116 protein-coding genes, 1 tRNA gene and 2 pseudogenes (2 of these 119 only partly in view) are annotated in these 111842 nt (G+C 67.1%); 50 read left to right on the top strand and 69 right to left on the bottom strand.

The window, feature by feature from the left end; translation table 11 throughout:
• Nucleotides 1–49, top strand: the 3' portion of a protein-coding gene (locus tag NFL01S_RS17420; protein ID WP_062976515.1) for a cytochrome P450 family protein. It extends 1208 nt beyond the left edge of the window; only the last 49 of its 1257 coding nucleotides appear in the window; the start codon falls outside the window, past its left edge; its stop codon occupies nt 47–49.
• A gap of 167 nt (nt 50–216) precedes the next feature.
• Here the strand turns inward: NFL01S_RS17420 and NFL01S_RS17415 are convergent, their stop codons facing one another.
• Nucleotides 217–1080, bottom strand: coding sequence for an SMP-30/gluconolactonase/LRE family protein (locus NFL01S_RS17415; RefSeq protein ID WP_063915980.1), 864 nt, complete (start codon nt 1078–1080; stop codon nt 217–219).
• Nucleotides 1081–1210: 130 nt separating this feature from the next.
• On the opposite strand from NFL01S_RS17415, the gene NFL01S_RS17410 reads away from it, so the two are divergent.
• The 7 genes from NFL01S_RS17410 to NFL01S_RS17380 are packed head-to-tail and all read left to right on the top strand — an operon-like array spanning nt 1211 to nt 8088.
• Nucleotides 1211–2398, top strand: coding sequence for a lipid-transfer protein (locus NFL01S_RS17410; RefSeq protein WP_062976512.1), 1188 nt, complete (start codon nt 1211–1213; stop codon nt 2396–2398).
• A gap of 2 nt (nt 2399–2400) precedes the next feature.
• Nucleotides 2401–2856: a MaoC family dehydratase N-terminal domain-containing protein gene (locus NFL01S_RS17405; protein WP_062976510.1), complete on the top strand. Its 456-nt coding sequence runs from the start codon at nt 2401–2403 to the stop codon at nt 2854–2856.
• Complete coding sequence (locus tag NFL01S_RS17400) at nt 2853–3278, top strand: MaoC/PaaZ C-terminal domain-containing protein (protein ID WP_062976508.1); 426 nt, start codon at nt 2853–2855, stop codon at nt 3276–3278. The genes NFL01S_RS17405 and NFL01S_RS17400 overlap by 4 nt, the downstream gene beginning before the upstream one ends.
• A 14-nt stretch (nt 3279–3292) precedes the next feature.
• Nucleotides 3293–4123, top strand: a complete 831-nt coding sequence (locus NFL01S_RS17395; protein ID WP_062976506.1) for an SDR family NAD(P)-dependent oxidoreductase — start codon at nt 3293–3295, stop codon at nt 4121–4123.
• Nucleotides 4124–4152: 29 nt separating this feature from the next.
• Nucleotides 4153–5298 carry an acyl-CoA dehydrogenase family protein gene (locus NFL01S_RS17390; RefSeq protein WP_062976505.1) on the top strand — a complete coding sequence of 382 codons (1146 nt, stop codon included), beginning with the start codon at nt 4153–4155 and terminating at the stop codon, nt 5296–5298.
• A gap of 28 nt (nt 5299–5326) precedes the next feature.
• Nucleotides 5327–6874, top strand: a complete 1548-nt coding sequence (locus NFL01S_RS17385) for an acyl-CoA synthetase (RefSeq protein WP_062976503.1) — start codon at nt 5327–5329, stop codon at nt 6872–6874.
• 5 nt (nt 6875–6879) lie between these two features.
• Nucleotides 6880–8088, top strand: coding sequence for a TetR/AcrR family transcriptional regulator (locus NFL01S_RS17380; RefSeq protein ID WP_062976500.1), 1209 nt, complete (start codon nt 6880–6882; stop codon nt 8086–8088).
• Between the two features lie 106 nt (nt 8089–8194).
• Here NFL01S_RS17380 and NFL01S_RS17375 read toward each other — a convergent pair whose 3' ends face one another.
• From NFL01S_RS17375 to NFL01S_RS17325, 11 genes are all read right to left on the bottom strand, one after another.
• Nucleotides 8195–8713: a DUF4232 domain-containing protein gene (locus tag NFL01S_RS17375; RefSeq protein ID WP_062976498.1), complete on the bottom strand. Its 519-nt coding sequence runs from the start codon at nt 8711–8713 to the stop codon at nt 8195–8197.
• A 386-nt stretch (nt 8714–9099) separates the two neighbouring features.
• A complete protein-coding gene (locus NFL01S_RS17370) occupies nt 9100–11076 on the bottom strand; it encodes a neutral/alkaline ceramidase (RefSeq protein WP_062976496.1) in 1977 nt (658 codons plus the stop codon).
• Nucleotides 11077–11198: 122 nt separating this feature from the next.
• Entirely contained in the window at nt 11199–11774 is a 576-nt protein-coding gene (locus tag NFL01S_RS17365; protein WP_062976494.1) for an Asp23/Gls24 family envelope stress response protein, read from the bottom strand.
• Between the two features lie 92 nt (nt 11775–11866).
• Entirely contained in the window at nt 11867–12439 is a 573-nt protein-coding gene (locus tag NFL01S_RS17360; RefSeq protein WP_062976492.1) for a DUF6286 domain-containing protein, read from the bottom strand.
• Complete coding sequence (locus NFL01S_RS17355) at nt 12436–12756, bottom strand: Asp23/Gls24 family envelope stress response protein (RefSeq protein ID WP_062976490.1); 321 nt, start codon at nt 12754–12756, stop codon at nt 12436–12438. The genes NFL01S_RS17360 and NFL01S_RS17355 overlap by 4 nt, the downstream gene beginning before the upstream one ends.
• On the bottom strand, nt 12753–12944 hold the full coding sequence (locus NFL01S_RS17350; protein ID WP_062976488.1) for a hypothetical protein: 192 nt from the start codon (nt 12942–12944) through the stop codon (nt 12753–12755). Before NFL01S_RS17350 ends, NFL01S_RS17355 begins: the two co-directional genes overlap by 4 nt.
• A 31-nt stretch (nt 12945–12975) precedes the next feature.
• Complete coding sequence (locus NFL01S_RS17345) at nt 12976–13464, bottom strand: Asp23/Gls24 family envelope stress response protein (RefSeq protein ID WP_062976483.1); 489 nt, start codon at nt 13462–13464, stop codon at nt 12976–12978.
• Between the two features lie 66 nt (nt 13465–13530).
• Nucleotides 13531–13860, bottom strand: coding sequence for a hypothetical protein (locus NFL01S_RS17340; RefSeq protein WP_062976481.1), 330 nt, complete (start codon nt 13858–13860; stop codon nt 13531–13533).
• The gene (locus NFL01S_RS17335; protein WP_062976479.1) at nt 13860–14228 is read right to left on the bottom strand and encodes an Asp23/Gls24 family envelope stress response protein; all 369 of its coding nucleotides are present in this window, start codon (nt 14226–14228) and stop codon (nt 13860–13862) included. Before NFL01S_RS17335 ends, NFL01S_RS17340 begins: the two co-directional genes overlap by 1 nt.
• Nucleotides 14225–14833 carry an Asp23/Gls24 family envelope stress response protein gene (locus tag NFL01S_RS17330; protein ID WP_062976478.1) on the bottom strand — a complete coding sequence of 203 codons (609 nt, stop codon included), beginning with the start codon at nt 14831–14833 and terminating at the stop codon, nt 14225–14227. Before NFL01S_RS17330 ends, NFL01S_RS17335 begins: the two co-directional genes overlap by 4 nt.
• Nucleotides 14824–15390 carry an RNA polymerase sigma factor gene (locus NFL01S_RS17325; protein WP_062976685.1) on the bottom strand — a complete coding sequence of 189 codons (567 nt, stop codon included), beginning with the start codon at nt 15388–15390 and terminating at the stop codon, nt 14824–14826. The genes NFL01S_RS17330 and NFL01S_RS17325 overlap by 10 nt, the downstream gene beginning before the upstream one ends.
• 207 nt (nt 15391–15597) lie before the next feature.
• Between NFL01S_RS17325 and NFL01S_RS17320 the strand changes: the two genes are divergently transcribed.
• Both NFL01S_RS17320 and NFL01S_RS17315 read left to right on the top strand, forming a co-directional pair.
• Complete coding sequence (locus tag NFL01S_RS17320) at nt 15598–15828, top strand: hypothetical protein (RefSeq protein ID WP_062976475.1); 231 nt, start codon at nt 15598–15600, stop codon at nt 15826–15828.
• Nucleotides 15829–16119: 291 nt separating this feature from the next.
• Nucleotides 16120–16665, top strand: a complete 546-nt coding sequence (locus tag NFL01S_RS17315) for a flavin reductase family protein (RefSeq protein WP_245670739.1) — start codon at nt 16120–16122, stop codon at nt 16663–16665.
• A gap of 207 nt (nt 16666–16872) precedes the next feature.
• Here NFL01S_RS17315 and NFL01S_RS17310 read toward each other — a convergent pair.
• A pseudogene (locus NFL01S_RS17310) lies at nt 16873–17301 on the bottom strand (enoyl-CoA hydratase/isomerase family protein); the annotation flags it as partial.
• A gap of 145 nt (nt 17302–17446) precedes the next feature.
• On the opposite strand from NFL01S_RS17310, the gene NFL01S_RS36990 reads away from it, so the two are divergent.
• Nucleotides 17447–17551 (top strand): mycothiol transferase, encoded by a 105-nt coding sequence (locus tag NFL01S_RS36990; RefSeq protein WP_245670738.1) that lies wholly within the window; start codon nt 17447–17449, stop codon nt 17549–17551.
• A 64-nt stretch (nt 17552–17615) separates the two neighbouring features.
• Here the strand turns inward: NFL01S_RS36990 and NFL01S_RS17305 are convergent, their stop codons facing one another.
• The gene (locus tag NFL01S_RS17305) at nt 17616–18635 is read right to left on the bottom strand and encodes an ABC transporter substrate-binding protein (protein WP_062976471.1); all 1020 of its coding nucleotides are present in this window, start codon (nt 18633–18635) and stop codon (nt 17616–17618) included.
• A gap of 217 nt (nt 18636–18852) precedes the next feature.
• Between NFL01S_RS17305 and NFL01S_RS17300 the strand changes: the two genes are divergently transcribed.
• The 6 genes from NFL01S_RS17300 to NFL01S_RS17275 all read left to right on the top strand — a co-directional run bounded on the left by NFL01S_RS17300 (nt 18853) and on the right by NFL01S_RS17275 (nt 25696).
• Nucleotides 18853–19824, top strand: a complete 972-nt coding sequence (locus NFL01S_RS17300; protein ID WP_062976683.1) for a FecCD family ABC transporter permease — start codon at nt 18853–18855, stop codon at nt 19822–19824.
• The gene (locus NFL01S_RS17295) at nt 19821–20903 is read left to right on the top strand and encodes a FecCD family ABC transporter permease (protein WP_062976469.1); all 1083 of its coding nucleotides are present in this window, start codon (nt 19821–19823) and stop codon (nt 20901–20903) included. The genes NFL01S_RS17300 and NFL01S_RS17295 overlap by 4 nt, the downstream gene beginning before the upstream one ends.
• Entirely contained in the window at nt 20900–21712 is an 813-nt protein-coding gene (locus NFL01S_RS17290; protein ID WP_062976467.1) for an ABC transporter ATP-binding protein, read from the top strand. The genes NFL01S_RS17295 and NFL01S_RS17290 overlap by 4 nt, the downstream gene beginning before the upstream one ends.
• A 331-nt stretch (nt 21713–22043) precedes the next feature.
• Nucleotides 22044–23750, top strand: coding sequence for a hypothetical protein (locus NFL01S_RS17285; RefSeq protein WP_245670736.1), 1707 nt, complete (start codon nt 22044–22046; stop codon nt 23748–23750).
• Between the two features lie 125 nt (nt 23751–23875).
• Nucleotides 23876–24754, top strand: a complete 879-nt coding sequence (locus NFL01S_RS17280) for a TIGR03854 family LLM class F420-dependent oxidoreductase (protein WP_062976465.1) — start codon at nt 23876–23878, stop codon at nt 24752–24754.
• A 195-nt stretch (nt 24755–24949) separates the two neighbouring features.
• Nucleotides 24950–25696 (top strand): DUF2306 domain-containing protein, encoded by a 747-nt coding sequence (locus NFL01S_RS17275; RefSeq protein ID WP_210744732.1) that lies wholly within the window; start codon nt 24950–24952, stop codon nt 25694–25696.
• Between the two features lie 47 nt (nt 25697–25743).
• Here the strand turns inward: NFL01S_RS17275 and NFL01S_RS17270 are convergent, their stop codons facing one another.
• Nucleotides 25744–26355: a Uma2 family endonuclease gene (locus NFL01S_RS17270; RefSeq protein WP_062976463.1), complete on the bottom strand. Its 612-nt coding sequence runs from the start codon at nt 26353–26355 to the stop codon at nt 25744–25746.
• 53 nt (nt 26356–26408) lie between these two features.
• Between NFL01S_RS17270 and NFL01S_RS17265 the strand changes: the two genes are divergently transcribed.
• Both NFL01S_RS17265 and NFL01S_RS17260 read left to right on the top strand, forming a co-directional pair.
• The gene (locus NFL01S_RS17265) at nt 26409–26711 is read left to right on the top strand and encodes a hypothetical protein (RefSeq protein WP_062976461.1); all 303 of its coding nucleotides are present in this window, start codon (nt 26409–26411) and stop codon (nt 26709–26711) included.
• Nucleotides 26712–26721: 10 nt separating this feature from the next.
• Entirely contained in the window at nt 26722–27276 is a 555-nt protein-coding gene (locus NFL01S_RS17260; protein ID WP_062976459.1) for a DUF8020 domain-containing protein, read from the top strand.
• A 160-nt stretch (nt 27277–27436) separates the two neighbouring features.
• On the opposite strand, the gene NFL01S_RS17255 is transcribed toward NFL01S_RS17260, so the two are convergent.
• The 6 genes from NFL01S_RS17255 to NFL01S_RS17230 form a co-directional block, all read right to left on the bottom strand.
• Nucleotides 27437–32902, bottom strand: coding sequence for an ATP-binding protein (locus tag NFL01S_RS17255; RefSeq protein ID WP_062976457.1), 5466 nt, complete (start codon nt 32900–32902; stop codon nt 27437–27439).
• Nucleotides 32903–33319: 417 nt separating this feature from the next.
• Entirely contained in the window at nt 33320–34363 is a 1044-nt protein-coding gene (locus NFL01S_RS17250) for a Rieske 2Fe-2S domain-containing protein (RefSeq protein ID WP_062976455.1), read from the bottom strand.
• Nucleotides 34364–34366: 3 nt separating this feature from the next.
• Nucleotides 34367–34942 carry a nitroreductase family deazaflavin-dependent oxidoreductase gene (locus tag NFL01S_RS17245; RefSeq protein WP_084492772.1) on the bottom strand — a complete coding sequence of 192 codons (576 nt, stop codon included), beginning with the start codon at nt 34940–34942 and terminating at the stop codon, nt 34367–34369.
• A gap of 68 nt (nt 34943–35010) precedes the next feature.
• Complete coding sequence (locus tag NFL01S_RS17240; protein ID WP_062976453.1) at nt 35011–36231, bottom strand: cytochrome P450; 1221 nt, start codon at nt 36229–36231, stop codon at nt 35011–35013.
• Between the two features lie 34 nt (nt 36232–36265).
• Nucleotides 36266–37159: an SDR family NAD(P)-dependent oxidoreductase gene (locus tag NFL01S_RS17235; protein ID WP_062976452.1), complete on the bottom strand. Its 894-nt coding sequence runs from the start codon at nt 37157–37159 to the stop codon at nt 36266–36268.
• Nucleotides 37156–38553, bottom strand: coding sequence for a cytochrome P450 (locus tag NFL01S_RS17230; protein WP_084492765.1), 1398 nt, complete (start codon nt 38551–38553; stop codon nt 37156–37158). Before NFL01S_RS17230 ends, NFL01S_RS17235 begins: the two co-directional genes overlap by 4 nt.
• 327 nt (nt 38554–38880) lie before the next feature.
• Here NFL01S_RS17230 and NFL01S_RS17225 point away from each other — a divergent pair, with 327 nt between their 5' ends.
• Nucleotides 38881–39876: an alpha/beta hydrolase gene (locus NFL01S_RS17225; RefSeq protein WP_245670734.1), complete on the top strand. Its 996-nt coding sequence runs from the start codon at nt 38881–38883 to the stop codon at nt 39874–39876.
• A gap of 280 nt (nt 39877–40156) precedes the next feature.
• Nucleotides 40157–40858 (top strand): MspA family porin, encoded by a 702-nt coding sequence (locus NFL01S_RS17220; RefSeq protein ID WP_062976447.1) that lies wholly within the window; start codon nt 40157–40159, stop codon nt 40856–40858.
• Nucleotides 40859–40919: 61 nt separating this feature from the next.
• On the opposite strand, the gene NFL01S_RS17215 is transcribed toward NFL01S_RS17220, so the two are convergent.
• The 3 genes from NFL01S_RS17215 to NFL01S_RS36545 all read right to left on the bottom strand — a co-directional run bounded on the left by NFL01S_RS17215 (nt 40920) and on the right by NFL01S_RS36545 (nt 41779).
• Entirely contained in the window at nt 40920–41198 is a 279-nt protein-coding gene (locus tag NFL01S_RS17215; protein WP_062976445.1) for a hypothetical protein, read from the bottom strand.
• The gene (locus NFL01S_RS35535; RefSeq protein WP_157116611.1) at nt 41195–41350 is read right to left on the bottom strand and encodes a hypothetical protein; all 156 of its coding nucleotides are present in this window, start codon (nt 41348–41350) and stop codon (nt 41195–41197) included. The genes NFL01S_RS17215 and NFL01S_RS35535 overlap by 4 nt, the downstream gene beginning before the upstream one ends.
• Before the next feature lie 126 nt (nt 41351–41476).
• Nucleotides 41477–41779: an ElyC/SanA/YdcF family protein gene (locus NFL01S_RS36545; protein ID WP_210744733.1), complete on the bottom strand. Its 303-nt coding sequence runs from the start codon at nt 41777–41779 to the stop codon at nt 41477–41479.
• Nucleotides 41780–42098: 319 nt separating this feature from the next.
• Here NFL01S_RS36545 and NFL01S_RS17205 point away from each other — a divergent pair, with 319 nt between their 5' ends.
• Nucleotides 42099–48014 carry a non-ribosomal peptide synthetase gene (locus NFL01S_RS17205; RefSeq protein ID WP_062976443.1) on the top strand — a complete coding sequence of 1972 codons (5916 nt, stop codon included), beginning with the start codon at nt 42099–42101 and terminating at the stop codon, nt 48012–48014.
• A 109-nt stretch (nt 48015–48123) separates the two neighbouring features.
• Nucleotides 48124–48882, top strand: a complete 759-nt coding sequence (locus NFL01S_RS17200) for a PaaX family transcriptional regulator C-terminal domain-containing protein (RefSeq protein WP_062976441.1) — start codon at nt 48124–48126, stop codon at nt 48880–48882.
• Nucleotides 48883–48991: 109 nt separating this feature from the next.
• Here NFL01S_RS17200 and NFL01S_RS17195 read toward each other — a convergent pair whose 3' ends face one another.
• From NFL01S_RS17195 to NFL01S_RS17145, 11 genes are all read right to left on the bottom strand, one after another.
• Nucleotides 48992–50623, bottom strand: a complete 1632-nt coding sequence (locus NFL01S_RS17195) for an acyl-CoA dehydrogenase family protein (protein ID WP_062976675.1) — start codon at nt 50621–50623, stop codon at nt 48992–48994.
• Nucleotides 50624–50814: 191 nt separating this feature from the next.
• Nucleotides 50815–51108 (bottom strand): gas vesicle protein K, encoded by a 294-nt coding sequence (locus NFL01S_RS17190; RefSeq protein WP_062976439.1) that lies wholly within the window; start codon nt 51106–51108, stop codon nt 50815–50817.
• Nucleotides 51101–51319 (bottom strand): gas vesicle protein, encoded by a 219-nt coding sequence (locus tag NFL01S_RS17185; protein ID WP_062976437.1) that lies wholly within the window; start codon nt 51317–51319, stop codon nt 51101–51103. The genes NFL01S_RS17190 and NFL01S_RS17185 overlap by 8 nt, the downstream gene beginning before the upstream one ends.
• Nucleotides 51316–52104: a GvpL/GvpF family gas vesicle protein gene (locus tag NFL01S_RS17180; RefSeq protein WP_062976436.1), complete on the bottom strand. Its 789-nt coding sequence runs from the start codon at nt 52102–52104 to the stop codon at nt 51316–51318. The genes NFL01S_RS17185 and NFL01S_RS17180 overlap by 4 nt, the downstream gene beginning before the upstream one ends.
• Complete coding sequence (gene gvpJ, locus NFL01S_RS17175) at nt 52094–52483, bottom strand: gas vesicle protein GvpJ (protein ID WP_062976435.1); 390 nt, start codon at nt 52481–52483, stop codon at nt 52094–52096. Before gvpJ (NFL01S_RS17175) ends, NFL01S_RS17180 begins: the two co-directional genes overlap by 11 nt.
• Complete coding sequence (gene gvpO / locus NFL01S_RS17170; RefSeq protein ID WP_062976672.1) at nt 52480–52773, bottom strand: gas vesicle protein GvpO; 294 nt, start codon at nt 52771–52773, stop codon at nt 52480–52482. Before gvpO ends, gvpJ (NFL01S_RS17175) begins: the two co-directional genes overlap by 4 nt.
• Before the next feature lie 5 nt (nt 52774–52778).
• The gene (locus NFL01S_RS17165) at nt 52779–53036 is read right to left on the bottom strand and encodes a gas vesicle protein GvpG (protein ID WP_062976433.1); all 258 of its coding nucleotides are present in this window, start codon (nt 53034–53036) and stop codon (nt 52779–52781) included.
• A 3-nt stretch (nt 53037–53039) separates the two neighbouring features.
• On the bottom strand, nt 53040–53816 hold the full coding sequence (locus NFL01S_RS17160; RefSeq protein ID WP_062976431.1) for a GvpL/GvpF family gas vesicle protein: 777 nt from the start codon (nt 53814–53816) through the stop codon (nt 53040–53042).
• Nucleotides 53813–54220, bottom strand: a complete 408-nt coding sequence (gene gvpJ / locus NFL01S_RS17155; RefSeq protein WP_062976429.1) for a gas vesicle protein GvpJ — start codon at nt 54218–54220, stop codon at nt 53813–53815. The genes NFL01S_RS17160 and gvpJ (NFL01S_RS17155) overlap by 4 nt, the downstream gene beginning before the upstream one ends.
• Nucleotides 54217–55278 carry an SRPBCC family protein gene (locus tag NFL01S_RS17150; protein ID WP_084492819.1) on the bottom strand — a complete coding sequence of 354 codons (1062 nt, stop codon included), beginning with the start codon at nt 55276–55278 and terminating at the stop codon, nt 54217–54219. The genes gvpJ (NFL01S_RS17155) and NFL01S_RS17150 overlap by 4 nt, the downstream gene beginning before the upstream one ends.
• 5 nt (nt 55279–55283) lie before the next feature.
• Entirely contained in the window at nt 55284–55838 is a 555-nt protein-coding gene (locus NFL01S_RS17145; protein WP_063915973.1) for a hypothetical protein, read from the bottom strand.
• 273 nt (nt 55839–56111) lie between these two features.
• Here NFL01S_RS17145 and NFL01S_RS17140 point away from each other — a divergent pair, with 273 nt between their 5' ends.
• Nucleotides 56112–56798, top strand: a complete 687-nt coding sequence (locus NFL01S_RS17140; protein ID WP_062976425.1) for a DUF3159 domain-containing protein — start codon at nt 56112–56114, stop codon at nt 56796–56798.
• 181 nt (nt 56799–56979) lie between these two features.
• On the opposite strand, the gene dhaL is transcribed toward NFL01S_RS17140, so the two are convergent.
• On the bottom strand, nt 56980–57657 hold the full coding sequence (gene dhaL, locus NFL01S_RS36985) for a dihydroxyacetone kinase subunit DhaL (protein ID WP_062976422.1): 678 nt from the start codon (nt 57655–57657) through the stop codon (nt 56980–56982).
• Nucleotides 57658–57669: 12 nt separating this feature from the next.
• On the bottom strand, nt 57670–58665 hold the full coding sequence (locus NFL01S_RS36980; protein ID WP_062976420.1) for a dihydroxyacetone kinase subunit DhaK: 996 nt from the start codon (nt 58663–58665) through the stop codon (nt 57670–57672).
• Between the two features lie 425 nt (nt 58666–59090).
• Here NFL01S_RS36980 and NFL01S_RS17125 point away from each other — a divergent pair, with 425 nt between their 5' ends.
• Nucleotides 59091–60050 (top strand): alpha/beta hydrolase fold domain-containing protein, encoded by a 960-nt coding sequence (locus tag NFL01S_RS17125; RefSeq protein ID WP_063915972.1) that lies wholly within the window; start codon nt 59091–59093, stop codon nt 60048–60050.
• Nucleotides 60028–60378: an ectoine synthase gene (locus tag NFL01S_RS17120; protein WP_062976418.1), complete on the top strand. Its 351-nt coding sequence runs from the start codon at nt 60028–60030 to the stop codon at nt 60376–60378. Before NFL01S_RS17125 ends, NFL01S_RS17120 begins: the two co-directional genes overlap by 23 nt.
• Nucleotides 60379–60406: 28 nt before the next feature.
• On the opposite strand, the gene NFL01S_RS17115 is transcribed toward NFL01S_RS17120, so the two are convergent.
• The gene (locus NFL01S_RS17115) at nt 60407–61651 is read right to left on the bottom strand and encodes a cytochrome P450 family protein (protein ID WP_062976670.1); all 1245 of its coding nucleotides are present in this window, start codon (nt 61649–61651) and stop codon (nt 60407–60409) included.
• A gap of 432 nt (nt 61652–62083) precedes the next feature.
• On the opposite strand from NFL01S_RS17115, the gene NFL01S_RS17110 reads away from it, so the two are divergent.
• From NFL01S_RS17110 to NFL01S_RS17100, 3 genes are all read left to right on the top strand, one after another.
• The gene (locus NFL01S_RS17110) at nt 62084–62899 is read left to right on the top strand and encodes a class I SAM-dependent methyltransferase (RefSeq protein ID WP_062976416.1); all 816 of its coding nucleotides are present in this window, start codon (nt 62084–62086) and stop codon (nt 62897–62899) included.
• 104 nt (nt 62900–63003) lie between these two features.
• A complete protein-coding gene (gene msrA / locus NFL01S_RS17105; RefSeq protein WP_157116609.1) occupies nt 63004–63537 on the top strand; it encodes a peptide-methionine (S)-S-oxide reductase MsrA in 534 nt (177 codons plus the stop codon).
• Between the two features lie 90 nt (nt 63538–63627).
• Complete coding sequence (locus NFL01S_RS17100) at nt 63628–65238, top strand: bifunctional phosphatase PAP2/diacylglycerol kinase family protein (protein WP_245670732.1); 1611 nt, start codon at nt 63628–63630, stop codon at nt 65236–65238.
• Between the two features lie 2 nt (nt 65239–65240).
• Here NFL01S_RS17100 and NFL01S_RS17095 read toward each other — a convergent pair whose 3' ends face one another.
• Nucleotides 65241–65663 (bottom strand): VOC family protein, encoded by a 423-nt coding sequence (locus NFL01S_RS17095; protein ID WP_062976667.1) that lies wholly within the window; start codon nt 65661–65663, stop codon nt 65241–65243.
• 334 nt (nt 65664–65997) lie between these two features.
• Here NFL01S_RS17095 and gad point away from each other — a divergent pair, with 334 nt between their 5' ends.
• Nucleotides 65998–67440, top strand: a complete 1443-nt coding sequence (gene gad / locus NFL01S_RS17090) for a glutamate decarboxylase (RefSeq protein ID WP_062976412.1) — start codon at nt 65998–66000, stop codon at nt 67438–67440.
• Nucleotides 67441–67528: 88 nt separating this feature from the next.
• On the opposite strand, the gene NFL01S_RS17085 is transcribed toward gad, so the two are convergent.
• The 3 genes from NFL01S_RS17085 to NFL01S_RS17075 form a co-directional block, all read right to left on the bottom strand.
• Nucleotides 67529–67894: a hypothetical protein gene (locus tag NFL01S_RS17085; protein WP_062976410.1), complete on the bottom strand. Its 366-nt coding sequence runs from the start codon at nt 67892–67894 to the stop codon at nt 67529–67531.
• A 123-nt stretch (nt 67895–68017) separates the two neighbouring features.
• Nucleotides 68018–69214, bottom strand: a complete 1197-nt coding sequence (locus NFL01S_RS17080) for an NADH:flavin oxidoreductase (protein ID WP_062976408.1) — start codon at nt 69212–69214, stop codon at nt 68018–68020.
• 64 nt (nt 69215–69278) lie between these two features.
• Nucleotides 69279–69857, bottom strand: coding sequence for a TetR/AcrR family transcriptional regulator (locus NFL01S_RS17075; RefSeq protein ID WP_062976406.1), 579 nt, complete (start codon nt 69855–69857; stop codon nt 69279–69281).
• 214 nt (nt 69858–70071) lie between these two features.
• Here NFL01S_RS17075 and NFL01S_RS17070 point away from each other — a divergent pair, with 214 nt between their 5' ends.
• Entirely contained in the window at nt 70072–70926 is an 855-nt protein-coding gene (locus NFL01S_RS17070; RefSeq protein WP_062976404.1) for a 3-hydroxyacyl-CoA dehydrogenase, read from the top strand.
• A gap of 16 nt (nt 70927–70942) precedes the next feature.
• On the opposite strand, the gene NFL01S_RS17065 is transcribed toward NFL01S_RS17070, so the two are convergent.
• The 6 genes and pseudogenes from NFL01S_RS17065 to NFL01S_RS17040 all read right to left on the bottom strand — a co-directional run.
• Nucleotides 70943–71386, bottom strand: coding sequence for a hypothetical protein (locus NFL01S_RS17065; protein ID WP_062976403.1), 444 nt, complete (start codon nt 71384–71386; stop codon nt 70943–70945).
• A gap of 40 nt (nt 71387–71426) precedes the next feature.
• Nucleotides 71427–72131 (bottom strand): hypothetical protein, encoded by a 705-nt coding sequence (locus tag NFL01S_RS17060; protein ID WP_062976665.1) that lies wholly within the window; start codon nt 72129–72131, stop codon nt 71427–71429.
• A 162-nt stretch (nt 72132–72293) separates the two neighbouring features.
• Entirely contained in the window at nt 72294–73097 is an 804-nt protein-coding gene (locus NFL01S_RS17055; protein ID WP_062976402.1) for a CbbQ/NirQ/NorQ/GpvN family protein, read from the bottom strand.
• Between the two features lie 147 nt (nt 73098–73244).
• On the bottom strand, nt 73245–74774 hold the full coding sequence (locus NFL01S_RS17050) for a nitric oxide reductase activation protein NorD (protein WP_062976400.1): 1530 nt from the start codon (nt 74772–74774) through the stop codon (nt 73245–73247).
• A gap of 185 nt (nt 74775–74959) precedes the next feature.
• A complete protein-coding gene (locus NFL01S_RS17045; RefSeq protein ID WP_062976662.1) occupies nt 74960–75577 on the bottom strand; it encodes a TetR family transcriptional regulator in 618 nt (205 codons plus the stop codon).
• 49 nt (nt 75578–75626) lie between these two features.
• Nucleotides 75627–76760: pseudogene (locus NFL01S_RS17040) on the bottom strand (transcription termination factor Rho, short form); the annotation flags it as partial.
• A gap of 290 nt (nt 76761–77050) precedes the next feature.
• Between NFL01S_RS17040 and NFL01S_RS17035 the strand changes: the two are divergent.
• Nucleotides 77051–77476, top strand: a complete 426-nt coding sequence (locus NFL01S_RS17035; protein ID WP_062976396.1) for a Rossmann-fold NAD(P)-binding domain-containing protein — start codon at nt 77051–77053, stop codon at nt 77474–77476.
• Between the two features lie 59 nt (nt 77477–77535).
• Here NFL01S_RS17035 and NFL01S_RS17030 read toward each other — a convergent pair whose 3' ends face one another.
• The 4 genes from NFL01S_RS17030 to NFL01S_RS17015 all read right to left on the bottom strand — a co-directional run bounded on the left by NFL01S_RS17030 (nt 77536) and on the right by NFL01S_RS17015 (nt 82288).
• Complete coding sequence (locus tag NFL01S_RS17030) at nt 77536–78897, bottom strand: cryptochrome/photolyase family protein (RefSeq protein WP_062976394.1); 1362 nt, start codon at nt 78895–78897, stop codon at nt 77536–77538.
• Between the two features lie 97 nt (nt 78898–78994).
• Nucleotides 78995–80479, bottom strand: a complete 1485-nt coding sequence (locus NFL01S_RS17025) for an SDR family oxidoreductase (protein WP_062976392.1) — start codon at nt 80477–80479, stop codon at nt 78995–78997.
• Nucleotides 80480–80767: 288 nt separating this feature from the next.
• Nucleotides 80768–81502 (bottom strand): ATP-binding cassette domain-containing protein, encoded by a 735-nt coding sequence (locus NFL01S_RS17020; protein ID WP_062976390.1) that lies wholly within the window; start codon nt 81500–81502, stop codon nt 80768–80770.
• 18 nt (nt 81503–81520) lie between these two features.
• On the bottom strand, nt 81521–82288 hold the full coding sequence (locus NFL01S_RS17015) for an IclR family transcriptional regulator (RefSeq protein WP_062976388.1): 768 nt from the start codon (nt 82286–82288) through the stop codon (nt 81521–81523).
• 344 nt (nt 82289–82632) lie between these two features.
• Between NFL01S_RS17015 and NFL01S_RS17010 the strand changes: the two genes are divergently transcribed.
• From NFL01S_RS17010 to dmpG, 5 genes are all read left to right on the top strand, one after another.
• Entirely contained in the window at nt 82633–83106 is a 474-nt protein-coding gene (locus tag NFL01S_RS17010) for an RNA polymerase sigma factor (protein ID WP_245670729.1), read from the top strand.
• A 22-nt stretch (nt 83107–83128) separates the two neighbouring features.
• Nucleotides 83129–83524: an SRPBCC family protein gene (locus NFL01S_RS17005; RefSeq protein ID WP_245670728.1), complete on the top strand. Its 396-nt coding sequence runs from the start codon at nt 83129–83131 to the stop codon at nt 83522–83524.
• 129 nt (nt 83525–83653) lie between these two features.
• The gene (locus tag NFL01S_RS17000; RefSeq protein WP_033245317.1) at nt 83654–84496 is read left to right on the top strand and encodes a 2-keto-4-pentenoate hydratase; all 843 of its coding nucleotides are present in this window, start codon (nt 83654–83656) and stop codon (nt 84494–84496) included.
• Nucleotides 84493–85464 (top strand): acetaldehyde dehydrogenase (acetylating), encoded by a 972-nt coding sequence (locus NFL01S_RS16995; RefSeq protein ID WP_084492760.1) that lies wholly within the window; start codon nt 84493–84495, stop codon nt 85462–85464. Before NFL01S_RS17000 ends, NFL01S_RS16995 begins: the two co-directional genes overlap by 4 nt.
• On the top strand, nt 85461–86507 hold the full coding sequence (dmpG, locus tag NFL01S_RS16990) for a 4-hydroxy-2-oxovalerate aldolase (protein ID WP_062976387.1): 1047 nt from the start codon (nt 85461–85463) through the stop codon (nt 86505–86507). Before NFL01S_RS16995 ends, dmpG begins: the two co-directional genes overlap by 4 nt.
• Nucleotides 86508–86671: 164 nt before the next feature.
• Here the strand turns inward: dmpG and NFL01S_RS16985 are convergent, their stop codons facing one another.
• Both NFL01S_RS16985 and NFL01S_RS16980 read right to left on the bottom strand, forming a co-directional pair.
• Entirely contained in the window at nt 86672–86965 is a 294-nt protein-coding gene (locus NFL01S_RS16985) for a TetR/AcrR family transcriptional regulator (RefSeq protein ID WP_280508197.1), read from the bottom strand.
• Between the two features lie 381 nt (nt 86966–87346).
• Nucleotides 87347–88141: a thioesterase family protein gene (locus NFL01S_RS16980; RefSeq protein WP_062976382.1), complete on the bottom strand. Its 795-nt coding sequence runs from the start codon at nt 88139–88141 to the stop codon at nt 87347–87349.
• A 185-nt stretch (nt 88142–88326) separates the two neighbouring features.
• Here NFL01S_RS16980 and NFL01S_RS16975 point away from each other — a divergent pair, with 185 nt between their 5' ends.
• A complete protein-coding gene (locus tag NFL01S_RS16975) occupies nt 88327–88980 on the top strand; it encodes a GntR family transcriptional regulator (protein WP_062976380.1) in 654 nt (217 codons plus the stop codon).
• Nucleotides 88977–90185 (top strand): MFS transporter, encoded by a 1209-nt coding sequence (locus tag NFL01S_RS16970; RefSeq protein ID WP_062976378.1) that lies wholly within the window; start codon nt 88977–88979, stop codon nt 90183–90185. Before NFL01S_RS16975 ends, NFL01S_RS16970 begins: the two co-directional genes overlap by 4 nt.
• Before the next feature lie 256 nt (nt 90186–90441).
• Here NFL01S_RS16970 and NFL01S_RS16965 read toward each other — a convergent pair whose 3' ends face one another.
• Nucleotides 90442–91662: an NAD(P)/FAD-dependent oxidoreductase gene (locus NFL01S_RS16965; RefSeq protein ID WP_084492758.1), complete on the bottom strand. Its 1221-nt coding sequence runs from the start codon at nt 91660–91662 to the stop codon at nt 90442–90444.
• Nucleotides 91663–91714: 52 nt separating this feature from the next.
• The gene (locus NFL01S_RS16960) at nt 91715–92194 is read right to left on the bottom strand and encodes an RrF2 family transcriptional regulator (protein WP_062976376.1); all 480 of its coding nucleotides are present in this window, start codon (nt 92192–92194) and stop codon (nt 91715–91717) included.
• Nucleotides 92195–92423: 229 nt separating this feature from the next.
• Between NFL01S_RS16960 and NFL01S_RS16955 the strand changes: the two genes are divergently transcribed.
• The 3 genes from NFL01S_RS16955 (at nt 92424) to NFL01S_RS16945 (ending at nt 95833) form a co-directional block, all read left to right on the top strand.
• Nucleotides 92424–94013, top strand: coding sequence for an AMP-binding protein (locus tag NFL01S_RS16955; RefSeq protein WP_062976374.1), 1590 nt, complete (start codon nt 92424–92426; stop codon nt 94011–94013).
• Between the two features lie 195 nt (nt 94014–94208).
• Nucleotides 94209–95054 (top strand): mycofactocin-coupled SDR family oxidoreductase, encoded by an 846-nt coding sequence (locus tag NFL01S_RS16950; RefSeq protein WP_062976655.1) that lies wholly within the window; start codon nt 94209–94211, stop codon nt 95052–95054.
• A 338-nt stretch (nt 95055–95392) separates the two neighbouring features.
• Complete coding sequence (locus tag NFL01S_RS16945; RefSeq protein ID WP_062976372.1) at nt 95393–95833, top strand: hypothetical protein; 441 nt, start codon at nt 95393–95395, stop codon at nt 95831–95833.
• Between the two features lie 97 nt (nt 95834–95930).
• Here the strand turns inward: NFL01S_RS16945 and NFL01S_RS16940 are convergent, their stop codons facing one another.
• Together NFL01S_RS16940 and NFL01S_RS16935 are read right to left on the bottom strand one after the other, a co-directional pair.
• Nucleotides 95931–96197, bottom strand: coding sequence for a type II toxin-antitoxin system RelE family toxin (locus NFL01S_RS16940; protein WP_062976370.1), 267 nt, complete (start codon nt 96195–96197; stop codon nt 95931–95933).
• Entirely contained in the window at nt 96194–96472 is a 279-nt protein-coding gene (locus NFL01S_RS16935) for a type II toxin-antitoxin system Phd/YefM family antitoxin (RefSeq protein WP_062976368.1), read from the bottom strand. The genes NFL01S_RS16940 and NFL01S_RS16935 overlap by 4 nt, the downstream gene beginning before the upstream one ends.
• 238 nt (nt 96473–96710) lie before the next feature.
• Between NFL01S_RS16935 and NFL01S_RS16930 the strand changes: the two genes are divergently transcribed.
• Nucleotides 96711–97256 carry a hypothetical protein gene (locus NFL01S_RS16930; RefSeq protein WP_062976366.1) on the top strand — a complete coding sequence of 182 codons (546 nt, stop codon included), beginning with the start codon at nt 96711–96713 and terminating at the stop codon, nt 97254–97256.
• 194 nt (nt 97257–97450) lie between these two features.
• The gene (locus tag NFL01S_RS16925; protein WP_062976364.1) at nt 97451–98479 is read left to right on the top strand and encodes a ferric reductase-like transmembrane domain-containing protein; all 1029 of its coding nucleotides are present in this window, start codon (nt 97451–97453) and stop codon (nt 98477–98479) included.
• Here the strand turns inward: NFL01S_RS16925 and NFL01S_RS16920 are convergent.
• The 6 genes from NFL01S_RS16920 to NFL01S_RS16895 form a co-directional block, all read right to left on the bottom strand.
• Nucleotides 98445–99176: a TetR/AcrR family transcriptional regulator gene (locus tag NFL01S_RS16920; protein ID WP_084492753.1), complete on the bottom strand. Its 732-nt coding sequence runs from the start codon at nt 99174–99176 to the stop codon at nt 98445–98447. The two genes, NFL01S_RS16925 and NFL01S_RS16920, sit on opposite strands and share 35 nt — an antisense overlap.
• A 10-nt stretch (nt 99177–99186) precedes the next feature.
• On the bottom strand, nt 99187–100386 hold the full coding sequence (locus tag NFL01S_RS16915) for a thiolase C-terminal domain-containing protein (RefSeq protein ID WP_062976362.1): 1200 nt from the start codon (nt 100384–100386) through the stop codon (nt 99187–99189).
• A gap of 170 nt (nt 100387–100556) precedes the next feature.
• Nucleotides 100557–101711 carry a thiolase family protein gene (locus NFL01S_RS16910; RefSeq protein WP_062976360.1) on the bottom strand — a complete coding sequence of 385 codons (1155 nt, stop codon included), beginning with the start codon at nt 101709–101711 and terminating at the stop codon, nt 100557–100559.
• Complete coding sequence (locus NFL01S_RS16905; RefSeq protein ID WP_062976358.1) at nt 101708–102775, bottom strand: thiolase family protein; 1068 nt, start codon at nt 102773–102775, stop codon at nt 101708–101710. Before NFL01S_RS16905 ends, NFL01S_RS16910 begins: the two co-directional genes overlap by 4 nt.
• Nucleotides 102768–103241 (bottom strand): Zn-ribbon domain-containing OB-fold protein, encoded by a 474-nt coding sequence (locus tag NFL01S_RS16900; protein WP_062976356.1) that lies wholly within the window; start codon nt 103239–103241, stop codon nt 102768–102770. The genes NFL01S_RS16905 and NFL01S_RS16900 overlap by 8 nt, the downstream gene beginning before the upstream one ends.
• Complete coding sequence (locus NFL01S_RS16895) at nt 103238–103699, bottom strand: PhlB family protein (protein ID WP_062976354.1); 462 nt, start codon at nt 103697–103699, stop codon at nt 103238–103240. Before NFL01S_RS16895 ends, NFL01S_RS16900 begins: the two co-directional genes overlap by 4 nt.
• Nucleotides 103700–103922: 223 nt before the next feature.
• On the opposite strand from NFL01S_RS16895, the gene NFL01S_RS16890 reads away from it, so the two are divergent.
• Nucleotides 103923–105458: an aldehyde dehydrogenase family protein gene (locus NFL01S_RS16890; RefSeq protein WP_062976352.1), complete on the top strand. Its 1536-nt coding sequence runs from the start codon at nt 103923–103925 to the stop codon at nt 105456–105458.
• Between the two features lie 496 nt (nt 105459–105954).
• Here the strand turns inward: NFL01S_RS16890 and NFL01S_RS16885 are convergent, their stop codons facing one another.
• Both NFL01S_RS16885 and NFL01S_RS16880 read right to left on the bottom strand, forming a co-directional pair.
• Nucleotides 105955–106632: a VTT domain-containing protein gene (locus NFL01S_RS16885; RefSeq protein WP_157116631.1), complete on the bottom strand. Its 678-nt coding sequence runs from the start codon at nt 106630–106632 to the stop codon at nt 105955–105957.
• A 128-nt stretch (nt 106633–106760) separates the two neighbouring features.
• Complete coding sequence (locus tag NFL01S_RS16880; protein WP_062976348.1) at nt 106761–107273, bottom strand: glycine-rich domain-containing protein; 513 nt, start codon at nt 107271–107273, stop codon at nt 106761–106763.
• Between the two features lie 808 nt (nt 107274–108081).
• Here NFL01S_RS16880 and NFL01S_RS37340 point away from each other — a divergent pair.
• A complete protein-coding gene (locus NFL01S_RS37340) occupies nt 108082–108216 on the top strand; it encodes a hypothetical protein (RefSeq protein ID WP_280508674.1) in 135 nt (44 codons plus the stop codon).
• Here the strand turns inward: NFL01S_RS37340 and NFL01S_RS16875 are convergent.
• Entirely contained in the window at nt 108204–108650 is a 447-nt protein-coding gene (locus tag NFL01S_RS16875; protein ID WP_174555695.1) for a nitroreductase family deazaflavin-dependent oxidoreductase, read from the bottom strand. The genes NFL01S_RS37340 and NFL01S_RS16875 overlap by 13 nt on opposite strands.
• Before the next feature lie 124 nt (nt 108651–108774).
• Between NFL01S_RS16875 and NFL01S_RS16870 the strand changes: the two genes are divergently transcribed.
• A tRNA-Ile gene (locus NFL01S_RS16870) sits at nt 108775–108848 on the top strand.
• 51 nt (nt 108849–108899) lie between these two features.
• On the opposite strand, the gene NFL01S_RS16865 is transcribed toward NFL01S_RS16870, so the two are convergent.
• The gene (locus NFL01S_RS16865) at nt 108900–110102 is read right to left on the bottom strand and encodes a site-specific integrase (protein WP_062976344.1); all 1203 of its coding nucleotides are present in this window, start codon (nt 110100–110102) and stop codon (nt 108900–108902) included.
• Nucleotides 110095–110703: a helix-turn-helix domain-containing protein gene (locus tag NFL01S_RS16860; protein WP_062976342.1), complete on the bottom strand. Its 609-nt coding sequence runs from the start codon at nt 110701–110703 to the stop codon at nt 110095–110097. Before NFL01S_RS16860 ends, NFL01S_RS16865 begins: the two co-directional genes overlap by 8 nt.
• Nucleotides 110704–110831: 128 nt before the next feature.
• Between NFL01S_RS16860 and NFL01S_RS16855 the strand changes: the two genes are divergently transcribed.
• The 3 genes from NFL01S_RS16855 to NFL01S_RS16845 all read left to right on the top strand — a co-directional run.
• The gene (locus tag NFL01S_RS16855) at nt 110832–111032 is read left to right on the top strand and encodes a helix-turn-helix transcriptional regulator (protein ID WP_062976340.1); all 201 of its coding nucleotides are present in this window, start codon (nt 110832–110834) and stop codon (nt 111030–111032) included.
• A gap of 89 nt (nt 111033–111121) precedes the next feature.
• Nucleotides 111122–111553 (top strand): hypothetical protein, encoded by a 432-nt coding sequence (locus NFL01S_RS16850; RefSeq protein ID WP_157116607.1) that lies wholly within the window; start codon nt 111122–111124, stop codon nt 111551–111553.
• 64 nt (nt 111554–111617) lie between these two features.
• Nucleotides 111618–111842, top strand: partial view of a hypothetical protein gene (locus tag NFL01S_RS16845; RefSeq protein WP_062976336.1) — the 5' portion only. The gene runs 75 nt beyond the window's last position; the window shows 225 of its 300 coding nt (coding positions 1–225); the start codon lies at nt 111618–111620; its stop codon lies off the right edge, out of view.

Genomic DNA, 111842 nt, shown 5'->3' with positions numbered 1-111842 from the left:
CCGCCTGCCCGTGCGCTTCCCGCCGTCGCCACCGTTACGGCTGCCCTGAAAATCTGTGCGTATTTCGCTGATTCGCCGGCATCGAGCATTGCTTCGTGTGCTCGCCAGGGGCGGCACGGTCGGCGGAATACCGTATGAGGGCCGCGGTTTCCGGCTTCCCACGGCCCGCCGCGTCTGCCCCGGCTGTCGGGCGGCCGGGGCAGACGCGGTTCCGTTTCAGCTCATCCGCGGCACGTCCACCGTGACCGATTCGATTCGCGCGGTTCCTTCGAAATTGTTCGACATCCGTTCCAGATCCGTATCGGCGGAGCAGAGATAAAGGGTGCACCCGTCCGGTCCACCGAGGGCGCAGGACACTACGAAATGGCCGGCCGTCGCGGTCGAGACGATATCGGTGACGGTCCCGTCGGGGGTGATGCGCCGGACTTCGCTGCTGAACGGGCAGGTCACCCAGATGGCACCCGCAGCGTCCACGCACAGGCCGTCGAGGGCATCGGTTTCGAGTTTGTCGAACTGTTTGAAGATCTGCTGATTCGACAGGCTGCCGTCGGCGGCCACGTCGAACGTGGTGAGCCGGAAGGTGAACGTTTCGGCGACATAGAGCGTTTTTCCGTCCGGGCTCAGGCTCACCCCGTTCGGGCAGATCAGCCCCTGGCCCGCAGTGTGGACGGTGCCGTCCGGTTCGACGACGACCATCGTCGAAGGCTGCGCGTCGGCGCCGTTGAACAGGTCGTAACCGATCTGGGTGATATAGGCGCGGCCCTGGGAATCGACCCACATATCGTTGGCGCCGGTGGCCACACCTGCGAGGTCTGCGACTACGTCGGTGCCGCCGTCCGCGGTGATCTTGCGCAACTTGTTGTCGGCCTGGGTCACCACCAGTGGAACACCGTCCGGGGTGAAGCCGAGGCCCGACGGTTTCGCATCGACAGTCGCCGCGACGGCCACTTCGCCGTCGGCATTCATGGTGTGCACCGTGCCCAGGGGGATATCGGAGAACCAGAGTCGGTCGGCATACCAGCGCGCTCCCTCGAGGTACTGGAAACCATCACGGACCACGGTGGCTGTTCTGGCGGTCATATCGTCGATCCCTTCGCGTTGTCGCGGGGCTTCACTGCCGGCACCCCTGTACATGTAAGTGAATCATCACTAGACTGATGCTGCAACCGATTCCAGGTTGTTAATCCAGGCGGTGAAATGAGGAAGGCTCATGGACCGAAAAGCGCGTGTGGCCGGTGTGGGGCTGGAGCCCTTTGCTACGCCCAGTAAAAGCCGTACTTATGACGAATTGGGCAAAGGTGCGATAGTCTCCGCCCTTGCGGACGCCAGCGTCGAGTTCGACGATATCGAGCAGATCTACGCCGGTTATGTGTATGGTGACTCGACATCTGGTCAGAATGTTGCCTACCGGGTGGGAATGACCGGAGTGCCGGTCGTCAATGTGAACAACAACTGTTCGACCGGCTCGTCGGCACTGTGGCTCGCCCGGCAGTCCGTCGAGAGCGGCGCCGCGGAATGTGTGCTCGCCGTCGGGTTCGAACAGATGCAGCGCGGTGCCCTTACCGCTGAATGGGATGATCGCCCGACCCCGTTCGACCGGTTCATGACGGTCGCCCGCGAGGTCGCGCCCGCGGCGGACAACGTGCCGATGGCCGCGCAGTTGTTCGGCGGCGCCGGCACGGCATACGCGGAGCGGTACGGCATTTCCACCGAGACATACGCCCGCATCGCAGTGAAAGCGCGGCAACATGCGGCACACAATCCGCACGCGGTGTTCCGCGAACCGCTCACCGTTGCGGAAGTGCTGGCATCCCCGCATATCTTCGGCCCGCTCACCCGTCTGCAATGCTGTCCGCCGACCTGCGGCGCCGCGGCGGCGGTGGTGTGCAGCCCGGAATTCGCCCGCCGCCGCGGGATCCCGGCGGTGGTCGAGATAGCCGCCCAGGCCATGACCACCGATCGGCCGAGCAGCTTCGATACCGCCGACCTGATGAAACTGGTCGGCTACGACATGACCGTCGCCGCCGCGCAACAGGTCTACGAGGCCGCGGGGATCGGCCCGGAGGAGATTCCGGTGGTGGAACTGCACGACTGCTTCACCACCAACGAACTGCTCAGCTACGAGGCGCTGGGACTCACCCCGGAGGGAACGGCAGAGAAGTTCGTGGCCGACGAGCAGAACACCTTCGGTGGCCGGGTGGTCACCAACCCTTCGGGCGGGCTGCTGTCGAAAGGGCATCCGCTCGGTGCCACCGGACTCGCACAATGCGCGGAACTCACCTGGCAGCTCCGCGGACAGGCCGGAAACCGGCAGGTCCCCGGCGCGACCCTCGCACTACAGCACAACCTGGGACTCGGTGGTGCGTGCGTGGTTTCGCTATATCGGAAAGTCGATTGACCATGGCGATCGACCCTGCCGTCATAGGCACAGTCCTGCCCGGAACCGACCTGCTCATCGACCGGAGCCGGTTGCGCCTGTTCGCGAAGGCCACCGGCGCCACCGACCCGGTCTACACCGATATCGCCGCGGCGCGAGCGGCCGGGTATCCGGATCTACCGGTGCCGCCGACATTTCTGTGCGCCCTGCACAATGAACAACCGGACCCGCTGTCCTGGATCGCCGAACTCGGGGTCGACCTGAGCCGGGTGCTGCACGGTGAGCAGTCCTTCGAGTACAAGTCCATGGCCTTTGCGGGCCAATACCTGACCGCCCGCAGCCGCATCACCGACGTGTACCAGAAGAAGGGCGGGGCACTGGAATTCCTCACCCGGGCGACCACGGTGACCGGGCCGGACGGCCGGACCGTCGCCGAGCTCACCGATATCGCGATCATCCGGCACGAGGAGCAGCGATGAACCGCAGCGTACGAGTCGGCGACGCCCTGCCGCCTGTCCGGTCTGCCCCGGTCACACGTACCACGCTGGCACTGTTCGCGGGTGCCTCCGGTGACCACAATCCGATCCATATCGATATCGACGCGGCGCACGCCGCCGGGATGGCCGATGTCTTCGGACACGGCATGCTGACGATGGCGCATGCGGCCCAGCTGCTCACCGGCTGGATTCCGCAGCAGTATCTGCGCCGGTTCGCGGTGCGGTTCTCCGCGATCACGCCGGTGCACGCCGAACCGCTGTGCACGGGGCGGGTCACCGCCCTGGACACCGTGGATGGCGAACAGCGCGCGACTGTCGAACTCACCGTAACCCTCGCCGACGGCACCACGACTCTTGCCGGGCAGGCCGTCGTGGCGCTGCCCGATGACGATCCCTCCAACTGAAAGACGAGTATCCGATGGGAAATCTGGCCGACAAGGTAGCAATCGTCTCGGGCTCGGGCCGCGGTATCGGCCGGTCGATCGCGCAGAAGCTCGCGGCCGAAGGCGCGTCCGTGGTCGTCAACGATCTCGATGCGGAACCCGCGGCCGAAACCGTCGCCGCGATCCGGGCCGCCGGAGGGCAGGCGGTCGCGTGCCCGGGCAATGTCACCGACGAGGATTTCGCGCAACGTTTCGTCGGCACCGCGGTGGAGTCCTTCGGCGGTCTCGACATAGTCGTCAACAACGCCGGCTACACCTGGGATTCGGTCGTCCAGAAGATGTCCGACGAGCAGTGGGACGCCATCCTCGACGTCCATCTCAAGGCGCCGTTCCGGATTCTGCGGGCGGCGCAGCCGGTGATCTCGGCGGCGGTGAAGGCGGCGCGCGCGGCCGGTGCGCCCGTGCCGTGCCGCAAGGTGGTCAACATTTCGTCGATCGCCGGTCTCGGTGGTAACGCCGGGCAGTCGAACTATGCCGCGGCGAAGGCCGGGATCACCGGTCTGAGCAAAACCCTCGCGAAGGAGTGGGGACGCTACAACGTCACCGTCAATACGGTGGCGTTCGGCCTGATACTCACCAGGCTCACCGAAACACCGGCGGGCGGCGACGGCGCGATCAATGTCGAGGGCCGCGAGATCCGGGTGGGCGTCAATCCAGAACTGCTGTCCACTCTGGAACAGGGCATCCCGCTCGGACGTGCCGGAACTCCGGACGAGGCGGCCGGTGCCGTGTATCTGCTGTGCTCACCCGAATCTGACTACATCAGCGGGCAAACCCTGGTCTGTGGCGGCGGGTTCCTGTCCTGAGCCGGCGAGTACGAACTACTGGAGGGAATATGAGCACTCATCGCTCGCCGTGGATGACCGAGGATCTCGACGCGCTACGGGAACTGGCCCGCTCCTTCTGTGAAAAGGAGATCGCGCCGCACCAAGCGCGCTGGCGCAACCAGCAGCATATCGACCGGGAAGTGTGGACGAAAGCCGGTGCTTTGGGCCTGCTGTGCCTGTCGGTACCTGAGGAATACGGTGGCGGTGGCGGAACCTACGCCCACGAGGCGGTGCTGCTGGAGGAGCAGGGCCGGGTCGGGGATACCGCGTGGGGGATAGGCGTACACAGTGTCGTCGTCGCGCATTATCTGCTCGCCTACGGTACCGAGGACCAGAAGCAGAGATGGCTACCGCTGATGGCCACCGGCGCGGCCGTCGGTGCGATCGCCATGACCGAGCCGGGAGCCGGCTCGGACCTGCAGGGTATCCGCACCCGCGCGGTCCGTGACGGTGCGGAATATGTGGTCGACGGTGCGAAAACTTTCATCACGAACGCGACGCACGCCGACTTCGTCATCGTAGTCGCCCGAACGGACCCGGATGCGGGCTCACGCGGTATCTCACTGATCCTGGTCGAAACCGATCGCGCAGGCTTCCGGCGTGGCCGGATCCTGGACAAGATCGGGCAGCGGGGGCAGGACGCCTCGGAACTGTTCCTCGACGGCGTACGGGTTCCGGCGGCAAACCTGCTCGGCGGAGTCGAAGGCCGCGGTTTCGGCCACCTGATGGGCCAGCTGCCGAAAGAACGTCTCACAATAGCGGTCACCGCGGCAGTCGCGATCGAAACCGCCTTGGATCTCACCGTGCTGTACACCAAAGACCGCAGTGCATTCGGGCAGCGGGTGTTCGATTTCCAGCATAGTCGCTTCACGTTGGCCGAAGCCGCCACCGAGGCCCGGATCGTGCGCTGTTTCGTCGACGACTGCCTGCTCCGGTTACTACGCGGGGAACTCGACGGGGCGACCGCCGCCATGGCCAAGTGGTGGACCACCGAGCGGGCGATGCACATCATCGATCGCTGTCTGCAATTGCACGGCGGGTACGGCTATATGGCCGAGTATCCGATCTCGCACCTATGGGTCGATCAGCGAGTACAGCAGATCTACGGCGGCACCAATCAAATCATGAAAGAAATCATCTCCCGATCCCTCTAGACCGCGGCATACACACAGGAGTTCGCCGATGTACCTGACCCAGCTTCTGCACCAGGCTTTGCAAACCGACCCCGGCCGAGTGTTCACCATCGACGGCGAACGGACGCGGACGGTCGCCGAATCCGTCGACAGGATCGCCCGCCTGGCCGGCGGCCTCGCCGGACTCGGCGTCGTATCCGGCGACCGGGTCGCCATGTTGGGCCTCAATTCCGACCGCTACGCCGAATACATTTTCGGTGTCGCCTGGGCCGACTCGGTGATCACGCCGATCAACAACCGGTGGAGCGATACCGAAATCGCCTACGCGCTGGACGAATCGGAAACCCGTGTGCTCCTGGTCGACGGCGCCTTCAGCAGCCGGGTGGACGGTATCCGGGAGCGGTACCGCGGGCTGGATCACATCGTGTACTGCGGAGACGACACCTGCCCGGAAACGATGGTCGGCTACGAGCAGCTGATCGCCGATTCCTCGCCCGCCGTGGATGCCCGCCGGGGCGGCCAGGATCTGCTCGGGCTCTTCTACACCGGCGGAACCACGGGAGCCCCGAAGGGAGTGATGCTCAGCCACAACAGTGTGCTGGTCAACGCGCTCGGTTGTTTCACCACCGGCGATTGGTTGACCCAGCACGGCCGGATGCTCCATGTGGCCCCCATGTTCCATCTTGCGGACCTGTTCCTTCTCATCAGTGGATCCCTGGCCGGCCACAGCCACATCATGCTGCCGGGATTCACGCCCAGCGGGGTTGCGGCTGCGATCGAGCAGCACCGGATAACCGATATCCTGCTGGTTCCCACCATGCTCCAGCAGATGGTCGATCACCCCGATATCGCCGCCTTCGACCTGTCGTCGGTCCGGCATGTCCTCTACGGCACATCGCCGATCTCGGAAACCCTGCTCGAGCGCACCAGAGGGCTGATTCCGCAGGCCGCCCTGGCGCAGGCGTACGGGATGACCGAACTCGCCCCGGTGGCGACCATCCTGCGAGCCGAAGACCACAGTGACCCGTCGTTGCGCCGTTCTGCGGGCCGGCCCGCGCCACATGCCGAGGTGCGTATCGTCGACGAGGACGACGCCGAGGTGCCACGGGGCGTGGTGGGGGAGATCGTGGCGCGTGGCGATCATGTGATGCTCGGCTACTGGCAGCGGCCCGAGGATACGGAGCTCGCGCTACGGGGCGGCTGGATGCATACCGGCGATGCGGGTTATATGGACGAACACGGGTATGTCTTCGTGGTCGATCGGCTCAAGGACATGATCGTCAGCGGTGGCGAGAACGTGTACTCCGCGGAGGTGGAAAATGTGCTCGGCAGGCATCCGGCGGTCGCTTCCTGCGCGGTGATCGCGGTGCCCGACCAGCGGTGGGGGGAGCGGGTACACGCTGTCGTCGTTCGCAGGCCCGGACAGCAGGTGACGGCAGACGAGCTCGAGAAGTTCTGCCGCGAACACATCGCCGCCTACAAAGTGCCCCGCAGTGTGGATTTTGTAGCGGCCCTGCCGCTTTCGGGTGCCGGAAAGATACTGAAGCGCGAACTGCGCAAGGCCTACTGGTCCGAGAACAGCCGGCAAGTAGGTTGATACGGATGACCACTGGATCGGTACCCGATGCCCCGCCCCGCGGGACCCGGCCCCGCAACCGCCGGGATCTCATCATCGCGGCGGCGGTCGATCTGTTCCACCGGTACGGATACGAGCAGGTCTCGATGGGGGAGGTCGCGAAGGCGGTCAATGTCAGCCCGTCCGCGCTGTACCGGCATTTCGCGGGGAAACCCGAACTGCTCATCGCGGCCGTCGTCAGCGAGATGACACCGTTCCGGCAGATCTTTGCCTCGGTGCTGACCGCATCGCCACGCATCGGCCCGGATGAACTCGCGCAACAGGTCGCCGGCGTCGCCGCCCAGGTGAGCAGATTGGGGACGTTGTGGCGGCAGGAAGCGCGCAGTCTGCCCGCCGACTCCTACGCGGTGCTGCGGTCGGAGATCCGATCAACACTCGACCAGTTCACTGCCCTGATCCGCGCACAGCGGCCGGAACTGTCCGAGCCCGACGCCCTGCTCCTGGCCGAGAGCACCTGTTCGGCGCTGTGCGCGACCTCTCATCGCAGCCGGGATTTGTCGCGGAGCGAATTCGAGCAGGTTCTGTGCGATATCGCCGCCGCCATACTGAACGCCGAACCGGTGGCCGCCGGTGCACCGACCGGCCGATCCGCCGGATATCTGCCGGTCACTCGCCGGGAACGGCTGCTCGCCGCTGCCGCCGCGCTCTTCGCCGAACGCGGGTACCTCTCGGTCAGCATGGAGGAGATCGGTTCGCGGGCCGGTATCACCGGGCCCACCGTCTACTACCATTTCGGTTCCAAGCAGGAGTTACTGGCCGCCGCGCTGGAACGTGGCACCGAATGGTTGTGGCGCGACCTCTACCGGGCGCTGGACGGAACCGCCGAATCTGTGCGTGGTGCCAAGGCACTCGAAACCTATGTGGCATTCATTGCCCATTACAGCGACTACGCGGCGATCCTCGGCACCGAGACCCGGCATCTCGAGGCATCGAGCCGCGACCGGCTCCAGCAGAGCCACCGGGATTTCGTGGGCGAGTGGATCGAACTGATCTGCGTCCAGAATCCCACTGTCGGCGCGGCCGAGGCGAAGATCCGGCTCGAAGCCGTGCTCACCTTCGCCAGCGATATCTCCCGTACGCAGTACCTGTGCCACCGCCCAGGGGTATTCGAAACCATCGAGCGGATCGGGCGAGTGGTTCTGTTCCCGGAGCGGCCGGTCGTGGCGATCGGGTGAGTGTCCCCCCGGCCCGGGGTCTGTCAGGGTACGTCCGTAACCGTGATCGGCGGAGAAGCAAGGAACCACCGCAGCGATCGTGTCGCCGTGGTGGTCCGAGCGGGATTCAGCTTGCGGGTTGGAGCGGGCCGATGTAGGTGCCCGGGTGGGTGGCGCCGTCCTGACGCTGCACGCTCACACCTGCCGGCCACGGTGTTTCGATCGGGGTGGTGGTGTCCGGCGGGGTGATGACGAGTGTGGCCGGGATCCAGCCGTCCGGGCCGTCCGGCAAGTAGGTGAGCACACTGCTCACTGCGGAACCCGGCTCCACCACCACCGGTGCGAAATCCACATCCTGGCGGGGTAGTTCGTATACCGGGCCGAAGGTGGGGTCCTCCGGGCCCACCAGATCGGCCCCCGGGAATCCCTGTACCGCGCAGGCCTGCGCGGAGGTATTGGACAGCACGACCTCCATCCGGGCCTGGCCCGGGGAGTCGGACGGCCGCTCGCGGGTGCTCAGGTCCAGTGTTTCCGCGGTGCACAGCACCGGCGCGGCTGTGCCGGTCGCCGCCGGGATCATCGTCGCCGCCAGGGCTGCCATCGCGGCGCCGGCCGATCCGGCGACCCGCCATTTCGTCGAAGTCATAGTTCCTTTCGGTTCACGAGGCATCACCGGTCCATTCGAACAGATATCGCCCGGCGGTGTGGGCCGGAGCCCGGCTAGAGCGGTGGCGGGGCCTGATTGCTTGCGGTGCACTTTCCCGGTTTCCGTCCGGCCCGGTCCGGTCCGGTCCGGATACTGCTCAAAGGTGCTGCACGCCGGGCAGGCTCCCGTGCCGGCCCCCGGGCGGGGGAGGTCCTTCTGCGGCTGGGTGCCACCACGGTGAATCCGGTCGACTGCAAACTCCGGGCGGGCTGGTGCGCGTCTATGCCGACCGTGCCTTGCCCCTGGACGAGGTACGGGAGAATCGTCGCCTGAGCGAATCCGGGCGGGGTCCGAGGCAAGCTCGTACTCACGCTGTGGCAGGACGGTCAGGCGCCGTGATCCTCGTCGTGGACCCGGAACTCGGGTGAGGTTCCGCTGATGGGGGCCGGGTCGCCGCCCGGCTTCACGGCGTCACCGAAATACCGGATCCGGTAGCTGCCGGACTCCGCGTCGCCGGGGATATGCCAGCCGATGGTGATGCGGGAACTCTGGGCCGGTCCCGCGGTCCATTCGAAGGTGGTTTCCCAGTCGCCGTCGTCGGCGATCGTGCGCCACCGCGCACCGTCGAAGCGCTGCACCATGAGATAGGTACTGCCGCGGTGCAGGTCGTGGTTGGGGTGTGCGCCGGCGAATTCGACGCTCACCCGTTCCCCGGTTCGGTACTCCGGCTCCGGCTCCGTGAGTACATCGCCGAAGTTCTGTCCCACCGGCGGGAAATCCGGTGGCGGATCGGTTTTCGCGGATTGCCACAGCTCCGACAGGTCGGGGGCCGCGGGTGTGGCGGGCAGGGTGCTCTCGTCGTGCAAGGCGGTCGCGAGCTGCGCCGCGATCTGCTGCAGGGCCGGTAACTGCCACCGGCCGAACAGGGTGCTCGCACCCTCGTAACGCTGTGCGGTGTACTCCTCGGGGGTCGTGACGTAGTGGAAATAGGCGTTGCTGTATCCGGCGATCAGTACATTGGCCAGTTCTACGCCGAGGACGGCCGCTACCGTGCGCCGTAACCGCAGCCCCGCGGCGATCGTCACTTCACCCGGAATGCCGAGCAGATACAGCTCCGCGATACGGAACAGTTGTACCGGGACGATCTCCTGGACGTACGGTGTGGACCGGTTGAGCAATCCGCCCGGCGCGACAATCGACTTGGGCGCCTGCACCTCCCGCAGGCCGGGGGCGAACAGGTACGTCATCCGCGACAGGAAATCCCAGCCCGGATTGCGGCCTTCGCGGAATGTTTTCCACTGCGTCGGCCCGTCGTATTCCGCACCGGCGAAGGCGGCCGCGCCCCCGGCCGGTCGGCCGGTGCGGTGCTCGCAACCGTCGCCGGTGAACTCCTCGGACACCGTCACCGCGGACAGATCGACATGCAGGAAGCGGTAATCGATACCGCCGGCCATCCGCGGCATATAACCCGCGGCGAGCTTCGCCGCGGCCTCGTATTGGCGCAGGCCGAGGAGCCGGGTGTTCTCGCGTTCGTCGCCGGTGGGTCCGTGCCCGGGTGTGCCGTCCAGGTTGGGTGACATATCGCCGCTGTTGGTCTGCGCGAAGGCCGCGACGAAATCGGGATCCGGATCGACCAGGTAGTTCACGCCCTCGACCACGCGCTCCCAGTGGTACGCCGCGTATCCCTTGTTGTCGCCGCTGATCAACGTGTTCCGGTTGGTCATCGACGTGCCGTGGGTGGCGAACCAGTTGACCGCGCCCACCGGTTCACCGTCGCGGTCTACGCGCAGCAGGGTCGTCTGGGGGTCGACGGCTTCCGGGAAGAAATCCTTGTCCTCGTCCGGATTCAGGTCGAACGCCGCCCGCGAGCGATTGACGCTGGCCTCGTGCAACTCGCTGTGGATCAGGCGCAGGGTGGCCGGGGCGATATCGTCGTGCGCCCGCTCGACCGCTTGGACGATACCGTCGACGATCGCCGCGAAGGTCCGGGGCCGGAACCCGTCCGGGCGGTTGTACAGCCGGTGATGCGAATAGCCACCGGGGCCGCAGTGGGTGTGGGTCGCGGTGATCATCACGTTGGACTCGGTGTAGGTGTCGCCGAATCGCTGTGCCAGGCGGCGCAGCACCTCCTGGGTGATGCTGGAGAAGATCAGCGGCAGCTCGGCCACGACCAGCAGCACCCGCTGTTCGACGATCGGATCCACGAAGACGAAAGCGCGGGCGCGTAGCCGCAAGTGTATCCCGGTGGTTTTCTGATCTGCCTTGCCGTAGCCGAGCATGCCGGCTTCGGCCGGTTCACCGGTGATGTCGGCAATGGCACGTCCGACCAGATGGCGGTCGGTCGAATATTTCGTTTCCGGCATCGACCTCAACTTCTGCCCTGTGGGGAATCGGTCCGCCGCGGCGGTCCGGTTTCATTGCACAGACAAACTAGCAAGGACGACACCGGTATTGCCTTGCGCGGCCGACGGGTTCGCCGCGACGGTCACCGCAACGGGGCGCGCTGCCCGGCGTCGGCGAAACCCAATTCCAGCCGTATCGGCAGTTCGCCCACCTCGAGGGCTCGGCGCAGTCGTGCTACTGCTTCATCGTGGATCCGGCCGCGCAGCCGAGCGATATCGGCGCCGGGCTCGGCGGTGACCGCCAGATGGAGCTCGGGGGACGTGCGGGGGCCCGCCAGCCACGCGTGCGCTGTGTGTACCTCACTGTAGGACTCGATATCGGCGGCCACCGCGGTTGCCGCAGTACGTGACGACAACACCGTCCGTCCGGCAGACCCGTCGGCTTCCATCCGCCACGGCACCGGTCTCGGCATCCGGAACAGCTGCGCCACCAGCCAGCGCAGGCAGAGCAGGCCCAGCACCGTGGCGCCCGTGATCACGAGCCAGAACACCCAGTCCGGTGGGGCCGCGGTCCCCGGAACCAGAGGTGTGTCCGGGTCCACCCAGCCCGGCCATCCGGAGTAGGCGGCGAAGGCGAACGCGCCGGCGGCCAGCAGCGCGATCCCGAGTAACGCGAGCAGTATGCGATTCAGTCGCGCCGGGCGATTCGCATATGTCATCCGGACTCTCCCATTCAGGATCTGTTGTCGACGCTCACGGTCCTACGGTTCCGGTGTCACGTGCTCGGTCGCTTGTGGTGACAACGGGCTGTTCACGAGGCCGGTGTGGCGAGCGCGGTGGCCCGCCGGCCGCCGGATACCTTCTCGGGGCCTTTCACTCGCACCTGCACACGCCCTACCGGCCGGCCGAGTTCCTGGACCCGGTTGCTCAGGACGGTACAGACCTCGTCCGCGATCTCCGTATGCCCACGGTGGAGGTCGGTATCGACGACGGCTCGGACCGCACCGCGCCGGAGGGTGATCCGCGCCGAGTTCACTCCGTCCACTGTTTTCGCGTCGCCGCGCAGCAGTGCCCGAAGCTCACCGGTGGGTACCCCGGTGTCCATCCCGTCATCGGCGTGCAACGGCAGCACCCGGGGCCGGCCGGGCAGTATCGCCGTCACCAGCAGCACCGCGCCCGCGACGAGCAGCACGGCAGCGGCAACCGAGACCGGCCACTCGCCCCAGCCGGTCGCGTGCAGCTCGCGCGCGACAGTGTCGTAGGAGAGATATTCGGGCGCACCGGCCCAGCGTTGCGCCAGCGAAACGATGACCGCGACGCATACGGCGATCAGTACCAGCGCGACCAGGACGGCGGGTAGCGTGCGCCGCGATCTACGGATCACTGCACTCTCCCGGCCGGTGCCGCCGTGGCGGCCAGTTCGGTCACCACGATATCGACCCGGGAGACATCGAGCCCGGTCAATTCCTGGGTGCGCCGCAGCAGATGATCACGGCAGATATCGGTGACCCGGCCCACCGGCTCCGGATAGCGCACCGGAAGCCGGATTTGGAGGGCGGTCCGATCCCCGGAGATATCGGCGTCGGCCTGCACCGTCCCGGCGACTCCGGGGACCTCCCGGGCGGCCTGCGCGGCGATCCGGCGGACGGCCCGGTTGCTGACCGTGGTCACCCCGGGGAGGTCGGTGCTCACCGCGGTCACCGCCGGCTCCTGTTCTGCTGTCCCGATCGCAGCACCGCGCCCAGGTCGAGTTCACCGTCGAGCCACCGGCCGGCCAGCAGCCCGACGGCCGCGAACACCAGCACGATCAGGAACGCACCGAAACCGCCGAAGGCGGCGGCGAAACCGAGCGCGAGACCGACCGCCAGACCTATCGATGTGGCATTCACCGTGTGCTCCTCTCCGCTGCGGCGGCCCGGCTCATTGCACCCGGCCGGTCTCGGTGTCGGGCTCGTCGTCGTCACCGGGGATGAAAACGTCGTTGACGTTGATATTCACCTCGACGACCTCGAGTCCGGTCATCTGTTCGATCGCGGTGATCACATTGCGCCGCACCAGCCGGGCGACCTCGGCGATCGCCACCCCGTACTCGACCACGATTTGCAGATCGACTGCCGCCTGGGTTTCGCCCACTTCCACCGAGACGCCTTGACCGGTGCTGGCCGAGGCGCCGGGGATCCGTTCCCGCAACGCGCCGAGCGCCCGGGCGGTGCCGCCGCCGAGATCGTGCACACCGCGGACCTCGCGCGCCGCCAGCCCGGCCACCTTTTCCACGACGATATCGGCGATGGTGGTGGTGCCCTGGTCGGTTACCAGCGGGTTGGGTTTACGTGCCGTTGTTCCGGGCGCCTTGTCGGCGCCGCGGCCACCGGTGTTGTTGCCGGTCTTCTCATCGGTCGGAGCGGTCATCTTTTTCCTCCTGGTCTCCTCGGAATTCACGGGCTTCGTTTGTTCGACACCGGAACCGGGCGGATGTCACGCTCCGGCGCCGAGTTGATCGGCTCCTTCCCCGGCGACCGCTGCCGTATCGAGTTCGGTGACCACGAGCCGTAGCTCGGCAGGTTCCCATCGGGTGCCGGTCAGCACCGCGCGGATGGCTTCCCCGGCCCGTTTCAGCAGTGGCGGCAGCGGCAGGGCTGCGGATACGAGGCGTATCTCGATCACCTCCGCGCCGAGATCGACGGCGTATTTCCGGGTGTCCCAAGGCCAGGACTCCTTATCGCCTATGAGGGGCGCGGCCGGCCGGAGGCCGGGCGCACTCTCCAGCGCGCCGAGGATACGGTCGATGATCTGCTCGTCGGCCATCACAGCTCCGGTTCGATATCGAGGATGTGCACGTGGACCGCGTCCACCGGTTGTCCGGTCTGCTCGTCCACTTCGCGGGCCACGTCTTCCTGCACCGCGCGGCCGACCTCGGCGGCCGGTCCCTTCGACCGGACGGCGATATCGACGTGCACGATCAGGCCCGCGCCGGTAAACCGCACGCGCACCCCTTCGGTGGGCGCGGGATCGGCATCGGTCCATCGCTGCCTGCCCGCGCGAGTGAGTACGGCCAGTAGGCCGCGCACTCCCGGCTCCAGTCGTGCGACACCCGGCGTGCCGGTGGCGGCGCGGGCGGCAATCGCGGCGATCACCGGGGGCGCGACGACCATCGAGATCTTGCCGCCGGTCATTTCGGCCCCTCCGATCCGTCCGGTCCGGCCGCGGGGGGCGGCTCGTAGAGATCACCCACGTGGATGTCGAGTCTGCGCAATGTCGTGCCGATACGGTCGGGTAGCGCCGCGGCGACGCGGGCGCGCACATCCGGTAACACCTCGTTCAGCGTGACGGGACCGAACGGCACGGCGATCGTCAACTCCACATCCACCGGCCCCGGGCTGCCGGACTCGGCCCGGGCCTGCCGTACCCGGCAATTCCGTGCCCGGACCCCGGGCACGGAATCGGCCGCATACCGCACGATCACCGCTATCGCCTGCTCGCTCACCTCGATCCCGCCGGTGTGCGGAGTCGGTAGCTCCAGCATCCGACCCCGCCGCGCGTCGGCGCGTACCGCCGACATGATGCGTCCGAGCAGGTCCGGTGGGGGTTGTTCGGGTTCGTCGATCAGCTCCCTGGTCGCCGCCCGCAGTGCCAGCAGGCTTTCCCGGGCGGCCCGGCAGTGCGGGCAGGTAGCTTCGTGCGCGTCGGCGTCCCCCTCGTCGAGGTGCTGCCACACCTGTTCCAGATCCCGCCCGCACGGCAGGAGATGATTGCGTTCGGTTGTTTCGTTCACCGCCATGGCGTCATCACCTCGGACAGTTGGGCGCGTGCCCGCGCGATACGTCCACGGACTGCGGTGCTGCTCACTCCGATGATCGACGCGATCTCGTCGTAGGCGAGTCCGTCCAGTTCCCGCAGCAACCAGCACGCGCGTTGTTCGGGCGTCAGTTCCTGTAGCGCCGCGTTCAGGGCGGCGAGTTGCGTGCTCACCTGTACCGCGTGCTCGGGCTGGGTATCCGTACGCGCCGATTCGGTGGATTCGGGGTCGAGTTCGGCGTGTGGCCGCCGGGTGCGGATCACGTTCAGGCAGCGATTGGTCGTCATCCGGTACATCCAGCCGACGAACGCGCCGTCGTCGGTGAGCTGATTCAAGCGCCGCCATGCCTTGAGGAAAACCTCCTGGACCACGTCTTCGGCCTCGCCACGATCGGCCAGCATCTTCGACGCCAGGCGGAACATCCGGGCCTGGTAGCGCACCACCAAGACCTCGTAGGCGCGGACGTCGCCCTCGCGGGCCCGGCTCACCAGGGTGGCGTCGTCGGGACCTGCCTCCGGTGCCGATTCGATCGTGGTCATCTCACCTCCTCCACCGCTCATGGGTAGGACACCGCGGCCGGGAGATCGTCACGCCGATTGCCGGAGAACTGTCGTGGCGTGGCCGGGAACAGGCCGAGCGCATGTGTGACCGTTGTCACCCGGTGTGCTCCGTGCGGTTCACCGGGCGATCGGGTCGTTATGACCGTGTGCCTTTCACGAAACGGAACGACACGGAGGGTTGTGCCCATGGATCGCCGTAGTGTCCCGAATGTCGAACGTCCGGCACCCCGGTACGGCCGGACCGTCCGGATTGCCGGGATGGAATGGGTGACTGCGCTGCTGGCACTGGCCATGTGCCTGCTGTTTGCCGCGGGAATCGCCATGCTGACGCATTCACTGGTGGCTACGGTCGCCGCCACGGCCGGTATCGGTGTGGGGTTGGTGGCAGTGTCGAGGATCCTGCGGACGGGGCGATAACGGTCCCGCCGCCATGGACGGACAAGGTCGCGGCCATCGTGACTCCTCGCGTCGGTGTAGTACGGCACGGCCCGGTGTGGACAGGCGGGCCGAACGCTACGGTTCGGCCCGCGGTGCGTCTTCACACGTTTCGGATGAACCGCGGCCGTTGCCGCAGCCGACCGGGGCACTGCCCTGCGCCGGGGCGGCCTTCGGTGTGGTGCTCTACCGTCGAGTACGCGTTTCCGGCCGTCGCGGCACCGGACCGGTCGATGCGAACGCCATCACGCCCGCGCCAGGAGGATGTTGCCGATGCGAACCGATATCGATCCCGGCGAGTTGGGGCACGGCGGCTTCTACAAGGACCTCACGAGTGTCGTCGTCCCTCGGCCGATCGCATGGGTATCGACCCGTTCCGCCGCGGGTGCCGACAATCTGGCCCCGCATTCCTTCTTCACGGTCTCGTGCGTGGCGCCGCCCATGGTGCAGTTCACCTCGGTGGGCCGGAAGGATTCGCTGCGCAACGTGCTCGAGACCGGTGAGTTCGTCGTATGCCTGGCCACCGAGGCGATGTTCGAGCAGGTCAACGCCACGGCCACGGATTTCCCTGCCGAGTTGTCGGAATTCACCGAGGTGGGTTTGACGCCGGAGCGTAGTGCAACCGTGGCGCCGCCGCGGGTCGCGGACCGCGACCGGCGTGCACGTCGACGTCGTGGTGGCGGGTGTGCTCTTCGCCCTGGCCGCGATACCCGCAATTATGTTGGTACGCAGCCGGAAGGCGGCGCCGATATCGGAACCCCCCACACAGAACAGTCCCCGGTAGTCTCCATCGGATTCCCGAACCTCAGTCGTCGCTGACTGTTCCGGATTCCGACTGGCTTGCCGGGGGCCTGGCCGGACTTTCGAGGGATGTCACCGCGATTCTCCGAACGTCTTCGTCGAACCCGTCACATTCTTCGTTGTTCCGGTGTATCTCCAGTCTCCTCCGTATCGGCCGCCAGTCAAGACCTGCGCCGCAGGTAGTGGCGATATTTCCGTCCCGGGCGGGGGTGAATCTGCGATTTATCAGCGCAGCGCCGCAGCGGCAGCGCTGTACATGGTGGATTTGATGGCGGCCAGCGTTCCGGGGTTCTTGCCGGGCAGGGGAGTGAGCCGGTCTACGGCGCTGGTGAGGACCTCGGCTTCAGCGGCGGTGGCGTCGACGAGTCCGGCGGCCAGGGCCTCCGGGCCGCCGAAACGGTGGCCGGTGGTCATGGCGGTCACCGCGGTCTGGGGGCTGAGTTCGGCCTGGATGAGCGCGGCCATACCGAGGGTGAAGGGGATATTGATATCGACTTCGGGCAAGCAGTAATAGCCACGGTCCTCGCGCATGACGCGGTAAACGTGGGCGATGGCCGGCATGGCTCCGGCGCCGAATGCGTGGCCGTTGACGGCGGCGACGGTGGGCAGGGGGAAGGTGAGGATCCGGGCGAACAGTTCCTGGACGCGGGCGACAAGTAGGCGACGAGGAAACCTCGGCCGATGTGATCGTCGAATTCGAACGCGCCGGTGAGCGTTCCCGGATGATGGCCGTCCGCTACGACCTCGACGACATCGAACACACCCGGACCTGGGTGAGGTCAGCCTGCGGTTCATCTATTTGCTGCTGAGCCAGGATTTCGCGCGTCACGCCGGCCACGCCGATATTCTCCGCGAGCAGATCGTCCGGTCCAGGGCGGTCGATCGCACCGGACGAGCGCGGTGATCGAATCCCACGCCCGTCCGGTCGTCACCCGCCCTGCCTGCGTTCGAAGGCCGGAAGCTGTTGTCTATTCCGGGATCAGATCCTTGCGCGGGTCGACTCCGAAGTGCTCGGCGAGTTCGGTGATCGAGGCGTGTGCGCCCTGAATGCTCACCGAGAGGACGAACGGCTCGTCGTCGACCTGGAGAACATCTCCCGACAGACGCTGCCACAGCGGGTTGGCTTCGAAGGAGGCCTGCTGATCCCGGCTGGAATCGCCTTCGCCGCCCGGTGGGGTGTAGGTGGAGACCATGACGATGCCCGCGTCCGCCTTCAAGATCTGTTCCATCGACAACGGTGTGAAAATGCTGTCGGTGGTGTCGGGAGCACCGGCGGGACGCGGAATACCCATATCGGTCATGATTTCGCCGATGAACGAGTTGCTCGAATACAGTCGCGCGGTGTCCTCACCGGCGAAGCGAACCAGTGAGTACGTGACCTCGGGTTTCCGGGCCCGGATCTGGTCGCCGACCGCGGCCGCGCGTTCCTCGTAGGAGGTGATCAGCTCTTCGGCGCGGTCCTTGCGGCCCAGCGCCTCGCCGAGCAGGACGATGTTCTGTTTCCAGGTCGGTCCGGTGGACTCGGAGAACACGGTGGGCGCGATCTTGGTCAGCTGGTCGTAGAGCGCTTCGTGCCGCACCTTGGCCGAAATGATGAGGTCGGGTTCGAGTTCCAGGATCTGTTCCAGGTTCGGCTCGGCCGTCGTACCGACATTGACGGAATCGGCAACCTTGTCGTCGATATCGCCCAGGTACTCCGGGAACGGATTGCCCGGGTCCGCGCGGTACTGGACGTAGCCGACGAGGGGGACGCCGAGCAGTAGCGCCGCATCGGCGTAGCTGGGGTCCAATGCGACGACTCTTTCCGGCGGGCTGTCGATGGTGGTGACGCCCATGGCGTGTTCGACCGAAATCGAGGAGCCGGTCCCGGCCGGCGCGCCCGGGTCCGTCTCGCTGGAACCACTGCAACCGCCGGCGAACACCAGGCCGCATGCCATGAGGGAAATCAGTGATCGCCGCGCGATCGATCGAGTGGACGTTCCTCTCATGAGGTGACCTTTCATCCGGGCCGGGCTGCAGGAGGTAGCCGAATAAGGATAGGCTGCCCAACGTAGGGCTGACCTTAGCAAGGAGTACCGAGATGTCGACACCGCGTTCGCGAGCGCACCGGTGCTGAAGGACACCACCGCGGGTCCGCTCGATTCTGCGAACGTCGCCGCGCGCACGCCGGGAAACAGACTCCGCTCCGCACGTTCACCGCTGGTCATGATCGCCGTACCGATGGCCGCCGTGCTGGCGGCCATCCTACTGAGCGTCTGCATCGGCAGCAGTCCCTCGAATCCGGCCGAGGCGTGGCATGCGATCTTCACCCCCACCGGAACCGATATGGACGTGACGATCCGCGAACTCCGATGGCCCCGCACGCTCATCGGAATCGCGGCCGGGGCCTGCCTGGGTGTCGCCGGAATCCTGACCCAGGGGCATACGCGCAACGCTGTCGCCGAACCGGGCCTGCTCGGTATCAACCAGGGTGCGGCGCTCGCGATCGTCGCCGCGACCTTCCTGCTCGGCGGCCTTCCCGTCCATGCCGAAGCAGGCCTGGCCTTCGCCGGTGCCCTGGCGGCGAGTGTGGTGGTCTTCGCGGTCGGCACCGCTGCCCGGCACGGGGCGACGCCGGTCACCCTGGTGCTGGCCGGCGCGGCCGTCGCCGCCCTGTGCGGTGGCCTGGTCACCGGACTGGCGCTGCTGGACAGCCAATCCCTGGACACCCTGCGTTTCTGGCAGGTCGGTTCACTGGCGGCGCGCCCGCACACGATCGAAGCGATGTGGCCGTTCGTCGCCGCGGGACTGCTGCTCGCCGTGCTGAACATCGGCGCGCTCAATACGCTGGCGCTCGGCGAAGATACGGCCCGGTCGCTGGGCACCTCGATACCGCTCGCCCGGTGCGCCGGTATCGCCGCGATCACCCTGCTCGCCGGTTCCGCCGTCACCATGGCCGGGCCGATCGCCTTCGCCGGACTGTTGGTGCCGCATATCGCGAGGGCCCTGGTCGGCGCCGACTACCGTCGTTCGGTACCCGCGGCGGCCGCGTTCGGGATCGTCCTGGTCCTGCTGGCCGATACCGCGGGCCGGGTCATCGCCCGCCCCGGTGAGCTATCGGTCGGGGTGGTGCTCGCGGTGATCGGGGCGCCGTTCTTCGTACTTCTCGCCCGCCGCCGGCGACTGGTGACCGTATGAGCGGCGCGGCCCCGCACCTCCTCGCCCCCACCCGTGTCGCCCGGTGGGGGCCGGTGTCGTTGCGTATCGCACCGCGCGCGCTGACAGTGGGTGTCTCGCTGGCCCTGCTCGTCCTGGTCGCCGCTGCGATCCATATGGCCAACGGCGGGTCCGTGTTACCGCTCGACGAGGTCGTCCGGGCGGTGCTCGGCGACGATTCGAATACCCGGGTCCACCTCGCCGTAACGGAATTCCGGGCGCCCCGCACCGTCGGGGCGATCATCGCCGGCGGCTGCCTGGCAATGGCGGGAGCGCTCACCCAGACGGTCGCCCGCAACCCCCTTGCCAGTCCCGACATCCTCGGTGTCACCGCCGGTGCGTCGCTCGGCGCCGTCTCGGTGCTGGTGCTGGCCGGTGGCGGGGCAGCGGGTTTGAGCGGTATCGCCGCGGAGATCGGACTACCGGCTGCCGCGTTCACCGGCGGCGTGCTGGCCGGGGTGGTGGTGTACCTGCTCGCCCGGTCCGGGACTCTCGACAGCTACCGCCTCGTACTCGTCGGCCTCGGCATCAACGGACTGGCCGTGAGCCTGACGACGTGGCTGCTGACGCTCGGCGATGTCACCAATGCGGCCCAGGCGCTGACCTGGATGTCCGGTTCGCTCAACGGTACGGACTGGCTGCTGGTGCAGCCGATGGGCCTGCTGGCACTCGCGTTGCTCGCCGGTGCGCTGCTGCTGGCGCAGCGGCTGGTACTGCTCACCATGGACGACGATATCGCGATCGGCCTCGGCGTACGGATCGGCGGCCTCCGGCTGTCTGCGCTGATGCTCGCGACACTCCTGGCCTCCGCCGGTGTCGTCGTCGCCGGGCCGCTCGTATTCGTCGCCCTGGCGAGCCCGCAGATCGCGCGCCTGCTCACTGGGGCGGCCGTCCCACCGCTGTTCCTGTCCGGACTGGTGGGCGTGGTATTCGTCCTGGTCGCCGATACCGTCGCCGCGAACGCGCTGGCGGTATCGCTGCCGGTGGGAGTGGTCACTGCGGTATTGGGCGGGCCCTATCTGATCTATCTCGTCCTGCGGAACCAGAGGAGGCTTACGTGAGTCGTCCGGCCACGGAGTCCGTACTACGGACGGAGAACCTCACCCTCGGCTACGGCGGCGCCGACGTCGTCACCGATATGACGTTCGACGTCCCGACCGGATCGGTGACCTCGATCATCGGCCCCAACGGCTGCGGAAAATCGACCTTGCTGCGCGGCCTCGGCCGGCTCATCACCCCTCGTTCCGGCCGGGTCCTGCTCGACGGCAAACCCATCGGCAGCCAACCCACCAGGCAGGTCGCCCGCCGGATCAGCATCCTGCCCCAATCACCCGCTGCCCCACCCGGTCTCACAGTCGCCGACCTCGTCTCCCGCGGTCGCCATCCCCGGCAACGGTGGTACGAGCAGTTCTCCGTCCTCGACGAGAAAACACTCCGGCACGCTCTGGACAGCACCGGCATCCTCGACCTGGCCGGCACCCGGCTCGAAGAACTCTCCGGCGGGCAACGCCAGCGCGCCTGGATATCCATGACCCTCGCCCAGGAAACCGGCATCATGCTGCTGGACGAGCCGACAACCTACCTGGACCTCGCACATCAGGTGGAACTGCTGGAACTGATCGTGCGCATGAACCGCGAACACCACCGCACCGTCGTCATGGTGCTCCACGACATCTCCCTCGCCGCCCGCTACAGCGACCACCTCGTCGCGATGAAATCCGGTGCCATCGTGACCCAGGGCCCGCCCGCAGATGTTGTGCGCCCGGAGATCCTGCACGACGTATTCGGGCTCACCGCCCAAGTGATCACCGAACCCACCCACGGTCGCCCGCACGTCATTCCCCTGGGGGCGGTGCCACCGCAAGCGTGACTCCGGCCGGAATCCTCCTGTCGATACCGCCGCGATCAGGGCATGCCGTCCGTTTCCGGTGAGGAGGAAGTCATCTCTCGCCGGCGCGGATTCCGGTCGTGTGCGCTGTTCCGTCTATCGGGCGCTGATCGGGCCGATTCGCGCGCTGAGCGCCCGCGGTAGTCACCACTGTCCGCGCTGACCGATCAGGGGGCCCGTCCCGTCAAGTACAAGAGCACAAGGGAATTCACCACCCCGCTTGCCATCGGCGCCCGGAGTCGGCAAGGTGGCCCATCGTGCGGCGCCGGTTTCGTCATGGCGGGCGAGCACGGTCATGCGGAGGGGTGTTGCAGTGCTGACGGCGGAGTTACCCGGTGCAGTCGAGGTCTCGGAGAAAGAGCCGGAGCGCCGCGCCAGGTCGTGGCCGGCTCCGTCGGCGGCCGTGCTGGGTGGTGCTGCCCTGCTGGGTTGGCGTGCGGCCGAATACGGCAGCTGGATCGTCGACGATGCGGGCATCACCTTCGCGTACGCGCGCAGTGCCGCCGAGGGATTCGGGCCGGTGTTGCAGCCCGGCGCCGAGCCGGTGGAAGGGTTCTCCAACCCGACCTGGCTTTTCGTGTTGATGGTGGGCAAATGGTGTGGCCTTTTCGACCGCGGTGCCCTTTTCGGCATCCCCGATTACGCCCTCTACCCGAAGGCGGTCGCGCTGATCTGCTGTATGGGGATCCTCGCCGCGTGCTATGCCGCCGCCCGCCGGGTATCACGGTGGCCCGCCCTGGTCACCTTTGCGGCAGGCGCTGTTCTGGCCTCGATACCCTCCTTCGTGATCTGGTGCTTTTCCGGCCTGGAAAACGCCTTGTTCGCACTGACGGTGTGTGTCCTGGCTGCGCATCTGTTTCTGGCGGTGCTCGACGACCGATTGTGGACACCGGCGGTCGCGGTGACGGCCGGTGCGCTGGCCGCGTTCGCCGCGTTGACCCGTCCGGACGGACTGATCTATCTGGCCGCATACCCGTTGACTTCGGTGATCCTGATGCGGCGCGCGACCTGGCCCGCCGCGCTCCGGTGCGGACTGTATTCCGGACTTGCGTTCGCGATTCCGTACGGGACCTATCTGCTGTGGCGGATCACCGAGTTCGGCCGGCTTGTTCCGAATACCGCTGTCGCCAAACATCAGTCGTTGCCCTCCTTATACGATCTGGCCCGGGCAGGGGAGCTGGTGCAGTATGCGGGTGTTCCCGCGGTGCTGGCGGCCGTGATGGTGGGCGGGCTCGCGTTGTGGCCGCCGGGCAGGTGGCGTGACGGCGCTGTCGCGCTGCTGGTGCCGCTGGTTCTGGCGGTGGTCGCCTACTGCGTCCTGGAACCGGACTGGATGGCGCAATTCCGGTTCGCCACCCCGGTGTGGGCACTCGGTGCGGTCGTTCTCGTGCTGTCCGTCGGTCAGCTGGCGGCGCGACTGCGGAAACACGGACGGGCTCTGGTCGCGCTGGGTCTGATCGGTGCCGCGATCCCCTCCGGCTGTGCGTTCGCCGGACAATCCGCGGCATACAGTGCCGACGAGGATGTGCCTGTGTGCTGGATCGCCCTGCGATTCGGCCGCCTGTTCAACGGGTACGCGGATATTCTCCGTATCCCGCGCGGCACCCTGCTCACCCCCGATATGGGCGGAAGTGCGCTGACTTCGCGGTTGCAGCTGATCGATATGGCAGGTCTCACCCATACTCGAATGGCCGACATCATCGCCGGCAACGACCGCACCACCTTCGGTGACTATGTATTCGAGGAGCTGCGGCCCACCTTCATCCATACGCACGGGCCATGGCTGGAGAACAACATCACCAGCGACGCCCGCGTCATGCGCGACTACTACGTATTACAACGCTCTGAGGACCCCACCGTGCCGGACGAGGACTGGGTCCGTAAAGACGTTGTGCACGATCAGCGCCAACTTGGGCAACTTCGCGAGTATGCGGCTACGGCTATCCCACCGCTGGTCGAGAAACAGCAGGCGGAGGGCTGCGGACCGACGCTGCAGCCGGGGCAAACCCTCGCCGAGTGATCTGCGCTACGAGCGGGAACCCGGCGGGCTGCGTGCTGGTATGTGCCGCGCCGGAACCGGTCCGGAATGCCTGTCCCGGAGCGTGTGTTGTGCGAGGAACGTATCCGGTGACGAAGGAGTGCCAGGTGAAGATCCGCTTCGGTATCGGGACCGGCTCGGATACCGACCCCGGGGAACTACCGGCCCTGGTGGATCGGCTGGAAGCCGCGGGAGTCGATTCGCTGTGGTTCTCCGAACTCGTCCACGCCCCGGCCGTCGACCCTGTCGTGGGGATGGCGGTCGCGCTCGCACGTACCGAACGCCTCAAGGTCGGCACGTCGGTGGCGATTCTGCCTGGCCGGCATCCGGTGCTCGTCGCCAAGCAGCTGGCGTCGCTGGCCCTGCTCGCTCCGAAACGGGTGCTGCCGGTGTTCGGGTTGAAACCGGCGCAGGTGAACGAGCTCGACCTGTTCCCGGTGACGGGCCGGCGCGGCAGCGTTTTCGACGAATCGCTGGAGTTGCTGCGTGCGGTGCTGCGCGCCGACGAAGTGGATTTCGACGGTGCACATTTCTCGGTGCGCGGCGCCGGGATCGGGAAACGACCCGCCCGCCCACCCGATATCTGGCTCGGTGGGCGCGCACCGGCCGCGTTCCGCCGTATCGGCCGCTACGGCGACGGCTGGCTGGGTAGCTTCCTGACTCCGGCCGAAGCCGCAGCCGGAGTGTCCGCGATCAATGCGGCCGCGGCCGCGGCCGGCCGAGAGATCGAGGCCGATCATTTCGGTATCACCGTGCTGATCGCGCAGGACGGTCTCCCGGACCGGTTGGTGACGCAGCTCCGGCAGCAGCGGCCGGAGACCGATCCGGCGGATCTGGTGGCGGGCAGCTGGCCGGATCTGCACCGGTTGATCGACGGTTATCTCGCGGCCGGGCTCAGCAAGTTCGTGGTGGTACCCGCGGGTGGTGCGGCGTCGAACGGCTTCCTGGATCGTTTTGCTACCGAACTCCTGCCGCGGGAGAACTGATTCGCACCCGTACCGGCAAGTTTGTTCCCCGCTGGCCCAGTGAGGAGAACCGATCAGCGGCCGAGGCCGCGACCGGGGTGTGACTGTTTCGGGGGAAGACCGGTAGCTGGGTAGGACTGCGGTGGCGCATGGTCGTCCCACGGGCCGCTCCGCAGAGTGATGTGTGTCCGTACTCTGGATTCCTACCGTCGATTCGTGACCACCGACGACACGATAAGCGAAGCGCACCGACACCGTTCGCGACCGGCAACCGGTCCCCGCTGGTGGCGCCGCCCCTGGATTCTCCCGCTGGCGGCTGTGGCGGTGTTGTTCGTCGCCATCTCGCTACCGCGGTACCTCACCTTCGACCCGGATCTGTCGAGAGTTCAGCAACCCGGCGTCGCTGTGCACTACCCGTTCCTGGTGGCGCACGTGATCTTCGGGTCGATCGCCATGCTCACCTGCTGTATCCAGGTATGGCCACGGTTCCGCCGGAAGTATCCGGCCGTACACCGGTACGCCGGGCGCATATACGTTGTGGCGGGTGTGTTGCCCGCCGGCGCAGCGGCGCTGGTCCTCGGTGCCACGACGCCGTTCGGTCCGGTCGCCATGGCGAGCAATCTACTGCTCGCCGTCATCTGGCTCGGCTGTACCTTGCAGGGCTTCCGGGCCGCCCGGCAGCGCCGTTACGCCGACCATCGCCGGTGGATGATCCGAAGCTTCGCGCTCACCGTCTCGATCATCACCAACCGGGTGTGGGGTGTGCTGGTCGGAATCGCGCTGGCACCGCAGCTCGACACCACCTTCCGCGGCAGCGAAGAACTATTCGGCCAAGCCGTCGGCGGGACCGTGGCGTGGCTGGGCTGGACGGTGCCGCTGCTGATCGCCCAGTGGTGGCTCGAGCGCGGGAGCTCGAACGGCCCCGCGGTAATGCCGGGTCGTGAGGCGTCGGGTGCCCGCTGATATGCGGTGACGGCCCACGCTTCTGTCGGCGGTGGCGGATGTGCTGCTCAGGGACGATGGAGGGCGTCGAAGGTAATGGCGAGGGTAACCGGAGTGTCCAGGACCAAGGCGGTGCGGTGGACTTTGTGGGGCATGTACCGTAATCCGGACCAGTCGAGGCGGTATTCCTCGATACGGTCGATAGTTTCCCAGCTCTTGTCGAAGTGGACGATCAAATAACCGGGAATGCCGGTGCGCGCATACAGTTTGTGTTTTTCGGTGGTGTCGGAATCGACCGTGCTCTTCGAAGCGACTTCGACAACCAGGGCGATATGGTCGCGAACGGTGTTCACATCGTAGGGTTCGCAGTCCCGGACGAAGATATCCGGATAGCGGACGTTGAGCCGGTGATCGGCCCGGTGATCGTCCGCGTCGGCGAAACGGACAGCGGTATAGGACCCTATCCGCAGACACGGGCCGGCGGGGTCGCGAGCGTCCTCCAGCGCGGCGGCGAGGCGGCGCACCACGCGACTGTGTGCCTCGCTCTGTGCCATCAAGCGCACCACGAGGCCGTCCACGATCTCGACGTCGCCGAATGTGCCGCTCAGGTCATCCGGCTCGGCATTCAGGAATTCTTCGGCGGTGATCCGAGGGTGCTTGTCGGGATGCGATGCCGTCACAGTCAGCTCCTCGTGGGGATTCAGCGGCTGTCCGCAGGGATCGACCTGCAGAAATGCTGATCGAAGACTACCAGCGGTCGGTACCAGCTTGTCCCGGTGTCTTGCTGCGACCACATCCTGCTGGTATCGGAACCGTACTGCGCGGCAATGCCGAGGCTGTGCTCCCAGAACTGACAAGTTCGGACGACTGTTTTGTCCGCCGTGAGCTCGAGAAGTATATGGTGATGGGTCTGTTCCGGCACGAGCGTGACTGTCGCATATACGCAAATCACCAAGCGGCGAAAGATATTTCGGTAATGAATCCTGCCGGGTATGCGATCATCCACACGATCGATCCGCACTTCGAACACAGATAGGGCATGCACAATGAAATTCGCCAAAATCGCCGCAACGGCGTTGCTTTCCACTGCGGCAGTCGGCGTCATGGCCGGTACCGCACACGGTGAGGCGAGTATGGCGCATCCGGTAGCCGGGAAAGTGGATGGGAATGTGGGGTATTCGATGGCGTGGTCCCCCGACCGCTCCAGCGCGACCACCACACTCACATCGGGCGCTTTCGCGGTTACCGAGAATTCGGTCGAGGTCGTCGCAGCAGACGGCGAAGTGCTGGAACAGGTGCCGCTGGTGTATCAGGTCGCGGGTCAGGAGGTCCGTCTCGACGCGCAGGTGGATGCGGCCGGAACCTCCCTGACCATCGACCGTCCCGCCGCTGCCGCGAACGGTGCGCCGGTGCCGACTGCGCCGCTGAAGGATATCGCCAGTAACGAAACGCTCATCCTGGGCGCGGCCATCGGCTGTGGGATCGGTGCCCTTATCGGGCTCGTCCTTCTGATCGTGGGCGCTCTGCCCGGCTGCCTCGTCGGTGCCATCGTCAACGGCGGCCTGGTGATGAACGGCCAGGGGATTCTGCCGCCCCGGTAATCGAGCCTGGTGCGAACCGTTTTGTAGCGCCCTGTGACGCTGCACGCAGACGTGGTGCTCGTGCTGCGGTAAAAAACGATGCCCTCGCCGCTGGGGTCGGCGAGGGCATCAGCAGGGCTTGGGCGGTGCACACTTCCACCGCGCGCACCGCTCGATCAGATCACCCCAGCCGCGCCTCGATGGCTTCGATGATGCGGGGGCGCAGTTCGGCGGCGCGGATGATGGCGTCCACCGACCCGACCTCGACGGCGCGCTGGATGCTGTGCACGCCGTCGAACTCCGCGGCGACCTCACCCAGTTTCTCCGCGCGGACCGAGGAGCGGAGTTCGTCGAGTTCCGCGGTGAGGGCGGCGCGTTCGGTGCCGCCCGCATTCGCCGCGCGCTGCTCCAGGTCACGGACCCGGGCGTCGGTGGCGGTACGTTTGCCGACCTCGCCCGCGAACACGACGGCCGCGGCGGGGGCGCCGCCGAGGACCGAGGCGAAGGAGCCTTCGATGGCGAGGACCGTCATATTCGGGTTCAGGGCCTTCGAGAACACCACGAACGCGCCACCGTGGTAGCGGGAGATCACGCAGAACACGATCGGGCCGTCGAAATTGACGATGGCACGGCCGATTTCGGCGCCGTATTCGAGTTGCAGTTTGCGCATCGATTCCGGTGAACCGTCGAAGCCGGACAGGTTCGCGAGGACGACCAGCGGGCGGTTACCGCTGGCCGCGTTGATCGCCCGCGCGGCCTTCTTCGACGACTGCGGGAACAGGGTGCCCGCGGTGTAGGTGTCGGGGCCGTCGGTCGCCGGGAAACCCCGCCGCGGAATGTTCTGGGATTCGATACCCAGCAGGCAGACCGGGATACCGCCCAGATGGACGTCCTGCACGACCGCGGTTTCGGCGTCGGCCATTCCGGCCCAGCGTTCGAGCACATCGTGGTCCTGATCGGACAGTGCCCGCATAACGGTCCGGATATCGAACGGCTTCTTGCGGTCCGGGTTGGCAGTCGGGGAGAAGATCTCGCCGACGGTGGTGAAACCGCTGTCCGCCAGCACGTGCGGGAAGTCGGAGATATCGCGATCCACCGGGTCGGTGGTGGTCGCCCGCCGCGGGGAGTCCTCGCCGGGCGCGACGTAGGTGTGATCGTAATGCGACATCAGGACACCGCGGGCGGCGGTGAGGTTCGGCGCCCAGTACTGCGCCTGGCCGTTCGGGCCCATCACCCGGTCGTAGCCGCCGATACCGAAGTTGTCCTCGGCGGAGACACCACCGGAGAAGTCCAGCGACTGTTTACCGGTGAGCACCATGGCCGAATCAGGGGTCATCACCAGGATGCCCTTGGTGTGCATGAGCATGGTGGCTTCGGCGTTCCAGTACGGCTGGGCGCCGACATTGATACCAGCGACCACGATGTTGATTTCGCGGCCGTCCTGGGTGAATTCGACGATGCGCTTGAGCGCCGCCGCCACCCAGTCCATGTTCTCGGTACCGGAGCTCATCGAGATCCGGGCGCCGGAGGACAGCGCGTACCACTCGAGCGGAACCTGCATCCGGTCGGCCAGATCGAGCGCGCCGATGATCCGGCGGCATTCCGGTTCCGACAGCGCGCCCAGCGATTTCGTGGGATCGCCGAGCAGCACCACGCGGGTGATGCCCTCGGGGTACCGGTCGGTCGGGGTGGTCACCACACCGGCGACGATCGCGGCGGTGTTGCGGCCCTTCGGCCGGTCGACCGGGACCAGCGTGTGGTCGGCGTCGAGATCGTATTCGGTGAAATCGCCGAGCTGATCGGTCAATTCGTACGGGTACACCGCATTGCGGCCGGCGGCGCGCAGCACCTTCTGGCGGTACTCGTCCAGCGGCTCCACCGGTTCGTCGGAACGCTCACCGACGACGACCTGGGTGCCGCCGATCGCGTCGAAGGTGATCCGCAACGCGAGTTTGACCAGTTCACCGGTTTTCGGATCGGGCTGGCGGGCGATGAGCAGTATTTCCTCCAGCCCGGCGCCGACCGTGGTCGGGCGCACCCGCTCGACGATCTTCTCCAGCTCGCCGCGGGTGATGTCGATCGTGGGCCAGATGTACATGACGATGCGGTTGGTCTGCAGCCGTTTGGCCGCCGGCCGCCCGGCCTGCGCCCGCCGGATCGAATCGAGGCAGGTGGCGATGGTGCTTTCGGCGGTCGGCAGGGTGACCAGCCGGCCGTCGTGGTCACGCAGCGCGGTGAGGTCGCGCACCTGGGCGAACGCGACGAGACGTTCGTCGGCGGGGTTTTCCTTGGCCACACACCGGAACAGGTACACCTCCTCGTTGTCCGAGGACGGCAGCTGGGTGAGATCGAACTTGTGCAGCCGCTTCATCTGCATCCGCTGCGCGATATACGGGTGCAGTCCGCGGATGAGGTGTTCCTCGTCCAGGCCGGTGGCCGACGGGCGGAAGGTGAAGTGGTGGTGCATGACCGCGTTATCGCTGCCGGCGACGGTGGCGGTGATCCGATGCACCAGATTGGGCAGTGGCGCGGCATTGAGCACCTCGTGCAGGGCCGCCGCCATACTCTCGAAATCCTCGGGCTGGTTCTCCCAGGACAGGTAGATATCGGCTTCGATGGAGGCGGTACCGGTCGCCAGTTCGGCCAGTCCGCGCACGGTGTCGGCGAGGGAATCGAAGCTCACCGCGGCCGAGACCAGGTTCACGCCCTTGCGTTCGGCCACGACGAAGGTGCAGTCACCGGCCTGCCGGGTGCGAACATCGGTGAGGTCCTTGTTGCCGTAGTAGCGGCGGGTCAGCACCTCCAGCATTGCCGTGTTGTCCGCGGAACCGCGCGACAGCCGCTGCCCCAGCAACCGCACCAGCGGTTCGGTGGCGCTCACCATCTGTGCGATCCGTTCGCCGCGGTCGGCCGCATCCGGGTTGGCGTCGAGGTAGCTGAGGTTCTTGCGGGCGTCGGTGTAGACGCGGGCCCGGTTGCGGCGCAGCACCGGCTGGCCGTACCAGGCGAAGACCAGGCCGCGGGTGAGGTCGGCGATCACCGGGAACCGCACCTGGGTCGCCGCTACCAGCCGCTCCAGGGCGAGACCGACCGGTTCGCGCAGCACTCCGTCGGGCATCGGTTCGCGCAGCCACTCCCGCAGCAGGGTCGAGATGACCTCGACGGTGTCGGCGGGACGCTGCTGAGCGAGAAAGATCCGGAAGACTGCCGCCTCGAGCGCCGGGGTGCGGTCCAATTCGGTGACGCCGTAGTGGCCGAGAGCCGCGGCGAGCTTCGCCCGATACGATTCCGGCAGCCCGGCCCGCTCGACATCGAGGCTCTGCAGGTAGGTGTGGAAGTATTCGCGGGCGCTGTGGACATGGCTGCGGCCGCCGCCGTCGTCGTCGAACGACCGGTTGTGGCTGAGTTCGGCCAGATCGGCGAACACCTGCATCAGCTCGAGTTCCTCGGCGAGCGGCCGGTGGTTATCGGCGACGGCCGCGCGGCGTGCGGTGAGGTAGTCGTCGAGGACGCGGCGATCGTCGTGCGGGTCGACATCGAATCCCAGCAGCAGGCTGCGCAGATCCTGCCGGCCGCGGGTCATCCGCTCGTGCGGCAGGACCTGGGCGGATTCGGCGGGCAGGTCCAGCTCGACCGATACGGTGGCTGCGGTATCCGCGCCGGCATCGTCCTCGGCCAGCGGTTCCAGGCGCAGCAGGGGCGCCCCCGTCTCCACCTGGGTGCCGACGGAGACACCGATCTCCTTCACCCGGCCACGGAACGGTGCACGCAGCACCGTTTCCATCTTCATGCTCTCCAGCACCAGAACCGGGGCACCGGCCTCGACCTCGGCACCGGCCTCCAGCGGGGTGGCCACCACCAGCGCCGGGGCGGGCGAACGGACGACGCCGCCTTCGTCACGGCTGATGCGGTGGGTCACGCCGTCGATATCCACCAGGTGGACCGGCCCGTGCGTGCCGGTGATCAGGCGATACCGCACACCGTTGACCACGACCTGCCCGGTGTGCCGGTCGAAACGTTCGAGGTCGACATCGGCGGTGCGGGCATCGGCGCCCGCCTCGATCCCGACCCGGAACCGATGCGCACCGATCCGCGCGACCCGCACCCGGTAGCTCGCACCGCGCAACTTCAGGTCGAGCGGCCGGCCGCTGTCGTGCTGCACCTGCGGGCGGCCGCCGGCGGCGGTGGACAGCAGGCGATGCTGTTCGACCCGCTCTTCTTCTTCGTAGGCGTCGATGGCGGCGGCGGCCAGGGCGACACTGGAGTGGCGGTGCGAGACCAGCCGGCCTTCACCGCGCACCCGGTCGATCCAGCCCGTATCGGCACTGGCATCGATCACCTCGGGCTGATCCAGCAGGTCGAGGACGAAGCTCTTGTTGGTGGCGCCGCCCTCGATGATCACCCGGGTCTGCGCGACCGCGCGGCGCAACCGGCCCAGCGCCTGTTCACGGTTGCTCCCGAAGGCGATGATCTTGGCGATCATGGAATCGAAATCGGCCGGGATGGTATCGCCCTCGCTGACGCCGGTATCGACGCGGATACCCGGGCCGGCGGGCAGGTCGAGGTGCGCGATACGGCCGGGAGCGGGCGCGAAATCGCGGTCGGGATCCTCCGCGTTGAGCCGGGCCTCGATTGCGTGGCCGCGTTCGGCCGGCGGCTCACCTTCCAGCTTGCCTCCGGAGGCAACATGCAGCTGCGCCCGGACGAGATCGAAACCGGTGGTGTATTCGGTGATCGGGTGCTCGACCTGGAGCCGGGTGTTGACCTCCAGGAACGCGAACAGCTGCTCACCGGGGTGGTAGAGGAACTCGACGGTCGCCGCGCCGCGGTAGTCGACCGCGATCGCGAGCCGCTCGGCGGAGGCCTTCAGTTCGGCCGTCTGCTCGGGGCTCAGCACCGGCGAAGCCGATTCTTCGATGATCTTCTGATTGCGCCGCTGCACCGAGCAGTCGCGCACTCCGAGCGCCCATGCGGTGCCCTGGCCGTCCGCGATCACCTGGACCTCGACATGCCGGGCGCCGGTGACCAGCCGTTCGAGGAACACCACGCCGCTGCCGAACGCACGGACGGCCTCCTGCCGGGTGCGTTCGTAGGCGTCGGCGAGTTCCGACTCGTCGGTGATCACGCGGATACCGCGGCCGCCGCCACCGGCGGTCGCCTTCAGCATCAGCGGGTAACCGATAGTGCTCGCGGCGGCCAGCGCATCGTCGAGCGATTCGACCGCGCCGCGGCTCCACGGCGCGACCGGCACGCCGACCTCCTCGGCGATCAGCTTCGCGCCGATCTTGTCGCCGAGTTTGCGCATGGCCTCCGGACCGGGACCGACGAAGGTCACGCCGATTTCTTCGCACAGTTCCGCGAACGCCGGATCCTCGGCGACGAAGCCCCAGCCGACCCATGCGGCGTCCGCCTTCGTCGCCAGCAGAGCGTTGCGCAGGACCTTCAGGTCCAGGTACGGGCGTGCGGATGCCGGGCCGAGGTCGTAGGTCACATCGGCTTCCCGTACGAACGTCGCGTTCCGGTCGACGTCGGTGTACAGGGCGATCGTTTCGATGGGTTGCCCGGTTTCCGCGGACAGATCCCGGGCGGCGTGGATGAGCCGCATGGCGGACTCTCCACGGTTAACGATGGCGATGCGGTTGAACACTCGCCGACTCCTTCCTGCGCAAGCACGAGCCCGGTCGGGCGGGGTTGCGGGTACGTTTGGGCCAGTCTGCCCCGACACTGCACGAAAATGCACAGCGTGTGGGGGCTACTCGCACGTATTTTTGTCGAGTACGTCTTGGAGGCCGTTACCTCGCCGTGTGAGCAGCCGCTTCTTTGCCGCGCGACGGACGAGCGGTCGGTCGCGGTGACCGCTCGGCGTGGTCAGCGGCCCGCAGTCGGTACCGGGTGCGGGTGCGCATCGGCGCATGGACAGGCAGGGCTACCCGGCCGTGCGAGCCGACCGGGCTGGTGCAATTATCAGCGGAGCCGGGAGCAGCGGGCCGGCGCGCGGTTCGACCGTGCACGACGAACCGTGTCGCCGCCGTGAGTGATTACCGATTGTCATTCCGACCTTCGATCAGGCGTCCGGGTAGAACTGTCGAGCCCAGGCCCGATACGGGCCGATCGGGCCGTCTCCCGCGGCCAGGGCCGGCCGCCCGAGGTATTTCTTGTGCTGCCAGATCTCGCGATCCCGCAAGAGCTCGGACCGCAGCGATCGCAGCGACGTTCGCTCGACGATCGCCTCGACCGACGTCCAGGCGAACCGGCTCGCCCGGCCGGTGGAACGGGTCCGCAGCATCGTGGCTATCCGCACCTCCACCTCACGACCACCGGCCGGGGTCGGGAGGATCAGCTCTCGTATGGTCCAACCCGCACTCGTCACGACCTCGACCACGGAGAATCCCAACCCCTGGACGTCGATGGACAGCTCCGCCGCGACCCCCTTCGACAACGGCAGAGGTTTGCGGAACGAATAGCCGGCCCGCAGGCGCGGCCCCGCGGTGGTGAGTTTCGCCGTGGCCTTCACCTGCTCGAATCCGTGTAGAACCGCGAGATGGCCGGAGTCGACGCCGTTCTCGGTGATCTCCTGCGGGTGACCGTGCAATGCCACCGTGTCGTAGCGCATGGGGCGCCATCGGCTGTCGATCTCGGGAAGCTCGAGTTCCCACGGATCGATGCCAGGTGCTCCGTGCCAGACCAGGATCACCCCGAGCGCTTCGCGCATCTCCAGGGTGCCCAGATGCGCGGCCGGTGGCGGGGAGCCGTAGGGGGTGGATGTGCACCGCCCCGAGGTGTCGAAGCGGAAGCCGTGGAAAGGACAGCGGATTTCTTCTCCTGCCACGGTGCCGCCGTGCCCGAAGTGCGCACCGAGATGGGGGCAATACGATTCGATGGCCCTGGCGGTCCCGGACCGCGTGCGGTAGACGACGATCTCGCGGTCCATGAAACGGCGCGTCGATACGGTGCCGGGGCGAACTTCGTCGGAGAACGCGACGGCGAACCAGCCGTGCGGGAAAGGTGGCGGTCCGGCGCGGAGGTCACGTGCGGCGTACCGCTCGGCCGATGTGGCGGTGGAGTTTCCGGTGAACCGGACGGCGGAGGCCGGCGCGATATCGGTCATTGTCTACCTCGTATCGATCTGCTGGCGGGGAGAGAGGACAGAGGGTGGGGTGTCGACCACCGTCGTCGGTTCCAGCAAGAAAAGGCGGAAGTTTCTCCGGTCCGCGATATCGGCTTCTGTCTCGAATCCCGGCCACGCAGTAACCAGTACCTGCCACAACCGTTCCCGGTCCGCGCCGTCGACGGGCCGGACACGGGTCCGGTAGGACGTGGTTCGTACCGTCACCGTTGCCTCGGACGCGGCCAGCAGGTTCGCCGACCAATCCGGGTGCCGATCGCGCCCCCAGTTCGACCCCGCCACGAGGAAGCCGCCGTCGTGGGGTACGTAGAAAACAGGCGTAGTCCTCGGGATCCCGGTGCGTCGCCCGGGGACAGTGATCAGGGCGACGGTGGTTCCACCCAGCTCGCCCAGTCCGAATCTGTTACGTGTTGCCCGGCGTAGTACCCGTTCCCACCAGATGATGACCGGTGCCGCGTGCGGTAACCACGAGCGGGTGCCGAGCCAGCGTCCGGTACCCCGGAAGGGGCTGCGATGCGGCCCGGGAGCTGTGGGGGTGCCAGTGGATAGTGATTTCACCATGTCCGTTCCTACTGTTGGATCGAGCGGCGAAGTGACGAGCGGGTGCGATCGGCGTATCGCGGTGCGTATCAGGCCGGCGCTACGAAATCCCACGCGGCCGGGAGTACTGCCGGGCCCAGTACGACATTGTGGGTGCGGTAGCGGCGCTCGTCCGGGGACCCGGCCGGACGAAGAGTCGGGATGCGGCGGAGAATCGTTTCGAGCATTATCCGGATCTCCATACGAGCGAGTCCGCGCCCCGGGCACAAGTGTGCTCCGTACCCGAAAGCGAGATGGCCGCTGCCGCTGCGGGTGATATCGAGGTGTTCCGGATCGGGGAAGTGTGCCGGATCCCAGGTCGCCGCGGGCAGGAACGCCGCGATGAGATCACCCGACTCGATAGTCCGGTCGCCGAGTTCGGTGCGACGTGTCGCCATCCGCAGGCCGCCCAGGCTGATCGCGGCATAGCGGATGAGCTCCTCTGTCGCGAGAGGTATCGCAGTGGGGGCGTCCCGCAACGCGGCCAACTGTGCCGGGTTGTCCCACAAGGCCTGAATCGCGGACAGGAAGGCGCTCACGGTACTGTCGCCCCCCGCGACGAGCAGGATGATCGCCATGGCCATCAGTTCGAGGTCGGAGATCGGGTCGTCGCAGCCATCGGCCCTGATGAGCATCTTGCTGAGCAGGTCGTCACCCGGTGACCTGCGGCGCTCGGTGACAAGGCCGTACATGAGTTCGATCAGCGGTAGTTGTTCTTCGAGCGTCTGCTCCGGGGTGGCCCGGGTGTCCAACGCTCGCGAGGTGGTGCGCTCGATGATCTCCGAATGGTGCGGCGGGATACCGAAAAGCTCCGCGAGTACTGCCGCGACAACCGGCTGGGCGAAATGTTCGTGCAGGTTGGCTGGTGTATCCAGCGCCGCGAGGGAATCGATGCGATTGTCGACTATTCGCTGAATCACCGGCTCATATCGGGTCAGATTGGCCCGCGACATCAGCTCGGGACCGAACAGGCGACGGAACCGCTGATGCGCTTCGCCGTCCATCCGCGTGAAGTCACCGTCCGCCGCCGGGCTGTCCGGAACGATATGAGTGAGCAGATGGGTGTTGGGGGCCGGACGGTTGCTGAATCGCTCGGCGTCGCCCAGTAGTTCCCGTATCTCGGCGGCCCGGGTGACCAGCCAGGCGTCGATACCACTGGGACAGCGCACCTTCTGTACCGGGAGTGCTCGACGGAAGGACAGCGCGGCGGGTCCGAAGGGGCATTGGTGTGCTTCGGGGAGGGGGAAACCGGGATGGACGGATGTTTCCATGGCCACTTTCTGGGCGTACGGGATCGGCAGATGGTCAAGCGAGATCGGCGGGCACCTGTCCGAGTTGCAGACCGATCGCGTCGAGGCTCCATCGCCACAACCGTTCGGCGGTCGCCGCGTCACCGACCTGCGGGTGGGCCCGTGCCCGGCGCCGGTCGAAGTAGTAGCCACCGTTGTCGAGTGCCGTACGGTCGTGGCCGGCCAGCCAGAGGAGGGTATCGGCGCCCTCGGCGGGGGAGCGGCCGGCCGGATGCCAGGCCATGAGCAACCGAGCCGAAACGCTGTGGCGCATGAACGGCGTGCGGACGAATCCTGGGTGGAACGAGACCGACAGAATATCCGGCCATCGCCGAGCTGCTTCGGCGGCGAACAGCATGCTCATCCGTTTGGTGGAGCCGTACCGAGGTAACAACCTGCCCACCCGGCGCTGCCGGTCCGGTCGGCCGGGATCGAACCGGCCGGCCCAATGTGCCACGGACGATGTGGTGATGATCCGTCCGCCCGACAAATTGTGGCGCAACAACTGGGCCAGCAGAAAATGGGCAAGGTAGTTCGTCTGGAATACCAGGTCGAATCCGTCTCCGGTACGTTCTTTGTGCTTGACGGCTACACCCGCGTTGTTGGCGAGCACATCGATCCTCGGGTACTCGGCCCCGAGCCGGCGCGCCAGCGCACGCACCGATCCGAGATCGGTCAGGTCGGCGAAGTAGGTCGCGCAGTCGTTGCCGGGGGAACAGTACGGGCCGACCGCAGCCGCGACGGCGTCGAGCCGGTCGGTGTCTCGCCCCACCAGTACGACGTTCGCGCCCCGTTCGGCCAGACCGGTCGCGGCGGCCGCTCCGATGCCGCTGGTTGCGCCGGTGACCACCGCCACCCGGCCGTCCAGCGATTCGGACTCGGGGCTCGGGTGGTGGGTGTTGCCGCTCATGATTCGGACTTCGGCGTCGACGTTTCCGCCGATGTCCGGGCGGATTCGCCACCCGGTACCGGGGTACGGCGCCGGTACCGGACGCGGCAGGGTTTGATGGGTATTGCCGTGGTTGCGTTGTAGTCCGGGCGGATATCGCTGTCCACCAATTCCAATTCGAAATGCCGGAACAGGACATTCCACATAATCATGATTTCTTGATAGGCGAAGTTCATCCCGGTACAGCGATGTCCACCTCCGCCGAAGGTGAGCAAGGGGTTCGGATTGGCGTTGTGCGGGCCGTCGGGAAAACGATCGGGGTCGTATCGGTGGGGATCAGGGAATACATGCACGAGACGCTGGGAGGCCGCCGGGGACAGCATCACCGTGCTGCCGCGAGCGATTCGGTAGCCGTTGTAGAGGAAGTCCTCGTCGGCATCTCTGAGCAACAGCGTTGTCGGTGGATGCATCCGGCCGGCCTCGGTGACGCATCTGCGCAGTTCGCCGAGGGCGCGGATGTCGTCGGTGGGAGCCGAGAACCGCGCCTGCTCCGCTGCGACCCGTGTGGCACGGCTCGGGTCTTGCAGCAGAAGCACTCCCGTCCAGGCAGCCACCGCGGCGGTGTTGTGTTCTCCCGCGACCACGACCGCCAATAGCAGTGACGCCATCACATCATCGGTGAGACCACGCCCGTCGGAATACCGGGACTTCAGCAGATGGTCGACGAGTGGATCGGCAGTGCTGCCGTTCGCCCGTGCGGCGCGGATCTCCTCGGTGATCAGTTCGATCAGTGTTGTCCTCGCGCGGTCCCGCCGGCGGAATGCGGGCAGCGGAAGATTCTCGCCGACCAGCCATCCCAGGCGGCCAGCTGCCTTGAGATCGTCGAACAATGGCGCCAGACGGGGCCCCACCCGGCGGCGGAAGACCGGACCGATCATGCATCTCGTGGCCACGAAGATCGAGAGCTCGCTCATCACATCGACGAGGTCGACAGTTCCCTCGGTGTCCCACCCCGCGACGTAGTGCTCGACCTCGTCGAGCATCGCCGCACGATAACCGGATACCGACTTGGCCGCCAATGCGGGCTGCAGGAAGCCGACATGCTCTTTGAACTGTTCCGGCGGAAGATCGAACAGGACGCCCTTTCCGAATACCGGCGTCATCGACCGGTACGCGCGCTTGCGCCCCATGGTGTGGTCGGAGGCGCGGAATACGGCGTCGCTCGCCTTCGGTCCGCAGACGACCGTGAATTTCCGGCCCAGCACGCGGAAGGAGAAAATGTCACCCAGTTCTTGTTGCGCTCCGACAAGAAACTTCACCGGGTCACGGGAGAATGGAACCACATGTCCCAGGACGGGGAGTCCGCCACCGAGTTCTGGGGGAGCGGACTCCGAAACCTCTTGCGTCACAGTCATGTGATCGTCCTATTACTCGAAGCCCGATCGGGCGGACGCCGGTAGGTACCCGCAATGTCGATCGAGCTGATTCACTGTGTCGATACTTCTCCCGACCCGGCGTATGCGGCTCGGGAGAAGTATCGACTCGTAATTATTTCTCCCGGTGAGTGAACCGGCATCCCAAGGAAACGTAAATTCCGGCGACCCGCTCGAGGTGTGAAATGGGTGCCTCGTGCCGGCCGGGTGGCCGAGCGCATTACCCGCCGAGTCTTCGAGTGGCCGGTGCACGCGGGCGGATTCGCGGATGCTTGGGTAGCGTGCTCGTAAATGGTTTCGCGCGATCGGTTGCGGGGTTCAAGGGTGCGTTCGGACAAGCGTCTCAGGCGGTGGATACTGCGGAAGGCAGGTGCGGCAGGTGTGCTGGTCCTGCTCATCATCTGGTCCGGTGCGGTCGTGGCTGCTGCGGCGCCGCTCGGCACTCCGGTGCTGCGGGCTCCGGCCGGTGAGTACCAGGAACTTATGGTGCCGTCCGGTATGGGGCCGATCGAGGTGCAGGTGCAGTGGGCGGCACGCGGTGGTGGGTCGGCGCTCTATGTGCTGGACGGCCTGCGGGCACCGCGCGATCACAGTCAGTGGGTCAGCGATACCGATGTCCTGCGACACTTCGCCGGCGACGACATCACGCTGGTCTTCCCGGTCGGCGGGCATTCCAGTTTCTATGCCGACTGGTACCGGCCGAGCAGCACAAACGGCCAGGCCACCACGTACAAATGGGAAACTTTTCTCACCGAGGAACTCCCCGCTTTCCTGGCCCGCTACGGAGTATCGCGCACCGACAACGCCATCGTGGGCGCCTCCATGGGCGGTGGGGCGGCGCTGACGCTGGCCGCGCACCATCGCGACCAGTTCCGGTTCGCCGGTTCGTTCTCCGGTTTCGTCAATCCCACTTTCCCGATGTGGAACGAGGCGGTGCGCGCCGCGATGTGGGACGAGGGCCGGTTCAACGTGGACGATATGTGGGGACCAGCCGGTGATCCCGCCTGGACCCGTCACGATCCGACCGTCCAGGCCGAACTGCTGCGTGGCCTGCCGATGTACATTTCGGCGGGCAACGGTGTGCCCGGGCTTCCCGATGTGCCGTACGGGGCCGGGAACACCGTGAACGCTATGGGGCTGGAGGCGATGGCCATGACCGCCGCCCGGATCTTCGGCGACCGGGTCGCGTCCCTGGGTATCGCGGCTCGTGTCGATATCGGCAACGGCACCCACACCTGGCCCTACTGGGATCGGGCGATCGCCACCGCACGCCCGATGATCCTGGACGCACTCGGCGCCGGATGACACGGCGCCGGCCGCCGGCAGTCCGGGATTTGTCGGCGACGCGCCGGAGCGACCCGGCTCGCCGGGCTGCACAGCCGGTATTCTTCCGGTCTGCACACGCCGGGCAGTGTTGCCCGGGTGCGCGGCATTCCGGGCATGAGCGAGACCCGAGATCGGCCGGCATTCCGATGCCGAGGCCGAAGTGCAGGTGGAGGTACCGCACCGCTGCCTCCCGGGCTCGGCTCGCTGATGCCGATTCGTTTGTCAAGTTCCGCTTCGATACCTCCTCGATTGGAGCGCGATGAACCGCAAGCATTCCTGTACCGCTGCGGTGGTCACCGTAGTGGCCGTGGCCGTGGCCGCCGCCGTCCTCGGAACCGACGCCCGTGCCGCGCCCGGCCAGGTCGGTGTCGCCGGGATACGTCTGATCGCCTCGGTGGATTCGACGAATTCGGTGCCGGCCGGCGATATCGCGGCAGGTGTGCCGTTCAGTCATGCGACGAAGGTGTCCGGGCACTTCTCGGTTGCGCTCGACGGCGCGCCGGCGTTGCAGGGTGGCCGGATCGTGGTGGGGTATCTGGTCGGTTGCGCGGTGGACGTCTCCGACGGTCTCTCCATCGCGATCGCTCCGGAAGCCGGTGGCGGCGCGTCGATCGCGCCGTATACGGAACTCGAGGTCGCCACCACGTTCGAGGAGGGCGCCGCACCGGTCGTCACGATCGCGCCGCTGGTCGGCGTGGAGCCCAGTGTCGGAGTCGAATCGGCACTCGCCGGCGAAGTGGGGGTGAATCTGGCGCCGGGGACGGTGGCGCCGGTGGTGGTCGGCGAAACCGATCTGACGCCGGAGACGACCTTCCCCTACACCTTCGCCCATGCCGGCACCCCCTTGAATGTCGACGGATGCCTCTCCCCGGCCTCGGCCATGCCCTTCGTCACCGTCGACGCCCGAACCCCGGGTGGGGCAGCCCAAACCACCGGATACGGAACGGCTTTCGAGTTCTGACCGGTCGATCACTTCGCCCGGCGCAGACCGGCCTCGCTGCGTACGGTCGGTCCGCTCGGGGTCAGGGGAGCGGTAGGCAGGAACTTCCGGTGCCGACACCGTATCCCGTCACATCTACCTCGATATATTTCGCGGAGGTGTACCGGCCCGGGGTGAACTGCTGTGCGGTGATGTTCTGACGTCCCGTGTGCTCGGGTGTCCAGGCGAACGTGGCCGTTCCGTTCTCGGGGTGATACGTGGCGTGGCCGAGGCGGGCACCGCCGCCGGGTACTCCGCCGCGACTGTTGATGATCGTGACCTCGCCCGCCTCGGACGGCGGTGCGTCGACCGCGGCGGTCACCGTGTAGGTGCAACGACCCGCAGGCCTTCCGGTCCGGCGGCAACTCTCACCTCGGTGACCTCCGCGCCGGCCCCCGGCGCCGCGAGTGCCGTTGCCAGGGCGGCGGTACCGAGTATCGCGGTGGAGCTGAACAGCCGGATGGATTTACGCATACATTGACCTTCTCGTCACGTAACGGTCGGACCCCTCGAGTGTGGCACGGCCCTCGCCGGCGCGCAGGGAATCGCCGCCGGGTGGATTTCTGGCCGGTCTCGTAAAGTGCTGCCTACCAACAACTTTCAACGCATGTGTTGGGTGCGGCGATGCTTCGTGAGGATATAGAGCGTTACCAACGGCTTCAGTGGCATCCATTCCGCGAACCGATAGTCCGCACCTCGCGTCAGGCGCTGGGCCAGATCCGGGCGTTGCTGCGCCAGATAACGGCGGGCCTTCTCGGCGTGCACGGGCAGTGAGACGATTTTGATCCGATCCGCACCCTCCAGGTAGGGAATCGCGAAGGCGATGTTCTGCCATGTGCTGCTGCTCTGCTCCTCGAGCACCAGTGCGCCGTGATACCCCCGGCTGATGGCGTAATCGGCCATGAGCGCGGCCTCGGAGCGTGGACCGCACAGGCTCCGCCCGACAGGACGCGCGTGCTCCCGGATGTGGCCGGACCACGGGATCGCAGGCAGGCTCGGACGCGCCAGCGGTTCATGGCATCGGCGTGGTCACCGCCGTTCCGAAAGCCGAGAACGGGGACGGCTTCGGAGCCGCCTGTGGCGGTGCCAGTGAGCCTGCGGGAGGCACACCAGTTCGTCCACTCGCCCCAGAGCAGGAACAGCAGCGTGACGTACAGACAGGACTGTGCTTGGATAGGGCAGGCTTACCTATCTGCCATGGCAGAGTGATCGAGGATGCACCATGCACACGAACCCGAGCAGTTTGTCACCACTGACCACGGCGCAGCGTGAGATATGGTTCGCTCAGCAGCTACACTCCGACATCCCGTTCGCCATCGCCCAGTATGTCGATGTAACCGGCCCCCTCGATTGTGCGGTATACGCGGCGGCCGGGCGCCGTGCCGCTCGGGAACTCGGTGTCTATCTGCGGTTCGGTGCCGACGGTGACGGGACACCGTGGCAGTGGCCCGCGTTCGACCAATACGACGAGCTGGATGTCCACGATCTGAGTGCCGAGTCCGATCCGCGCGCCGCGGCGATGGAATGGATGCGTGCGCACCAGCACACACCGATGGATGTCACGGTCGACCCGCCGCTGCAGTCTGCCGTGCTTCGGCTCGCGCCGGAGCGGCATCTCATCTATACCCGGGCCCATCACCTCCTGCTCGACGGTTACGGCGCGATGATGCTGGCCCGCCGGTCCGCCGAACTGTACGAGCTGATGCGCGTGCGTGCCGAACTCCCGGAGCTGGAACCCGGCACACCCGAGGTGCTCGTGGAGGCAGACCGGGCCTACCGTGCGTCCACGCGTTACGAGAAGGACCGCCGGTACTGGGCTGCGCGCGCGGCCGGGCTACCCGAGCCGGTTTCCCCGGCCACCCGCCCGGGCGACCTCGCTCCGTATGCGATCGTGGTCGGCGCGGACCTGGAAGCGGCGCGCACCACGGCATCGGAGAAGGCTGTCAGTGGGGCCGGAGCGGCCACGGTTCTGGTCGCCGTATTCGGTGCCTACCTCGCTCGGCTGACGGGAGCGGTGGAAGTATCGCTGAGTTTGCCGGTTGCCGCGCGCACCACCGCGGCATTGCGCCGTACCGCCGGGCTGGTCAGCAATGTCGTCCCGCTGCGTCTCCCGATTTCCGATTCAGCCTGTCTCGCCGATCTGGTCGGTGTGGTCCGGGAGGAAATGAGCGGGGCCCTCCGCCACCAGCGCTACCGCGGGGAGGATATTTCCCGCGACCTCCCGGCGGGAAACCGGCACACCGGTCACGACTTCGGCCCGGCGGTGAACATCATGAACTTCCACTCCGCGGTCGAGCTCGGCGCGGCCCACGGCGTTCTGCACCTGCTCGGGACGGGACCGGTCCCGGATATGGCGTTCAATGTCTACCCCGGATCGGCGAATGGCCTGCGGGTGGAATTCGAGGCGAACCCGAATCGCTACACCCGCGACGAACTGGCCGCACACGGTGCAAGGTTCTTGCGGTTGCTGGATCATCTCACCGGCGACGCAGCCGCCACAGTCGGCGGTTTCGATCTGCTCGACGAGCGGGAACGCCGGACGCTGGTGCCGTGGCGCGGACCGTCGGCGGGGCCGGCCGAGCCGTTGGCCGCGCTGATAGCGTCCGCCGTCCGGCGCAATCCGGACGGCACCGCAGTGGTGCACGGTGAACGGCGCTGGAGCTATCGGGAATTCGACCGCCGGACCAACCGGCTGGCCCGTGCCCTCATAGCGGCCGGTGCCGGGCCGGAGCGACTGGTGGTGACCATGCTTGATCGGTCGGCCGAATCGGTCGCCGCGGTGTGGGCGGTGGCCAAGGCCGGCGCCGCGTTCGTGCCGATCGACCCGGGGTACCCGGCCGACCGGATCGACTACCTGCTCACCGACTGTGGTGCGCAGCTCGCGCTGACCACCGCCGAGCACGGCGACCGCCTGCCGGCCGAAATGAGCCGGATTCTCGTCGATGATCTGCTCGACGCACCGCCGGCCGCCGATCCGGGCCCGGTGACCGATGCCGAGCGCGGCGCCGCGCTTTCCGCTGCGCACCCGGCGTATCTCGTCTACACGTCCGGGTCCACCGGTCGCCCCAAGGGAGTAATGGTCACCCACGGCGGACTGGCCAACCTGGCCGCCGAACGACGCGAACGCTTCGGTCTGCACCCCGGCTCGGTAACCCTGCATCACGCCTCGCCCGGTTTCGATATGGCGGTGGGAGAGCAGCTGTGCGCGCTGGCAGGCGCCACCACGATGGTGATCGCACCGCGCTACGTCGTCGCGGGATCCGAACTGGCCGAACTCATTCGCCGGACCCGGGTGACCATGGCCATCATCACCCCGGCTGTACTCGCCACCCTCGACCCCGCGACGGTGCCCGAGCTACGCGCGCTGGCGGTGGGCGGCGAGGCCATCCGATCCGATCTCGTCGATGCCTGGGCGCCGGGCCGGTGTCTCCGCAACGGTTACGGGCCCACCGAGGCCACCGATATCGCCACGCTCGGTGAACTCGAGGAGGGTCGCCCGGTCACCATCGGTGCGCCGCTGCGCGGCTTCCACGCGCTGGTCCTCGACAGTGCGTTGCGACCGGTTCCCCCGGGGGTACTCGGCGAACTGTATATAGGAGGCCCAGCGCTGGCCCGCGGCTACCACCGCCGCCCCGGGCTCACCGCGAGCCGATTCGTCGCCGATCCGTTCGGTCCGGGCGGCCGGCTCTACCGGACCGGCGATCTGGTGACGCTCGTCGAGGATCCCGAACCACGGTTGGTTTATCACGGTCGCAGCGATTTCCAGGTGAAGGTGCGCGGACACCGGATCGAGCCCGGGGAGATCGAGACCGCGCTGACCGCGCTCCCCGGTATCGCCCGCGCCGCGGTGATCGCCCACACCGATCCCCATACCGGCACTCACCTGGTCGCCTACCTGGTACCGGAACGCGGAGCCCGGATCGAACGTGCGACGGTGCGCGCCCGGCTCGCCCGCGAGCTACCCGCATACCTACGTCCGACCGCGTACGAAATACTCGACACTCTGCCGTTGACCGCCAACGGCAAACTGGACAACAGGCGACTACCTGCACCGGTGTTCGGCCGTGCCGAGTTCCGCGCCCCGGCAGGCGCGGCCGAGGAACGAGTCGCGCGGGTATTCGCCGAGGTACTGGAGACCACGGAACCGATCGGGGCCCGGGACAACTTCTTCGACCGTGGCGGCACCTCGTTGTCGGCCGGCCGGGTCGCGGCCCGGCTCGGCGTGCCTATGCGGACGCTCTTCGACTCGCCCACCGTCGCCGAGCTGGCCGCCGCGCTGAGGAACCGGCATCCCGCGCCTGCGCCCGAACTCGTGGCCGAATCCCGGCCGGACCCGGTACCGCCGGCGCCCGCCCAGCTGCGACTCTGGCTGCTCAATCAGCTGCTGCCGGATTCCGCGGCCTACCATCTGCCGGTGGCCGTCCGGCTGACCGGAAGACTGGACCTGCGCGCGCTCGGCACCGCCGTACGCGGCGTACTGGACCGCCACGAGATATTGCGGACGGTGTATCCGGAACATGGCGCCGCGGCGTATCAACGGGTGCTGCCCACCGACGATGCGCTGGCGGCCGCGGATTTGTCGCCACGTGAGGTTTCCGGGGATGCGGACCTCAACGCTGCGGTGGATGAATTGGTGTACCGGCCGTTCGATCTGGCCATCGATCTGCCGGTTCGTGTCCGCCTGTTCCGGGTCGGTGGCGACGGACACGTACTCGTACTCGTTGCACACCACATCGCTGCCGACGGCTGGTCTCTGGGTCCGCTGACCGGCGATCTCATGGCCGCCTACGTTGCCGCTCTGTCTGGCGTCGAACCCGGCTGGGCGCCGCTGCCGGTGCGATACACCGACTATTCCCGCTGGCACCACGCATTGCTCGGCGACCGGACCGATCCGGACAGCCGCGCAAGTCGGCAGCTGGAGTACTGGCGCACGGTACTGGCCGGAGTCCCCGACAGTCTGCCGCTGCCCACCCGGGCCGGTGGCCCCGAAGAACCTAGCGGTGTGGGAGCAACCGTCGAGGTCACGTCGATCGAGACCGATCGGACGCTCGGCGACAGCACCGCGTTCATGGTGTCTCTCGCCGCCTACGCGGTGCTACTGCACCGGTTCAGCGGTTGCACGGATATGGTGATCGGCACCCCGGTGGCCGGTCGCGGACACCCCGCGCTGGACCGGATGGTCGGCATGTTCGTCAACACCGTGCCGCTGCGGATCCGGATCGACCCCGATGCCTCGTTCCGTGATCTCGTCGCCGCCATACGTGGTATCGCGTTGGATGCCTTCGAGCACGCCGATATGCCGTTCGACCGGATTGCCGATGCTGTGGACGCCCCCCGCCTGGACGGCGGCCATCCGCTGCTGCGCACTGTTTTCTCCTACGAGAACCTGCCCGCACCGCCGCCGCTGGCTTTGGACGGTCTGAGTGTCGAGGTGCTCGAGCTACCGCAACGGACCACACAGTTCGATCTCACCGTCACCGTTCACGAAAACCCCTCTCGCGCGGTATTCCGCTATGACACCGCGGTTTTCGACGAAGTAGCCGTCACCGCGTTCGCGGACGGATACCTAGCTCTGCTCGTCGCGGCGAATGCCGATCCGGACTGCCGGGTCGGCGAGCTCGTCCAGATCATCGACGCGCCCGAAGCGCGCATCGCGCGTCCGGCAACCCGCACGATCACTGCCGCGGTGTCGTACCAGGAATCGGCCATGACCCCTCGCGAACAGGCTATTGCCGCGGTTTTCGCCGAGGTGCTCGGTGTGTCATCGGTGGGCCCAACGGACGATTTCTTCGGTCTCGGCGGTACCTCGCTACTGGTGTTCACGCTGCGCACCGCACTGCGTGAACACCTAGGGCTCGAGGTGGATCCCCGCACCCTGTTCACCGCCGCGACGGTGCGAGCGCTGGCCTCGGCAGCGGACGACGACGACCCGGAGGCGTTCGCCCAGCAATTGATCGAAGACGCGCGTCTCGATCCGGATTTCGTGGTGCACCGTGTCACGCCCGCGGACTCGGAAGGCCCCATGCTGCTGACCGGCGCGACCGGGTTCCTGGGCACCCACCTGTTGCGTGCGGTGCTGGATTCCGGCACGCGCACCGTGTATTGCCTGGTGCGCGCCACCACCCCGGAGGACGGTCTGACTCGGCTGCGTACCGCTATGTCGGCGTTCGATCTGGCCCACGACGATCTACCGGACCGGGTCATCGCGGTACCGGGTGACCTCGCCCGGCCCCGGCTGGGGTTGGACGAGGAGACGTTCACCGGGTTGGCGCAGCGGCTCGCCGTCATCGTCCACAATGGCGCGCTGGTCAATCATGTGGCGTCCTATCGCCAGCTGCGGGCCGCGAATATCGGCGGTACCAGGGAGGTGCTGCGCCTGGCCACCGCTCAGCGAACGATCCCGGTGCATCTGGTGTCCACCTTGGACGCCGTTCTCGGCCGGGACCGGTCCGGTCTCGTCACCGAACGGAACGCCATCACCGCGGCGGAGGTCGGGCGCCACGGTTACGTCGCGACCAAATGGGTCGCTGAACAATTGGTGCTCCGTGCAGGTGAGCGCGGTCTGCCGGTGGCGGTGTACCGGCCCGGACTGGTCACCGGTTCGGCCCGCACCGGAGCGGTAGCCGCGGACGACGCGCTGTGGACCCTGGTGCGCGCCGCGGCACTGATCGGTGTCGCGCCGGATCCGGGTGCGGCTGTGGTCTCGCTGGCACCGGTGGATTACGTGGCCGCCGCGCTGGCCGCGCTGATCGGCCGGGCACCGGCCTGCGGCGAGCGGTACCACCTGGTGAATACCGAGCCGACACCGGTCCGGGAACTGCTCGCCGGGCTCGTCCGGCTGGGCTACCCGGTGCGAATCGGCACCCCGGAAGAGGCCCAGCGGGTACTCGGCGAGCGGCTGGCCGCGAGTGCCGAACCGGTCGGCGATCTCGGGCGCGCCGCGCTACTCGTCGGCACCTACGCCGACCTGGATGTTCCCGGCGTCGGCGATCTCGTGCTCGATGACAGTCGGGCCCGGGAAGGACTGGCGGGTACCGGCATCACCTGTCCGGTGGTCGACACTGCGCTCATCGACCGATATCTGCAGTGGTTCCAGGGCACCGGGCTGCTGGCTCCTGCACCGAGCACGGTGCGATGATGGGGCGGGCGACCGGTGTTACGCGACCGGGCCCCGCCTGGGCCGGCGGATGTGGCCTCGATATCGACGGTTCCGGCCGGGCTCCGGTACGGGTATATACGATCGGCCCATGTCTGCGTCTCCCGCCCGGGTCCGGGCGCTCACTGCGCGTTCGGCGATCCTGAGCGTGCTGCTCGGATCGCACCCGGCGCAGGCCCCGGCCGGCTGGATCGTCCGGGTCGGTGCGGGGCTGGGATTGCAGGAATCCGCGGTGCGAGCCGCGCTGACCCGGATGGTCGCCGCCGGTGATCTCGAACGCGGCGCCGACGCGACCTACCGGCTTTCCGAACGGCTGGCCGAGCGCCAGCGGCGGCAGGACCGGGCGATCTCACCGGACCTCCGCGCCTGGGAGGGGGGATGGATCCTCGCGGTCGTGACCGTCGGCGCCACCGATTCCACCGACCGCGCCGCATTCCGGGAAACCCTGCGGCTGGCCAGGTTCGGAGAGCTCCGTGAAGGCGTCTGGTGCCGCCCGGACAATATCGCTGCCGACCTCCCGGAAGTAGCCCGGCAGCGGGTGGACGTGTTCACCGGGCGGCCGGAGGAACCGGCCGTCGCGCTGGCCGGCCGCTTGTTCGCACCGGATCGCTGGGCGCACCGCGCCCGGGAACTGCTCGCGGCTCTCGACGGCGCCGAGACGATCGGAACCCGTTTCGAAGTCGCGGCGGCGGTCGTACGTCATCTCCTCGACGATCCGGTGCTACCGCCGGAACTGCTGCCGCAGGATTGGCCCGGTGCGGTCATCCGTGCGCACTACGAGGTGTTCCGCACCGAGTTCCAGGCCTTCGCCGATGGGCTCATTGCGGAAAAACCCGTCGCGCCGCCATGAGATCGGTTGCGGTCGACTTCACCGATCCGACGGTTTGTTACTGCTGTTCTCCTCGCCGATTGCGGTGTGCGCGGCCCGGCACAGCCCGGAACCGGTTTGCCTCCGGTGCTCAGCCGACCTTCGGGGTCAGCCGTTCGATGATCGCGCCAGTGTCCAGGCCGACCGGCAGGGTGCCGAAGACGTCGCCGCGGTCGCGCCCGAGCCGGGAACGGGTGAAACCTTCCGCGACAGCGGGATGCCCGAAGCGGACCAGTAGGGAACCCTGGAGCACCAGGGCCATATCGCCGACGATCCGGCGGGCACGGTGCGGCAGGGTCTCGGGATCGGTGAACTCGCCCTCCAGCCGGCCGATCGCGGTATCGAGCGCGGAATCGGCGCCGGTGGCCGATTTGACCTCGTCGAGGAATGCGGTGAGGGTCGCCGGCTGTTTGGCGAGCGCGCGCAGAACGTCCAGCGCGGCGACATTGCCCGACCCCTCCCATACCGACATGAGTGGTGCCTCCCGGTACAGCCGCGGCATCCGGGAATCCTCGACATAACCGTTGCCACCCAGGCATTCCAGGGCCTCGGCCGCGTGGATGGGCCCGCGTTTGCAGACGTAGTACTTGCTCACTGCGAGACCGATACGGCGCAGCAGGTCGGCGGCCTCGTCGCCGGCGGTGGCGCGGTCGGTGAGTTCGGCCAGCCACAGGGCGGCCGTGGTCGCGCCCTCGGCCTCGATCGCCAGATCGGCCAGGACATTACGCATGAGTGGCTGGTCGACGAGGTTCGCGCCGAACGCGCGGCGGTGCTGGGCGTGGTGGATCGCCGCGATGGTTCCGGTGCGCATACCGGTGGCGGAGGCCAAGGTGCAGTCGAGGCGGGTCAGGTTGACCATCTCGATGATCGTGGGCACGCCGCGGCCCTCGTCGCCGACCAGCCAGCCGACGGTGTCGTCGTATTCGACCTCGCTACTGGCATTGGAGTGATTACCCAGCTTGTCCTTCAGTCGCTGCAGGTGGAAGGGGTTGCGGGTGCCGTCGGGCAGTACGCGGGGCACGAAGAAGCAGGACAGCCCGCCGGGCGCCTGTGCCAGCGCCAGGAAGAAATCCGACATCGGCGCCGAGGTGAACCATTTGTGCCCGGTGATCCGGTAGGAGCCGTCGGGCTGTGGGACCGCGGTGGTGGTGTTGGCGCGGACATCGGATCCGCCCTGCTTCTCGGTCATCGACATCCCGGCGATGAGTCCGGGCTTGCCGGCGAGCGGGCGCAGCACGGGGTCGTACTCCCGGCTTGTCAGCAGCGGCTCGTACCGGGCGGATAGCTCGGCGTTCGCGCGCAGGGCCGGGACCACGGCATAGGTCATCGAGATCGGGCAGCCGTGCCCAGCGTCGACCTGCGACCACACGCTCGTCTTGGCCGCCCGCACCAGATGCGGTGCGGGCCGGGAATCGGCCCAGGGTGCGCCGTGCAGGCCGAAGCGGACGGCGTGCCGCATCAGTTCGTGATAACTGGGGTCGTAGCGGACCTCGTCGATGCGGTGGCCGTAGCGATCGTGCGTCTGCAGTACCGGCTGATGTTCTTCGGCGAGATCACCGAGTTCCTGGGCGTGGGCGCTACCGGCCAGCCGGCCGATCTCGTGCACCTCGTCGAGGGCGTGGCCGGCGCCGCCGCGTTCCAGGGCCTCCAGGATGACAGGCACCTCGGCGGCGTCGTAGTCGACCAGTGGGGGGACCTGGTTGGTCACGGTATGGGTAGGCACGGCTTCTCCTTCGCGTACGACGAACCGGGCGGTACGGCATATGGACACATCGCCGTCTATTACGATTCTGAAGCGTGCGATGCAATTATGCAATATCATATCTGTGGGCACTCAGGTCCGCGTAACCCCGATATCACCGAACGGGCGGACGGATACTGTCCGCAGCGCACGGTACGGACAGGGGGAGCAGTTCACTCGCGGGGGAGCAGGGTGCCCAGTGGGCCGAGGTCGATATTGAGGTCCTCGGCGGTGAGGCCGAAATGGTCGCGGAGTTCGCCCATCCGTTCCTCGAGCAGCATCAGCGTGGTACCGATTCGCTCGATCCGGTCCTCGCTCAGATCGCCTTCGTCGACTCGTCGCAAGGCCTGTCGTTCCATCAGCTGGCGCAACAGTTCCACCAGGGTGAGAACGAGGGTGACCAGACCGCGTTCCACCGATTCCGGGTCCGCGTCGATACGCGGCGGGATCCCCTCGAACTCAGTCATCCGACGGCTCCAGGGCATCGCGCGGGATCCGTTCCAGTGCGGGGCCCGACAGAGTTTTGATGGAGGAGATGAGGGCGCGCAGCGAGATCTGCACCAGGTCGACATCGTCGATGGAGAGCCGGATATCACCGGAGATCACCACCCCGCCCGCCAGGACCCGGTCCAGCAGATCGACGAGGGCGATACGGCGTTCACTGTCGGGCCGGGTCATGAGGGCGTCCGGTCCACACCCGCGAACGAATACGGAGGCCACGGGCCGGTGAGTTCGAGCCGGATACCGGCGACGGTCCGGTCGAGTTCGGCGACTGCGGCCGCGAATTCGTCGGCGCCGGTGTCGTCGACGAGATAGGTACCGTTGAGGACCAGCCAGTCCCGGCGGCCGTGCAGCACCGGATCGGTCAGCGGCTGGCAGCGGCCCGCGGCGGCGCGGCGCACCAGTTGCCCATGGATTTCCGAGGCCCGCGCCGCGGCGTCGCGTTCCACGTTTTCCTGCGCCGACAGCTGTGCGCGGCGCCGGGCCAGATAGGCGGTGCCTTTACCGCCGACGGCACCCGCGGTTTCCGCATCGGCCACTGCGGCGGTGAGGGCGGCGCGGTCGCAGTACGCCTTCACACCCCATTCGGTCCGGCCGTTCACCAGCGTCAACGCCGATTCGAAATCGCCACGCCGCTCCTCGAGCATATCCACGACTCGATCGTCGTCGAGGAAAACGGTGGCCAACCGCAACGGGACCACCGGGCCGCACCGCAGTAGTGCGGAGACCACGGCGTCGTGCGCGCGGGCAGTGGCTTCCAGCCAGTCCAGATCTTCCAGGTTGCGGCGCAGCGGTACGTCGCCGAACACCGCGAGGGGTACCGAACCGACGACGGCGGTCAGCTCCGCTGATCGCACGGGTCGCGGGGACTCGCCCGCCACACCGGTGAGGTCCTCCGGACCGGCAGTGCCGTCCGCGGTGCGTGTTACCGCGTACAGCCATACCCCCAGGTCATCGGTCACGGTCCCGCTCCAGCTCGCGGTCGCGTTCCAGGACGGCGGGGTGCTCGGTCCGGGCCTCCAACTCGGCGATACGGTCGCGCAGTTTCCGGTTCTCGAGCTCGAGGTCGTGATCCTGGCGTTCGAGCGTGCGGGCATTGCTGTTGAGCCACGGGTCGGTCTCCCACCAGTCGATCCCGACGGATTTCGCCGTCTCCAGGGAGGCCACGACCAACCGGAGCTTGATGGTGAGCAGTTCGATATCGAGCAGGTTCACCTGGATATCGCCGGCTATCACGATCCCCTTGTCGAGAACGCGCTCGAGGATATCGCCGAGATTCGACGACTGATGACCGCCACCGTACGGTTGCGGTACCGACGACCCGCCGCTCGCGACCGTCATCGCATCCCTCGCCCGCCGATATCCGCGCTGCCTCGGGCATAACGCCGGGTTCTGCGGTAGGCCAGCAGATTTCCGTCGGGATCGATCTCGACCTCGTAGAGCGCCAGCATATCGGCCGACGAGGGAATCCGACGGTCTTCGACCACCTCGACCTCCACCAGCCACCCGGCTTCCGTCGGTTCGGTGGAGGTGGCGCCGAGGATCGGTTTCGGCATCAGCTCGGTCAAGTGATCCATCGCGGTCGCTCCGGCCTGCGCCGCGGTGACCGGTGCCGGTTGCGTCTCGTTCACTGGAATCACTCCTTCGCGCCGGTGGGCGTCGGATCCTCCGGTCGCTGGATCATCCGGTTCAGAACCTGCTGCTGGGCCTGCCGATATTCCGGCTCCGGCAGCCGGCCCGCGGCCATTGCGTCGTCGAGTTCGTCGAGTTCGCGCCGGATATCGGCCGGATCGTGCATCTGCTGTTCGACCTGCTCCTGGATCAGCTCACCCAGCCAGACCACTCCTCGCACCGGTGCCAGCGGTAACGACAGCAGCGAGGTCAGCAAGCCCATGAGTCAGCCCTCCGGTTCCCGTTTCATCACGAAGTCGTAGGCCGCCATCGGGCCCAGCAGGCCGAGCTGGATGCGGCCGTCCCATTGTTCGGAGAGTCCGGTCAGCGTCTCCTCCAGTTCGTCTCGCTGCGACAGGTCGATGAGGACGGCGAGGTGGACCGCATCCTGATCGTGGGTCGGTGGCCGTTCGGCGACAACCGGGCGGACTGCAACGAGAGTGTCGACCACCCGCCGGGTGTCTACCGCGCGCTTATCCGCGATCGACCGGTAGATGATCTCGCCCAGCGTCATCCGCGCATCTCGGGTGGTTTCCTCCGGAGCGCCGCGAAGCTGCTCGCGCAGCCGGGCGGCCTCGGGATTCTCGTCGAGCAGTTCGCGCAGAACGACCTCCTCCACATAGCGGCCCTTGACGACGAACTGTGCGCGGCCCTCGAGCTCGGCCAGCGCGGCTCGGAACTCGTCGTAGTTCGGCCGTAGCAATTCCCGCTCCACCGACTCCGCATCGGACATGACCGCACCGAACCGCAGCGGCAGCACCGGGCTGACGGCCGCCGTACCGTCCAGCAGTTCCGAGTGGGCGGTCAGATCCTGCGCGGTGCCCAGGGGCCGCTGCGGCATATCGCTGACCAAGGCGGCGATATCGCCGTATCGCACCACCGTGACCTCGCTCGGCGGCTCGCCGATACCCGCGGCATGCTCTTGGGGTTCTACGTCCGCCGGCACGATTCCGTAGACGTAGACGGGCCCAGCGCTGGTATCGCCGACCGGCTCGGCAGTCATCGGTTCTTCTCGTTTCCGGATGCCCCGTGTTCCTGGCGGCGGGTCTGCTCGACATCGTCGAAGAAGTTCGCGACCTTTTCTCCCGCGGCCTCGAGCGCGCCCTTTGTCTTGCGTTCGGCCCCACCCTCGGTGATATCGCCGACCAATCCCGGTAGGCCCGTCGGCTCACTGCCGGAGATTTCGAGCCGGTTCACGGCGTCGGCGAAACGCAGGTAGGTATCGACGCTCGCCACCACCACTCTGGCGTCGATGGTCAGCAGTTCGATACCGACCAGCGATACGCGGACGAATGCGTCGATAACCAGGCCCTTGTCGAGAATGGTGTCGACGACATCTGCCAGGCTCGATGCGTTCGGCCGGGCCGTCATACCGCCCGCTGCGCCCCCGGCCGGTTCGACCGTCATCGTCTCGCCCCTCGACTCGCGGGCGGGCGGGCCTCGGTTGCGGACTCGCGTGCCGACCGGCGGCGCCGGGTGGATTTTCCCTCCGGCTCCGTGGCGCGGTCTTCGTCTTCAGGGCCTTCGTCTTCGAGTGGTTCATCGTCGAGCGGTTCGTCGTGGGGGGTTTCCGATTCGATGCCCGCATCGCCGGCCGGGCTGCCGTCGGTCTCGGTGGCGTGATCGTCTTGCTCACGCCGGCGGGCGGACTCGTCGTCCTCGACGACCTCTCGATCGCGGATCTCGCCGTGCCAGCCCGCGATATCGTCCGCGTGCAGCACGCTCTCGGTCATCACGTACCGCTGGAAATGCTTCAGTTCGAGCCGGACCCGCCGGCCGGCGGCGCGCCAGAGATTTCCGATTTTCTCGACGAACCCACCGGGGTGATATTCGAGAACCACGATGATGCGGGTCAGGTCCGGGGTGAGTTGGTGGAAGGTCACCGCGCCGTCGATATAGCCTTTCTCGCCCTTCGAACGCCACAGGATCCGCTGGAACGGCACCTGTTCGACAATCGTGGACTGCCAGCTCCGTTTGGACCAGAAAACCTTGCCGGACCAGTCGAGCTTCTCGTCGGAGACCTGGTCGACGGTTTCGACCTTCTTCATGAACTTCGGAAAGTCCGCGAACTGGGTCCACTGATCGTAGGCGAGGTCGATCGGGACGCCCACGTCGATATATTCGACGATATTCGTCAGCTTCAGCTTCTTACCGCCGGAACCTTTCCCTTTCCCGCCGGTCAATGCCTGTCCGGCGTCCGCGAACTTCTCCTTGACGGTGTGTCCGATCGTGTCCGCGCCGGTGCTGAGTGCTACCGAGAGTGGCGATTTTCCTTCCGCGAGTTTCTCGGCGCCGGTCACCGCCGACAGCAGAGATCCAGCCCCGCCGCCCTCGGCGACTCGGGTGAGCCGCTCGGTCGTACCGGACAGCCGGTCCGTGATCCCCGAGACGGCACGTTCGGTGATCGTGGCGGCGAGCTGCTGTAGCGAGTTCTGCAGCTGACCCGGGGGAGCTTTCGTGGTCATGTGGTTCACCGCCTCGTACGGCGGACGGGCGCGGTGTCGTCGGTGGTCGATTGGCCGGCGGCGCGGCGTCGGGAAGTGCCCGCCGCGGCGGCCCGTGCCGGTGTCCGTACCCGGTTCTCACCGGTCCGCCCGCGGGCGGTGGAGGCCGTCGCACGGGTGCGGGTGGCCGTCCTGCTCTTCGGTGCGGGTTCGGCCGGCTCGCGGTCCTGGGCAGGCTCGTATTCGTCGTCGTTGTCCTCGTCCTGGACTGCTTTGCCGAGATCGGCGCCGCTGTCCCGCTGGTGCTGCAGGCGGGCGTTCAGCGAATCGATGCGGTTGCTCGCGGCCGTGACTGCGGCGGCCCTGGCGGCTTCGAGCAGCTCACCGCGCACCGTTTCGGTAATTTTCGCGAGTTCCGGTGAAGTGCCGACTGCCGAGGTCGTCCGTTCCAGTAATGCCTGTGGCCCGCCCCGGCCGCTCAAGCCGACACCGGCGAGCATCAGTGCAAACTTCATCTTGCGCGTCCGGCCCAGGACGTATCCGACCCCGACCGCCCCGGCCATCCGCATTCCACACTTCATGGTGACTCCTAGTCCGGCATTCACTCCTCGTTCGGCATCGCCCGCGCGCGAGCGGTGGGGTGTGGCCATAGCCATGACGCGGAAATGTGGTTCAGGCCACATATGGCTCTCTATGGCTGACCGTACGCCGATATCCGGGCCGACGTAACCCCGGTAAACGCCTCCCGACCGGCGCCGGACCGGCCGATTCCGGCTGAGGCTTGAGTATGCCGTTACGGCACAGGTTCCACTGGAGCCATCGCAGAGGTCCGCACAGTCGGGAGGACGGGAACAATGATCGACCACAAGCACCTTCGGGCGGCAGCCGAGCCGGCCCCACCCGTGCCCGGCGCCGACCGGCCTGCCGTACCACCGAGCTTGCTCGACCAGATGGGCGGGCCCATGGGCTTCGTCTACTCGACCGTCCCGGTCGTCGTGTTCGTCGCGGCGAATGCGGTCCTGCCGCTGGTGGCGACGGTCGGCGTTTCGGTCGCGGTCGCGATCGCGCTGACCGGGTTCCGGCTGTGGCGCGGGGAGCGGTTCTCCTCGGCGACCGGCGGGCTGCTCGCCATCGCGGCCGCCGTGGGGATCGTGCTGTGGACCGGATCGGCGAAAGATTTCTTCGTCGTCGGGATCTGGGCCGCGCTGGCCGGTTTCGTGGTCGCGTTCGCCTCATTGCTGGTCCGCCGCCCGCTGACCGGGGTCGTCTGGAATCTCGTACACGGCGGTAAGCACGCCTGGCGCGCGGACAAGGTCGCGCTGCGCACCCACGATATCGCCACCGCGGCCGCGGCACTGGTCTTCGGCGCCCGGTTCGTGGTGAAGGAATGGCTGTATCTCACCGATTCCACGACCTGGCTCGCCGTCGCGAAGGTCGCCATGGGCACTCCGTTGACCGTGCTGGCCGCGCTCGTCGTCGTCTGGGCGTTCCGGCGCACCACGAAACGGTTCATCGCACAACCCGACCGCACTTCCGTCTGACTCGGCAGCCCGCCCCGCCCCCTGCACCTCCGTCCGGCCCCTCGACGTCCGCCTCGATCTCGGACTGCGCCTCGACTCCTGACGCAGCCCCGGCCCGTACGGCGCTGGGTTCCGCAGGATGCCGACCCCAGCCCCCACCCAGCCGCCGATCAGCACGCCCGCGGCACCGGGGGCCGGCCGGTCAGGTGGCTGTATCGAGCCATCCGGTGTCGATATCACCCGGCCGGTCGGCACAGGCCGCGGCGGCGGTTTGCAGAATCAGCGCCGCGGCGGCCGCGCCCGGATCCAGTACGCCCCGCGCGACCTCGCCCACATAGCTGGCGCGGCCGCGCTTCGCGACCAGAGAGGCGGTACCCGCCGCGCCCTGTACCGCGGCATCGGCGGTGGCGTCGAGCGCGGCACCGGGGTCGCTGCCTGCCGCGACGCGGGCGGCGAGGGTTTCGGCCGCCGGGGCCAAGGCGTCGACCATCGTCTTGTGCCCGACCTCGGCATTCCCGTACCGCTGCACCGTGGCGAGCCCGGCGCTCAACCCGCGGGAGAACTCCGCCGTGCTGGGTTCCGAATCCTTTGTGCAGCGGGCGAGTTCGCGGAAGAACATTCCGAACAGCGGTCCGCTCGTCCCGCCGGTGCCGAGGAACCCCCAGGACACCGCGGTCAGCCAAGCCGCGTAGGAGGCGGGGGGTTCGGCATCGATATTGGTGCGCGCCCGGCGCAGGGCAGCGGCGATATTGGCGCCGAAATCGCCGTCGCCGGCGCGGCGATCCAGATCCGCGAGGGCCTCGGTGCGGTCGAGGAAGGCCGCGAACATCGTGTTCACCCAGCGTTCGCCGAATCCGGCGGGCAATGCGGTGTCATTCATGGGCGGGCTCCTTCACCAGGTCAGGGCGGGGGTGCGCACGGGCGCGTCCCACAGCGGCAGCAGATCGGCATCGGCGGGTAGCAGGGTGACCGAGACGCCGACCATATCGAGCGAGGTCACATAGCTGCCGGCGAGCGACCGGGCGACGGTGATGCCCTGTCCGGCGAGCCGGTGGTGCACCGCACGGGCCGCGATCGACAGTTCGATGGGGTAGGCGCCGCCGAGACCGTTCACGATCGCGACCACCGCGGACCCACGCGTGCAGCCGAGTTCGGTGACCAGTGGGTCGACCAGCCGTGCGATCAATGTATCGGCGTCGGCGAACGGGACGCGGCCGGTGCCGCGTTCGCCGTGGATGCCCACGCCCAGTTCGACTTCGGCGGGATCGAGCGTGAAGGCGGGACTCGTCTCGCCGGGGTGGGTGCCGGCGCTGAGCGCGAAACTCAGCGTGCGCGCGTTACGTGCGACGCGACGGCCGAATTCGGCGACCGTGCGCAGGTCCGCACCCGCTTCCGCGCTCGCCCCGCAGATCTTCTCGACCGCGAGAACGGCCGCGGTGCCGCGGCGGCCCGGCCCGTCATCGCTCTGGGTGGCCAGATCGTCGTCCACCAGCACGGTTTCGGTCGCGACTGCGTTGTCATCGCCGGCGAGTTCGCCGGCGATCCGGAAGTTGAGCACATCGCCGGTGTAGTTCTTCACGATCTGTACGACACCCCGCCCGGAATCCGCTGCGACCGTGCCCTCGTGCACCTGCAGCGCAGTCGGACTGGCGAATACAGCGCCCGGTACGGCGACGTCGAGCATGCCGCTGCCGACGAAACCGGCGTGCAGTGGTTCGTGCCCGGACCCGCCGCCGGATACGAGTCCGACCTTGTCGCGCGCCGGCGTCGCCCGGGTCACGAGGCCGCGTTCTCGGTCGTAGGCGATGAGCGTGGGATTGGTGAGGGCGAGCCCTTCCAACGCCTCCTCGGGAGCCTTCTCGGGCAGGTTGAGAATCTGTCGGCGCACGGTGCTCCTTCGGATCGGCTCCGACCGATGCTAGTTCAGAACGGCAAGCGAACCGGTGGCCGTTTCGGCTGCGTTTCGGGTGGCCTGTTCGTCGAGGACCGCCGTCCGCAGACAGGGCGGTCAGCGATCCACCCGGCCGGCTCCCCGGCGTCGGGTGCGGACGATCGATCTGCCGGGCCGGGGCGCGCAGGGCGGGTGCCCCGGACGAACCCTGCCGGGTGCGGCGTTCGATCCTGGACCCCTGTTTAGTTGCCCGCTCAGCGGTAATGCCGACGGCACGGAGCCGGTGGATACCGCGCGGGGGTCGAGTATCCGCCGGTCGTCGAACGCGATGGACGGAGGACGACCATGTCCGGATCGGGCACTCACAATGCCCTACGGCCGGGGCGGCCGCACGCTCGCGACCATATGCGGGCGGAGATCCCATGATCTCGTGGCAGGCGCGGGCGTTGTTCGCGCGAATGTGGTTGCGGCGGAACAAGCGGTTCTACGCCGATCCCGCGGCCATGCGCAACGGATTACCGCGGCATCAGGAACCGAAGCGTTCCCGGCCCCCACGGCGTATCGCGGCGAAATTCCACGTGACCTGCCAGGAGGTCGGCGGTCGGCCCGTCTATACCCTCACACCACCCGGTGGGCCGAGTTCGCCCTGGCATATCTTCCATATGCACGGCGGTGGTTTCGTGGAGTCGCCCGAACCGCATCACTGGCGGTTCGCGGGCCGGATCGTCGCGCGGACCGGCTGCACCTACACCCTGCCGATGTATCCGCTGGCGCCCGAGAACGACCACCGGACGATCGTTCCGATGATCGAGCGCGCCTACGACCGGGTGTCCCGCGAGACCGCACCCGGCGACTGCATCGTTTTCGGTGATTCGGCCGGCGGCACGCTCGCCCTCACCCTGGCCCGTCACCTGTACGAACGCGGAGAACCGCAACCGCGGGCCCTGGCGTTGTTCTCCCCGTGGATCGATCTGGCGACCGACGATCCGCTGTCGCTGACCATCGACGACCGCGACCCGGAACTCGGCGTCTCCGGTTTGAAGCAGGCCGGTCGATGGTATGCGGCCGACAGGGCCCTGGACGATCCACACATCAGTCCGGCGTTCGCCGATCTCACCGGCCTCGCACCGACCGTCGTCTTCATCGGTCACCGCGACATCCTGCTACCCGATGCCCGGCGGGTGGCCGAACTCGGCGATGCGGCCGGCGTGCCGGTCGAGCTGCACGAATACCCCGGGATGATGCACAACTGGATCATGAAGAAAATCCCCGAGGCCAGGCAGGCGACCGGCGAACTACTGCAGTTCCTGCGAACAGCGCCCACCGCACTCCCAGCGAACAGCGAAGGAGGAACCGGCAATGATCGTGCGGACAATCCGTGACATCACCGGAACCGATCGGCAGGTCGACACCGATCACTGGATCTCGAAACGGATCGTCCTGTCCGACGACGACGTCGGTTTCTCGTATCATGAGACCACTGTCGCCGCGGGTACCGAGACCCCGCTGCACTATCCCGACTACATCGAAGCCGTCTGGCTCATCGAAGGTCACGGCCATCTGATCGACCGGGACAGCGAAACGGCACATACCCTTGCCCCCGGCACCATGTATCTGCTCGACGGGCACGAACGCCACACCATCATCGCCGACACCCGGCTGCGAATGTACTGCGTATTCGCGCCCGCGGTACCACCCGGCAGCGATTGATCCGGCCGCCGGCCGCGGTGGGCCGGTTTCAGACGGGGAAGGGCGGTGACGGCGGGAACGTCACCGGCAGTGCGGTGAGCGATCGGTGGAAGGGACCGGGGCGCCAGTCCGGTCCGTCGGGCATATCCACTTCCATCTCCGGGAGGGCGTCGAGCAGCTGATCGATCGCCTCCTGGGCCACCAGATAGGCCGGGGTCTGCGCGGGACAACTGCGCTGGCCCAGGCCCCAGGACAGATGGGAGCGGTTACCGCGGTGATCGTCGGACCGGATCGCCGGGTCGTGGTTGCAGGCGGCGATACTGATGACCACCGGCTGGTGGGCGGGTAGCCAGGCATCCTCGATCAGGATCGGCTGCCGTGGATAGGTGATGAGGAAGTTCGCCATCGGCGGGTTGTCGAACAGTACTTCGTCGAGGGCGTCGCGGGTGGACAGGCTGCCGCCCAGCACGCTGCCGCCGAGACGGTCCTCGGTGAGGATCAGCAGCAGGGTATTGGCGATCAGGTTCTGCTGGAGTTCGATCACTGCGCCGTACAGGCCGGCCAGCTGGTGCACCATTTCCTCTTCGTCGAGTTGCGCCTCGTGCTGGAGTAGCCGCGTGGTCACATCGTCGCCGGGGTGTGAGCACTTGTAGGCGGCCAGTTCGGCCAGGGCGGCATTGATCGCCTGGTTGGCCTCACCGGCGTCGGCGCCTTCGAACATGGCGGCCATCCCCGCCGATACCCGCTGCCCGATCTCCGGAGGGCAGCCCAGCAGCGTATTGCAGACTCCGAAGGTCAACGGGAACGCGTACTGGCGAAGGAGATCGGCGCTACCCGTTTCGCAGAAAGAGTTGATCAGCGGGGTTGCGAGGCCGGATACCGCCGCACGCAAGCTGTGTAGATCCACATCCGTGAGAGCCGTGAGATTGGCCGCCCGGTAGCGCCGGAACGCCTCGCCGGTGCTGCGGGCGGGGACAGGTCGCCACTGCATGATCGGCAGGACGGGGCAGTCGGCGGGCATATCCTTCTGCCAGGTGCGCGGATCGGCCGGAAAATGTTCGTGATCGTTGAGGATGTGCACCGCCACCGCATGCTCGATCACCAGTGTCGCGGGCACACCGGGAGCCAGATCGACCGGCACCATCGACCGATGCGCGCGGCGCATCTGCCCGTACAGCCGGTGCGGGTTCTCGGCGAACTCGGGCGCGTACAGCGGGAACCGGGGGCCGCCGTCGGCGACCGGGGAACCGTGTACCGGGCCGGCGGCGGGGGTGTCGAACTGTCGGGTTGTCAAAGAGGCTCCATACTGTTTCGCGCTGTGCGCCGGAGTCTCCCGTATCCCGGCGCCGATGTGGAACACTACGCGAACGATGCATATATTGCGTTGCGCCTCAGCGGGTTTACGGAACATGTCGCATCCATGTCACCATTGATCGGTGGCGCCGGTGGACAGACGTCCACGGACCGGCGAGCGATCGAACCGCCGAGGGGTATGGGCCCGGTATGCGGGCAGCGGACGGCTGCGGCCGGCGCCGGCGCGGCTGGTCGCCGTCCTTGTGATCCGCCCGGATCGAGCATTGTGGACGCCCGTGCCGAAGCCGACAATGGGATGGTCCGGTAGCGATCTGACCGGGTGTTTTCGACAACTGCACGGACGGCCGCGAGAGTGTTCTCCGGAGGGCGCGACATGCCGTGAAATCAGCAGTTCCGATGCGAGGAGCAGGCGATGACACAGTCCGCAACCGAGGACCTGAAAGCCAAGCACAGAGCCATCTGGGCGTCCGGCGATTACTCCCGGGTCGCCGACGACGTGATCCCCGGACTGGGCGAACGTCTCGTCCGGGCCACGCCGATCGGGCCGGGCACCAAGGTGCTGGATATTGCGGCCGGAACGGGGAACGCCGCGATACCGGCCGCAGCCGCCGGTGCCGAGGTGGTGGCCGGTGATCTGACCCCTGAATTGTTCGAGGCCGGTCGCCGCAAGGCCGCGGCGGCCGGGGTGCAACTGCGCTGGGAGCAGGCGGACGCGGAAGCACTGCCCTACGCCGACGGCGAATTCGATGTGGTGATCTCGTGTGTGGGAATCATGTTCGCACCGCTGCACCGGGCTGCCGCCGATGAACTGGTCAGGGTCACCAGAAGCGGTGGTTCGATCGGGTTGGTGAACTGGACACCCGCCGGGTTCATCGGGCAGATGTTCGCCACCATGAAACCGTTCGCCCCACCGCCGCCCGCCGGGGCGCAACCGCCGCCGCTGTGGGGGTCGGAAGAGCACGTCACCGCGTTACTCGGTGACCGGGTCGGCGGGCTGGAAATGCGTCGTGAGCACGCCGTCGTGGACTGCTTCGCCGACGCCGACGCCTTCCGCACCTTCTTCAAAACCAACTACGGGCCCACCATCGCCGTCTACAGGTCCTTGGCCGGTGAGCCGGAACGCGCCGGGCAGCTCGACCGTGACCTCACCGATCTCGCGGCCGCGTTCGACCTCGGCGGTGGGCGGATGGAATGGGAGTATCTGCTGGTCACAGCGCAGCGGACCTGACCTGCACAGCACAGCGACGCCTGATGGACACGGTGCGGCGGACGTGCGCCGGTCCCGTCCGGGGACTTTCCCGGCTGCCTACGGCGTTGTACCGGGGACGCATAATGTGGGGGGACGAAGGAGGAAGCGTGACCGAAACGCGTAAGGCGATCCTGGCCGGTGGGTGCTTCTGGGGTATGCAGGAGCTGATCCGTAAGCAGCCGGGGGTGCTCGATACCCGGGTCGGGTACACCGGCGGACAGAACGATCACCCCACCTACCGCAACCACCCCGGCCATGCCGAAGCGGTCGAGATCGTCTACGACCCGGCGCAGACCGACTACCGGGCGCTGCTGGAATTCTTCTTCCAGATCCACGACCCGACCACGAAGGATCGCCAGGGCAACGATATCGGCACCAGCTACCGCTCCGAGATTTTCTATCTCGACGACGAGCAGAAGCGGGTCGCGCTCGAAACGATCGCCGATGTCGAGGATTCCGGGCTGTGGCCGGGCAAGGTCGTCACCGAGGTATCGCCGGCGGTCGAGTTCTGGGAGGCCGAACCCGAGCACCAGGACTACCTGCAGACTTTCCCCAACGGTTACACCTGCCATTTCCCCCGCCCCGGCTGGAAGCTGCCGCGGCGGTCCACGGCATAGGTGCGGACCGAGTTCCGCTGCCCGGCCGGTGAATCCGCTGATACCCCGTGGAGTCGCGGGGGTGGGCATGCGCTGGGTAGTGTCGGCCGGGTGAGTAGGTGGACGGGCCGTAGGTTCCGCAGGATCGGCCGGATCGATCGCGCGGTGGGCGATACGGTGGCGGCGCTACCGGCCTCGAAGGCCGATATGGGTCTGCTGCGGCTCACCTCGGGCGCCGATCACGGTGTCCTGTGGATGGCTCTTGCGGGGGTGCTGGCTTCGCGTAGCGGGTCGCCGCGGCGGGCCGCGGTGCGTGGGATCGCCTCGGTGGCCGGGGCGAGCTTCGTGACGAACGTGGTGCTCAAATCCGTTTTCGCACGTCGCCGGCCGGCCGCCGAACTGATGCCCGCGCATCGGCGGCTGGTACCGGCGCCGACCTCCTCGTCCTTCCCCTCCGGGCACAGCGCCAGCGCCGCCGCGTTCGCCACGGCGGTGGCGATGGAGAGCCCGCGTACCGCGCTGTTCGTGGCGCCGGTGGCGGCGGCCGTCGCCTACTCACGGGTGCACACCGGTGTGCACTGGGGTTCGGATGTACTGGTCGGCGCGGCCGTCGGCTCCGGGATCGCCCTGGCCACCCGGCGCTGGTGGCCGGTGCGCGAATCCGACGAGGCGCGGGCGGGCATCGTCCCCGAAGTACCTGTCCTCGCGGACGGCAAGGGGCTGATCGTGATGGTCAACCCGGTCTCCGGGGACGCGAACTACGATCCCACCGACGATATCGCCGCCGCCCTGCCCGCGGCGACGGTAGTGCGGACCCGCCCGGACGTGGATTGCGCCGTGCAGTTGGCACAGGTCGTGGACGCGCAGCAGGAGCCGGTACAGGCGGTCGGTGTGGCCGGCGGGGACGGCACCGTGGCGGCCGTGGCCGCCTTCGCGCTCCGCAAGGACCTGCCGCTGGTGGTGATCCCCACCGGAACCCTCAACCATTTCGCCCGCGATCTGGGTGTCTACGATCTGCGTGAAGTGATCGACGCGACCGGTGTCGGCGAGGCCGTGGCGGTCGATATCGCCGCCGTCGAGTACGGGGACGAAAATGGCACCCGCACACGGCATCTGATCAATACCTTCAGTCTCGGGTCTTACCCGGACCTGGTCCGTCTGCGGGAGAAGTGGCAGAAGCGGTGGGGTAAATGGCCGGCCTTCGCCGCGGCGCTCGTGGTCACCCTGCGCCGCGCCGAACCCATCGAAATCTTCCTGGACGGTCGCTGGCAGCGGGTGTGGTTCCTGTTCGTCGGCAACGGCCCCTATCATCCGCACGGTGCGGTGCCGGCGTTCCGGGACCGGCTCGATTCCGGCCTGCTGGATGTGCGCTGGCTACGCGCCGATCTGCGGTGGTCACGGACACGCGCGGTAGTCGCGCTGGTATCGGCCGCGATCGGGCACAGCCGGGTGTACGGCGAACGCCAGCTGCCCGAGTTGCATGTGCAGCTACCCGAGCCGGAGGCGCTCGCCGCCGACGGTGAGGTGATCGGCAGCGCGACCCATCTGCGCTTTTCCGTGGCCGGGCAGCTGGCGGTCTACCGGCGGGACGAATCCAATCCGCTCTGGGTCAACCGCAGCCGTCCGCATCATCGCCGGGCCCCGTGGCTACCGGAGGTGTTCCGTATTCCGGTGGGCGGCCGGATCGCCCTGGCGATGCGCGGTTTCGGCGGTTCCGGGTAGGACTACTGTCCGCCGAAGTCGAACATCCACGGGATGGAGAACCGGTCGGTCATCATGCCGAACAGTTCGGTCCATTCCGTTTTCGCGAGCTGCATATCGATGGTTCCGCCGACGGCGAGGGCGTCGAACAGCCGCCGCGCCTCGTCCGGATCGCTGAGTTCGAGACATACCGTGAAGTTCGGGCGCGTGGAGATATCGACGGTCTGCCCGGGCGGGCAGTCCGAGCCCATCAGTATCTGTTCGACACCGTTGAGCGGCAGGGCCACATGCGCCACCAGGTTCTTGGCCTCGGCGGGCAGGTTTTCGGCCTCTCCCATATCGCCGAAGCGGATCAGCTGGAGGTCGCCGCCGAATACGGATTGATAGAAGGTGAACGCCTCCTCGGCATTGCCGTTGAACATGAGGTACGGATTGACGGATTTCATGCGGATCTCCTTCTCGGCCGAATGCGGATATCGGAGGAACGCCGGGACCGGGCGTCGGGCACGGCCTGGGCCGTCGAACCGTACTGCCGGGTCCGGATGAAGCACGGGAGCCCGGTCCACTGCCGAACCTAACCCTCGCTCGCCGATTCCGCAGCAGAACGCACCCATGTATTCCGGTTCGGTACGTGCACCGGGCAACGGGCTCGCCGAGTTCAGCGGCGCTCCGCCCACAACACCTTTGACCAGGGCATACTCCACGCATGCCCACCCGGGGCACCACAGGGGAGGGGCCGGACCCGCGCGCCGGAGGCGCGCCGATAACCCAGAGGTTTCCATGGCGCTGACGCATCCGGCGCATTCGCCGGACAACGATCGTGACCGGGTCGCGGTGAACCCGGTCTTCACACGCGAACCGCTCGAGGTACCGCGTAACCGGCTACCCGCCGACGAAATCGACAGTGATACCGCCTACCAGATCGTGCACGACGAACTTTTGCTCGACGGTAACGCCCGGCTCAATCTGGCGACTTTCGTCACCACCTGGATGGAACCGGCGGCGCAGACGCTGATGAGTGAATGTTTCGACAAGAACATGATCGACAAAGACGAATACCCGCGCACCGCGGAGCTCGAACAGCGGTGTGTGCGGATACTCGCCGACCTCTGGCATGCCGAGGACCCCGACCATGCCGTCGGTTGTTCGACGACTGGTTCGAGTGAGGCGTGCATGCTCGCCGGGCTGGCGTTGAAGCGACGGTGGCAGCGGCGGCGGCGCGCGGCCGGGCAACCGGAGGACCGGCCCAATCTGGTGATGGGCAGCAATGTCCAGGTGTGCTGGGAGAAGTTCGCCGAGTACTGGGATGTCGAAGCACGGCTCGTGCCGATGTCGGGGGAGCGGTTTCATCTGACGGCCGACGAGGCGGCGGCACACTGCGACGAGAACACCATCGGAGTGGTCGCGGTGCTCGGCTCCACATTCGACGGTAGTTACGAACCGGTCGCCGAGATCTGCGCGGCACTGGACCGGCTGCGCGACGAAAGCGGCTGGGATGTTCCGGTGCATGTGGACGGCGCCTCGGGCGCCATGTTCGCCCCGTTCTGCGATCCGGATCTGGAATGGGATTTCCGGTTGGCGCGAGTGGCCTCGATCAATACCTCGGGGCACAAATACGGGCTGGTCTATCCGGGCGTGGGCTGGGTGCTGTGGCGGGATGCCGCGGCGCTGCCGGACGAACTGGTGTTCCGGGTCAACTACCTGGGTGGTCAGATGCCGACCTTCGCGCTGAATTTCTCCCGGCCCGGCGCGCAGGTGGTGGCGCAGTACTACACGTTCTTGCGGCTCGGCCGTCGTGGTTACGAACGCGTGCAGGGTTACTCCCGGGAAGTTGCCGCGGCGCTCGCCGACCGGATCGCGCAGCTGGGCCCGTTCCGGCTGATCACCGACGGCCGCCAGCTCCCGGTTTTCGCCTTCACACTGGCGCCGGAGGAGACCGGGTATTCGGTGTTCGATGTCTCCGCGGCGCTACGTGAACAAGGCTGGCTGGTCCCCGCCTACACCTTCCCGGCCGACCGGCAGGATCTGGCGGTGTTACGCATCGTGGTGCGCAACGGTTTCAGTCATGACCTGGCGGATCTGCTCGTCGGCGCATTCGAACGGGCGTTACCGCGGCTCCGCGCGCAGCAGGCACCGCAGCGGGGTGCGGAATCCGCATCGTTCTCGCACGGCGCCGATATCGGTGTTCAGGGCGCGGACCCGCCGGTGGGTGGCGGCCGCTGAGCTCGGCCGGTGTGGCGGGGCGGAGCCGATCGCCGGCTGCTCCGCCCCGCCACTCAGGTGTCCGTTGAATGGTGAACCGCTGGCCAGGTCAGAAGGCGCTGCCGGTACGCGGGAGGAACCAGTGCAGCGGCAGCCCGTGGCCGAAGCCGTGGCCGTGGTTCCAACCGCGGTTCCAGCCGGGATGGCCGTGACGGTGGCGGTTGCGATGGCCGCGGTCCCACCCCGCGCCGTGGCCGTGCCGCCCGTTCCAGCTGTGATCGTGCCGGCCGTGACCGTGCCCGTAACCGTGACCGTGGCGGCCGGGACGACTGACATCTTCGGCCTCGCTGCTCGCCGTGACCGCCACCGGATCGGCCAGGGCCGGGGCGGCGGTGACGGCCAGCGGTGCCACCGCGATCACGGCGGTGGCGGCGATACGGGTGACGAAGCGGTGGGTGCGTGAACTACGGCGCATGGTTCGGTCCTCTATCGTTTGCCCCGCCGCGGCGGGTGCTGTACGGGCAATCGCACTGTGGGACGCGCGATTTCGATAACCCGAACCATACCGTTGAACAACGGCACATTCAACAGGTGTCTGTTAACCCGTCTTGTCGGCGGTCAGAGGCTTCGGCGGATCGAGCCGTAGCACGCACCGGGTGCGACTGTAGATCGTCGGCATACATTCGTTGCAATGCACGCAGGCCGATTCGGTGGCGGCATCGGACTGGATACGCCGCAACAGGTCCGGTTCCCGTAGCAGTGCCCGGCCCATGGCGACGAACTCGAACCCCTCCGCCATCGCCAGCTGCATCGACTCCAGATCGGTGATCCCGCCCAGCAGTACCAGCGGCATGGACAATTCACGACGGAACTGCCGGGCCCGCTCGAGCAGATACGCCTTCTCATACGGATATTCGCGCAGGAATGCCTTACCGACCATCCGGAAACCCCACCGCGTCGGCGCCGGCAGTGTTTTCGCGAACTCCCGGCGCGGTGCATCGCCGTGGAACAGCAGCATCGGATTCAGCAGCGAACTGCCCGCGGTGAGTTCCAAGGCGTCGAGGGCATCGTCGGCCTCCAGCCAGGAAGCCACCTGCAGCGATTCCGGGAGCGAGAAACCGCCCCGGATCCCGTCCTCCATATTCAGTTTCGCGGTCACCGCGACCCGATCGCCGACCGCTTCGCGTACCGCGCGGGCGATTTCGCGGGCGAACCGGGCCCGGTTCTCGAGCGAGCCGCCGTAGACATCCTTGCGCCGGTTCAATATCGGGCTCAGGAACGAACTCGCCAGATAGTTGTGCCCGAAATGGATTTCCACCGCGTCGAATCCGGATTCGACCGCGAGTTTCGCCGCATCGGCGTGGGCGGCGACGAGTTCACCGATCTCGCCGATGGTCGGCACCTTCATCGGGGCCATACCGAGCGGGCTGAAGAACCGGCTCGGTGCCACCGCCGGGACGCGGTTGGAGGCGGCATTGGCGACCGGTCCGGCGTGCCCGATCTGCGCACTGGCCGCCGCGCCCTCGGCATGGACCGCATCGGTGAGCCGGCGCAGGCCGGGGACGGCTTCGGGGCGCATGTAGATCTGGTGCCGGTCGGTGCGGCCGCCGGGAGCGACCGCGCAGTAGGCCACCGTCGTCATCGCGACCCCGCCGGCGGCCACCTCGCGATGGAATTCGATGAGATCGTCGGTGACCAGTGCGTCGGGGGTGCGTCCCTCGAAGGTCGCGGCCTTGATCACCCGGTTGCGCAGGGTGAGTGGGCCCAGGGTGGTGGGGGCGAATACGTCGGTCACCGTGACTCCTTGGTGGCTGGTATGTGCGGTTCGCGGAGGCCGTGGCGAGGGTGGAGATTTCGCCTCATCGGTTGTCTCCGGTCGGTGCGGTGAGCCCGGCGACGACGAAATCGCGCAGGGTTGCCGCGGTGTGCGGGGAGAGCGGCCGGTCTTCGGCGGCCGCGGCGCCGAAACGCATGATGATCAGGTCGAAGGCGAGCATCCAGCGGTACCGGCTCTCGCGTTCGTCGACCTGTGGAAGTAGTCCGGACCAGGAATCGATGCGGAACCACTGCTGCTGCCAGTGCAGGACCTGCCGGCCGATAACGCATTGTGCGAGCAGCCGCAGATGCAGCCGGCCCAGCGGGTCGGCCGCCAGATCGGTGAAGGGTGCGAGGACCGCGTCCACGATCTCGGCGACCGCGCGCGGTGCGGCGGTGGCCTCGGCCAGCCGGTCTGCCCACAGTGCGCCGAGCCGATCTTCCAGCAGTGCCGCGAGCAGGGCCTCTTTGGAGCCGAAGTGGTAGTGGACGGCCGCGGCGTTGGCGCCCGCCTCGGCGCAGATGCGACGCACCGAGACCTCGTCGTAGCGTTCGGTCAGCAGGAGCTTTTCGGCGGCCGTGAGCAAGCGTTCCCGGGTGGCGGCCGAGACGTTCTGGGGCATACGCGTAGTGAACCACCGCGCCGGGCAAATTTCAATCAGTGATTGAAATGCTGATTGAAACCCCTGGCTGTCGCATACCGCGACAGTCGTTACGCGATCGCAAACGCTCGGGTCTTCAGGACCCGGCGCCGCCTCCGCCGATCCTGGTCTACTGGTGTACGTATGCCCCGTGATTGTCCCGAAAGCCCGTCGATCGACCGGTAAGGAGAACACGATGGCCATCGAGATCCGCGCGATCACAGTCCTGGGCACCGGGGTGCTCGGCTCCCAGATCGCCTTCCAGACCGCCTACCACGGATACCCGGTCCAGGCCTACGACATCAGCGAGGCCGCTCTGGACGCGGCGTCCGACCGGCTTGCCGGTCTCGCCGCCACTTACCGCGACGAGGTGATGGGCGCGACCGCCGAGCAGACCGAGCAGGCCCGCGCGCGTATCGCCCTCACCAGCGATCTCACAGCTGCGGTTGCGGATGCCGACCTGGTGATCGAGGCCGTTCCGGAAGTACTCGAGATCAAGAGACAGACCTACGAGAAGCTCGCCGCCGTGGCCCCCGACCACACGATCTTCGCCACGAACTCCTCCACCCTGCTGCCCAGCGATATGCGCGAGTTCACCGGCCGGCCGGACCGGTTCCTGGCCCTGCATTTCGCCAACCACGTCTGGAAATTCAACACCGCCGAGGTCATGGGCACCGATCGGACCGAAAAACAGGTCTACCGGGCAGTGGTCGATTTCGCCTCCTCGATCGGCATGGTCCCCATCGAGGTGCACAAGGAGAAGGCCGGCTATGTCCTGAACTCGCTGCTGGTGCCGTTCCTCAACTCCGCGATCGAACTCGCCGCCGGCGACTTCGCCGAACCGGAAGCCGTCGACAAGACCTGGCGGATCGCCACCGGTGCGCCGATGGGTCCGTTCCAGATCCTCGACGTGGTCGGGCTGAACACCCCGTACAACATCCTCGTCGCCGGCAAGGACACCCGCGAGCTCGCCGCATGGCTGAAGGACAACTACATCGACAAGGGCAAGCTCGGGGTCGCGACCGGCGAGGGGTTCTACAAATACTCCTGAACCCGCCGCCGCCCGTTCACCGCGGTGGGGGTGCTTTCTCCTGCGCGGCTTCCCGGGCCAGGCGGTCCTCGTGGATCTGCACCAGTTCGCGGAACCCGATCCGGTCCCACCCGGGCTTCGGCTGGATACCCCATTCGTCCTGCGCGGTTCGCTGACCCGCGGCTTCCGGAGGTCCGCCGAACGGCGGGCCGGACAGCGGGTACGGATGCCGGCATTCGAGGGTGTCGTCGGAATATCTGACCTTCATCAGTTCACTGCAGATCTCGGTGAACGACAGCGTCGGCCAGCCGTACCAGAGGGCGAGCGCCGGCACCGTGAACGCGCCCTCGATGACGAGCGCGAACAAGCAGACGAAAATGGCGCGGCGTAACCATTTGTGCATCCGTGCGAACGGCACGGTGGTGCCCGGCGGCAGCGCGGATTTTCCGGGATCGTCGGTGGCAGGGGTGGGTGTGCTCATGGGAAGTCCTTCGAGCGGAAAGGATTCGGCTACCGGTCGGTCAGTCGGAGAAGATTTCGCGGTTGACGGTGTGCAGGTAGGGGATCGCCAGGAACGGCGTGATGTAGAAGATGTCGTAGAGCCACCAGCCGATCACCGGCAGTACGACCCCGTCGTAGCGCACATCGGCGTACATGGTCATGTTGAACGTGTAGCCGATCCAGATCACCAGGCCGAACCAGCAGGTGACGATCATCCACTGGTGTCCCCAGCGTTTCATCTGCAGGAAGGCGATGGCGGCGGCGATGCGCATCGGGAAGACGGTCAGCATCAGGGCCACCTCCCAGCCCTTCTCGCCCGGCGCCCCGGCTCCGCCGATCCACAGTTCGTTGTAGTGCCAGAAATAGCCCGCGTCGAAGAAATTGCCCCATGCGGTGAGGATGACGCGGTTGATCAGCGTGTGGTTGGCGATGAGGTCCAGCGCCCAGCCGAGGCTGTTGAGTGCGGCATCGAGAATCACCAGATAACCGATCAGCGTGACGATGATCGGCCGGACCGACAACCCGGACTGCTGCGCCCGCCGCTGTAGCCATACTCCGCGCAGGAAGATCGGCAGCCCGACGATACCGAGAACAAGCGTGCCCATCAGCAGTGTTCCACCGGTGAGCCACCAGTCGGCTTCGCGCTGGGCGCGCCGGGATTCGTCGTGGTGTTCGTCGTAGGCGTCCTTGGGCCCGGCCGCCGCCGGGGAGCCACGCCAGGGCAGGGAGAACGTCGAGAGTTTCACGAGGCCTCCTACCAATCCCGGACGGAATACATGTGCAGCTGGATGAGAAACATCGCCAGCAGGAATCCGTAGGCGAAGATCTGGACGGCGATCAGCGCGCGCCGCCGCCGGCGATCCTGTTCGTTCATACTGTTTCTCCTTCTAGAACGACTGCGCGGCAGGGGTTTGCGCGCCGGCCGAGGCGGCCGCCGCGATCTCGCGCAGACCTTCGCTGATCGCGCCGTTACTGCTCAGTGGCGCGAGAATGCAGGCAAGGGTGGCCTCCCACTCGTCGGCGCCGGCCGCGATGAGATGTGCCGTGGTGACCAGCACCCGGGTGGAGGGCGGCTCGAAATGGAAGACCTCGTCGGCCTCCCGGATCGTGCGGGCACAGGTCACCAGACGCCGGGCGGTCTCCTGCGCGACACCGGTCTCGGCGACGACCACCGCCGCTTCCCGGTCCGGATCCAGGTAGTTCATGGTCAGTGTCATGAAACGTTGCCGGAACGACGGTTTCAGTTCCTTGAGCGAGCTGCGGTAGGCCGGGTTGTAGGAGCACACCAGCATGAAGGTTTCCGGCGCGGACACCACCTCGCCGGCGCGGTCCAGGTACAGCGCCCGGCGATGATCGGTGAGCGAATGCAGGACCGCCAGCGAATCGTGCCGGGCCTCGACCACCTCGTCGAGATAGCAGATCGCTCCGTTCTTCACGGCCGTGGTGAGCGGACCGTCGCGCCACACCACATCACCGCCGGTTACCAGGAATCGGCCCACCAGATCGGCGCTGGTGAGATCGTCGTGACAACTGACGGTGACCACCGGCCGGTCCAGCCGCTGTCCCATATGTTCGACGAACCGGGTCTTACCGCAGCCCGTGGGCCCGGTGAGCATCACCGGTATCCGCCGTTGAAATGCTTTGTGGAACAGTTCGATATCGGTTCCGGTCGAGTAGTATTCGGCGCTCATCCTCACCCCTTGTCCGTCCGCCGGCGTGCATTTCGGCACGCCCACCACCGCTCACGACGCCGAGCGGTGTGAACCTCGCAGTACCTCCGTATTCGTTCCGGCTGTGGTCTTCCACGCCGGGGGCTTGCTTCCTGCTGCCCGGGCCCCTCACACGGCGACCAGTTCGCGATGGACGTGGGCGAGTACGCGCGGTAGTTCCTCCACGCGGCGAATCCGCTGGGAACGCCGGTCGCCGAATACGGTGGGCAGGGGATCGACCCGCACGGGCCCGATGCCCAGGTAGTACACGGCGACGCCTGCCTCTTCCGCCTCCACGACGGAATGCGCGACATCCGCCCAGGCGTAGCGGCCCTCGTATCCTTCGTCGGAGATCAGGCCGTCGCCGATGATCAGCAGCAGTCGCCGCTGCGCAGGCTGGGCAAGTAAACGGCTGGTCAGATGCCGTATCGGCGCGCCGAGGCGGGTGTAGCCGCCGGTCTGCAGGCCGAGGCCACCCGGGTCGACGAAACTCGGCTCGTCGAAATCCTTCAGGCAGCGGACCTCCACCCGATGCCGGGTGTTGCCGGTGAAAACGAAGATCCCGTGCCGTTCGCGGGTGACGGCCATGGCATGCGACAGCGCATCCGCGCAGGCCAGTTCGAGCCGGAAGGCGCGGCCCTGGTGCAGCCCGAGTGACGAACTACCGTCCAGCAGAACGGCGGTCGCCACATCGCGGGTGTCGGGGAGTAGTTCCCGGAATACCCGCGGTTGCGGTGCGGCACCCGCCGCCAGGTCGACGTAGTAGCCGATATAGCGGTCGGTATCGAGATCCGACCCGTCCTCGAGTCCGCCGGTCATGGCGCGGTGGGTGCGTTCGCGGAACCAGCACCGCACGTCCACTGCTGCGGGAGCGGGGTGGTGCGCCGGTTTCGGCTGCCGGCGTTCCAGGACGGCGACGTGGCCGGGGAGGAAATTGCCGGACCACATATTCCATTCCGGGTACGGGATGCCCACGCGACGGTCGGGTGCGATCTCTAGATCGTCGTTCTCCGGCCGGCTCGGCGGCGGGAGGTTGGGGTTGCGGACACCGCCCTCGCCGCCCACAGGTACCGACATGGCGCGGTAGGAGTCGGTACGCGGCGTGGTCCACGGCATCCGCCCGTACATGCGCCGCGCCGCGACCGATATCCGGCTGCGTGCCGGGAAGGTCAGCGGGGGCGTGCCGAGAATCGGGTCCGGAACCGGGGAGCGCGCGGAGCGGGCCGCCGCGACGGCCTGGTCCAGTATCGCCATCCCGTCCAGCTTGGGGTCACCGATTTCCAGGTCCGGCAGTACCCGGCGCAATTCCGGGATCAGGCCGGGCAACCTCGCGGCGATCCACCCCAGCGCGACCGCCCCCTCGACCACTGTCAGACTCGCGAGTTCGCGGGGCGAGAGTTCGTGCAGCGCATACCGGGCGATACGTTCCTTCGACGGCGCGCATTGCAGCGCGACCCCGCAGGTCACCGTGCGCCGGGTCCACCCCGGCAGCGGCGGGTAGGGCACGTGCACGACGCTCTGCGCCGAATTCAGTCCGAACGACCGGCGTTCACCGGTGATCAGCCGGCCGCCGCTGCGGCGCCGCGCGGAGAACGCGACGGCGGTGACAGCGCAACTACGTTCCAGCGCTGCGGCATTCGAGGTTTCGCGGACATCCATGGCCGGCACCTGTGCCTCGGTCGCTCACTGACCCGGTGGCTCAGAATGTCCCGATATTGCGCATGACCCAGTACCAGAACCCGATCACGGCGCCCATGGAGCCCCAGGCGACGATCAGGCGCACGATGTCTTGCCACATGGGGACCTCCGAGGTGTTCTGTTCCCGACAGCCGGATGGCGGATGCTCATCTCGGCTCCATCCCGCGCAATGCGACGGTGACATAGTTGTCGAGCATCGCGGCGCGTACGGATTTCGAATCGCTGGTGGTGGTGAGCAGCGCATACAGCCCGAGCAGGAAGAACACCGCGCTGTGGAACGGATCGACTTCCTGCGCGGCCTCGCTGTTGTCGCGCGCCCGGCCGATCTCCTCGACCACCAGCACGATCAGTGGATGGTCGGTCCATTCGTCGTCCGGCGGACGGGTCGGGGCGAAATGCAGCCCGAGCACATCTTTGAACAGGATCGCACCGACCCGGCGTTCGACCGACAGAACCAGCTGGACTGCCTTCCGGAGGGCACCCGGGAGATCGTGCGGGCGGGCGACGAAACGGGCGAATTCCTTCGCGATCCGGGTTTCTTCGCGGCGCTCCAGCTCCAGCAGCACATGCTCTTTGCTGGGGAAATGGAAGTAGAAGGTGCCGCGTGCGACGCCGGCGGTGTCGATGATGGCGCCGACATCGGCTCCGGCGGTACCGGCGCGCTTGAACTCCGTGACAGCAGCTTCGAACACCCGCTTACGGGTTTCCAGTCGTTGAGCTTCCCGGCCCCGGGGCCGCTGCGTCGGCGCGTTCACAGCATCCATGAGACCGCGGTCACTGAAATATGTCAATAAAAGATGTCAATGACGATTGTCAGTGAGATCGGTCCGCGGTTCGGATCTGGGTGAGGAATTCGGTATTGGTTTCGGTTTGCCGCAGACCCGTCAGCAGCAGTTCCAGTGCCTGTCCGGGATCACGGCCCGCGAGCGCCTTACGCAGTGATCCGGTGGCGGTGCGCTCCTCGGGGGACAGCAGTAGTTCCTCTTTGCGCGTACTCGACCGGTCGATATCGATCGCGGGGAACAGGCGCCGGTCGGCGGCGTGGCGATCCAGCTTCAGTTCGGCGTTCCCGGTGCCCTTGTACTCCTCGAAGATCACCGTATCGGCGAGCGAGCCGGTCTCGACCAGGGCGCTGGCGATGATGGTGAGCGAGCCGCCGTTCTCGATATTGCGGGCGGCACCGAGGAACTTCTTCGGTGGCGCCAGGGCCGCGGCGTCGACGCCGCCGGAGAGAATACGCCCGGACCCGGCGGCGGCCAGGTTGTATGCGCGGGCCAGCCGGGTCAGCGAATCGAGGAGCACCACCACATCGCGACCCATTTCGACGAGGCGTTTCGCGTGCTCTATGGCGAGTTCGGCGAGCGCGATATGGTCGCGGGCCGGTTGATCGAAGGTCGCGGCGGCAACCTCGGCCGGGACCGCGCGGGACAGATCGGTCACCTCTTCGGGGCGTTCCCCGACCAGTACCAGTAGCAGCTGGCATTCGGGATGGTTCTTGGCGATACCGTGCGCCATGGATTGCAGGACGGTGGTCTTGCCCGCTTTGGGTGGTGCGACCACCGAGGCGCGTTGCCCCTTGCCGATCGGCATGACCAAATCGGTTACACGCGTAGTCAATTCATGGGGTTCGGTTTCGAGACGTAAACGGTCCTCCGGGTAGATGGGGACGAGGTCGGCGAAATGCGGCCGCGATTTCGTGCTGCCGGGCGGCAACCCGTTGATGCTGTCGACACGGACCAGCGGCGGCAGCTTGGCGTTATTGCGTTCGGGTCCGACCGTGCCGGTGAGGGTGTCGCCGCGGCGGAGTCCGTACTCGCGGATCAGCCGGGGTGGGACATGTGCGTCACGAGGTCCGGGCAGGTAGCCGTCGACGCGCAGCGAACCGTGGTTGTCGGTGATGTCGAGGATCCCGGCGACCGATATGCCACCGTCCTCGGTGGTGGGAGCCTGTGTGCGAATAGTGTTGTGCTGCATGGAAGTTCTCCTGAGGTGAGGTTTCTGAAAGGGATTCGGGTTCCGCGAAATCTGCACGCTGTAGCCGGCGCTCGCCGGCTACAGCGGAGGCCGAGTGCGGTGTCGTCGTGGGCGGAATCCGTCCGGCCGGACGCGGTGCCGATTCGACGGCATCGAACACCGAAGTGAGGAATGCGGAGTCTTGTGGGAGGGAACTCGTCCACCTACATCCACAAGCTGAAGACTGCACCCACAGTAGCGGGCACTCCCTACAACACGCAACAGTGCCGCATTGTTCCCTGGCCGACCCGGCCGTTCGAAGGTATGCGTTCATCCACGAGGAGGACCTCGCCGAGATCGCGGCGACCCTACTGCTGGACTCCGCCCACCACGGCACCATCGACGTCAGCGGCACCACGGTCAGCGCGACCGAACGTATCAACGTGCTCGAAACGGTGCTCGGCCTCGAAGCCGAAGTCGTGGAACTGTCCGCGGAACAAGCAGCCGAACGCTGGTGGCGGGACGGCTGGCCGGAAGACACGATCGCCGTGATGCTCTATGCCCTACCCGTTTTCGCTTTCCAACCCGACAACCCGTTACTACGCGCACAGGAAGATCGCGCCCTGGCGTTGCTCGGCAGAGCGCCTCGCACATTTACCCAGTGGGCGAACGGATTCGCCACTCGGGACGTGGATCACCGACATGTCTGAGCGCGACATTTCACCTCGGACAGCAAGGTACTGGCGGCGGCTGGACTGCATCACTTTCCCTATTCGTGCTGCCGTATTCCTGCGAAGTCGCATGCAGCCTGCTCGTGATCGACAATCCGGGCCGGATATCCGCCGACCCCGTCCGCGTGCCATCGCCATGGGCGATGGATATCGCGGCCGCGCAGGTGGGCGAGTTCCGGTATCCAGCGGCGTACGTAGGTCCCGTCGGGGTCGTAGCGGTCGGCCTGCCGAATCGGGTTGAGCACTCGATTCGGCCTGGTATCGGCGCCGGTACCGGCCACCCACTGCCAGTTGAGCTGGTTGTTGGCCAAATCGCCGTCGGCCAGGAGTCCCATGAAATGCTTCGCGCCGCGACGCCAATCCAGATACAGCGTTTTGGTCAGGAAGCTCGCAGTGATCATCCGGGACCGGTTGTGCATCCAGCCCTGTGCGGCGAGCTGGCGCATTCCGGCATCCACAATCGGATAGCCGGTCCGGCCGGTCTGCCATGCAGCCAGTGACGCCGTGTCGACGTGCCAGTGGTCGTTGCGCGTGCGGTAGTCGCTGTGGGCGGTTTCCGGGCGGGCGGCGAGCATTTGATGGTGGAAATCGCGCCAGCACAGCTGTCGCACGAACGCGGCGGCGCCAGGTGCCGACAAGTCGCTGCGATGCACCAGTTCGGTTGCCGACAGGCAACCGAAGTGCAGATAGGGCGAAAGTCGTGAGGTCGCGTCGCCGGCGAGATCGTCGTGGCGATCTGCGTAGGTGCTGATGTCCTCGCGAAACCAGTCCCGCGCCAGGCGCCGGCCCGCCGTTTCGCCTCCCGGGGGTAACTCCGGCGAAGTGGCGCCGGTCGTGAGGTCCGTCGCGGCGGGTACCGGCTCGCTTCCGGCGCCGTGCGGCAACCGGATGTGTTGCGGTACCGGAAGCGGAGTGCGCACCGGGAGCTGGGCCCAGCGACGGTGATAGGGAGTGAAAACCGCGAAATGGTCTCTGCCGCTGCTGGGGGTGAGCCGGCCGGGTGCGGCCACAGTGATGCTGCCGGTATGTACGCGTAACCCGCAATTCGCCGCGGCCAACTGCGTACGCAGCTGATCTTCGCGACGGCGGCTGTAGGCGCTGACGTCCTCGGCGATATGTACTTCGTCGACTGCGTACTGCCGGACCAATCGGCAGACTTCGCGCACTGTATCGCCGTGACGCACCATCAGATGCCCGCCTGATCGGCGCAGGCCTTCGTTCAGATCGGCCAGTGCGGCCACCAGGAACGCGGCCTTGTTCGGACTGAGATAGTCTGTGGCACATATCGTTTTATCGAGTACAAACAACGGGAGCATCTCTGCTGCCTGCGCGGCTGCGGCCAGGACCGGGTTGTCGTGGACGCGCAGATCCCGTGTGAACAACGCCATCGCCACTGCCATGAGCCACCGTCCTGTTCTGGTCTGCCGTTTCGATGCGCGCGAAGTCGATCGATGTGCGACCTCCGGATGATGCACAGGTACGCGCCCGGTCTCGGCTTCAGCGAGAATCCCCGGTCGTTGCGTCCGGTGCCCGATGTTCGGCCGTGCCGATGATATTGCGGACCATCCCACCGAAGACGATGTCATGGAACGGCGTGATCGCCTTCCAGTAGAGATGTCCGGCCAGCCCACGTGGCTGGAAGATCGCACGCTGGTGATAGCGGGCGCCGCCGCCGGGTTCCGGTTCGACGGCGAGTTCCAGCCACGCCAGTCCCGGGACCTGCATTTCGGCACGCAGCCGCAGTAGGCGTGGACGGTCGATCAGCTCGACGCGCCACCAGTCGAGGGCTTCGCCGGTGTGCAGCCGCTGCGGATTCTTCCGGCCGCGACGCAGGCCGACACCACCACTGAGCCGATCGATCCAGCCACGCAGCGACCACGCCAGCGGGAATGAATACCAGCCGTTTTCCCCGCCGATCGATTCGATGACCGCCCACAGTGTGTCCGGGTCGGCGTCGGTGGGCTTTTCACGGATGTCCTGGTAGAGCGAGCCACCGGACCAGTCCGGATCGCTGGGCAGTGGGTCCGACGGGGCGCCCGCGATGTCGGCATCCGACCACCGTGTCGGCACCTGTGCATTGCGGATCCGCGCCAGCGCCAGTTCGACCGCGCGCTCATATCGCGTCGTCCCGCCTTCGGGGTCGGGAATGCGATCGGCAATATCGTTTTCGTGACAGACCATTTCGTGCACGAGGGATTCGATCAGCGGGATCGCGAGGGCACGCGGTACGGGCGTTACTACGTTGACCCACTGGGCCGAAAGCCACGGGGTGAGTGCCGGGACCGGTAGCACCAGCCGCCGTGGCAGCCCGGCCACTATCGCGTATTTCCGCATCATCGTCAGATAGGTCAGCACATCCGGTCCGCCGATATCGAAGGCGCGGTTGACGTCGGCGGGTAGTTCGGCGGATCGCACAAGATAGTAGAGAACATCGCGGACGGCGATGGGCTGGATCCTGTTGTGCACCCAGCGCGGGGTGACCATCGCGGGTAGGCGTTCGGAGAGGTAGCGCAGCATCTCGAAGCTGGCCGAACCGGAACCGATGATCACCGCGGCACGTAGTTCGACCGTGGGTACTCCCGACTCCCGGAAAATGGCCCCTACCTCGGCGCGGGACGCGAGATGGCGCGACAGCGGGACGTGCTCCGGGACGATACCGCCGAGATACACGATGCGCCGGACCCCGGCCGATCCCGCCGCGGCCGCGACAGTCCGTGCGGCGCGCTGATCGATACCGGTGAAATCGCGTTGCGTCAGCGAGTGCACCAGGTAGTAGACGACCTGCTGGTCGGCGACCGCTGACCGCACATCGCCGGCGGCGGTGACATCACCGCGCACCACTTCGACCCGGTCCCGCCACGGGACCTCCGCCAGCTTCCCCGGGGTTCGCGCCATGACCCGGACCTCATGCCCGGCCTGCACGAGTTCGGGCACCAATCGCCCGCCGATATAGCCGGTCGCCCCGAAAACCACACACCGCATATCCGATCACCCTTCTTCTGGGGAAGGCATTGTCTGAGCTGGAGAGGTATGTGCTGGTAGGGACATTACGCAATCGACTACCCAGCGGCCGTGCTCCGACGCACGATCAGCACGAGAGAAGAAAATCGAACAGTCGCTCAGCGGCTACCGCCGGGGTTGCCGCACTGGTAGTGGCGGGGGCCGCCGTCGTCGCCCGGCTGCGGCGGCGCGACAAGGTTGTGCCCGGATAGCCACACGGCAAACCACAGCGTGCCTGCGTCGACCGAGGCGTTGGTGGCCGCAGAGGTTTCAGAGACCGGATCGGATGAGGGCCCGAACGTGTGGGTCGTCCGATTCGGCCAGTTGTGCCGGTGATCCGGCGGCCAGGATGCGGCCGTCGTGCATGATCACCATCCGGTCGGCGAATCCGCCGGCGATCAGCATCGGTACATCGTTGCTGATGGCGAGGACAGCGGCGCCGGAGTCGGCGTAGTCGCATAGCGATTTCCACACGTGATAGGCGGTGTCCCGGTCGAGGGAGGCGGCGGGGCTGTCCGCGATGAGAACGGCCGGTGCGGGGATCAGCGCGGCGGCGAGTGCGGCTCGCTGGATCTGCCCGCCCGAATTCTCGTGCGGCAGCAGGTCTGCAGCGTATTCCGGGTAGTGGGCCGCGGCGCATGCTTGGTGCACACTCCATGCACGGTGGCGCTGTTCCAGTTCCCGCAGCTGTGCGCCCACGGTCTTGTCCGGGTCGAACGCAGTAACACCCTCCTGCGGGATGTAGCCGACGGTTCCCCCGCGCAATTCCGGCCAGCCGTCACCCGGTACGACCTCGCCGTCGATCAGCACCTCTCCTCGGCTGTGTGCCGTGCCGGGCAAATGGCCGGTGAGTGCGTACGCGACCATCGTCTTGCCGGCGCCGGGACCGCCGAGCAGCGCGGTGATGAGGCCGGGTGGCACGAGCAGGTCCACTGTGGTGAGTACGGTTTGGCTCCATCGACCCGTATCGACGTGGACGGTGAAGCACCGTAGTTCAGCGGACATGGTCTGGCGTTCCGTTCGTCATGGGTTGGTTTGGGCGCGCCGGGCCAGGATAGAGGCGATACCTGCGGCGGCTGCCTGGACGGACGATGCGTGAGCTTCGGGGCGGAACCGGGTGACGGGGCCGGTGACCGAGATCGCCGCGGGTGGCTGTTCGCTGCCGTCGAGGATGGGCGCGGCGACGCAGGCGATGCCGATGGTCGATTCCTCGTGTTCGAAGGTGACCCCGGATTCCACGGCCTGCGCCAGCTGGGCGCGCAGCAGGCCCGGGGCCACCACGGTGCGCGGGGTGCGGCGGATCAGTGGACCGGTGAGAATGCGGTCGATCGTTTCGGGGCCGGAATGGGCGAGCAGTGATTTGCCGATTGCGGTGCAGTACAGCGGCATCCGGCCGCCGATCCGGGAGGGGGAGCGGGCCTGACGGTGGCCGCCGATCTTGCTGATGTAGACGACTTCGTCACCGTCGCGGACGCCGAGGTGCACGGTTTCGCTGGTCCGGGTGAACAGGTCCTGGAGGAAGGGAATCGCGACCTCGAGCAGGGTACGTTCGGTGGCCGCGCGCATCCCGAGTTCGAACAGGCCGCGGCCGAGGCGGTAGCCGTCGGGGGAGGCGCTGAGCAGACGGGCCGCGACCAGATCGCGGCTCATCCGGTGCACGGTCGCTTTGGGCAGGCCGGTGCGCCGGGTGAGTTCGGACAGTCCGACGGCCTGATCCTCGACACCGAATGCCTCCAGGATCAGTAGTGCGCGGCCCAGGACAGATCGGTCGTCGAGCTGATGTTGCGGCATGGCGCTCTTTCTCACAGGTGGTCCGTTCAGTGGACCATCTTACCGCTGAGCTGCGGTGCAGTACGATGGCGTGTCATCGGGGGCAGCGTCGGCGCGACGATCCGCACCGAATCGGTCTCGGTGCGCCGGCCGGCGACAAGGACTGCGGTACCGGGCCTTTTCGTGGCGCTCGCGGTATGTGTCGTAGCTGTCGGGCATATTGGGGCAATGAAATATGTCCTGCTGATCTGCGACGACGAATCGGTGTCGCCGACCAACGAGGAGATCGCAGCGGACCCGGCCCACCAGAGGCGGGCGGCGGATGTCGCCCGGCGGGGTGCCGGGCTCATCGGTCCGAAGGTGGTGTGCTGGTCACACTCGAGGACCAGGATCGCTCCCGATGGAACGGTGCGCTGATCGCCGAAGGTGTGGCGATCCTCGACGATGCACTGGCGATGCGCCGGCCCGGCCCCTATCAGGTTCAGGCCGCGATCGCCGCGTGTCACGCCACCGCGCCCGACGCCGCCGCCACGGACTGGCCGCAGATCGCGATCCTGTACGCGGAGCTCGCGCGCATGGCTCCCTCACCGGTGGTGGAGCTCAACCGCGCCGTGGCGATCGCCATGGCCGACGGTATCCCGGCCGGTTTGGCCCGTATCGATGAGCTGACCGAGTCCGGCGGGCTCGCGGGGTACTACGTGCTGCCCGCGGCCCGTGCCGATCTACTCCGCCGGTCCGGCCGCCGGGCCGAAGCCGCAGCGGCGTACGAACAAGCGCTGGCGCTGGCGCCGACCGACGCTGAACGTCGTTACCTGACCGATCGGCTGCGCAGTTTATGACCGGTCGTTCGTATCCGCCGAAATGTCCGGAGAAAAGTTCCGGGCACTGTCGATCCCGGGCTGCCTGCTTCGTCGGTGGGGCAACAACCCGGGTGAGACAGCCCGGGAGAAGAAGGAAGGGATCCGGTTCAGCCGATTCCACCTCACCGAGGTCGTACCGGGCGAGCGGGTCGTCTGGCACGTCGTGGATTCATATCTCACCTTCGTCGACGACCAGGATGAATGGACCGGTACCGAGGTCGTCTTCGACAGCACCGGAACCCCGGAAGGCGCCACCCTCCATTTCACCCACAAGGGCCTGAACGCCGCAGAATCCGAATGTTTCGAGGAATGCTCCCGCGGCTGGAAGTTCTACATCGAGACAAGCCTGCGGCAACTGATCACCACCGGGACCGGTCAGCCATTCCCGAAGTACTGATAAGCAGGTCGTGACGGAAGCACGGTGGATCAGCGGCGAAACGGTCCAATCAGTGGACCGTTTCGCTGTTCAGCGGGGACGCGGGGGTGTGCACTGGGACCACCAACGATGAGGAGAACGGAGGTAGTGGTGGCAACCACTGTCGAGGACACCAGCGCATCGGGTGTCGACGAGTCCATCGTCGCCCGCGCCGCGCAACGTCTGATCACCGCAGCCGAGACACGTAAGACCTGTGCGCCGCTGCGCGAGGGTTTGATCAGTCCCGACGATGTCGCCACGGCCTACCGGATCCAGGAGCGATTCAATGCCGCCCGGGTCACCGCGGGCGTCACGGTGGTCGGGCGCAAGATCGGCGCCACCTCGCAGGCCGTCCAGCAGCAGCTGGGTGTGGACCAGCCCGATTTCGGGGTGCTTTTCTCCGATATGGCCTACACCGACGGCGATGTGATCCCGATCGACCGGCTGCTGCAACCCAAGGCCGAGGCCGAGGTCGCCTTTCTCCTTGGGGCCGATCTCGCGGAGGGGCCGCTGGATATCGCCCAGTGCCGGGCCGCGGTCGCCGAGGCGATGGCCGCGCTGGAGATCGTGGACAGCCGGATCACCGACTGGAACATCTCCTTCGCCGACACCGTCGCCGACAACGCCTCGAGCGGGCTCTATGTGCTCGGCACCGAGCGCCGCACCCTCGACGACTTCGATCCCATCGACGTCACCATGAGCATGAGCATCGACGGGGAAGAGGTCTCCACCGGTAACGGCGCCGCCTGCCTCGGCGACCCGCTCAACGCCCTGTCCTGGCTCGCGCAACAGGCCCGCACCTTCGGTGAACCGCTGCGCGCCGGACAGGTGATTCTCTCCGGTGCGCTCGGCCCGATGCGGCCGCTGCACCCCGGTGCCACCGTTACCGCCGCCATCTCCGGCCTCGGGACGGTTTCGGCTTCCTTCACCACCGCTTCGGAGGTCTCCCAGTGAGTGACAACAACAAACGCACCAAGGTCGCGATCATCGGGTCGGGCAATATCGGCACCGATCTGATGATCAAGGTCATGCGGCATTCCCGGTTCCTGGAAATGGGCGCGATGGTCGGTATCGACCCGGAGTCCGACGGCCTGGCCCGCGCCGCGCGCATGAAGGTCCCGACGACCCATGAGGGTGTCGAAGGCTTGATAGCGTTGCCGAATTTCGACGAGATCGAGATCGTCTTCGACGCCACCTCGGCGAAGGCGCACGAGCAGAACCACGCCCGGCTCGCGCCGCTCGGCAAACGCCTGATCGATCTGACACCCGCCGCGATCGGCCCGTTCGTGGTGCCGCCGGTGAACCTCGAGGAGCATCTCGGGGCGCAGAACGTGAACATGGTGACCTGCGGTGGCCAGGCCACGATCCCGATCGTGGCCGCGGTTTCGCGGGTCGTGCCGGTGCCCTACGCGGAGATCGTGGCGTCCATTGCCTCGAAATCCGCCGGTCCGGGGACGCGCGCCAATATCGACGAGTTCACCGAGACCACCGCACACGCCATCGAAACCGTGGGCGGTGCGGAACGCGGTAAAGCAGTGATCATCCTGAATCCGGCCGAACCGCCGCTGATCATGCGCGATACGGTGTTCTGCCTGGTCAACGCCCCCGACGAGGATTCCCACGCGCAGATCAAGGCGTCGGTGGTGAAGATGGTCGACGATGTCGCGGCCTATGTGCCGGGCTACCGGCTCAAGCAGGAAGTGCAGATCGACCCGATCCCGCAGGATCAGCCGGTGCACACCCTGCTCGCCAAGGACAACGCCCTGTTCCCGACCCATCGTGTGTCGGTGTTCCTCGAGGTCGAGGGCGCGGCCCATTACCTGCCCGCCTACGCCGGCAACCTCGACATCATGACTTCGGCCGGTCTGCAGGTCGCGGAGCGGATCGCGCAGAACAGCCAGCAGAAAGAGAGTGCACGATGAGCTCTACGGAATCGACGACCTCGGTTTTCGTTCAGGATGTGACCCTGCGCGACGGGATGCACGCCATTCGTCACCGCATCACCCCGGAGAACGTAGGCAAGATCGTGGCCGCGCTCGACGCCGCCGGTGTCGACGCGATCGAGGTCGCGCACGGCGACGGGCTGGCCGGGGGTTCGGTGAACTACGGGCCGGGTTCGCACAGCGACTGGACCTGGCTCGAGGCCGCCGCCGCGAATATCGAGAATGCCCGGTTGACCAGCCTGCTGCTGCCCGGTGTCGGCACCGCCGAGGATCTGCGGCGCGCCTGGGGTCTGGGCGTACGGTCGGTGCGGGTCGCGACCCATTGCACCGAGGCCGATGTCGCCGCCCAGCACATCGCGACCGCCCGCGAGATCGGTATGGACGTTTCGGGCTTCCTGATGATGAGCCATATGGCCGAACCGGCTCAGCTCGCCGAGCAGGCGAAACTCATGGAGAGCTACGGTGCGCACTGCGTCTACGTCACCGATTCCGGTGGCCGTCTCACCATGAACGGCGTGCGCGACCGGATCCATGCCTACCGCGATGTGCTCGATCCGAACACCGAGCTCGGTATCCACGCACACGAGAATCTGTCACTGTCGGTGGCCAACTCGGTGGTGGCGGTCGAGAACGGCGTCACCCGGGTCGATGCCTCGCTGGCCGGCCACGGTGCGGGCGCGGGCAACACTCCGATCGAAGCGTTCGTGGCGGTCGCCGATGTGCTCGGCTGGAAGCACGGCTGCGATGTGTTCGCCCTCCAGGACGCCGCCGACGATCTGGTGCGGCCGTTGCAGGACCGGCCGGTGCGGGTGGACCGCGAAACCCTCACCCTCGGTTACGCCGGTGTCTACTCCAGCTTCCTGCGGCATGCGGAAGCGGCGAGCGAACGCTACGGGATCGATGTGCGCACCCTGCTCATGGAAGCCGGGCGCCGGCGGCTCGTGGGCGGCCAGGAGGACATGATCGTCGATATCGCGTTGACGATGGTGGCCGAGCGGGAATCCGAGAAACAGGCCGTCTGATTCGCCGGGGTCGCCGGAGGGGACCAACACGGTCTCTCCGGCGGCCTCTTGCGGTGTGGTCCGCGGTTTTCTCGGGCTTCGGCGATCGCCCTGTCTTCTGGCCGGCGCGTGATCTGGCCAACGAACCGCAGCCTCGGCGGCTACTGCTCCTCGTGGCGGGGGCTTCATGCCCGCAGTTCGTCGTCGGCGGCTCCGTGGGCTATGTCGTGGACGGCCGGGCGGAGGAGTTCGATGATGCGTGCGGGGGTCGCGTCACGGACGGCGTCCAGGCCGAGGAGGTGGCGGCTGATCACGACTCCGATCGTGAGGGCCCCGATCAGGCCCGCGCGCAGGTCCGCGTCGTCGGGGTCCAGATGCCGGGCCGCCTGCCGTTGCCGTTCGGTCATTGCGGTACGCACCGTATCGGCGGTTTCGGTATGCGGTGAGCATTGTGCGGAGGGCGGCCAGGGTCGCGGTATCGGGGGTGCCGAGTTCGGCGGCCAGTCCGTCGAGAAGTTGTTCGGCGGCTTGCTGGGGGTGCCGCTGACAGGTTCGTCGGGTTCGGGAACCGAGAAGGGGCTCGGGGCAGCCGTCGAGGTTGATCGGGGACCGGAGCATCGATCCGGAGGCGAAAAGCGTGCTGTGGGAATTTCCGGCCGGATTTCACCGGGGTGGATGCCTGGAGCCTGATCGGTGGCGTATTGCCCGGCGAGTTCCTCGGACCACCGGGTGTATTCCTCAGGGCATCCTGTGGACCGGCGTAGCGCGGGTTTGTGGTGCGGGCTTGTGCCTGCCGCGCCCTGTGGGGTAGGGCCGAGGGGGCCCCGCGCCGGTTGTTCCGCGGGGCGTTCTGCATGGGGTCAGCGGGGACCGAGGAACAGTGTCTGAGTGCTGCGGCCCAGCGGGCCCTTCTCATCGAAGAGCGCCGATTCGGCCAGGCCGATCCCGTGCGGCTGCGGGTGGGTGACCGCGTCCAGGCACACCCACTCGCCGACCGGCTGCCGGTGCAGGGTGACCGTCAGATCGGTGTTGATGAACAGGTAGTTGTTCCAATCCAGGACCGAACTGACCCCGTTACCGGAATCGGCGGCGGCGAGCGTGCGTTCCAGCGGGCTCGGCGTGGTGCCCGCGACGATCGGATACTTCAGCCGGATCCAGCACACCGCCGGTCCGGGTTCCGAAAATGAGCCGGCGGCGAAACGGTATTCGATACCGGTGTGGAAACCCACCGGCTGCGTGGAGGGGAACCGCTCCGGTTCGGGGGCCTGCTCGGGGCCGGGCCGGGAGCCGCTGGGCAGGAACCGGGTGGGGAGGTCCAGATCCGGATCCGCGAGTCTGAACCGCCAGGCGTTGGCCCGCATCACCGGCCCGCGGTCGGTGGACAGGGTGGCCTCGATCAGCTCGACACTTCGGCCCGGCCGCACCACCCGGGCCTCCGCGGTGAGCGGCGCCAGCGGGACCGGGCCGAGGATTTCCACCGCGACCCGCCCCACCTGGAAGCCGGCCCGGGGTTCGCATCGTTCGATCACGTGCCCGAGCAGGGCGGACGGCGGTCCGGCGTGCTGGGCGTCGGGGGACCACGGGCCGCGGGTGAGTTCGGTGGATACGAACCGCTGCGGGTCCGCCGGGTCGGGCAGGTAGAAGGCCTCGTGCACGTGTTTGTCCGTTCTCGCCGCTGGGTCGTACCGGATTCCGACGTTACCGAGTGCTCATACCGGCGTTTCGATCAGGCGCGCCCGCCCCGGGTGCGCCGGTGACGCCCGTCATGAGGCCGAACCTGAGGTAGTGAATTGGGGTACATGCTTGCATGCAAGCTTGTATCTATCGGTAGAGTTGCGGGGTGCCGACCGATTCCGACCCCGCCCAGTCCGCGACGAGCGCCGCCGATCGCGCCTACCAGCTCACCAAGGAACTGGTGCTCTCCGGCGAACTCCCGGGCGGCCACCTGTTCAGCGAAACCGAGATCGCCGGCCGGCTGGGCCTGAGCCGCACCCCGGTGCGTGAGGCCTTCGTCCGGTTGCAGGCCGAGGAGCTGCTGACGCTGGTGCCGAAGCGCGGCGCCATCGTGGCGCCCGTCCCGCCGGGCGAGGCCGAGGATGTACTGGACGCCCGGGAGGCCGTGGAGAGTGCCGCGGTCCGCCGGCTGCTGCGCACCCCGCAGCGGATACCGGCGGCCGTGGAACAACTGCGGGCCGCGCTCGAGGTCCAACACGAACGGGCGGAAAACGCGGACCTGCATTCCTTCGCGGACGCCGACGAACGGTTCCACCGCACCCTGGTCGAGGCGGGCGGTAACGCCTTGCTGATCCGCTTCTACACCGGGCTGGCCGACCGGCAGCGGCGGATGAACGTGGCCGCACTGGGGCCGGTGCCCGACCATATCCAGGTCGTCCTGCGTGAGCACGGTGAACTGATCGAGATCATCGAATCCGGGGATACCGCCGCATTCACCACCGCGCTACGGGCCCACCTGGACGGAACCCATCGGCGATGAGGAACGGATCCATAACGGCGGTTCTGGCCGCGATTTTCGTCTGTGCGTGGGGCGGTAATCAGTTCACCCCCCTGCTGGTGATGTACCGGGACGCCGGTTACTCGGCACTCACCGTGAACGCGCTGCTCGGCGCCTATGTCGTCGGTCTGGTTCCCGGCCTACTGCTGGCGGGAACGTCAGCGGGGCGCTTCGGCCGCCGTCCGGTCGCGCTCGCCGGGGTGCTGGCGTCCCTCATCGCGAGTCTGCTGCTGGCGGCCGGTACGTTCGGGGTCGGCTGGATCGCGGCCGGCCGGCTGGTCACCGGGTTCGGGGTGGCGGTGGCAATGGCAGTGGGGACGACCTGGGCCACCGAACTGTGCTTCCGCAGCGGTGCTGACCCGGGCACCGGCGCCCGCTGGGCCGCACTCTGCCTCACCGCGGGTTTCGCGCTGGGCGCGGCGGTCGCCGGCGGGCTCGCGCAATGGGGGCCGGCGCCCATGGTCACCCCCTATCTCGTGCACGCGCTGCTCACGCTCGCGATCCTGCCGTTCCTGTTCCGGGCGCCGGAGACGCGGCCCCTCGGAAGTCCCACCCGCGGCCAGTTCGGCGGCTTGCGCCATCCGCGTTTCCGCCGGGTGATCATGCCGATGGCACCGTGGATCTTCGGGTCGGCGGCAGTGGCGTATGCGATCATGCCGCAGCTCGTCGGTGATCGGGTGGGCCGGTGGAGCCTGCTGTATTCGACTGCCTTGACCGTCGGCACGCTGGTTGCGGGCACCCTGGTGCAACCGCTGGCGAAACGGCTCGACCGCACCAGCAGCGCCCGCGCGGTGCTCGTTTCGATGATGCTGATGCCCCTGGGCCTGCTGGTCAGCATGTTCGCCGCCATCGTCCGGTCACCGGCGCTGGCGCTGGTCGCCGCGATCGCGCTGGGTTGTGCGTACGGGATCGCGCTGGTTTCGGGCCTGCTGGAACTGCAACGGCTGGCGGCGCCGCACGAACTTGCGGCCCTCACCGGTGCCTACTACGCCCTCGCCTATCTCGGATTCCTGCTGCCGTCGTTGTTGAGCCTGCTGAACTCGGTTGCCGGTTACCCCGTGCTGCTCGGTGGCCTGGTACTGGTGGCGTTGTCGGGTACCGCGATGATCCTGTGCCATTCACGTACGCATCTGCCCGCACGTGTGGCAGCCGACGTGACCGATAAAGAACTGGCTCCTGCTGGATGATCGGCGCCGCCGTCCCGGTCCGGCAGGCCGTGGCGCGACATTCGCCCCCAGCCGGCGGCGACCGGCCTCGACAGAAACCGCTGTCGGACGCCCCGGTCTCCTGATGCCCCGCACCGGAACGTCGATAGCCGCTACCGGCGCGAACAAGACGGCCGGCCTCGGATCTGCCCGTCGTCTCGGCATCCCGGGCCGCTGACACCGCCTGCGATCGGCCACGACGACAATGTCATGGCCTGCGACAGTTTCCGGTGGTTGCTCATACGGCGGGTTCTCGGATCTGCCGGACCGAGAACCGGTAGTCGGCCTGTCGCAGGAGTTCGTCCGCGTCGTCGGTGGGCGGGTAGATCCACAGTTCGTTCACCTTGCGCTTGCGTTCCTTGGCGACAGCCCCGGTCGCCACGACGCGGCGGTCCCACCCGTCGGTGAACACCGCCCCGTACGAGCCCAGATCGAGGCAGGTGACGTACGGGGTCGCGGAGAACGGTACCGCGGGGAGCCCCAGGAGATCGGCGGCAGCGTTGTGGCCCGCGAACTTGCCCAGTTGCAGGGCGTGCTGGCAACACTGCATGACCCGGTGTCCCGGGTCGGCCGCCGCGGCGGCGGTATCGCCGGCCGCGTAGACCGCCGGTACATCGGTGACCGCCAGATTCGCGTCCACTTCGAGGCGGCCGAGCCGATCGCGGACCCCCGGGATTCCGGCGGTGAGCCCATTGGCACGGACCCCCGCTGTCCAGATCACGGTATGCGTGGCGAACTGCGTGCCGTCGGACAACGCGACCTGGTCCGGTTCCACCGCGGCCACGCTCACCCCGAGTCGGTATTCCACACCGAGGACGGCCAGGGCGTCGGTGATCTCCCGGCGCGGGCCGGGGCCGAGTTCCGGCCCGAGGGTGTTCGCCCGCTCGACCAGCACCACCCGGGCCTTCGCGCCGGGTGCGTGGGTCGCTGCGACGGCGCCGAGCCGGTCCATCAGTTCGGTGGCGATCTCCAGGCCGGTGAATCCCGCACCGACCACGACGGCGGTGAACCTGCCCGCGCCGGGCGGCAGATCGGGCAACCGGTTCAGATGAATGTCCAGCTCTGTGGCCGCGGGCAGCGTGTCCACGTCGAACAGCAGGTCGGCGCCGGGTACGTCCGGGCGGACGAGTTCACTTCCCGTGGCGAGTATCAGACGGTCGTAGTGGAGTTCGGCGCTGAGTCCATTCCTGTCGGTGGTGGTCACGGTCTGTCCGGTGGTATCGATTCCGGTCACCGTGGCCGCGATGCGGCGCACTCCGGCAGGCCCGAGGATCCGGTCCAGCGAGACCCGCATCCGTTCGGGTGCGGACTGGTACAGGCGAGGGCGGATCACCAGATCGTCGCCGGGAGAGATCAGGGTGACCGATAGTTCGCGCCTTGTCTCGCGTGCCAGTCGCACCGCGCCCGCTGCGCTCCACACACCGGCGAAACCGCCACCCACCACGATGATTCCGGGCATGTTTGCCTCCTGTTCGGTGGAAGGATCGAAAAGTCTCCGGAGCCCGGAGCGGTCAGGTACCTGCGGTGGCGATCTCGCGACGGGTGCGTTCCGCGGAACCCGCCGGTGCCGCGGCGGCGAGATCGGCAATGGTCTGCGCTGCCAGCTCGCGTCGCCAGGCCAGTTCCGCGCGGCGCATGGCCGCTGCGATACCGCACTGGTGGGCGAAATCGGTCGTTGCGGTGCGCCCGCTGTGCCCCCGCTGCCGGATCTCGGTGCAGCGGAACGGGTCGGTACCGCCTTCGATGGCGGTCACCACGTCGAGCAGTGTGATCTGTTCCGGCGGCCGGGCCAGGCCGAATCCGCCTCGGACACCGGGGGTCGAGATGAGGATGCCGGCGCGGACCAGAGCCTGTAGGCGTTTCTTCAGGTATTCCACGGGCAGGTCGAACCAGGCGGCCAGGCGTGCGATCGGCACCGGCCAGCGCTCCTCGGTCCAGGTCAGGGTCACGCAGCAGTGCAGGCTCCATTCGACGCCCTCGCCCATCTTCATAAAGGGGATAGTAGATATCCCCTTTAGTGGAGGCAAGTGTGAGGGACTCCCGGGGGCGCCGATTCCTCGATAGGGCAAAGTAGAACGTGTTATAGTTTTCCCGGTTTGTGAGCCCCGGTGGACGGTTTCGGGTCGCGGCACCCTGTAGGGCGCCGGCGGTTGGGATCACGCCGGAGCGCCGGTCAACTTCGCGGGGCCGCTCGTGCGAGCAGGCCCGAAAGGCAGACGAATGAACACTGAACCGCACGTCGACGACACCGACCTGCTGCACCGCGAGCCCCTCGCGGTGGACCTGCTGGGCAAGGCCCTCGAACGCTATGCCGACCGCACCGCGGTCCATATCGACGACGCCACGCTCACCTACCGCGACGTGCGGGATCAGATCAGCCGGTTCGCGCAGGCACTGGCCTCGGCCGGGCTCGGCGTGGGCTCACCGGTGGCCGTGCTGTCGGCCAACCGGCCGGAGGTCATCTTCGCCCAGGGCGCGAACAACGTGAACGGGTCGCGGGCGATGGCGCTGCATCCGATGGGATCCCTCGACGATCACGCCTATGTTCTCGAGGACGCGGGTGTGCAAACCCTCATCTTCGACCCTGCCGGTTTCGACGAGCGCGCCGCGCAGTTGCGCGAGAAAGTGCCCGGCCTGCAGAACTTGTTCTCGTTCGGCCCCTCCGAATCCGGCACCGACCTCATCGAGCTGGCCGCCGGGTTCACTCCCGACCGGCTGAATCCGCCCGAGGTCGATCCCAATGCGACCATGAGCCTGGCCTACACCGGCGGCACCACGGGCAAACCCAAGGGTGTCGAGATGAGTTTCCGCGGCAGCGCCACCATGCTGCGCATCCAGATGACCGAATGGGAATGGCCGGACGAGGTCCGCTTCCTGGTGTGCACCCCGCTGAGTCATGCCGGCGCCGCGTTCTGGAATCCCACGGCACAGCAGGGTGGCTCCATCGTGGTGCTGCCCTACTTCCACCCCACCAAGGTCCTCGAGGCGATCGAGAAGTACAAGATCACCGCGACCATGCTGGTGCCGACCATGCTGTACGCGCTGCTCGACAGCCCCGACCTGGATAAATACGATCTGTCCAGTCTGCAGACCGTGTTCTACGGCGCCTCCGCGATCTCGCCGACCCGGCTGGCCGAGGCCGTCGAGAAATTCGGCCCCATCTTCTTCCAGTTCTACGGCCAGGCCGAGAGCCCGATGACCATCTCGGTGCTGCGCCGCGCCGACCACGACCTGACCAAACCGGAACGCCTCGCCAGCTGCGGCCGGCCGGTCCCGTGGCTCAATGTCGCGCTGCTCGACGAGAAGGGCAACGAGGTTCCCCAGGGCGAACCGGGCGAGGTGTGTGTCCGCGGCCCGCTGGTGATGAACGGCTACCTCAACAAACCCGAACAGACCGCCGAGGCAACGGAATTCGGCTGGCTGCACACCGGCGATATCGCCCGCCAGGACGAGGAGGGATTCCTCTACATCGTCGACCGCAAGAAGGACATGATTGTGTCCGGCGGGTTCAATGTCTATCCGCGTGAGGTCGAGGACGTCCTGTCCGCTCATCCCGCGGTGAGCGCGGCCGCGGTGATCGGTGTGCCCGACGAGAAATGGGGCGAAGCCGTCAAGGCGGTGGTGGTGCTACGCAATGGGCAGTCGGTGGGGGTCGAGGAACTGCAGGCCCTGGTGAAGGACCGTAAGGGCGCGGTCTACACGCCCAAGACGGTCGATTTCGCCGACAGCATCCCGCTCAGCCCGCTCGGTAAGCCGGACAAGAAGGCGCTGCGCGCCCAGTACTGGGGCGAAGGCCGGCAAGTCAACTGAATCTGGCCGGCGACCACCACTCGTAACCACCACGGCCGGCCCCGATCGGCGGCCGGCCGTGATGGACGAGCGGTAGTTGCCGTCCACAACCGATTTCCGGCCGGGGCCGGCAAGCAATGGCATTGCGCCGCACCGTATCGGTTGTCGCTCGGCGTTGCCGGGGTGACGAGCAGTTTCGACGAACAGAGGAAAACCATGGGCAAGCTCACCGGCCAGGTTGCGTTCATTACCGGTGCCGCGCGCGGCCAAGGTCGCGCGCATGCCGTGAAAATGGCGTCGGAGGGCGCCGATATCATCGCCGTCGATCGCTGCGCACCGGTCGCGACCGCCGGGTACGAGATGGCGACCGAAGCCGATCTCGCCGAAACCGCGAAGCTGGTCGAGGCCGAGGGCCGGGGCGTCGTCACGGCGGTGGCGGACACCCGTGATCTGGAGCCGCTGCAGCAGGCCGTGGACGTCGGTGTCGAGCGTTTCGGCCGCCTGGACATCGTCGTCGCCAACGCGGGTGTCGCCGCATCACCGAAAGCGTCCTGGGAGCTCAGCCCGGACGAATTCCGCGAGATGATGGACATCAATGCCACCGGCGTGTGGCAGACCACCAAAGTCGCTGTGCCGCATCTCATCGCCGGTAACCGGGGTGGCTCCATCGTGTTGATCAGCTCGATGGCCGGGCTGCGCGGGGTCCCGGGGATCGCGCACTACGTCGCCGCCAAACACGCTGTACGCGGTCTGGCCAAATCGCTGGCCAACGAACTGGCCTGGGCGAATATCCGCGTGAACTCGGTGCATCCCGGGAACATCCGGACCACCATGATCGATAACGAGCCGATGGTCCGCGGATTCCGCCCGGACCTCGAGAACCCGGTACTCGAGGACACCGCGGAGATCATGCAGAAGCTCAACCTGCTGCCGCAACCCTGGCTCGAAGCCGAGGCGGTCGCCGACGCCGTCCTGTATCTGGTCGGCGATACCGGCCGGGGCATCACCGGAGTCGCCCTGCCCGTCGACCTCGGCACGTCCGAGAAATTCCCCGGTTTGTAGGACCGCATCGGGGGAGTGCGGAATTCCTTTGACGACCCGGCGGAACGCACACCCCACCTGATCGCGGGTGGGGTGTGCGTTTCGAACCATTCGAGGGCAGTCGATACGGGGCCGGCCGCTGAGCGATGCGCCCGGGCCGCAGATCCGGGCCGTTATCACACCGATGCCGTCCATCCGTTGGAACCGGGCGGTGTATCGGGGGATAAACTGGGTACCGCGGTTGAGCGCCGTCGACAACGACCATCGCAGCACTGAAACGCTGGACAAGTTCCACGAAAACAGCTCGCGAGCGGGCCATCCGGGTCCGCACGATGGAACCAGTTGGGATGTGATCAACGATGACTACGACCCACTCCGACAGCAGTTCCCGCATCAGCCACCGAACCCGCCGGTCCGCGGCCGCCGTCACCGGCCTCGGCGCCGTCGCCACCGCACTCGTCCTGGCGGCCCCCGGCGCCGGCGCGGTACCGCAGAACGTCGGCGCCGACCCGGGCCGGAGCATGGGCATCAGCACGCCCTTCGGCACCACATGCACCTATCAGGTGCGGGCCGCGGTCGACAACACCACGGAGCCGGTGACCTTCTTCGACAACAACGTCATGGTCGGCTTCAATCCGGCGGTTGTGACGCCGAACGGCATCGTCGCCTCGACGACATGGACCCCTCCGAACCCGGGAACGCATTTCATCAGCGCCGAACAAGGCGGCGTCACAGTAACCAGCGCACCCATTGAGGTCGGCTCCGGACTCAACGCGGGCACGGGCTGCGCAGTGCCCTGACCGAGCGGACCCGCGAGAAACTTCCGGAACTCAGCGGCTTCAAGCGGCGAGGATGGGGCGGACAGCCCCGTCCTCGCCGCGATGAATTCCAAGAACATCAGCGGTCGTAGATATCTCGGCGGTGCCCGGCGGATACAACCAAAACGATCAGTTTGCCGTCATCGACTTCATAAACGAGACGGTAATTGCCCATTCGTAACCGGAACCCGCTCCGGCCGGTGAGTGCCTTGACGTCCACACCATCGCGGCGGTAGGGGTCGTCGCCCAACAGAGTCAGGGCGATCAGCAGGCGTAAGGCATCCTCTTGCGGGATCGACCGGAGTGCGCGCCGCGCAGCAGGAGTCCAGATGAACTCGTACTTCACGCGACGGCGTCGTTGCCGGAGGCAAGGACCTCGTCCATCATCTGACCGAGCGTGATGCGCTCGGGTTCACCGCCTTCGGCGAGCGCTTCGTCAGCCATGCGTCCGAGCTGTTCGTCTTCCCATTCCTCGAGTTTGGCAAGCATGAACAATGGGATGACGGCGGCTGCCGGCTCGCCGCCGCGCGTTATCACTGTGACATGTCCGTCGCTGCTCGCGGCGTTCACCACGGAGGGCAACTGTGCGCGAGCCTCGCGGATGCTCAGCTGGTCGTCCATAAGTCGAGTGTACACGCGGTCGTGTACCGCTGTTGGCGATCAGTTCAGCGGTTGGGGCGGCCGGTGAGGGTGGCGATGACCGTATCGAAAAGACCCGCGAGTAGTTCGCCGCAGGACAGGTACGGTCTGGAGCGTGCTGCGCCGCCGGACCGCGGGCCCCGTGCAGGCGGCAGCAACCAGGGCCGACCGTATAACGCCGGCCGCTACGAACCGCGTGACGTAACGGTACGGTTGTCTCGTGACCCCGGGTCTCCGACTGCTGGCTCGGCTGCGTGGCGCCTTCGTCGGATTGTTCTCCGGCGCCGCGAGCCTGGCAGGCCATGGGCTCGGTGGCGGTCCGGTGGACATATCGGTGAGCATGCTGGTGTCGCTGGCCGTCGCCTCCCTGCTGCCGGTTCTGGCAGTGACAAGCCGGCAGGTGCGTGAGCGCCGTGCGGGCACGGTGGCCGGGCTACTCGTCGCGGGCCAAGCTCTCGGTCACATCGTGCTGACCGTGGGACACGGCCACAGCGCGGGGGCAGCGTTGCTGCCGTCACCTACCATGTCGGCCGGTCATATCGTGGCTGCCCTGGCGGCCGCCGCCATGCTGTTGAGCGCCGAGCGGACTGTGCAGGCGGCTTTCGGGTTCGTCGTCGAACGGCTGGCCGGCTGGTTGCTGCCATGGCGTACGGAGGCGAACAGCGCCTGGGTACTGGCCGCGGCCTGCCCGCTCACCGGCGCGACTGCTCGTGGATTGCGGATAGCGTACGGCGGAACGCGGGCGCCACCCATAACCGGTGGGTGATCTCGATCGCCGTATCTGCCCGCGTGCGCCGATAGTGCGCCGCGAGGGAACAGGCGCATCGGCCCCACGTTGCAGCCCCGTCCACTGATCTGGCTGTGACGCCTCCGCACATCCGGTGAAGCGAGCAAGCTCGCGGCTCACCGCGCCCGCGTCTCGCCGAGAGTCCGGGTCGATTCAAGGAATACGAGTCATCGATGACTACTGTCAGAACACGCACGAAATTCGATACGCAGCAACTTCGCGCGGATCTGCGCACCGCCCGCCTCGACGCCACCATCGCCCTGCTTGTCACCCTGGCGGTGTTCGGATGGCTCTACTACCGCGTCGCCGACGGTACCTCTCCGACCATTGCCGTCATGCCCGATTTGGCAGACCCCGGAAGGTACTGGATGTACTGGATGTGCCAGGCCTTCGGCTGGACGGGCCTGCTCTGGGCGTGGATCACTGTCGTTCTCGGCTTGCTGCGCAGCAGTCACAGCCCGAGGTGGCTACCGGTACCGCAGCACAGTATCGAAAAATGGCATCGCGCCACGAGTTTGACGACCATCGGGTTGATGTTCGTCCACGCCGCCTGGCTGTTCGCCGAATTCGTCCGTGACTACTCCGCTACCGCGGGGACCGCCGAATCGGTGTGGCGTGCATTCGTCGACACCTTCGTCCCCTCGGCCTACCCCAGCGGAACGGGTAAGGTTGCCATTTTCATCGGGCTGCTGGCGCTCTACCTGGCCATACCGCTCGGCCTGGCCTTCTATTCCCGCCGCTGGTTGCGCCCCGCCATCTGGCGGGCTCTGCATGCTTCGATCATCGTCGTCTATGCGCTGAGCGTGTGGCATACACTGCTCTACGGCACCAACGTCTGGTACGACGGACGGTTTCGTACGCTGGTGTGGATTCTTCAGCTTCCCATTGCCGCGCTCGTCCTTTACCGCCTCACCAACCTGCCACCGAGCCGGCAACGAACTCGGGCGACGATTGTCCTCCGCTCTGTGGCGGCACTCATCGTCCTCGGCTTCATCGCGATCGTCTGCGCGGCCGTGCTCAGCGGGCACGACGGTGGCCGGACACTCGGTGTGGCGGGCATGGGCCTCAATGTCACCAGAACAAACATCTGGTGGGGACTGGTGATATTCCTCGTCGCGGTTGCTCTGTCCGTGGTCCGGGCGCGGCAGATCCGCCGCAGGGCCACGGTTACCGGCCGGGTGGTCCCGTCAGAATTGCGGTGACGGTGTCGACCAGCTCGGTCAGCAGTTCGTCTGGGGAGAGGCGCGTTCCGCTCAGCTCGAGCATGCCGCGCAAGCCCTCGGAATCGCCGAGGGTTTGGAAGGTCAGGTTCATGGCCTGGGTGAGGCGGAAGCGAATGGTGTGCGGGGCGGTGTCCGGGTCGATCTGCTGGAGCAGGGTGTTGAAGCGGCGGGCCTGCGGGGCGAAACCTTCGGTCAGCCTGGTCAGGGCGGGGTGGTTACCGCTCATGATGCCTGCGACCAGGCGGATCCACGGGGTGCCGCCGGCGGCCGCCAGTTCGCCGACCGGGCGGACGAAGGCGTCGGCGAGGGCGCGGGCGTCGGGTGTGCCGGATTTCTCGACCGCGTCGAGCAATTCGGCGCGGCGGGCGTGCAGCTGTTCGCTGCGTCGGCTGATCAGCGCTTCGACCAGGGCATCCTTGGAGCCGAAATGGTAGTGGACCGAGGCGACGTTCGCGCCGGCCTCCGCCATCACCGAACGGAGCGAGACCGCGTCGATCCCGCGTTCGGCGAACAGCCGTTCCGCGGCGAGGACGAGGCGCTGATCGGTCGGCAGGTCCGGATCCGGGCCGGTGGAATTCCCGCCCCGATCCGGCTGCGCTGCGGTTTCCCGGTGGGCGCGCGAGGGTGCGGCCTCCGGGCGTGCCTCCCGGCCGGTCCGCACCCGGCTCCGCGTCATGATCGAAACTCTAGGAGACCGCGCCGGGCGCGCCGTAGAGGGTCACCACACAGGCGCCACCGAGTCCGAGGTTGTGCGCCAACCCCAGCCGCGCGCCTTCCACTTGCCGGTCGCCCGCGCCGCCCCGCACCTGGGTGACCAGTTCGGTGCACTGCGCCAGCCCGGTCGCGCCGAGCGGATGTCCCTTGGAGATGAGCCCGCCCGATGGATTCACCACCCAGCGCCCGCCGTAGGTGGTGGCGCCCGAGGCGACGAGCTCGCCCGATTCACCTTCACCGCACATTCCGAGCGCCTCGTAGGTGAGCAGTTCGTTGATCGAGAAGCAGTCGTGCAGCTCCAGGACGTCGATATCGTCGATCCCCACCCCGGCGCTCTCGAGTACCCGCTGCCCGGCGATCCGGGCCATGGGCGCGCCCACCACGTCGATCATCGAATCCGACTCGAAGGAGGCGCCGGTATCGGTGACCAGCTCCTGCGCGAGGATCGGTACCGCCCGGTCGAGGCCGTGTTCGCGGACGAAACGTTCGCTGACCAGCACCGCCGCGCCCGCGCCGTCGGACATGGGGGAGCACTGCGAGCGGGTGAGCGGATCGGAGACCAGTTTGTCGTTCAGTACCTGGTCGAGGGTGTAGGCGTCCTGGAACTGGGCTTTCGGGTTGCGGGTGGAGTGTTCGTGGTTCTTCACCGCGACCCGGGCGAGCTGTTCGCGCGTCGTCCCGTACCGCTTCATATGCTCGCCTGCGGCGGCGCCGAAGAACTGCGCTGTCATCGGTGCGGCACTGAAACCGGCGGCGGCTTTCAAGGCGCCCATATGCCGGTCGACCGTGGTGACCTTGGGGACCGAGCCGTCCCCTGCCATCGCCTGTTTGGTCATCTGCTCGAACCCGACGGCGAGCACGATATCGGCCAGCCCGGCCTGCACCCATTCCCGGGCGAGGACCAGCGCCGTCGACCCGGTGGCGCAGTTGTTGTTGACGTTCACCATGGGGATACCGGTGAGCCCGATATCGTAGAGCGCTCGCTGACCGGCCGTGGACGGCTGGAACACGTAGCCGACGGCGGCGCGCTGCACCTGGTCGTAGTTCACTCCGGCGTCGGTGAGCGCTTGGCCCACCGCTTCGGCGACCATCTCCGGGTAGGTCCAGTCGCGGGACTGGATCTTCTCGAATTTGGTCATCCCGACACCGGCGACGTAAACCCGCTCGGACATGATCTCTCCTCGTTTCGTGCGGTGTTACATACCGCGGAAGCGTTGTTGTCCCGTTCCGGGGCCGGACCTGCGTGCTGTGCCGGGTTCGTACCGGACAGCCGGCGGTCCGATGGTCTGTGCTGTCCGCCGGCCACCCGGTACCGCCTCCGCGGGGCCGGGTGGCGCGCCGGTCAGGACTGCGGTGGTTCCGAACCCACTACCCACAGTGCATGGAACTGCGCCGCACCGCCCATCGCATGCCCGACGGCCAGGCGCGCGTCCGGCACCTGGTGTTCCCCCGCGGTCCCGCGCACCTGCATGGCCGCCTCGGCGAATCGGAGCAGACCTGTTGCGCCGGTGGGGTTTCCGGAGAGCACGCCACCGGAGGGGTTGATCGGTAGCGATCCGTCGAACGCCGTATGCCCGGCATCGACCATCTTCCAGCCCGCGCCGACCTCGGCCAGACCGACGTTCTCCAGCCAGATCGGTTCGAACCAGCTGTAGGGGATGTAGAGCTCGGCGGTATCGATATCGTGTGCCGGGTCGGTGATGCCCGCCTGCCGGTAGGCGTCGGCGGCACACAGGCGCCCGGCCTCGGGGTTCACTTCGTCGCGGCCGGCGAAATGCCCGGTCTCGGTCCGCCACGACATTCCGTGGATCCAGGCCGGAGGGCGGCCCGTGTGATGGGCGTCGTTCTCGCCGGTGATCACCACCGCACACGAACCGTCGGAGGACGGGCACGATTCCAGGAACCGGATCGGATCCCACAGCATCCGTGATTCGCGCACCTTGTCGACGGTGATATCCGGTAACTGGATGTGGGCGTAGGGATTGCGGGTCGCGTTCAGCCGGTGGTTCACCGCGATCTGCCACCCGATATGCTCGGGCGCAACGGAGCGGCGGATGTACTCCCGGATCACGGGGGCGAAATGCGCGCCCGCGCCCGCGCCCAGTTGCGCGCTGAACGGTAGCCCCCGGGAGAGCGCCCAGGTGAAATCGCCCTCGGACTCTTTGGAATACGCGACCACCAGCACCCGCCGCGCCAGCCCCGCCTGCACCAGGTGTGCCCCGTAGATGGCGGCGTGCCCGCCGACACTGCCGCCGGTGAACACTCGCGTCACGGGCAGGCCGCGCGCACCCATGGCGTCGGCCAGATACAGTTCCGGGTTCATCACCCCGTCGAACAGGTCGGGTGTTTTCGACAGCACGATGGCGTCGATATCGCCGAATTCCAGTTCGGCGTCGGCCATTGCCTCGTCGACGGCCTCGCGCACCATCGCACCGATGGTGACCTTGCGTTTCTTGGCCTGTTTGCTCTGTCCGATTCCGACGACCGCGAGTTTCATCGGTCTCCCTCCAAAAGGCAGATCATGTTCTGCTGGAGCGCGGGCCCGTTGGTGGCATGCGCCAGCGTGCGGTCCGCGCGGCCGGTCAGGATATGCCGGGCGGCGTCGCCGATCCGGATCAGTCCGGTGGCCGTGGTGGGGCGCGCCACCAGGGGGCCGCCGCTGGGGTTGATGGTGCCGGAAAGCTCGAGAGCACCGGCGAGCAGCGGTTCCTGATAGCTGTATTCGGTGTGCAGTTCGGCGATATCGACGTCGCGGGCGGCGAATCCGGCCTGCTGCGCAGCCTTGGCCGCGGCGATACCGACGGTGTCGGCGCGGGTGAGGTCGCGGGTGCCCGGATAGTGCGAATCCATTCGATGGTCGGCACCGCGCATCCAGGCCGGGCGCTGCGCCAACCGGCGTGCGGTATCACCGGCGGCCAGTACCAGTACGGCCGCGGCATCTCCGATGGGCCCGCGATCGTGTTCTCGCAGCGGCGACGCCAGGTACGGGGCGGCCAGCAGTTCGTCCACCGTGACCTCGCCCGATACCTGCGCCGCCGGATTACCCACCGCGCCCGCGCGGGCCCGGGCGACCACCTCGGCCATCTGCTTCTCGTCCAGCGCGCCGGCCGCGATCAGGGCCTGCGCCTGGATCGCGGCGAGCGCGTCCTGGTGCGGCCGCAGCGGGGCCAGGAAGTAGGGGTCCAGCTGGGTGCTGGTGACCTGGTCCAGATCCTGCGCGAGCGATCCGCGACCCACCCCGTAGACCACGGCGATCTCGCCCTCGCCGAGCTGTAGCCATGACCATGCCTCGTAGGCGGCCCAGGCCGCGTCCATCTCGACATGCGATTCCGAGATCGGCGGCCAGGCGCCCACCGCGTCGAGGGATTCGATATAGGCGAAGGTCCGGCCTTCGTGGAAATCGTGGCTGCCCGAGGCCCAGAAGTCGACCTCGGTGCGGTCGATCCCTGCCGAAGCGAGCGCTTCCCGCATCACCGGCAGCAGGATCTCGGCCATATCGTCCTGGCGATCGGCCGCCATACCCGGTGACTGGGCGAATGCCACCACCGCGACATCACGCATCGGAACCTCCCGCGATCGGCCGGTAGTAGCGAATGCTGTTCATGGATGTGTCCAGGTTCTCTTCGGCGCACCACACCGGTTCCACCCGCATACCGATATGGACCTCGCTCATTTCGACATCGCGGATGAGATGCATGAGGGTGGTGTCCGCACCGTCCACTTGGATGTAGGCGACCAGATAGGGCGGATCGATCGTCTGGCCGGGGAACGGGAAGTTCACCACGCAGAACGTTTTGACGACACCGCTGCCGCCCAGTTCGAACGGCTCGGACAGTTCGACGAGGCAGCGGGAGCAGAATTCCGGCGCGGGCAGGTAGACCCGCTCGCAGGTGCCGCAGTGCCGGGCGAGCAGGGTGCGGTGCTTCAGCCCGCGCAGGAAGGTGGACCGGCCGGTACCGGCGACGAAGGTGTAATCCACCTTGTGCGGGCTGGTGAACGATTCCACTGGGACGGGCAACGTACTCATCGCGACTCCACCGGTTCGAAGCAGACGATATCGCGGATACTGCCCACCCGTTCCGCGCGCCAGCGGGGTTTCACCCGCAGGCCGGCGGTGAGGCGGGCGGGGTCGCCGCCGGTGTCCACGGCGTGGAACAGGGTGCCCTCGGTGCCGTCGATGGCGATCAGGGCCCAGGCGTAGTGGTCGGCCGCGATCTCGTCGCCGGGCCGGGTGGGCACCCAGGTCCAGTGCCGGACGGTGCCGGCGGGTTCGAGCCGCACCAGTTCGCCGGTGGGCGCGGAGGTGACCGGGTCGAATTCGAGGGCCGGGCAGAGGACCGCCCCGGATTCGGTGCGCACCCCGTACAGCTCACCGTCGCGTAGACCGCCCAGGAACGTGCCGATCTTCTCGCCGACCGTGCGGTTGTACGGGAATTCGATCGTGTAGGGCGCGGTGAGACTCGCGCCCGTGGGTTCGGCTGTCATCGTTCTCCTGCCGCTCGGGTGTGCGGCCGGGACACTGCGACCGCGCTTCGATCGTGACCCGCTCGACGTCCGATGTCAATCACTTGATTGAATCGCATGATAGATCGAGCTGCCTTCATGGTCCGGGTGCGTGGATGAACCTTGCTGCACGGCTTGCGGCCATGACGTAAGCTCCCCATTAAAGTAGAACCTGTTCCAATTCCTCCGGTGAGGAGAGACCACCATGGCCATCGTTGAACAGCTGGAGCCAACCGCCGACGGACGCCGCCGGCTCGAGCTGCGCAGCCCCGCTACTCGCGAACGCGTCGGCGAAATCGAGGTGAGCACGGCCGACGATGTCGCCGCGACGCTGGCCACGGCCCGTGCCGCCCAACCGGGCTGGGCCGCCCGGCCGATCAAGGAGCGCGCGGCGATCATCCGCAACGCGGTCTCGGTACTGCTGAAACGCCGCGACGAGATCGTCGAGACGGTGATGCAGGAAACCGGTAAACCGCGGGTCGAGGCGCTGGCCGTGGAAATGGTCCCGGCCTGCGACTTCCTGAACTACTGGAGTGGGCGCGCCGCCAAGGACCTGGCCGACGAGAACCGCCGCCTCCACGGCTACATGCTGCCGCTGAAGAAGCTGGTCATCAATTACCAGCCGCTCGGCGTCGTCGGGGTCATCACTCCGTGGAACGGCCCCTTCATCCTCTCGCTGAACCCGATCGCGCAGGCGCTGCTCGCCGGGAACTCGGTGGTCCTGAAACCGTCCGAGGTCACCCCGCACTCCGGCGAATGGGCGGTCAAGGTACTGCACGAAGCGGGTGTCCCCAAGGACGTCCTGCAGGTGGTGCACGGCGACGGCGAAACCGGTGCCGCCCTGGTCAACGGCGATATCGACAAGATCTCGTTCACCGGCAGCGTCGGCACCGGTAAGAAGATCGCCGCCGCCTGCGCTACCCGGCTCATCCCGTGCACCCTCGAACTGGGCGGTAAGGACGCGATGATCGTCTGCGCCGACGCCGACCTCGATCGCGCGTCACTGGGCGCGGTATACCTGTCGATGTTCAACACCGGGCAGGTCTGTGTCGGTGTCGAACGCATCTACGTGGTGGACAGCATCGCCGACGAGTTCATCGAACAGGTCCGCAAACGCGCCGCCGAGGTCACCTACGGGCCCTCCGGCAAGGACGTCGGTCCGCTGTTCTGGGACCGACAGCTCGAGATCGTCGAGAAGCATGTCGAGGATGCCAAATCCAAGGGCGCCACCGTCCTGCTCGGCGGCGAATCCGATACCGCCGAGGGCGTGTTCTTCAAGCCCACCGTGGTCGTGGACGTCACCCACGATATGGACATCATGCAGCAGGAAACCTTCGGCCCGATCGTCGCCATCATGCGCGTCCGGGACGAAGAAGAGGCCGTGCGGATGGCCAACGACTGCCAGTACGGCCTCAGCGGCAGCGTGTTCACCAAGGACAAGAACAAGGTCGTACGTCTGGCCAAACAGCTCAAGACCGGGTCGGTGGTGCAGAACGACGCCTCGGTGATCTACGGCGTCGCCGAAGCACCCTTCGGTGGCCGCAAGGACAGCGGGATGGGGCAGGTGAACGGGCGTGACGCGCTGCGCAGCTTCGTCCACCCGCAGCCCGTTCTGCTGGACCGGTGGGGTCTGAAGAAAGAAAACATCTGGTACCCCTACAGCGAGGCCACCGCCGCCACGCTGGAGAAGACCATCGGCACCCTGTTCGGTAACAAGTTCATCCGCCGCCTGGTGCGCTGAGGTCGGGCCGCGGCGCCGCGGCCGGATCTCGCCAGGAGCTGTACAGCGATGCGGCCGACCGGTCAACCGGTCGGCCGCATCGCTTGTGTAGGGACGGAAGCCGCGTGCCGCCGGCTGAGATCGTCGCCGCGGGCCCGGGGTGCCGCCTATCGAGGGCAATGCCGCGGGCTGCTGGGAGGAATCGGTGCCGCGCGGCCTGCCGGTAGGAATCGATGCCGCGGAGGGCTGCCGAACGGAGAACGAATCCGGAGCGAGTCGCACGGTCGGGGGAAACTCGGCAACAGCGCGGGGCAACGGACCGTACACACCGGCCCCGGTCTGCGTCGCGACGGCGAGCCGCTGGCATGTGCTGGGGTGCGGAGGCCGCGGGCCGGGGTTTGTGTGCCGGATATACGACACCGGGCCGTCTCCGAGGGGCTGTACACAGCCTCGGAGACGGCCCGGTGGCCACGTCTGTGACGCCCTGCCGCAGCTGAGCGCGGCCGGGAGTCCGGTATCAGGCGGCGGAGTGGTCGACCGGTTCGCCGCTGTCCTTCGGCGCATTACCGTTCGCCCGTCCCGACCGGTACCGCTTGAACACCTCCCACACGATGGGCAGCACCGAAACCGCCACGATCAGCAGGAAGATGATGTCGATGTTGTCGCGCACGAACGTGATCTGCCCCAGCAGATAACCCAGCATCGTCACACCCGCGCCCCACAGCACACCGCCGAGCACGTTGTAGGTGAGGAACACCGAGTACTTCATCCTCGCCGCGCCCGCGACCAGCGGAGCGTAGGTGCGCACGATGGGCACGAACCGGGCCAGCACGATGGTGATCGGCCCGTGCTTCTCGAAGAACGCATGCGATTCGTCGATGTAGGCCTTTTTGAAAATCTTGGCGTCGTTGTTCTTGAACAACGCCGTCCCGCCTCGTGACCCGATCAGATACCCGACCTGGTCGCCGGCGATCGCCGCGATCGGGATCAGAACGAGTAGCACCCCGATCGGTGCGAAGGGTTCGATCTCGGTTGATTTGGATGCGGCGATGAGCCCCGCGGTGAACAGCAGCGAATCACCCGGCAGCAAGGGAAACAGCAGGCCCGATTCGATGAACACCACGAGGAGTAGGCCCAGCAACACCCAGGTGCCGAACGAATTGAGCAGATTGACCGGGTCGAGGAAACCCGGCATCAGGGCAAGTTCGGTGGTGGCCGCTGCGGCGGCTGAGTAACTCACCCCGCCGAAGATACCGCAGAAGAATACGCCCCCTGTTTCCGGATTGCCCGTTTCGGGCGGTTATCGCGGAACGGTAGCCGGATCTAGAGCCTGCCGGTAGTTTTCCGCAGCCTCGCCTCGATCTCGGCGACGCGCGGGGCCGGGATACCCCAGGGGTCGGCAAGCCCCAGCCGCGAGTCCAGGTCCCACAGTACGCACTTCTCGCCGGGCTGTGCGACCAGCGACCATGCCACCACCGTCCGGCCCAGTTGACCAGACGTATCCGCCGGCTCCGCACCGGACGGTTCCGCGCCCTCCGGGTGGTGGTGCAGGAACCGCCCGTAGGCGCGCTCGCAGAAATCGGCATACCGCCGCGTGCACAGAATGAAACCGTGCCAGGCTTCGTCGACGGCACGAGACGGCATCCCGATCACTTGGTCATCGGCCAGCGCCGCGCCGCAGCACCGCAGCCATTGCCGTAAACCGGTCGCGACGAGGTCCCGTGGTTCCCACGGGCAGGTTTTGTAGACGGCCTCCGGAAGTTCGAGTTCGCGGACCGCGAGCTCCACGGCGGCCGGCTCGATACTTCGGCGCCGGGGCCGGGCGAAGGTGAACACACTGGCTATTATCCCGGTTTCTCCAGGGGTGGCGCCGGGCGGCAGTCGGGTCGATATCGCCGCCGACTGTCAAGCCCTACGGCCGGATAAGCCCGTGCGCCAACGCTGTTCGTCGGTACCGTGGAGTAATGGAACTGGTGCTGGGGTTTTTCGTCCTTTTGATGCTGGGGTTGCTCTGCGTGGGGGCGATCGTGGGAATCGTCCTCGCCATCAGCAAAGCCGGTTCCGGCGGGCAGCGGGGCAACCGCGCGCGGCGGGGCGGGTATTACGCGGGCGGAACCTACTTCGCGGGCGACAGTGGTTCAGGGGGTTGGAGTTCGGGCGACGCCGGGTCGAGCGGTAGCGACGGCGGGGCGAGTGGGGGAGGCGGAAGCGGCTGCGGGGGCGGCGGTGGAGGAGGCGGTTGTGGGGGCGGTGGCGGAGCGGTGGCGGCTGACCGGAAGCGCCGGGAACTGCCACGTTCTAAATGGTGTAACCAACAGTTTCGTGTAATATTCGACGGGTCGGGTCTGCGGAGTGTGATCGAGCCTTCTGTGGGCCCGGCGAAAACTGTTGTCCCCCTTATGGTTTCTATTCGACCCCATCGCGGCACGCCGGTAATTATATCAATTTGATATACGGTGGAAACACGCATTTCCACAGAATGCCGAACCCCTCCGGGTTGTGTATCAAATTATCCGGCCTCCGCCCGGATTCTGTGAAGAATTTCGGATAACTTTCGAATTCACTTCCAAATCAACGTAATTCATGAACTGGCATAGACCATTCTCGGGTGCAGCGTTCACTCGCCCCCGTTACTGTGCGTGCCGTGGTTACCGCATTGGTAGTACTCGCAATCCTGATTCTCGTTGCCTCCGTAGTCCATCTCGCCAGCCGGCCACCGGAGGAACTCGTTTCGCGCAGACAGCGGGTGCGGGCCGGATCGGACACCTACTCCGACTGATCCGCCACCGCGGGCGAAAGCACCACCACCGCAATCGGACGCCGGGTCTTCTTCTGATACTCGCTGTACCGGCCCTTGTTCACCGCGTCCACCAGCCCCCAGCGGCGCGCGTACTCCGGATCGCCGGGCAGGCTCGCCCGAGCCACCACCGGAAACGCGCGCCGCCCCACTTGGATCTCACATTCCGGCCGCGCCTTCACATTTGCCAGCCACCCCGGCGGCCGCGGCGACCCGCCGTTGGATGCGGTCACCAGAAAATCCGTCCCGTCCTGCGCGTAGGTCAACGCCGAGGTCCGCGGTAATCCGGTCTTCCGCCCCACGGTCCGCAACAGCAGCGTCGGATTCCCGAACAGCAGCCGATGCCCCACCAGCCCACCGCTCTTCTCGTAAATCCACTGATGCGCCTGCAACGCCCGTACGAACAACCCGGCCACAAGCCCTCCTCCGCTCGGCAACATCCCCACCCTAGCCACCCCACCGAGAACCACACCCCGCCTGATTGGCCCCCGCCCAGTCAACCGGGTACCATCCCACACCTGCGGCCCCTGGCCGCGACGAGGGGCGGTAGCTCAGTCGGTTAGAGCCGTGGACTCATAATCCATTGGTCGTGGGTTCGAGCCCCACCCGCCCCACGTCAGAGCCCATTTCCGAACTTACGGGGATGGGCTCCCATCGTTTATTCATCATTTTTGGACCAGCGTTCGGTCCAGCATTGCGGCAACCTCGGGGTGCTGGCGGCCCCGGCCGAAATACCGGTCCTGCGTCATGGACACGTGAGCGTGGCCAAGGTGATCGGCACCGACCCGGGCCGACAGCGACGCATCGTCTATCAGCGTGGCAAGGGACTTTCGGAATGAATGGCTCGACGTATCCGGTAGGCCGAAGTGCTCGCGGACCTTGCGCCACTGTTTGCCGAAGTTGCTCGGATCCCGCAGCGTGCCCGTCGTACTCGGGAAGATCACCCCGTCATTGCTCGGCCGCGGGTCGAGACTGCGCGCGGCCAACATCGACATGACGAACTGGGGGAGCGGCAGCAATCGTGCGCCGGCATCCGTCTTGGTGTCCTCCACACGGACCAGGCCGATGCCCTTCACGCGCACCACTTTCGCGTGAATGCGCGCCAGCTTCTCGCGCTCGTCGATGTCCTCCCACCGCAACGCCATCAGTTCCGATCGGCGTAGGCCGGTGCCCACGAACATCACGATGGGGTCGGCGAGATCGGCGTCTCGGCAGTACTCGGCCAGTGTCCGGCCGTCGTCGTACTTCGCATCGCTTTGGCGGATATCGACGAGTAGGTTCACCAGCTGATCGGCGGTGACGGCCGCAGCACCTTTCGGGCGTGCCTTGGATTCGATCCGGGACACGTCTGCGACCGGGTTCCGGTCCATCGCCCCGGCCAGTACCGCCAGTTGCAGGGCGCCGCGTAGAACCGTCTTCGCCTGGCGCGCCATCGTGGCACCGTGGTCCTGGCGCATCGCTCGAATGGCTTTGTCGATCCGGCCGCCATCTGCCTCCTCGACACGCAAGGCGCCGATCTTCTTCTCGAGCTTCCCGACTGCGAACCGATAGGTGTCGAGCGTGACCGATGATCGCCCGTCCTCCTCTAGCCGCTGGAGGTGTATGCGGCACAGCGCGGAAACCCTTGTGGTCCCGTCGATCTCGCTGTTAGTTGGCGTGCGCCGATCCTCGATGGCCTCAAGTAGGGCATCTTCGGCGAGCTTGCCGTATCGGTCGTCTTTTCCCGCCGGCGTCTGGCGTTCGACGATCCGAACTACGCCATCGTCATCACGGAACCGGCACCGGGCGAGCCATGTTCCGTTTCCGATGCTGGTTCGTGTGATCTTGCCGTGTGCGCCGATTCGCAGCGGCGGGCGTCCTCTAGGCATCGTTGCCTCTGCGCTCTACCTCGTCGGCGAGGAGATTGACATAGGCGGTGACCTCCTCGAGCCGATCTCGCAGGGTGGCGGCCAAGAGCCCGGGTTCTATGCCCTCCTCCTCGAGGATGGCGGCCCGCGCATGGATCTGCAGCTCGGAGAGCTTGCTGACGGCCGGATGCCGGAAGGTTTGGTGCAGTCGTTCCTCTGACTGGCGGAACCATGCCGGCGCCGCCTCGAGCAGTTCCTTTCGCGCGTTCTCATATTCGACACCCTCCGGCACGGATAACGGCTGAGTGCCGGCGAGCCACGAGCGCAGGGCGGCCGACCCCACGTCCTCCATGTTCGGCGCGATAGATACCCGCCCCTCGTCCGGTGCGGAGAGAAAGTCGGCCGGGCTGGCGTTGAGTGCCGCGGCGAACTCCAGCAGGTTCTCCGCGGTGACAGTCCGCTTCCCCTTCTCGATGTTGGTGATGCCCGACGGCAGCATCGGTGCACCGATGTCGCCGAGCCTCTCGGAGAGTTGGCGCACGGTGAGGCGCCGGAGATTCCGAATTCGAACCAAGTTGTCGGCGATCAGGGAGGGTACGGTCCAACTCTGCTGTGTTCGCATAGGGCGAACAATAGTTCCTCATTGACAACCAAGGCAAGGGTGATGCACTCTGATGGCACGTTCGCAATTTGCCAACAGAATGCGGGCGTAGGCAAACATTTGATCGCATTATTCGAACGGAGGGCTTGATGGAGGCCATCTCGGATTGCTGGCTGACACGCCAAGAACTGGCTGATCGGTTGAAAGTGCCGGTCGCAACCGTGTCTCAGTGGGCTACGCGCGGCAAGGGCCCTCGCTTCGCACGCATCGGGAAGTACTCGCGCTACCGGCTCAGTGACGTGGTGGCGTGGGAGAACTCCCAGGGCGTCGGTGGATCGGACGCAGCCTGATGCCCATTGCGCCCCCGACAGAAGAAAACCCGGAGCGGGTGCCACCGCTCCGGGTCAATGAAACCCGCTCACCTCATGAGGAGATTTCCTTGAACCACGATATCAACCCCGCCCCGTTGCGTCCCGGCGAACTGCTGTTCAGCCGCACCTCCGGTCTGTCGGGTGAACTGCTGCCTGACGCTGGCGATGGGTGGGCCCGGATCCGCGAGACCCGCAGCGGCCTCACGGTCGTCTGCCGCCCCGAAGATCTGGAAGCCGTCGACCGCCGCGCTGAGATCGCCGAGCGTGCCGAGCGGGAATCGACCGCGGTCTACTGCAACATGTTCGCCACCGCCCGCGCGGCTGGGGTGACGGATGCGCAGCTGGCTGACCGGTCCGGGGTGCCGGAACACACCATCTCCGCGGTCGGCGACGGTGACGAGGAACTGAGCGTCACCCAATTGGTGCTGTTGGCGCTCGCGCTGGACGTCCGCCCCGGCGAGTGGTTCCGTACCGCCGATGTGCCGGAGGTGACCCGGTGATCATCGCCATCGACGAACTCCTCGCATGGATCGAGTCCTTGCCCTCAGTGCGGGAGGCGAGCCGATGACCAAGCAGTGGTTCAACCCGGACGAGTGGCGCGAGCAGCGTTATCAGCCTTCCGAGATGTCGCAGCGGTATTTCCGCGACCAGTACCGCATGCATGCGGAAATGCGGCTGGCGCAGCTGAATGCCCTGTTCGTCAACGGCGATGAACTGGCGTTCGCGAAGTCGGCGCAGTCCTTCGCTGATTACGTGGCGCGGCTGGATGCCCAGCTTCGGGAGTCGCTG

This window comes from Nocardia flavorosea NBRC 108225 (genome assembly GCF_001613385.1).
GTDB classification, from domain to species: Bacteria; Actinomycetota; Actinomycetes; order Mycobacteriales; family Mycobacteriaceae; genus Nocardia; species Nocardia flavorosea.
This window is presented reverse-complemented; position numbering and strand designations above follow the sequence as displayed.

Coding starts and splice junctions, on each gene's coding strand:
- NFL01S_RS16925 (WP_062976364.1), top strand. CDS start 97,451: ATGACTACTGTCAGAACACGCACGAAATTCGATACGCAGCAACTTCGC.
- NFL01S_RS17095 (WP_062976667.1), bottom strand. CDS start 65,663: ATGAAATCCGTCAATCCGTACCTCATGTTCAACGGCAATGCCGAGGAG.
- NFL01S_RS17205 (WP_062976443.1), top strand. CDS start 42,099: ATGCACACGAACCCGAGCAGTTTGTCACCACTGACCACGGCGCAGCGT.
- NFL01S_RS16945 (WP_062976372.1), top strand. CDS start 95,393: ATGACTACGACCCACTCCGACAGCAGTTCCCGCATCAGCCACCGAACC.
- NFL01S_RS17185 (WP_062976437.1), bottom strand. CDS start 51,319: ATGACCCGGCCCGACAGTGAACGCCGTATCGCCCTCGTCGATCTGCTG.
- NFL01S_RS17085 (WP_062976410.1), bottom strand. CDS start 67,894: ATGCGCCGTAGTTCACGCACCCACCGCTTCGTCACCCGTATCGCCGCC.
- NFL01S_RS16890 (WP_062976352.1), top strand. CDS start 103,923: ATGGCCATCGTTGAACAGCTGGAGCCAACCGCCGACGGACGCCGCCGG.
- NFL01S_RS17030 (WP_062976394.1), bottom strand. CDS start 78,897: ATGGCAGTGGCGATGGCGTTGTTCACACGGGATCTGCGCGTCCACGAC.
- gad (WP_062976412.1), top strand. CDS start 65,998: ATGGCGCTGACGCATCCGGCGCATTCGCCGGACAACGATCGTGACCGG.
- NFL01S_RS17390 (WP_062976505.1), top strand. CDS start 4,153: ATGAGCACTCATCGCTCGCCGTGGATGACCGAGGATCTCGACGCGCTA.
- NFL01S_RS17110 (WP_062976416.1), top strand. CDS start 62,084: ATGACACAGTCCGCAACCGAGGACCTGAAAGCCAAGCACAGAGCCATC.
- NFL01S_RS17015 (WP_062976388.1), bottom strand. CDS start 82,288: ATGCCGCAACATCAGCTCGACGACCGATCTGTCCTGGGCCGCGCACTA.
- NFL01S_RS16900 (WP_062976356.1), bottom strand. CDS start 103,241: ATGAGTACGTTGCCCGTCCCAGTGGAATCGTTCACCAGCCCGCACAAG.
- NFL01S_RS17300 (WP_062976683.1), top strand. CDS start 18,853: ATGATCGCCGTACCGATGGCCGCCGTGCTGGCGGCCATCCTACTGAGC.
- NFL01S_RS17020 (WP_062976390.1), bottom strand. CDS start 81,502: ATGTCCGCTGAACTACGGTGCTTCACCGTCCACGTCGATACGGGTCGA.
- NFL01S_RS16865 (WP_062976344.1), bottom strand. CDS start 110,102: ATGCCTAGAGGACGCCCGCCGCTGCGAATCGGCGCACACGGCAAGATC.
- NFL01S_RS17395 (WP_062976506.1), top strand. CDS start 3,293: ATGGGAAATCTGGCCGACAAGGTAGCAATCGTCTCGGGCTCGGGCCGC.
- NFL01S_RS17005 (WP_245670728.1), top strand. CDS start 83,129: ATGTCCGGAGAAAAGTTCCGGGCACTGTCGATCCCGGGCTGCCTGCTT.
- NFL01S_RS35535 (WP_157116611.1), bottom strand. CDS start 41,350: ATGCGTAAATCCATCCGGCTGTTCAGCTCCACCGCGATACTCGGTACC.
- NFL01S_RS17320 (WP_062976475.1), top strand. CDS start 15,598: ATGGATCGCCGTAGTGTCCCGAATGTCGAACGTCCGGCACCCCGGTAC.
- NFL01S_RS17315 (WP_245670739.1), top strand. CDS start 16,120: ATGCGAACCGATATCGATCCCGGCGAGTTGGGGCACGGCGGCTTCTAC.
- NFL01S_RS17305 (WP_062976471.1), bottom strand. CDS start 18,635: ATGAGAGGAACGTCCACTCGATCGATCGCGCGGCGATCACTGATTTCC.
- NFL01S_RS36545 (WP_210744733.1), bottom strand. CDS start 41,779: ATGGCCGATTACGCCATCAGCCGGGGGTATCACGGCGCACTGGTGCTC.
- NFL01S_RS17330 (WP_062976478.1), bottom strand. CDS start 14,833: ATGGCGGTGAACGAAACAACCGAACGCAATCATCTCCTGCCGTGCGGG.
- NFL01S_RS17235 (WP_062976452.1), bottom strand. CDS start 37,159: ATGAGCGGCAACACCCACCACCCGAGCCCCGAGTCCGAATCGCTGGAC.
- NFL01S_RS17200 (WP_062976441.1), top strand. CDS start 48,124: ATGTCTGCGTCTCCCGCCCGGGTCCGGGCGCTCACTGCGCGTTCGGCG.
- dmpG (WP_062976387.1), top strand. CDS start 85,461: ATGAGCTCTACGGAATCGACGACCTCGGTTTTCGTTCAGGATGTGACC.
- NFL01S_RS16955 (WP_062976374.1), top strand. CDS start 92,424: ATGAACACTGAACCGCACGTCGACGACACCGACCTGCTGCACCGCGAG.
- NFL01S_RS16935 (WP_062976368.1), bottom strand. CDS start 96,472: ATGGACGACCAGCTGAGCATCCGCGAGGCTCGCGCACAGTTGCCCTCC.
- NFL01S_RS16885 (WP_157116631.1), bottom strand. CDS start 106,632: ATGCCGGGTTTCCTCGACCCGGTCAATCTGCTCAATTCGTTCGGCACC.
- NFL01S_RS16960 (WP_062976376.1), bottom strand. CDS start 92,194: ATGAAGATGGGCGAGGGCGTCGAATGGAGCCTGCACTGCTGCGTGACC.
- NFL01S_RS17245 (WP_084492772.1), bottom strand. CDS start 34,942: ATGGTGAAATCACTATCCACTGGCACCCCCACAGCTCCCGGGCCGCAT.
- NFL01S_RS16895 (WP_062976354.1), bottom strand. CDS start 103,699: ATGACAGCCGAACCCACGGGCGCGAGTCTCACCGCGCCCTACACGATC.
- NFL01S_RS17065 (WP_062976403.1), bottom strand. CDS start 71,386: ATGAGCACACCCACCCCTGCCACCGACGATCCCGGAAAATCCGCGCTG.
- NFL01S_RS17385 (WP_062976503.1), top strand. CDS start 5,327: ATGTACCTGACCCAGCTTCTGCACCAGGCTTTGCAAACCGACCCCGGC.
- NFL01S_RS17415 (WP_063915980.1), bottom strand. CDS start 1,080: ATGACCGCCAGAACAGCCACCGTGGTCCGTGATGGTTTCCAGTACCTC.
- NFL01S_RS17025 (WP_062976392.1), bottom strand. CDS start 80,479: ATGCGGTGTGTGGTTTTCGGGGCGACCGGCTATATCGGCGGGCGATTG.
- msrA (WP_157116609.1), top strand. CDS start 63,004: ATGTGGGGGGACGAAGGAGGAAGCGTGACCGAAACGCGTAAGGCGATC.
- NFL01S_RS16965 (WP_084492758.1), bottom strand. CDS start 91,662: ATGCCCGGAATCATCGTGGTGGGTGGCGGTTTCGCCGGTGTGTGGAGC.
- NFL01S_RS16915 (WP_062976362.1), bottom strand. CDS start 100,386: ATGTCCGAGCGGGTTTACGTCGCCGGTGTCGGGATGACCAAATTCGAG.
- dhaL (WP_062976422.1), bottom strand. CDS start 57,657: ATGAATGACACCGCATTGCCCGCCGGATTCGGCGAACGCTGGGTGAAC.
- NFL01S_RS17140 (WP_062976425.1), top strand. CDS start 56,112: ATGATCGACCACAAGCACCTTCGGGCGGCAGCCGAGCCGGCCCCACCC.
- NFL01S_RS17365 (WP_062976494.1), bottom strand. CDS start 11,774: ATGACATATGCGAATCGCCCGGCGCGACTGAATCGCATACTGCTCGCG.
- NFL01S_RS17260 (WP_062976459.1), top strand. CDS start 26,722: ATGAAATTCGCCAAAATCGCCGCAACGGCGTTGCTTTCCACTGCGGCA.
- NFL01S_RS17075 (WP_062976406.1), bottom strand. CDS start 69,857: ATGCCCCAGAACGTCTCGGCCGCCACCCGGGAACGCTTGCTCACGGCC.
- NFL01S_RS17405 (WP_062976510.1), top strand. CDS start 2,401: ATGGCGATCGACCCTGCCGTCATAGGCACAGTCCTGCCCGGAACCGAC.
- gvpJ (WP_062976429.1), bottom strand. CDS start 54,220: ATGACGGTCGAACCGGCCGGGGGCGCAGCGGGCGGTATGACGGCCCGG.
- NFL01S_RS17050 (WP_062976400.1), bottom strand. CDS start 74,774: ATGGATGTCCGCGAAACCTCGAATGCCGCAGCGCTGGAACGTAGTTGC.
- NFL01S_RS16910 (WP_062976360.1), bottom strand. CDS start 101,711: ATGAAACTCGCGGTCGTCGGAATCGGACAGAGCAAACAGGCCAAGAAA.
- NFL01S_RS17295 (WP_062976469.1), top strand. CDS start 19,821: ATGAGCGGCGCGGCCCCGCACCTCCTCGCCCCCACCCGTGTCGCCCGG.
- NFL01S_RS17400 (WP_062976508.1), top strand. CDS start 2,853: ATGAACCGCAGCGTACGAGTCGGCGACGCCCTGCCGCCTGTCCGGTCT.
- NFL01S_RS17055 (WP_062976402.1), bottom strand. CDS start 73,097: ATGAGCGCCGAATACTACTCGACCGGAACCGATATCGAACTGTTCCAC.
- NFL01S_RS16920 (WP_084492753.1), bottom strand. CDS start 99,176: ATGACGCGGAGCCGGGTGCGGACCGGCCGGGAGGCACGCCCGGAGGCC.
- NFL01S_RS17340 (WP_062976481.1), bottom strand. CDS start 13,860: ATGGCCGACGAGCAGATCATCGACCGTATCCTCGGCGCGCTGGAGAGT.
- gvpJ (WP_062976435.1), bottom strand. CDS start 52,483: ATGACGGTCGCGAGCGGCGGGTCGTCGGTACCGCAACCGTACGGTGGC.
- NFL01S_RS17370 (WP_062976496.1), bottom strand. CDS start 11,076: ATGCCGGAAACGAAATATTCGACCGACCGCCATCTGGTCGGACGTGCC.
- NFL01S_RS17160 (WP_062976431.1), bottom strand. CDS start 53,816: ATGACTGCCGAGCCGGTCGGCGATACCAGCGCTGGGCCCGTCTACGTC.
- NFL01S_RS17045 (WP_062976662.1), bottom strand. CDS start 75,577: ATGGATGCTGTGAACGCGCCGACGCAGCGGCCCCGGGGCCGGGAAGCT.
- NFL01S_RS17265 (WP_062976461.1), top strand. CDS start 26,409: ATGCTGATCGAAGACTACCAGCGGTCGGTACCAGCTTGTCCCGGTGTC.
- NFL01S_RS17145 (WP_063915973.1), bottom strand. CDS start 55,838: ATGAAGTGTGGAATGCGGATGGCCGGGGCGGTCGGGGTCGGATACGTC.
- NFL01S_RS17150 (WP_084492819.1), bottom strand. CDS start 55,278: ATGACCACGAAAGCTCCCCCGGGTCAGCTGCAGAACTCGCTACAGCAG.
- NFL01S_RS17240 (WP_062976453.1), bottom strand. CDS start 36,231: ATGGAAACATCCGTCCATCCCGGTTTCCCCCTCCCCGAAGCACACCAA.
- NFL01S_RS17410 (WP_062976512.1), top strand. CDS start 1,211: ATGGACCGAAAAGCGCGTGTGGCCGGTGTGGGGCTGGAGCCCTTTGCT.
- NFL01S_RS17250 (WP_062976455.1), bottom strand. CDS start 34,363: ATGACCGATATCGCGCCGGCCTCCGCCGTCCGGTTCACCGGAAACTCC.
- NFL01S_RS17335 (WP_062976479.1), bottom strand. CDS start 14,228: ATGACCGGCGGCAAGATCTCGATGGTCGTCGCGCCCCCGGTGATCGCC.
- NFL01S_RS17120 (WP_062976418.1), top strand. CDS start 60,028: ATGATCGTGCGGACAATCCGTGACATCACCGGAACCGATCGGCAGGTC.
- NFL01S_RS17125 (WP_063915972.1), top strand. CDS start 59,091: ATGATCTCGTGGCAGGCGCGGGCGTTGTTCGCGCGAATGTGGTTGCGG.
- NFL01S_RS16860 (WP_062976342.1), bottom strand. CDS start 110,703: ATGCGAACACAGCAGAGTTGGACCGTACCCTCCCTGATCGCCGACAAC.
- NFL01S_RS17165 (WP_062976433.1), bottom strand. CDS start 53,036: ATGGGCTTGCTGACCTCGCTGCTGTCGTTACCGCTGGCACCGGTGCGA.
- NFL01S_RS17375 (WP_062976498.1), bottom strand. CDS start 8,713: ATGACTTCGACGAAATGGCGGGTCGCCGGATCGGCCGGCGCCGCGATG.
- NFL01S_RS16950 (WP_062976655.1), top strand. CDS start 94,209: ATGGGCAAGCTCACCGGCCAGGTTGCGTTCATTACCGGTGCCGCGCGC.
- NFL01S_RS17345 (WP_062976483.1), bottom strand. CDS start 13,464: ATGACCGCTCCGACCGATGAGAAGACCGGCAACAACACCGGTGGCCGC.
- NFL01S_RS16905 (WP_062976358.1), bottom strand. CDS start 102,775: ATGCGTGATGTCGCGGTGGTGGCATTCGCCCAGTCACCGGGTATGGCG.
- NFL01S_RS17190 (WP_062976439.1), bottom strand. CDS start 51,108: ATGACTGAGTTCGAGGGGATCCCGCCGCGTATCGACGCGGACCCGGAA.
- NFL01S_RS16970 (WP_062976378.1), top strand. CDS start 88,977: ATGAGGAACGGATCCATAACGGCGGTTCTGGCCGCGATTTTCGTCTGT.
- NFL01S_RS17230 (WP_084492765.1), bottom strand. CDS start 38,553: ATGACTGTGACGCAAGAGGTTTCGGAGTCCGCTCCCCCAGAACTCGGT.
- NFL01S_RS17325 (WP_062976685.1), bottom strand. CDS start 15,390: ATGACCACGATCGAATCGGCACCGGAGGCAGGTCCCGACGACGCCACC.
- NFL01S_RS17380 (WP_062976500.1), top strand. CDS start 6,880: ATGACCACTGGATCGGTACCCGATGCCCCGCCCCGCGGGACCCGGCCC.
- NFL01S_RS17070 (WP_062976404.1), top strand. CDS start 70,072: ATGGCCATCGAGATCCGCGCGATCACAGTCCTGGGCACCGGGGTGCTC.
- NFL01S_RS17220 (WP_062976447.1), top strand. CDS start 40,157: ATGAACCGCAAGCATTCCTGTACCGCTGCGGTGGTCACCGTAGTGGCC.
- NFL01S_RS16855 (WP_062976340.1), top strand. CDS start 110,832: ATGGAGGCCATCTCGGATTGCTGGCTGACACGCCAAGAACTGGCTGAT.